This window comes from Glaciecola sp. MF2-115 (genome assembly GCF_047250385.1).
In the GTDB taxonomy this organism is placed as follows: Bacteria; Pseudomonadota; Gammaproteobacteria; order Enterobacterales; family Alteromonadaceae; genus Glaciecola.
The window spans coordinates 57,672-138,727 of record NZ_JBLBVM010000046.1 but is presented as its reverse complement, the minus strand read 5'-3'; the positions used below and the strand labels follow the sequence as shown (position 1 = coordinate 138,727).

Here is an 81,056-nt window from a genome sequence, read left to right as displayed (position 1 = left end):
GCGCTCTTCTGGAGCGTTGTCGATTTGATCAAATGCTTGAGCGGAACCGCCGTAAGTCTTTGCTAGTACCGACGTGATTGCCGCTGTAAGAGTTGTTTTACCGTGGTCAACGTGGCCGATAGTACCAACGTTTACGTGTGGTTTATTACGTTCAAACTTCTGCTTTGCCATTTTCTTTATTTCCTAAGTTTATTATTCGTTCCAATATTGGAGTGAACTGAACTTCTATAGTTTAAATTAAAATTAAAATTGTTTACATACGGGTGTTGATTATTGCCGTAGCGACATTAGTCGGTGCTTCCGCATATTTATAAAATTCCATTGAGTATGACGCCCGACCTTGCGTTGCAGAACGCAAAGCGGTGGCATATCCAAACATCTCCGAAAGCGGTACTTTAGCACGCACAATCTTAATGCCTGCTACACCCTCTTCCATACCTTCAATCATCCCTCGACGGCGGTTTAGGTCTCCGACTACATCACCCATCCAATCTTCAGGAGTGGTTACTTCAACCTGCATAGTCGGTTCAAGCAACACAGGGTTGGCATCAGCCATCCCATTCTTGAAACCCATCGAAGCAGCAATTTTAAACGCCATTTCCGAAGAGTCAACATCGTGGTAAGAACCATCGAATAAGGTTACTTTGATGTCTAGTACAGGATAGCCTGCTAGTACACCATTTTGCATCTGTTCCTCGATGCCTTTATCAACTGCTGGAATGAACTCTTTTGGCACTGTGCCACCAACAATTGCGTTAACAAATTCGTATCCAGCGCCTTCTTCGTTTGGTTCAACTTTCAACCAAACATGACCATATTGGCCTTTACCACCAGATTGACGAACAAACTTACCTTCGACTTCAACAGCCTTGCGAATAGTTTCACGATAAGCAACTTGTGGATTACCCACGTTGCATTCCACGTTAAACTCTCGCTTCATACGATCAACAATGATATCTAAATGAAGTTCACCCATTCCAGATATGATTGTTTGACCAGACTCTTCGTCGGTTTTCACTTTAAATGATGGATCTTCAGCCGTTAATTTACTTAAGGCTATGGCCATTCTTTCCTGATCCGCTGTAGATTTTGGTTCTACCGCAATTGAAATAACAGGATCTGGGAAGTCCATCTTTTCAAGTGTAATAATGTTATTCGGATCACACAAGGTTTCACCTGTGGTCACGTCTTTCAGACCGATCGCAGCAGCAATATCACCAGCGCGAACTTCTTTCAATTCAGCCCTATCGTTCGCGTGCATTTGCACCATACGCCCGATACGCTCTTTTTTGCCTTTAATTGGGTTGTAAACTGCATCACCCGTTTTGATCACACCCGAATAGCAACGGAAGAATGTAAGCGTGCCCACGAATGGGTCAGTTGCTATTTTAAATGCTAAGGCAGCAAATGGTGCGTTATCATCAGCTTCTCTAGATGACTCAGTCTCATCTTTGTCATTCAGAATGCCTTTGATTGCTGGTACTTCTGTTGGCGCTGGCAAATATTCCACAACAGCATCAAGCACGGCTTGAACACCTTTGTTTTTAAATGCAGAGCCACAACAAGCTAAAACGATCTCATTGCTGAGTGTTCTGATACGCAAACCTTCTTTGATTTCAGCTTCGGTAAGCTCTTCGCCACCCAAGTATTTTTCCATCAAATCATCATTTGCTTCAGCTGCTGCTTCTATCATCTCGGTACGGTACTTTTCAGCCTTCTCGAGATATTCGGCTGGAATCTCTTCATAGTTGAAGGTAAGCCCTTTATCGGCTTCATTCCAATTAATCGACTTCATCTTAATAAGGTCAATTACGCCTTTGAATTCTTCTTCTGCGCCAATATTTAATTGGATTGGTACACAGTTAGCGCCCAAACGTTTACGAATCTGATTCACAACACGTTCGAAGTCTGCGCCTGCACGGTCCATCTTATTGACGAAAACCATACGGGGTACATGATATTTATCGGCTTGACGCCATACCGTTTCTGATTGCGGCTCAACCCCTGAGGAACCACAAAAAACAACTACCGCACCATCTAAAACACGCAAAGAACGTTCAACTTCAATCGTGAAGTCAACGTGTCCTGGCGTATCTATAATGTTGATACGGTGTTGATCAAACTGCTGCTGCATACCTGCCCAAAAGCAAGTAGTTGCAGCAGAAGTTATAGTAATGCCACGTTCCTGTTCTTGTTCCATCCAATCCATAGTGGCAGCGCCATCATGAACTTCGCCGATTTTATGTGAAATACCGGTATAGAATAAAACACGCTCAGTCGTTGTGGTTTTACCCGCATCAACATGCGCAACAATACCAATGTTACGGTAGCGTTCAATAGGTGTAGTACGTGGCATACTTCTCTCTTTTTCCGTAAAGTTCGAGTGATTAACTCAAGACTACCAACGGTAGTGAGCAAAGGCTTTGTTAGCTTCTGCCATGCGGTGAACGTCTTCACGTTTCTTAACCGCACTACCTTTGTTATCTTGTGCATCAATCATTTCAGCTGCTAAACGCTGTGCCATGGATTTCTCACCACGTTTACGTGCCGCATCAACCATCCAACGCATACCTAGCGCGTTACGACGAACTGGACGAACTTCTACTGGTACTTGGTACGTAGAACCACCAACACGACGAGATTTAACCTCGACCGTAGGGCGGATGTTCTCTAGTGCATCTTCAAACACTTCTAGATGTGGTTTGCCGGTTTTTTCAGCAACAATTTCAAGGGCACCGTAAACGATTTTTTCAGCGGTGGACTTCTTGCCGTCGAGCATTACGACATTCATGAACTTAGCAAGCAACTGTGATCCGAACTTAGGATCTGGTAGGATTTTTCGTTGACCTACAACTCTTCTTCTTGGCATCTTAATTCTCCGTGGAATTCAGGTATAACCCAAAACTCTAATTTAATAGTTTGGCCTTACTAACGGAGAACCGTTAAGACTTAGGCCTTTTTGCGCCGTATTTAGAACGGGCTTGTCTACGATCGTTTACACCAGCGCAATCCAAAGTACCGCGGACTGTGTGATAACGAACACCTGGTAAATCTTTTACACGACCACCGCGGATAAGTACCACGCTGTGCTCTTGTAAGTTGTGACCTTCACCACCAATGTATGAAGACACTTCAAAACCGTTTGTTAGGCGAACACGACATACTTTACGTAGTGCAGAGTTCGGCTTTTTAGGCGTAGTAGTATATACGCGAGTACATACACCACGACGTTGTGGGCATGCTTGTAAAGCAGCTACGTTCGATTTCTCGACCGGCTTTTTACGTGGCTTGCGCACTAACTGGTTAACTGTTGCCATTAACTAGCTCCTGATTAAAAATTAATTCCCAACAAATAAATTCGCTCTTGCGATTTACCGTTGAGTTCTATTGTAGGCATATTCCATAATTGAATACCAATTAATGAAATAGAGCCTACTGCTCGTTAGCCCAATGAGATCAACGTTTTTTGTCATATTTTAAAAACAAAAAACCGCAACTTCATTTTACCAAAACATGTGATTGGCAAAATTGGGTCGCGGAATGTTATAGATCAAAGGCCCTAATGTCAAGCGGGGAGCATGTTTTCACATACTCCCCGCTTCAATTTATAGACATTTTACTTTTGTCGTTTTACTCAGCGCTATCATCACCTGCATTGAGCAAGTCTGAAATTGCTTGTGCAGCTTCATCAGCAGCCATTGAAGGCTCGACTGGTTCAAGTTGCGCGGCAAACTGAGCAGCTTTTCTAGCAGCACGTTTTTGGTGATACGAGAAACCAGTACCAGCTGGGATCAAGCGACCAACAATAACGTTCTCTTTCAAGCCACGTAAATCATCTTCTTTACCTTGTACTGCAGCTTCCGTTAACACACGAGTTGTTTCTTGGAATGATGCAGCTGAAATGAATGATTCAGTCGACAATGAAGCTTTAGTAATACCTAGTAGCTGTGTTTCATAGCCAGCTGGGATCTTACCTTGTTTTTCCATTTCACGGTTAGCGATCTTAACTTGAGAAACCTCAACTTGCTCGCCTTCTAAGAACTGGGTATCACCAGGAGACGTAATCATACACTTACGTAACATTTGGCGAATAACAACTTCGATGTGCTTATCGTTAATTTTTACACCTTGTAAACGGTATACTTCTTGTACTTCGTTTACGATGTAATTAGAAACAGCACTGATGCCTCGTAAGCGCAAGATATCATGTGGAGACTCAGGTCCGTCAGCAATAACTTCACCTTTCTCTACAGATTCACCTTCATATACATTCAGGTTACGCCACTTAGGAATCATCTCTTCGTAATGATCTTGACCTTTTGGTGTGATTGTAAGACGCTTCTTACCTTTTGTTTCTTTACCGAAACCGATAACACCAGAAACTTCAGCAAGAATCGCAGGCTCTTTAGGCTTACGCGCTTCAAACAAGTCAGCAACACGTGGAAGACCACCGGTGATGTCTCGAGTTTTCGAACTTTCTTGAGGTATACGTGCTAACACGTCACCTTCTTTCGCCAATTTACCATCTGTTGCTTCAATAGTAGTGAAGCTTGGTAAACGTATTTCTTGAAGACCAAATTCTGGATTATCAAGAATAAGCTTAGGCTCTTTAGCGTTTGCTTTAGAAAGATCTTTAACAACGATACGAGTCAAACCAGTTAATTCGTCTTGTTGCATTTCTGTGTTTGAATCGTCAATGTCAGCGAAGCTGATCTTAGAATCACGCTCAGTCACGATTGGGTGACTATGCGGGTCCCAGTTAGCGACGATATCGCCAGAAGTAATCGAAGCACCATCATCAACACTCAACACAGCACCGTAAGGTACTCTATAACGCTCTTTCTCACGACCTTGGTCGTCGATAACCGTTAATTCAGTTGAACGTGAAATGATAACCACTTTCTTATCAGAGTTACGTACGAATTTCGCGTTAGAGAATTTCAATGTACCCGTTGTCTTAACTTGTACGTTGTTTTCTGCTGTTGCACGAGATGCCGCACCACCGATGTGGAATGTACGCATCGTTAACTGTGTACCTGGCTCACCGATTGACTGAGCGGCGATAACACCGACAGATTCACCAGAACCAACCATGTGGCCACGAGCTAGGTCACGACCATAACAGTTGGCACATACACCAAAGTCATTTTCGCAAGTGATAACCGAGCGAACCATAATTTGGTCTACTGAGTTACTTTCTAGCATGTCAACAAGTGCTTCATCGAGAAGAACGTTACGTTCAACCAATACTTCATCAGTACCTGGCTTCACAACGTCTTCAGCAACAACACGACCTAGAACACGTTCGCGTAGTGCTTCAACAACATCACCACCTTCGATTAACGGCGTCATTTTAACACCATCGAATGTGCCACAATCATCGTTATTGATAACCAAATCTTGTGCAACGTCAACTAGACGACGAGTTAGGTAACCCGAGTTAGCTGTTTTCAATGCCGTATCGGCCAAACCTTTACGAGCACCGTGAGTAGAGATAAAGTACTGAAGTACGTTTAGACCTTCACGGAAGTTAGCGGTAATTGGTGTTTCGATGATTGAACCATCTGGTTTAGCCATCAAGCCACGCATACCAGCCAACTGACGAATCTGAGCGGCACTACCACGAGCACCTGAGTCAGCCATCATGTAAACTGAGTTAAATGATGTTTGCTCTTCTTCTTCGCCGTTCTTATTAATAACGGTTTCAGTCTTCAAGTTATCCATCATCGCTTTCGCAACAGTTTCATTGGCAGTAGACCAAATATCGATAACTTTGTTGTAACGCTCACCGGCAGTTACTAGACCTGATTGGAACTGCTCTTGAATTTCGATCACTTCCGCTTCTGCAGCATCGATGATGTCTTTCTTCGCATCTGGAATAACCATGTCATCAATACCAACTGAAGCACCCGCGATCATCGCGTAGTGGAAACCGGTATACATGATTTGGTCAGCTGCGATTACAGTGTCCTTCAAACCAAGAGTACGGTAGCAAGTGTTCAACAATTGTGAAATTTGCTTCTTACCCATTGCTTGGTTGATGATTTCAAAAGGTAAACCTTTTGGAAGAGTCAAAGAGAAAATAGCACGACCAACAGTAGTGTCTGTCAGTGTTACTTTTTCAACTTTAGTACCGTCTTCTTGAACATCAAACTCAGTGATACGAACTTTAACGCGAGCGTGTAGCTCAGCGTTGCCTGTACGATACGCTTTTTCAGCTTCGTGCGGGCTAGTAAATACCATGTCTTCGCCTAAACCATTAACACGGTCACGCGTTAAGTAGTAAAGACCCAATACAACGTCCTGTGAAGGAACGATAATTGGCTCACCGTTTGCTGGTGAAAGAATGTTGTTAGTCGACATCATCAATGCACGAGACTCTAACTGAGCTTCGATAGTCAATGGTACGTGAACCGCCATTTGGTCACCATCGAAGTCGGCGTTATAGGCCGCACATACTAATGGGTGCAATTGAATAGCTTTACCTTCAATCAAGGTAGGTTCAAACGCTTGGATACCTAGTCTGTGAAGAGTAGGTGCACGGTTAAGTAATACTGGATGTTCACGAATTACTTCGTCAAGAACGTCCCATACTTCCGGTGCTTCACGTTCAACTAATTTCTTAGCTGCTTTAATTGTTGTTGCTAAACCACGGCCTTCAAGTTTGCCATAGATAAACGGCTTGAATAACTCAAGTGCCATTTTCTTAGGTAAACCACACTGGTGTAAACGCAATGTAGGACCAACAGTAATTACAGAACGACCAGAGTAGTCAACACGCTTACCAAGTAAGTTTTGACGGAAACGACCTTGCTTACCTTTAATCATGTCAGCAAGTGATTTCAATGGACGCTTGTTAGAACCAGTAATAGCGCGACCACGACGACCATTATCAAGAAGAGCATCTACCGCTTCTTGAAGCATACGTTTTTCGTTACGTACTATGATGTCTGGTGCAGCAAGGTCTAGAAGACGCTTCAAACGGTTGTTACGGTTAATTACACGACGATATAAATCGTTCAAATCTGAAGTCGCGAAACGACCGCCATCTAGTGGTACTAGAGGACGTAATTCAGGTGGTAATACCGGCAATACTGTTAGGATCATCCACTCTGGCTTGTTACCAGACTGCTGGAAAGATTCTAACAATTTCAAACGCTTAGTAATTTTCTTACGCTTAGTCTCAGAGTTTATTGAAGGTAGTTCTTCACGCATGGCAGCAACATCTGCTTCAACGTCAAGTTGCTTAAGAAGTTCGAAAACTGCTTCTGCACCCATCTTCGCTTCAAACTCATCACCATGCTCTTCCAAAGAATCTAAATATTCTTCTTCAGTTAATAGTTGTCTTGCTTCAAGCTCTGTATAACCAGCTTCGGTTACTACGTATGATTCGAAATAAAGTACTCTTTCGATATCACGTAGTGTCATGTCCAACATCAATCCGATTCTTGACGGTAATGATTTTAGGAACCAAATGTGGGCAACTGGGCTTGCCAATTCGATGTGACCCATGCGCTCACGACGCACTTTAGTTAGGGTAACTTCAACACCACATTTTTCACAGATAACACCACGGTGCTTCAAACGCTTATATTTACCACATAAGCATTCGTAGTCTTTTACTGGACCGAATATACGTGCACAGAAAAGACCATCACGCTCAGGCTTGAACGTACGATAGTTTATCGTTTCAGGCTTTTTAACTTCACCAAAAGACCATGATCGAATCATGTCCGGTGAAGCAAGACCGATTTTGATATTATCGAATTCTTCGGTCTTGTTTTGTTGTTTAATAAACTTTAGTAAGTCTTTCACATTCCTCTCCCAACGGAGTCATTGTCACGACCCTGAATTCACCACAGTGAAAACAGGGCCAACCTGTTTTAGCTCTATCGATTTGCTGTCTGTTCTTCAAGCTCGATGTTGATACCCAATGAACGGATTTCTTTCAACAATACGTTGAACGATTCTGGCATGCCAGGCTCCATTCTATGGTCACCGTCTACGATGTTCTTATACATCTTAGTACGGCCGTTAACATCATCTGACTTAACAGTTAGCATCTCTTGCAAGGTATACGCAGCACCGTATGCTTCTAGTGCCCACACTTCCATCTCACCGAAGCGTTGACCACCGAATTGTGCTTTACCACCAAGTGGTTGTTGCGTAACCAAACTGTAAGAACCAGTAGAACGTGCATGCATCTTGTCATCAACCAAGTGGTTAAGTTTCAGCATGTACATGTAACCTACGGTAACAGGACGCTCGAAAGCTCTACCTGTGCGACCATCAAACAAAGTAATTTGGCCACTTTCAGGAATGTCTGCTAGTTTCAGCATTTCTTTGATTTCTGACTCACGTGCACCGTCGAATACCGGAGTAGCGACTGGAACACCTTTACGTAAGTTATTTGCCAAACGTGTTATTTCGTCATCAGAGAATGTATCGAGATCAACTTCTTGATGAGATTCACCAAGGTCATATATCTCTTTCAAGAAGCTACGCAATTTAGCCATTTCTTCTTGCTCTTTGATCATGCGGTCAATTTTCACACCTAAGCCATGGGCAGCCATACCTAAGTGAGTTTCAAGAATCTGACCGATGTTCATACGTGACGGTACACCCAATGGGTTTAACACGATGTCTACCGGCGTACCGTTTCCATCGTATGGCATATCTTCAACAGGTTGAATTGCTGAGATAACACCTTTGTTACCGTGACGACCAGCCATTTTATCACCTGGCTGAATATGACGTTTAACTGCAAGATAAACCTTAACGATTTTTAACACACCTGGTGCTAAGTCATCGCCTTGAGTGATCTTACGGCGTTTGTTTTCAAATTTCTTATCGAAGTCATTCTTCACTTCATCATGTTGCTGTGCACTTTGATCAAGCTCAGCTTGCGCATCTTCACTCTTCAGTGTGATGTCGAACCATTTTTCACGTGGCATGCTGTCTAATTTAGCTTGGTCAATACCAGACTTAAGTAATAAGTTCTGAGTACGAGCAAAGATACCGTCGGCTAGAATACCAAATTCATCACCTAGGTCTTTCTTCACTTGACGCAACTGCATATCTTCGATTTCTAACGCGCGCTTGTCTTTTTCAACACCATCGCGTGTAAACACCTGAACATCAATAACCGTACCACGAACGCTGTTAGGCACACGTAATGAAGTATCTTTAACGTCAGACGCTTTCTCACCAAAGATTGCTCGTAAAAGTTTCTCTTCTGGCGTAAGTTGAGTTTCACCTTTAGGTGTTACTTTACCTACTAGAATGTCGCCACCTTTCACTTCAGCACCGATATATACAACACCTGATTCATCAAGCTTGCCTAACGCAGATTCACCTACGTTTGGAATATCAGAACTGATTTCTTCTGGACCTAACTTAGTATCACGAGCGATACAGCTAAGTTCCTGAATGTGAATAGTTGTGAAACGATCTTCTTCTGCTACACGCTCAGAAATAAGAATTGAATCTTCGAAGTTATAACCATTCCAAGGCATGAATGCGATGCGCATGTTTTGGCCTAGAGCCAAATCACCTAAGTCAGTTGACGGACCGTCGGCCAGTACGTCACCAGTAACTATAGGGTCACCTACATTACAAGTTGGTTTTTGGTTAATACATGTATTTTGGTTTGAACGTGTGTACTTAGTTAAGTTGTAGATATCAATACCAGCTTCACCGGCTGTCATTTCTTCTTCATTAACTTTAACTACGATACGGCTCGCATCAACATAGTCGATAGTTCCGCCACGTTTAGCCACAACTGTTACACCAGAATCAACAGCAACCGTCTTCTCCATACCTGTTCCAACTAATGGCTTATCTGCCTTCAGTGTCGGTACAGCTTGACGTTGCATGTTCGATCCCATCAATGCACGGTTTGCATCATCGTGTTCTAGGAACGGGATAATACTTGCTGCGATTGATACGATTTGTTGTGGTGACACATCCATGTAGGTTATGTCATCTTTTTGCATTAGTGTGGTTTCACCACGGTGACGACAAGGGATCAAGTCTTCAACCAATGCATTTTTATCATCTAGAAGTACGTTTGCTTGTGCAATCGCAAATTGACCTTCTTCAATCGCTGATAAGTAATCGATGTCATCAGTAACAACACCATCTACAATGCGACGATATGGGGTTTCTAAGAAACCGAAGTCATTTGTTCTTGCGAAGCTAGCTAGAGAGTTAATCAAACCAATGTTTGGTCCCTCTGGCGTTTCGATTGGACATACACGACCATAGTGAGTCGGGTGTACATCTCGTACTTCAAAGCCTGCTCTTTCACGCGTAAGACCACCCGGACCTAATGCAGAAATACGACGTTTGTGCGTTACTTCTGATAGCGGGTTGTTCTGATCCATAAACTGAGACAATTGGCTTGAACCAAAGAACTCTTTTACAGCAGCAGAAATAGGCTTAGCATTAATCAAATCTTGCGGCATGATGGCATCTAAATCGCCAAGGCTTAAACGTTCTTTAACAGCACGTTCAACTCGTACCAAACCAACACGGAATTGGTTTTCTGCCATTTCACCAACAGAACGGATACGACGGTTACCTAAGTGATCGATATCATCAACTTCATCTTTACCGTCACGAATAGTGATAAGTTGCTTCATTACCGCAACAATATCTTCTTTCGCAAGTGTGCCAGAACCAGTGAGTTCTTCACGGCCTAAGCGACGGTTAAACTTCATTCTACCTACAGCAGATAAATCGTATCTGTCTTCAGAGAAGAATAAGTTATCAAACAAGGTTTCTGCGGCGTCTTTAGTTGGTGGCTCACCAGGACGCATCATGCGGTAGATTTCTACAAGCGCTTCTAATTTATTAGTGCTTCCATCAATCTTAATTGTATCTGAAATATAAGAACCGTGATCAAGCTCGTTGATATACAAAGTTTCAAATTCAGTTACACCAAGTTCGCGCAATTCGAGTAAGTTTTCTAATGTCACTTCATCGTTTGCGTTAACTACCACTTCACCAGTTTCTTCGTTAACGAAAGTCTTAGCATAAATTTTGCCAAGTAAGTATTCAGCTGGAACTTCCAACTCAGTAACTTTTGCTTTCTCTAACGCGCGAGTATGGCGAGCAGATACTCTTCGACCTGTTTCTACGATCACTTCACCTTTGCCATCCATGATGTCAAATTGTGCAGTTTCACCACGTAAACGATCAGGAACAACGTCCATCATCAGTTTATCTTTGTCTATACGAACAATGGTTTTGTCGAAGAATAAATCGAGGATTTCTTCAGTGCTCATTTCTAAGGCACGAAGGATTATTGTCGCTGGTAATTTTCTACGACGGTCGATTCGAACAAATAAATTATCTTTCGGATCGAACTCGAAATCCAACCATGAACCACGGTATGGAATAACGCGCGCATTATAAAGTACTTTACCAGACGAGTGAGTTTTGCCCTTATCATGATCAAAGAAAACACCCGGTGAACGATGCAACTGAGACACGATTACACGCTCAGTACCATTGATCACAAACGTACCGTTTTCAGTCATCAGTGGGATTTCACCCATATATACTTCTTGTTCTTTGATGTCTTTAACTGTACCCGGAGCTGCTTCTTTATCAAACAAGACAAGACGCAGCTTGACTCGTAAAGGAGCTGAATAAGTTACACCACGAATTTGACATTCTTTCACGTCAAAAACGGGCTCGCCTAAGCGATATGCTACATACTGTAACTCACTGTTACCGCTGTAGCTTTTTATTGGAAACACAGAGCGGAATGCCGCTTCTAAGCCATATTGACCATCAGGATCTTGGTCAATGAACTTCTTAAATGAGTCCAGTTGGATTGAAAGGAGGTATGGAATTTCCAATACCTGGGGGCGCTTGCCAAAATCCTTACGGATACGTTTCTTTTCACTATTAGAGTAAACCATGGGTTCCTCAGCCGACTGATTTTAGACCCAACCTGCTACACGCACAGCTTTTTTGTGTAACAAACATCCAGTACCCTTTTAGTAGGGCATTAACCTAAGCATACATTATTAAAAGCTAGAAAGCTTTTTAATGAAAACAAAAACTTAAGGTTGAACACCAACGCATATTTGGATAGCAAACAAAGGGTGAAATATTGCATATCCTACAGCGCAAAAAGGCAGGTGATTAAAAATCACCTGCCTGAGCCTGTTAAGGCCAGTAATTAGAAATACTAATTACTTAACTTCTACTTCAGCACCAGCTTCTTGTAGTGCTTTTTGCAATTCTTCAGCTTCGCCTTTCGACACGCCTTCTTTAATTGCTTTAGGTGCAGATTCAACTACGTCTTTAGCTTCTTTCAAGCCAAGACCAGTTGCGCCGCGTACTGCTTTGATAACAGCAACTTTGTTAGCACCGAATGAAGTAAGAACTACGTCAAATTCAGTTTTCTCTTCAACAGCTTCTGCTGCTGCAGCTGGACCAGCTACTGCTACTGCTGCTGCTGCAGATACGTTGAATTTTTCTTCTGCCGCTTCGATCAGTTCTACCAATTCCATAACTGGCATTTCTGCGATTGCGTTTAAAATATCATCTTTGGTTAGAGCCATTTCTCTAAACTCCTGGGTTTAATGTTAAAAATTTATAATGCCAAAAAAGAAAATTATTTTTCTTCTTTGATCGCCGCCAATACACGCACAAACTTGCCAGGCACTTCGTTGATAGTACGAACGAATTTCTCGGCAGGTGCTTTGAAGGTTGCAAGTAATCTTGCAAGTGCTTCGTCGCGGGTCGGTAGTGAAGCTACTGCGTCCAACTTATCTGGACCTAGTAGACCGCTACCAATTGACAATGCTGTTACTACTAACTTGTCGTTCTTTTTAGAGAAGTCTTTGAACAAGCGCGCTGCGCCGCCCGGTGCTTCAATAGAAAAACCATAAATTAGAGGACCAACTAAGGCACTGTCGATGTCAGCAAATTTACTTTCTGCCAATCCACGTTTAGCTAGAGTATTACGCACAACCTTAAGGTATACGCCTTGCTCACGAGCTTGTATGCGGAGGTCAGTAAGTTCATGAACTTCCATCCCACGGTATTCAGCGACGGCAACGGATAGAGCGCGAGAAGCAACTTCTTCAATTTCAGCTACGATCTCTTTTTTTGCTGCTAAGCCTAATGCCACTGAGTTCACCTTCTTAAAATCTGAATTGAGCTAGAGCCTTTCGGCCTTCACTTTCTTCAGTGTTTACAGATTGATACTCGATATACTGGATGAAAACATCTGAAGCATATCTCGTACCGCTCTACGGTGTTCATTCCCAGAGAGTCTGAGTTGAAACCACCGTCTGCGCAGGTAGTATTAAGCTATGGCATTCGCTTCTTTCGAAGTGTGTGAAAGTTCTCTTACCTCTTTCACTGCCCAGCGCCTGCGGTCTTGGACGGGAGTTGACTTACGCTTTTGGCGTAAACAACTCCAACCCACAACCTTTCAGAGAGAAGTTAATTAAGCTCTTTGACTCAATGAACTCTGGTCAAGTACTACACCAGCGCCCATAGTTGTGCTTAAACTAACTTTTGCTATATATGTACCCTTAGCTGAAGAAGGCTTCGCTTTCTTCAATGCTTCTAGCAATGCTTCAAGGTTCTCTTGAATTTGGTTTGCTTCAAAAGCAATTTTACCAATGCTAGCGTGGATAATACCGTTCTTATCGTTACGGTATCTAACCTGACCCGCTTTAGCGTTCTTAACCGCTGTAGCAACGTCTGGAGTAACCGTACCCGTTTTAGGGTTAGGCATAAGACCACGTGGACCAAGGATTTGACCTAGTGTACCAACAACACGCATTGCGTCTGGGCTAGCAACTACTACGTCGAAATTCATTTCGCCTTTCTTCACTAATTCAGCAAGGTCTTCCATACCAACGATGTCAGCACCAGCTTCTTTAGCAGCTTCAGCGTTTGCACCTTGAGTAAATACAGCTACGCGAACTTCTTTACCAGTACCGTTAGGTAGTACAGTTGCACCACGAACGTTTTGGTCAGATTTACGTGCATCGATACCCAAGTTAATTGCTACGTCAACGCTCTCAGCGAACTTAACTGTTGCAAGTTCCTTAAGTAACGCTACCGCTTCATTAATTTCGTATTCTTTACTTGCGTCAACTTTCTCAGCGATGTTGCGCATTCTTTTAGATAATTTAGCCATTCGATTAACCCTCTACTACCAAGCCCATGCTACGAGCAGAACCCGCGATGGTGTTTACCGCAGCGTCTAAACTAGCCGCTGTAAGATCTGGTTCTTTTGTTTTTGCAATCTCTTCAAGCTGAGCGCGGGTAACTTTACCTACTTTCTCAGTGTTAGGACGGCCAGAACCTTTCTTAAGGCCCGCTGCTTTCAACAATAGGAAAGCTGCTGGAGGAGTTTTTGTTACGAATGTAAAAGAGCGATCTTCATATACAGTAATTTCTACTGGTACTGGAGCGCCTTTTTCAAGAGATTCTGTTTTTGCATTAAATGCTTTACAGAATTCCATGATATTTACACCATGTTGACCTAGTGCAGGACCAACTGGAGGACTAGGGTTTGCAGCACCTGCCGCAACTTGTAGCTTAATTAAGCCAGTGACTTTCTTCGCCATTATATTTACTCTCTATTAGTGGGTATAACGCCTTGAAGATACAGAGAATATCTTCTCAAACGGCTTCCCGATGCATAAAAAAGGGCGCAAAGTATAGGCTTTTACTGCATTAAAAACAAGCCTTAATTCAAGTTTATTTCAATTTAGCCGAAATACCCAAAACCGCCCAATCATGTATAAAAAAATCCAGCTTGCAGGCCGGATTTTTGAATCTTACGTTTTTTGAAAAGTGATGTAGGCTTAGCCTTTTTCCACTTGTCCAAATTCTAACTCTACCGGCGTTGAACGACCGAAGATTAGTACTGAAACTTTTAAGCGGCTCTTTTCGTAATCGACTTCTTCGACAACACCGTTGAAGTCTGCGAAAGGACCGTCGGTAACACGAACAACTTCGCCCGGTTCGAACAATGTCTTCGGCTTAGGTTTATCGACACCTTCTTCTAGGCGATTAAGAATTGCATCAGCTTCTCTTTGCGTGATTGGCATTGGTCGATCAGAAGTACCACCAATGAAACCTAAAACGCGAGGAATGCTTTTCACTAAATGCCATGAGTCTTCGTTCATTTCCATTTCAACTAGTACATAGCCTGGGAAGAACTTACGCTCAGATTTGCGTTTTTGACCAGCGCGCATCTCAACCACTTCTTCAGTCGGTACTAGGATTTCACCGAAGTAGTCTTCCATGCCATGCATCTTAATGTATTCTAGTAATGTCTTTTTAACACGACCTTCATACTGTGAGAATGCTTGAACTACATACCATTTCTTGTCAGACATGATTACACTCCGATGTTAGTGATTAAGCCAATTACCCAGACTAATATCATATCAATAAAATACAACATTATACCAACAACCGCTGTAGCTAAAAGAATGATAAGAGTCATGCGATTTGCTTCGCTGCGACTTGGCCAAATGACCTTGCGAACTTCAGTACGCGCATCTTTTGCGAAAATAAAGAAATCGCTTCCTTTTTGCGTTGTAGCAGCAATGCCTAACGACACAACAACGATCCCAACAGCAGCAAGCGCTCTGTATAGAACCGAAATTTCTTCGTATGCACTATATGCGTAAACTAAACCACCTAAAAGGGCGATTACTATAATCCATTTCACTAAGTCTAACGGGTTAGACGCGTTTTCTGCCTTATCACTCATCAGTGTTACCCTAAGCTAGCTTCACCAAAATATGGCGAGCTATTAATTAATTCTTTACGCCGGACCAAGCCACTAAAAAGTGGCAGGGGTGGAGGGACTCGAACCCCCAGCCATCGGTTTTGGAGACCGCTGTTCTACCAATTGGAACTACACCCCTAAATCCGTACGATACATTTTACAGTTACATTTCCCTTGTGATGTTGTGTTCTTGGAAGGAAGTCATCAGCGTCATAAGGGAGGGAGGCGTATTATACTCATGCAAGCAAGTTATACAAGTACCTTACACAGCTTAGTTACACAATGTATGAAATTACTGCGCTTGATTTGCGAATTGTTTATAGAAAGATTCAGCTTTTGCTCGAAATATAAACCACAACGACAAGCTAATTGATATCGAATCAGGCTACTTTGTGAAGTGATTTTAAGCTGAATCAAACAGGCATCGAAGTTAAGTGCTCTACCGTCGATAACAGTTTCATTTTATCAATTGGCTTTGAAATAAAGTCGTTCATACCGGCTTCCAAGCACGCTGCTCTATCTTCTGCAAAAGCATTTGCAGTTAATGCTACAATCGGCGTTTTAAGTTTATATTGATTACGAAGCTGTCGTGTAGCTGATAAGCCATCAAGGACAGGCATTTGCAGATCCATTAAAATAAGATCGAAGTCTTGTACTAAACAAGCACTAATCGCTTTTTCTCCATTGAAAACCAACGATACCTCATAACCCTCGTTTTCAAGCATTGACTTAACAACCTCAGCATTAATCTCGTTGTCTTCAACTACTAAGATGTGTTTTGATTGATTGGAATTTTTGTTGTTATTTAACGAGTTTTGCTCAACGAGGTTTTGAAGCTCAACTAAATCCCTTTCGACAGCGTGGCGGTCTATCGGTTTAGCATGTGTGCGCCAAATGGCATTTCTAACTTCATCAGAGCATTCAAGGTGCTCTAAGACTGCTGACACTAATAGTATATATGGCATGTGTTTAAGATTTGCATCTAACATTGCTTCGATCGTTTCAACACCATCCATATTTGGGATTGAGAGATCCATGATCACTAAATCGAACTGCTCAGGCTTGTCCGATAAAAAGTCATGTGCGGATTCATAAGCCTTCGCCTTTAATCCTTGAAGTTTGACTAAATGCTCAAAGTATTCGCGACTCGTTTGCAGATCATCGACGATGGCGCAGTTGAGCATGACATTTGACTGCACAACTAAGCTTCGCTTGTCTATCCGAATGGGGACACTAAAAGTAAAGGTACTGCCGACTCCAACGTCTGACTCGACAAACAATGCTCCATTCATCAAATCAGCTAACTTTTTAGAAATACTTAGGCCTAAACCTGTTCCACCATAAAGGCGAGTCGTCGTTTGATCTGCTTGTTCAAATTTATTAAAAATAGTTTGTTGATCTTCTTTACGAATACCGACTCCAGTATCTTTAATATCAAACGAAAGGTGAGCTTGCTGATTCTTTACTCTCATGCTCACATGCAGCGAAATTTGGCCTTTTTCCGTAAACTTAATAGCATTACTAATTAAATTATGAAGAACTTGGCTAATACGCAATCGATCGCCAATGACTGTGTATGCAAGATCTGTATCCTTCCTATAAACAAATTCTAGCCCTTTCTGCCTGCAATAAATCGAATGCAAGGAACATACGTCATCGATGAGTTGGTACAAATCAAAGGATATGTTTTCAATCTTTAATTTACCCGCCTCAATTTTTGATAAATCCAAAACATCATTGATTAAAACTAATAATTGACTGCCTGCATTTTTCGCTTTTTTTAAGTAAGCGTTGCTTTTGCTTGGGTTATCAATGGCCAGCTCAATCATACCAAATAAACCATTCATGGGAGTCCTGAGCTCATGACTCATACTAGCTAAAAATTCAGATTTTGCCTTACTCGCCTCTAAGGCCTTATTCTCCTCTTCTTTAGCTCTTAATAATGCATCATCGAGACTGACGATCGTTGAGGTGATTTTCTGCTCCATCGGCCTAAAAATCAAAAAAGCTTCCAACATCAGGAGTATAAGCGTGAGCATCCATAGGCCTAATTCCAGATTTTTGACAAACGACACTTTATTTTTCGCGTCAATTTCAAACTCTTGAACTATCTCATCTAAGAGTTTCAGTATTGCCTCTGTTTGTATTGTAGAGAATTCAACTGGAACATTGTTGCACGACGGTGCATTTGCAAACAAACGAGCAACATTAATAAAAGATCTGCTCTCTGCATCAACGTTTTTCGGCCCAAAATACATCGAATTTAGGGTGCCTGAAAGAGTAGGTAATGCCGTCAAAAACTGGTGATTACTTTCGAATTTGTCTATGTTCTCAATTAAATGCTCAGTGAACTCTGATTGCGATGCATTGCACTTCGATATCCTTTGAACAAATAGTGCAATTCGCTGAGACAACATACGCTGCTGGCCGGCGATGTTAATTACTTGTGCATCGTTGTCCTGAACCTTAAGTGTATAGCGCATCGATAAAGATGATGCAGAGACGACGATTGCTATGAGAAGCAATGCAGTTATATATCGAAGTTTAATAGACACGAAAATTCACTTTCCTCTTATATGAGTATACAAAAGTCGAAACATCGGTTTGTTAGCACTCATTCAGGGTATGCTTTTAGGTAAGGCTACACCAAAAAATCGAGAGCAACAAACACTGACGTATTAAGTGAGTGACTAGTTTGGAAACGCTTGTTTGCACCTTGTTTGTAATTGAGATAAACAATTGCATAAAGTACAGGACTACAAAAGTTTCCCCAAAAAAAGTTTATATGAGGATGCGGTAAAGAATATCGAGAGCTGTAGCAAGGCAATAGAATCGCTACATCCAGACTAAGCTCTCATAACAAGCTTAACTAATAAGAATATTTCTTTATTAAGTCTTCATAAACCGGGCTCGCTTTTACCCGTTTTAGCTCTGCGTTAAAGGCTGCCAATTGCTCGGGTGTAATACTTTTTTGGCTAAACATAACATAGGCATTACCGGTTTCTATCGAGATACCTTGGGCGATAATGTAATCTGATAAAGCTTTGCGTCGTAACAATGAAGCGCCGACAAAACTATCTTCTAAAAAGCCATCAATATCACCATCCATTAAACGCGCAACGTTGAGTTCTCCCATAATGGCATTGACAAACATTTTTGAAGTATCTGGGTCGTCAACAAGGCTTGCGACCTCGTCACCATAAAGATATTCAGCAACTACACCGACTTTTCCACCATTTTTTACAAATTCAGTGAGCGTATCGTAATCAAATTCTTCTTGCTCGCCATTTCGTATATACAAAGCAAACTCTTCCATTCGATAGGGGTCACTGAAAAACGCGAATTCCTCTCTTGCTGGGGTTTTTGACGCTCCCAACAGAACATCAATATCTCCATCTTTGAGTGATCCGAGTAAATCAATCCAAGTACCTTGTTCATAGTTGATTTCGCAACCCATTCGGTTAGCAACCAAAGTGACTAGTTCAATATCCAATCCAGCGACACGCCCGCCTACATCAGCATATTGGTAAGGTTCCCAAGCATCAAACCCCAAACGCAGAGTACAGTTATTAATTATGGGTTCGGAAACTGCAACTTCTTTCGCAGCAGGTAGGTTATTTTTCGTATTGTTTTGCTCGTCCTCAGCTTGTTCAGGTTGAGGACTGCAAGCAGCCAGTAAAAAGATGATAAGCAAGTAGCTAATTTTCATATGTCATTCCTTAAACTTTTCTTAAAGTATAAGATAGAATATGGATTTAGCTAATTTGTCAGTTTGTAGGCTTCAGGTAGGGGCTAGCTGGACATAGCCAAGCCAGACAACTTCACGCCTCGTTCACCTACATGGGCATCGTATCCAGTGCGCCCTTTTGCATAGCTTAATGACAAAATAAACTCATGGGCTTCAGCTTGTTTCGCCGCGTTAATCATATCCTCGTCAGTCGCGTCAGTTCGACCATAAATGATATTGTCGCGCACGCTACGATGCATCAATGATGTGTCTTGTGTCACCATGCTAATATGACTGCGCAAACTCTCTTGAGCAACATCTGTGATGTCCTGTCCATCGATCACAATCAGCGCTGAATTACTTACCATGAGCTCAGCCATTTTGTTGAACCTTAGCGCCGTCATATAGCAGCTTTAGTGTCTGATAAGGTCCAGATACAAAAACGTCTCCCTCTTTGAGGCCTTCGCTAATAACCTGTAGTTCGTAATTTGCTTCCCCTAAAGAAACTTCTTGTTGCGTGACGACGCCATTATCAACAATAAAAATAATTCCTTTCTCTTCATTAAGTCCACTATTGTAAACAATTGACTGAATCGGAATGGTTAACTGCTTGTCATATCTCTGATAAGTAATTTCCGCTCGTAAAGTCATGTCTGACTTAGTATCTTCCACACTATCAAGTAAGGTCGCTGTTACCTTGTATTTCAAGGGCTCATTTGCGATTGTAAGGAATATGTGAGGGCTAACTTTTTACTGCTCTACATAATCAAAAGCAATAATATACGCACTAAGCGTACTGGCTTCTCCAAGAAACCTCGACTTCAATCCCAAAAAAGGACGTATTAGATAGGTGAAGGGAACAGAAATCTGTCAGTGAAGAGTTTATAACTGACTGGTCAATAAAAAAGGTTTGTTGTCATTTGACAACAAGCCTTCTTATTACTATTGGTAGTATGGTTTACTTTGTTTTTCTAGCCAATCGAACACCCGCAAAGCCCAAGCCCATTAACAACAAAACGCCAGGAGCAGGAATATCGTTAGGAAAAACTTCCGCTGCAGTGCCTACAACACCTACAGTGAAACCATTCCAGTTTTCATTGCTTAGGCTTCTCCAAGTAACGGTATCAAACGCTCCTTTGAATTGAAGCGTTCCATGAGGTTCGCCGGTTCCGAGTAATCGATATTCCAACACACCGTTGCCAACATCGACTGTTTCTTTAAATGAAGTACCTGACCCCCAATAGCCAGAACTATTTCCATCCACACCGCCTACGCTCAAAATATCAAAATCTTGATCAAAGGCATAACCGTTACCGTTCAGGCTTACGTAAGAAAAAACGGGATTAGCGATTGCTTCAGAAAACACTAGAGTTTGATTACCGGCGTATCTAAGAGCGATAATATCAGTACCTGTAGGTATATTATCCACCTCTGCACTAGTGTATGGAGAATTAGCAGCGTTTCTGCCCGAGCGTGCATTTTGCCAGTAATCCGTTCCTCCTGAAGATTGATAGAAAGAGATCCCGTTGGCATTTGTATAGGTCACGTTAATAACACTAGTATTCGTTGTAATCGTACCGCTACTTTCAAACCCTGTTGAAGGATCTGTGTCTGAACCAAGCCAATCGGTCCAAAAAATTTCAGCTGCACCAACGTTTGCACAGCCAGTAATCAACACAAAAGTCGATAAAACCCTCGATAACTTGTACTTCATATATATTTCCTTATAAAACTCAATTAATTATGTTTTTAGTTGTTGAATTTGACAATCATTGGAGTTTTATGCAGGTATTACGCCAAACCGTAAAGCATTGAATATTATAACTTTTTAAGCAAGTTGTCGGATTAAATAAGTATTACTGTAAAAAAAACTGACAAATTAGCTGTTTTTTTTGAGAAATTTTTTACATAAAAGAGTTGGTATTCAGGGGGAGCAAATCAACTCCCAGATCTCTTTAGCAGTACTTGTTTATTTTAATTTTAGTTCTAGGCAACTAACTGTTTATATTGGTTTATGTTGAGTGGAGGGAAATTATTTTACTATAGATTGATTGGGAGGTCCCGTCCTTCGACGGGATGACGGGATGACGGGATGAAGTTGTAGTACATGCGACTTCTGCTTACTTAGTCTACGCCAATAAAACCGCCAGTTTGATGCGCCCACAATTTAGCGTAAATACCGTTTTGTGCGAGCAACTCCTGATGACTTCCTGATTCAACCACCATTCCTTTATCCAACACTAATAAACGATCCATTTGTGCAATCGTAGATAATCTATGTGCAATTGCTAGTACCGTCTTTTTCTCCATGATTGTGTTCAAGCACTGCTGTATCGCAGCTTCAACTTCTGAGTCTAATGCAGAGGTCGCTTCATCAAGAATCAGGATTGGCGCGTCTTTCAGCATCACTCTTGCAATCGCGATACGCTGCCTTTGTCCGCCCGACAACTTCACGCCTCGTTCACCTACATGGGCATCGTATCCAGTGCGCCCTTTTGCATCGCTTAATGACAAAATAAACTCATGGGCTTCAGCTTGTTTCGCTGCGTTAATCATGTCGTCGTCAGTCGCGTCAGTTCGACCATAAATGATGTTGTCACGCACACTACGATGCATCAATGAAGTGTCTTGTGTCACCATGCTGATATGACTGCGTAAACTCTCTTGAGCAACATCTGTGATGTCCTGTCCATCGATCACGATCTTGCCGCTCTGAATGTCGTAAAAGCGCAGAAGTAAATTAACTAAGGTAGATTTACCTGCGCCAGAGCGCCCTACAAGGCCAACTTTCTCACCGGCTTTGATGTTGATATTTAGTTTATCAAAGACATTAATTTCATTATTATTCTTAGCTAAGTAAGCAAAATTAACATCTTTAAACTCGACAGCACCGCCTTGCATCTTAAGCCGTGGGGCATCTTTTTTATCTTCAATGGTCGCACGCATAGCCAAAGTATTGATACCGTCCTGCACCGTGCCAATATTTTCAAATAAGGCTGACACTTCCCACATTATCCACTGTGACATGCCATTTAGACGCAAACTTAAACTGACAGCAATAGCAATATCACCAGGCGAAACCACACCGTTAACCCATAAGTAAATAGCTAAAGCAGATATTGAGAAAACAAGTAAGGAATTACTTAGCCAAACGCAAGCTTGTAGCACCGTTACCAAGCGCATCTGTGGGTAAACCGTTTGTAAAAAACCGTCCATTCCCTCACGCGCATAATCTTCTTCGCGTTTGTTATGCGAGAACAACTTAACCGTCATTATATTAGTGTAACTATCGATGATGCGCCCAGTCATGATTGAACGAGCATCGGCTTGTTTTTGCGATATCTGTTTTAGCTTTGGAAGCAATACACGAAGAATAACAACGTATACCACCAACCAAACCAACAGTGGCACACTTAAACGCCAGTCAGTAGAAAATACCAGTACAATAATACTGATGAAATACACGCAAATATACACCGCGAGATTCATTATCTTCATCACGGTTTCACGCACCGACAAAGCAGTTTGCATTACTTTTGTAGCAACTCGACCAGCAAATTCATCTTGATAAAATGACAAGCTTTGCCCTAATAGATATCGATGAGCCTGCCATCGGATGCGCATAGGAAAATTACCCAAGAGCGATTGATGAGTAAGTGCCGACTGCAATATAACGAGCACCGGCAGGAATATCATAACGACCAAGCCCATCCAGATAAGGCTATTCATTTCTTCTTCTATGAATGTGGTTTTATCACGGCTGGCAAACCAGTCCACTAATTGACCCATATACCCGAATAATGAAACCTCTAAAACTGCCACCAAGGCACTAATAATGGACACAGCAAAAAGCACGGGCCACATACCGGTAGAGTAGTAACGACAAAACGCGATAAAGCTTTTAGGTGGTTGCGCAGGTACAGTATCCGGAAATGGTTTAGTAAGATTTTCAAAGAATGAAAACATGCTCTCTCTTTATATTAAAGGTTATATTATGGTTAATATTGCGGGCGCTGAAAAAATTGCTTGGATTGAAAACGAAGTAAGACAATGCCGCCATTCTAAAGGCAGCATTGTAACAAGTCTGAGCGCTTATTAAAGAAATTTAGCGAACAGTTTTACAAGCCAAAAAGCTACGATACCGAACTGAATAAGGAAGAAAGCAAAACGTATTTGAATGGCCAAAGTTGATGTTGATATCAAATGGACAATGGATTGCCCCAACCTTGCTCCCATTAAAATATACGCCAGTCCGTTGGTGATCGCAGTTGAATCGGTTGCAATCGCCACGAGTAACACACCACCAATAAAGCTAAAGCTTTCAACACAGTTGGCTTGTGCTCGGGTTAATCGATTCCCAAATGCAGGTACATCGGAACCATCGGCTTTGAACTTCAGTCCTCGGAATTTCCCAGTTAATGACATATAACTGCGATATGAAGCTAATCCAAGCAACAAAACCAATATCCAAGTGATGTAGGCAACTAATACAATTATTGAAGCGTTCATTCATTTTCTCCTTTTTGTTTAACTATCCATCAGTCAGTTTAATGTTACAAGTTATTTCAATTTACTGTTTCTAGTTGATTCTTTTTGCGATGGCTATAAGGTGTTGTTCATCAAAAAATCCGAATAACAGGACGAATAAATGAAACATCTTAAAAAGGCACTGCTTGCCCTCAGCGTCGCTATAGCAGTTGGCGCATGTACTCCGGCTCAAGAAACGAGTAATGAAACAAGCCAAGTTGCAGCACAACAACAACGTGCCATGAAGTCAGGTATTATCACTGAAAACATGGACTTGAGCGTAAAGCCGGGTGATGATTTCTTCAACTATGTAAACGGTACTTGGTTGAAAAAGATAGAAATTCCAGCAGATAAAGCGACCTACGGTAGCTTTGCTATACTGGCCGACGAAGCTCAAGAAAACGTTAAAGCGATTATTGATACCGCATCACAAGGTGACTTTCCTGTTGGTTCTGACGAACAAAAAGTAGGTGACATGTACAGCTCCTACATGAATGTCGACAAGCGCAACGAGCTGGGTGTAACGCCTCTTAAACCCGAGTTAGAAAAAATAGCCGGCATCAGCACTTATGACGACTTAATCGAATATTTTGCCTATGCAACTAAGTATGGTTACGGAACGCCTGTCAGCTTCTTCCACTATGCGGATTTTAAATCACCAAATGAGTATGCCTTGTATACTTGGCAGGACGGTATCGGCTTGCCCGATCGTGACTACTATTTTAAAGATGATGAGGATAGCAAAAAGATCCTTGCAGCTTACCAAGCACATATCGAGAGAATGTTCGGTATAGCGGGCATTGATAATGGCAAAAAGCACGCTGCCACCTTGCTAGCCTTGGAAACTAAAATTGCCCAGCATCACATGAAAAAAGAGCAAGCAAGAAACTGGGCTGAAAACTACAGCAGATTAAGCATGGACGAGTTAAAGGCCTTGATGCCTAATTTTAACTGGGACAGTTTTGTTAAAGCCACAGGCTTTGACATGCCAGAAAGCATGATCGTAATGCAAAATGACTTTCTTGCAGGTATTGATAAAGTTATCGCCGAAACATCGATAGATGACTGGAAAACGTTTTTACAATGGGGCCTGATTAATTCATCTGCTGGCTCATTGAATATGGAAATGGATAAAGCGAATTTCGATTTTTATAGCACTGTTTTATACGGTGTAGAAGAACAGCGCCCTATGTGGCGTCGAGCAACTGGTCTATTGAACAGTACACTTGGCGAGGTCATTGGCAAAGTATACGTAAAACAACATTTTCCACCTGAAGCTAAACAGCGCATGCAGGTGATGGTAGATAATCTGCTTTCCGCTTATGAAGTGAGTATTAAAGAACTTGATTGGATGACCGATGAAACGCGTTTGCAAGCACTTGATAAGTTGTCGAAATTTACTGTAAAAATTGGTTATCCTGATAAATGGAAAGACTACTCTGCACTGCAAGTGTCCGATAGCGATTTATTCGGCAATTTGAGGAATGCTGCTGATGTTACTTATGCAGAGGAGCTTGCTAAACAAGGTAAACCTGTCGATAAAACTGAATGGGGAATGACACCTCAAACAGTTAATGCTTATTACAATCCAACAGCTAACGAAATTGTGTTTCCTGCTGCAATATTACAGCCCCCTTTCTTCGACTTAAATGCTGAAGACGCGGTTAACTATGGCGGTATTGGCGCGGTAATCGGACATGAAATTGGGCACGGTTTCGATGACTCAGGTAGCACTTTTGACGGTGACGGCATGCTTCGAAACTGGTGGACAGAAGCTGATCGTAAAGAGTTTAAGGATAGAACCAGCAAGCTTGTTGAACAATACAATGCCTTTGAACCCTTGGAAGGTGTCTTTGTAAACGGTGAATTCACCCTTGGTGAAAATATCGGAGACCTTGGCGGTATCAGTATTGCGTTAAAAGCTTATGAAATGTCATTGAATGGCGCTGAGGCTCCAGTTCTGGATGGTTTTACAGGTGAGCAACGCGTATTTATCGGCTTCGGACAAGTCTGGGCTGGCAAATATCGTGACGAGGCAATGAAAAGCCAGATCAATACTAACACTCACTCGCCAGCACAATATCGTGCAAATGGTTCGGTTCGAAATGTACCAGAGTTTTACACTGCGTTTGACGTTAAACCGACGGATGAGTTATATCTTCCTGACGAAGAGCGCGTAAAAATTTGGTAATCAATACTGCTTACATTAATTTGTAAGCATTGGTGCTCCCTAGGCCCCAAAATGGAAAAGCCACGTTTATATACGTGGCTTTTTCATATCTCAATAAACTTATCTACAACACAATTTACTACTTAGAGGCAAACTACCCTGCTTTAGCGATGTCATCAACAATAGACAATGCAACAGCCTCCGCCACTCGAATACCATCAATGCCTGCCGACCATATACCACCAGCATAACCCGCACCTTCTCCTGCGGGATATAAACCTTGCACGTTGATACTTTGGTAATCTTCGTCACGCTTTATACAAATAGGTGAAGATGTGCGCGTTTCGACGCCGGTTAACAAACCATCATTTTTAGCGAAGCCTTTTATTTGGCGATCGAAAGCTGGGATCGCTTCACGAATAGCGTTGCTTACGAAGTCAGGAACGACTTTGCTTAAATCGGTTAAGGTAATGCCCGGCGTATAGGAAGGTTTCACTTCACCTACTTCATCGCTCGACTTGCCTGCTAAAAAGTCACCGATTAGCTGAGCTGGAGCATGATAGTTTTCCCCACCAACATGAAAAGCTAGCTCTTCCAAGCTTCGCTGCAACTCAATGCCAGCCAGAGGATGACCTGGGAAGTCTTCTTCAGGCGTAATCCCAACCACAATCGCACTATTTGCATTACGTTCATGTCGCGAATATTGGCTCATGCCATTGGTAACAACCTTACCCGGCTCTGATGCTGCGGCGACAACTGTTCCTCCTGGGCACATACAAAAACTATAAACCGTGCGGCCATTTTTACAGTGATGAACCAGTTTATAATCCGCAGCACCTAAAATTGGGTTGCCTGCGTTATCACCAAAGCGACGCTTATCAATCATACTTTGCTCGTGCTCAATTCGAAAACCGACTGAAAAAGGCTTGGCTTCAATATAAACGCCTTGTTCGAACAAAGAGGTAAATGTGTCTCTCGCGCTATGGCCTATGGCTAACACAACCTTATCGCACTCTAAATACTCACCGCCAGATAAGTGAAGTCCTTTAATTTTGTAATTTTCTCCAACGCTATCTAAATCTAGCTTTTCAACTCTTGTGCTAAAACGGAATTCGCCGCCTAAAGAAATAATCTTTTCACGCATTTTCTCCACCATATTGACCAGCTTGAAGGTACCAATATGGGGTTTGCTAACATACATGATTTCTTCTGGAGCACCGGCTGCAACAAATTCGTTGAGAACTTTGCGGCCATAATGCTTGCGGTCTTTAACTTGGCTGTATAGCTTTCCGTCGGAAAAAGTCCCTGCTCCGCCCTCTCCAAATTGCACATTAGATTCGGGGTTTAAAGCCTTTTTACGCCAGAATCCAAAGGTGTCCTTGGTTCTCTCTCGCACTTCTTTTCCGCGCTCTAAAATAATTGGCTTGAAGCCCATTTGAGCGAGAATCAGTGCAGCGAACAAACCGCAAGGACCAAGTCCAACTACAACAGGTCTATGTTTCATATTAGCAGGTGCTTCGGCAACAAATTTGTAAGTCATATCTGGCGTTAAACGCACATGTGAGTCTTTGTTAAATTGCTGCAATAGTTGATCTTGCTGTTTAACTTCGACGTCCAATGTATAGATAAGTTGAATATTTTTGTTGTTTCGCGCGTCATAACCGCGTTTGAAAAGATTGAAAGATATTAGCTGATCTTTGCTTATTTTAAGTTTGCCTAAAATAGCCAATTCGAGCGCTTGCTCGTCATGATCAAGGGGGAGTTTAATATCGGTTAAACGCAACATAATTCACTTACTCTATAAAACGCCGGACAGCCTCTCTGTCAGGGCTCGCCATTTTAAAGCAGATGCGTTTTTTTAGATAGCCCTGATTCTGTAGCTTGTTTGGTCATGCTCATTAGTTATGTTCTGAGGGCAAGAGAGCGTCAATCTTTACGTATAGTTCTTAAAAGGAATATACCTAATGTAATAACAAAAAACGCAAGCATTGACGGTGAAGATACTTTTTGAATGTTGATAGTGACGCTGTCAGTTGAAGTTGAATAAGTGTAGGAACCAGTAACTAGGCCAAGACTTAAGAAGCTTTGTCCAGTAATAGTTGTAGAGCCGCTGAGCGCAGTGCCACTGAAATAATTAGTAGGTAAAAATACCAAACCGTTTTGTTGTAGGAGGTCAATACCAAAAACACTTCCTGTAAAAGCAGATCCTGGAGCAAAGCTCGTCCCAGTGCCAAATAATCCATCACTGCTTATGATCCCATTATAGGCATCCCAGGTTCCACTTCCCACCGAGGCTACACTGCCTCCCGTAATAAACCCGCCAGAAAAACTTGACGAGCCAACCACAGACGACCCAGAGGTATTGAAAGAGCCACTGCCGAGTAGAATAATGTCGTTGCCGGATTCAAAAATATCGATAATTAACCCTGCATTTGCCAAATTGCTTGTTGTTAATAACAACGCTATAAAAAAACATTTAATCGAATAAAATTTCATTGCCCTTCCTTTTATATTATGCGCAAAGTCTCATCTAACCTTTCAAGAAACTACTCGAACCGAAGGGAAGTTGACTAAACTAAAGATTTAAATACAAACTAAGTTATGCATTAATTAAGCCACTACATAATATCTATAAAAGTCATAACGATAGAAAAGCGCAGCCGCTTAATACTGCAACACTGTAAAGTTTTCTGACAATAACAAAAGCTATTTTGTCTGATTTATAAAACTGGTTTATTCAATTTACAGCGCCAACTTACCTCTAAGGGATTAAAGAAACGTTAAAGTCCTAATCAGTATCGACTCTATTAATCAAGTGACGCCATATCAATCACAAAACGATAACGCACATCATTGTCCTGCATACGATCGAACGCTTCGTTTATCTCATCTATCTTAATTTTTTCAATGGTTGAAACGACATTATGCTCTCCGCAGAAGTCGAGCATTTCTTGGGTTTCTTTCAAGCCCCCGATTAAAGAGCCCGCGACTGCTTTTCTGCCGCTTATCAACAGCGCACCGTTTACTTTATCCAAGGGCTCAATTGCACCGACTAAACACATTGTACTGTTGTGTTTCAGCAACTTTATGTAGGGGTTAATGTCGTGCCCTACTGGTATCGTGTTTAGCAAAAAGTCGAATTTACCGGCCCATTGTTTCATGTTGTCTTTGTCGCTCGAAATCAGAACATCATCTGCACCGAGCTCTTTAGCATCTTTTGCTTTTTTTTCAGAAGTTGTGATCATCACGGTATGAGCACCCATCGCAGAAGCGAACTTAATACCCATGTGGCCTAAGCCGCCAAGACCAATAATACCAACGGTCATACCTTCTGTTACGCCGTATTGATGCAAAGGAGAATACGTCGTGATCCCAGCACAAAGAAGTGGCGCAGCGCCAGCTTTGTCTATACTTTCGGGGACCTTGAGAACAAACTCTTCACGCACCACAATATTTTTGGAATAACCACCGTAAGTTACGCCGCCTGGATCATCGCTTTTGCTATTGTAGGTCATTGTTGCTTGTTCAAAACAATGTTGCTCTAAATTATCGTTACAAGCTTCACAGCTCAGACATGAATCAACCAAACAACCAACGCCAACTGTATCACCTTCTTTAAATTTTGTGACATCACTGCCCACTTTGGTTACTTTCCCGATTATCTCGTGGCCCGGAACTAAGGGATAAGTAGAGTTGCCCCAATCATTTTTTACCGCGTGCAAGTCGCTATGACATACTCCGCAAAATAAGATTTCCATTTGCACATCGTTTGCTTGAACGTCACGTCTTTCGATAGAAAAGGGCTGCATCTTTCCGTCGTTCGATTGCGCTGCGTATGCTGATACGTTTGACATTGCGTCTCCTTGATTTTTTGGCAATAGATATTTGTACTAAACGATTGAAGCTTTTGATCAATAGTCAGTTCAAGACACAAAGAGTGTCTTGAACTGACTATCCCTTGTCCGCCCACTTTAATTTAGCAGAAAGAGAAGATGAAGTTTGGGTAAATGCCCAAGTTAAGCCTATATTAAGGCCATGCGAGGTCCAATGCTATTTTATTGCGTAGCCTCAGACACCTTCCCCGCAGTTTCTCCCAAAAGGTTAAACATGCTACTAACTCTTTCAAGCGTACTTTTCACGGCCTCATCGTCCACATCCACTAAGACAATAGCCTCTCCTTTTGATAACCGGGTCTGAAATTCTTCAACAAGCGGGTGATCTTCGCTCACTCCTATAAGCGATGCTGCCCAGGCACCAAAGGTTGACCCCGCAACAGAAAGACCAAGTAAAGCAGCGCCACCAAGAACGACACCTGAAGGAGGAAACGCTATTGCCGTCAGTCCCGCCAAAGCGCCAGCGACTCCACCGATAGAAGCCCCTCGTTTGAGCGCATTTGCTAAATCCGAGCGTTCATCGATAGAGGCCTGGGGGAGATTTTCCAATTGGAGGTTGGCATCTTCACAGATAACACCAATATGTTCAGTTCCACCAAGTTCTTCTTCCAGCAATGCAACCGCGCTTGATGCTTCGTCTGTATCTTTGAAGATAAAATAAAGTTTCTGTTTTCCGATGTTCATAACAATCCTTTTATTTGTTAGTTGTGGCTTTTAAGTATCAATAGGTATTTCCCATATTGAAAAAAGCGTTACTAAGTCACTTATCTAAGTATTTGCATACTTGCCTAGTTGTATATTGATTTCCTACGTGAAATGACTCAACAAAGATTAACTATACTGATCCAACTAAACGAATAAGATCCGTAAAACTTTATCTTTACGATGTATATGCAGTTTCCAATGCACTCTAGGACATGAGCATTAATAAATTAAAAAAGTAAGAACAGCGAATTCAGTTTCCGCTTCGAGCCAAATGGGTAATCTATAACACCGAGATGAACGTAATAATTCTTATCTATCAGGGCCAAGTTAACGTTACCAATGAAAGAACGGATCGTTAGTCATTTTTCGTCCAGACCAGCACAGCAAACCTTTAAGCAAAGAGAGCACTCAATGAGAATAGAACAGGAACGAATCAAGGCACTTAATGAGTATTCCAGATTGGGCGATTGAAACACTTGACGATCATAAAGACGATACACGCAAGCATCGCTATACACGTCAGCAACTCGAAGATGCTGAAAGCCATGATGAATATTGGAATGCCGCTCAAAATGAAATGGTGAAAACTGGTTATATGCATAACCATATGCGCATGTACTGGGGAAAAAAGTGCTGGAGTGGTGCAATACTCCAGAATACGCATTTCGCACTCTAATTTATCTCAACAATAAATACTTTCTTGACGGCAGTGATCCTAACTCATACACGAATGTTGCTTGGATATTTGGGCTTCACGATCGAGCTTGGACAGAAAGGGAGATATTTGGAAAAATTCGCTATATGAACAGTGACGGGCTGGAAAAAAAACTCGATGTTGAAAAGTATGTCACCTTTACCAAAAGCCTTTAATTACAGGCGGGCGAAAGCCTAAAATAAGGAAGCATATGCAGATAACAAACAGCCAAAAATTTAAATAAACTTGTGTTTTAAGCAAGCTACTTTAAACTTGTGAGCACCTTGTATTTAGAACTAGTTAGCCAGAAATGACATTTGTAGTTACCGACAATTGTATCAAATGCAAATATACTGATTGTGTTGCGGTTTGCCCAGTCGAAGCGTTTTTTGAGGGCCCCAATTTTTTAGTCATTGACCCTGACATTTGTATTGACTGTGATCTGTGTGCACCCGAGTGCCCTGCTGATGCTATTTTTCAAGATACTGAATTACCACCCGACCAAATCGAATTCATCGAAATTAATGCCGATTTATGCCAGAAATGGCCAAATATCACTGAAGTGATACCTGCACCCGAAGATGCAGATAAATGGAATGGCGTCGAAAATAAACTACCGCTTCTTGAGCGCTAGCCCTTAAAGCCTTTAGCTACAATATACACTTCACGCGAGCGTGGGCGAGAAGCTGCTGGTTTGCGCACTAGCACTTTGCTGAATGATGTACGCACGTCTTTCACATATTCCTCATAACCCACTCCTTGGAAAACTTTCGCGCAAAAGCTACCACCGGGTTTGAGAACATTTCGAGCCATATCTAAGGCTAATTCCACAAGGTATATCGAAGAATATTGATCGGTCGTATTTACGCCGCTTAAGTTAGGCGACATATCGGATACAACAACATCAGCTTTATTGCCATCAAGCGTTTCAAGTATTTCATGATAAACAGATTCTTCAGTGAAGTCGCCTTGGATGAAGGTAACGCCAACGATTCCGTCCATAGGCAGAATATCTGAGGCAATGACACGACCAGAGTCACCAATAAGTGGAACAACAATTTGTGACCAACCACCTGGGGCCGAACCTAAATCCATGACCACATTTCCTGGGCGAAACAACTTATCCTTCTCATTTATTTCGATAAGTTTATAACTAGCACGAGAGCGATAACCGTCAACTTGTGCCTTCTTCACATAAGGGTCGTTGACATGTTCGTCCAGCCAATTTTTACTAGTTTTTGATCGAGCCATAGATTGAGTCTGCTATTCATAACGCTAATTCGGCCCATATTGTAAGCTCGCATGATAGATTTGCAAATTCCTGAGGGCTTTAATTCATTTTTTTATTATCAATTTGATATTAATGCCGCCTTTTTCCTGACTTGAATTCAGCAAAGCGCTACAATTAACCAAGTCTAAAAACCTGCAAGCTATTAACATCGACAAGGAAAAACATGAGCCATATTAAATTATTCACCTTGTGCAATAGGTGCAGCAAGCAAGGACTAAAAGGCGCTTTAGAATGAAACTAGATGATGTAAAAAAGCTTCATCAAAAGAAATATCGTTCGCAATTTGGTTTTTATCTTGTTGAAGGTGAACATCTAATACTTGAGTTAGTGAAAGCGGCAGATGCACAATCAAGCCTAGAAGGCATCACAATCTATATCAGCGATGAGTATGAAGATTGGTCTCGCCAATTACCTGCAGGTTTGCAAGTCGTCACTATTAACAGAAAACAAATGTCCCAAATAAGTGATACTAAAACACCTCAGGGCATCATAGCACGAGTGCCCTTACCTGATTTAGCTAGTCAGCAAAAACCAACAAACAAAGGCGAGCGCTGCATCTACCTACACGAAGTTCAAGACCCGGGTAATTTAGGTACTATCTTAAGAACCTTAGCTTGGTTTGGAAATTTTAAGTTATTGCTAAGCGCTAACAGCGTTGACCCATTTAACCCTAAGGTTGTTCGAGCAAGTATGGGGGCTATTTTCCATGTACCGATTGAGCTAGATGTAGCATTGGAAGATTTGCAAAAACGTTTTAACACTTTTGCCTATTTGGACATGCAAGGCAATGCCGTTAATTCCGCTAAATTCTCTGAATATGAATGCTACTTATTTGGAAATGAGGCGCGTGGCGTGCCGCGTAAAGCCTTATCTAAGTTTAATGCAGATGCTTTTACAATAGCGGGAAGTGGCGCGATTGACTCACTCAACTTGGCCAGCGCAGTGAATATGTGTGTGTACCAGTTATCTGTTAACTAAGTTCTAAGTCAACTATTCGATGCTCCTACAATAAGCAATTCGGTCATTGGACAAGAACAAAGATTTACGCCATTAAAGTATTAAGCACTTTTCTCATTCAAATAGCGCAGCGCTTGTGTTATCAGCATCTTAGCGCAGTCAATAGAGGCGTCCAAGTCAAATTCGAAGTGCATTCGATAGTATCGCCAACTGCTAGCACTCATCACGTAACGCAAATTGGCAGCCGTCTTGGTAATAAGTTCATCATTAGCTGCAGGATACGCCTTAGAAAGTAGCTTTTTAAGCGACAAGAGTCGCTGCTTCGCGGTCGTTTTTAGCACCCTCGGGAACAAATCGCCACTAAGTAAGACCATGACCTTCTGCGGCTGAGCATCGAGTTTTTTATAAAGCTGTTCAATATAAATGGGAAGTAAATTCACATCCTCTGGTACATCGGGTAAGTCTAATTCACGATATAGCTTTTCGGTTAATGCATCTAGAAAAAGTTCGCGCGTTCTGAAGTACCGAAACATTGTTCGCTGTGAAATCTCAGCTTGTTCTGCAACCTTCTTAAAGCTTACTTCGCCAACCTCCATAGTTTGCACAAGTTCACTGGCCGAATCTAACAGCAAATTCATTGTGAAATCTGCTTTTTTATCAAGTAATGCACTCATTAATTTGTCACACCTCATGTCAACTTGACTTATGCTAAGTCATATCCTATCTTTTATCTAGTCCTACTCACAAATAAAAGGATATTAATTATGACAACCGAAGCAATCATATCCCATTCATCCGATGGCGAATGGTTCAATGTTCTAGGTATGCAAATTAAGTTTCTGTGCACAGCCGAGAATTCGCAAGGTCGCTATTCTAGCATGCTAAATACCGTTCCTAAAAACACAGGCGCTCCTCCCCATAAGCATCCATGGGACGAGGCATTTTACATACTGAAAGGTGAAGTAGAGCTATGCATAAACAAACAACGTCATCACCTTAAAACTGGGGACTATGCTTTAGTACCTGCAAACACTGAGCATTCGTTTACTGGTTTATCGGATGAGGAGGGCTTGATGATTGCTTTTGAATCGCCTAGTCATTCGCATAAATTCTTCCAAGAGATAAATGACACTGTGCAAACAATTCCAGATGATTTACATAAAATGCCTGGTATTGGTGAGCGCCATCAAGTTACTTTTTTGCAAAATTGATAAGTGATAATTATCTCTGATTGCAGAAAATGAAAAGTATTTAATTTAGTGGGATTCGTGACGTTTATTAAAACGACCCAAACTGTAGCTCAGCATTAGGTCGTTTTCTAATAATTGAAAAAGTGACATGAAAATAAGACTTGGCGTTAAAGACGATGACTAATTCTTTTTGGTATAAGCTGCAATAATCACAATACGCTGGCCATTTACTTTGCCTTCAATATGCAAAGGATTTTCACTTAATCCGATATTGCGAACAGGTGTTCCTCGTTTCGCTGTAAAGTTTGCGCCTTTCACATCGAGATCTTTAATAATGGTTACCGAATCCCCCGCTGCCAAGGCGACACCATTTACATCTAGTGTTGGTTCACGATCATCAGCCACACCAGCATCTGCCCATGCTTTAATTTCGTCATCCATATACAGCATGTCTAAAGCGTCTTGAGCCCAAGCCTCTGCGTTACATTTGTGCAGAAGCCTGTAAGCTAATACTTGTACAGCTGGCACGGTAGACCACATTGCATCGTTTAAACAGCGCCAATGTTTAAGTTCAAACTCAGTAGCACCTTGAATTTGGTCGGAACAGGTAGAGCAAAGCAGCACGGCACAGTTTGCAGTTTCATCCGGAGAATGTGGCAGTGGATAGGCAATCAGATTTTCAGTACTTGAGCAAAGCTCGCATTTATTATCACTGCGGCTACGGAGCGTATTTTCGATAGACATAAATTAAAGGTAAGTTGAGAATATTTGCGCGCATAATAACACGCAAACACACAAAAATAATGTGGATTTAATAGATTCTATGCAGAGCGGGTTAGGTGAGTAATCGTCGCCGGCGCGAAACCAAAGAACTCAGGTAGCGCTTTGCCTTGCATATTTCGGATAATTCGCACTAAGGCATAATGATGAATCGCGTGACTGGCAACAAATACTAACTCCCTTTCTAGGGTCGATTCGCATTCAACCGATTTAGTATGACTAATATCAATTTCTGAAGTGACTTTTACGTTTTGATTTAGAAGTTGATTGCTGCAAATATCGTGGAGCCACTTGTTGATATCTTGGCAAGCTTCAAGCGCAGACTCTGGAGATTTCTCAATTTCACTGTGTCTCGTTCTTTTGTTGTAGTTAACTTCGCCGGAGCTAAATGAATCTTTCAGGGCAGTAAAATGGTCAACAATATGACGAATATGAGCACCAACGCTGCTTGAAAAGTGCGGGCTTAACACTTCTTGGTAATCGGCTAGACTAATGTCATCCAGTAAGCTTATGGCTTGTTCTACTACATCGATGTAACTGTTTGACATGTTGTCCCTTTCACTTTTAATTCTTGTACTTATTGCATGTAACTTGTGTATGCAGCTTGCTATGACTGGCTTGTTCAATTAAGCGTAAACAACACTATACCGCTCAACCTAGTCACATTCAGTTTTACTCATTCATGAGTTTTTTATTCTGGGCTGCTTTATTGTAGACCCTAGACTACTATAAATTATTTCAATTACATTACAATTATCATGAATATTGCAAAGATTTGCGTTGTATTCACAATTCAATAAGTAATAATCATGCTTTCGCATACGTATTCATTAAAACGCGTAGACTGTTTACTGTTACATTTATTTCACTAATTGCAGAGATTCAAAAATGACCGAACTTCCTATTCATGACTATTACCCTCAAGCAAGCCAACTCGTTTATGGTTGCATGGGTTTAGGTGGCAGCTGGAGCGATGCTCCGGTGACTGATAAGCACGTAGCACAAGCTCAAGAAGTTATCGAAACCTGCTTAGCAAACAAGATAAATGTATTTGATTTAGCCGACATATATACCTTTGGAAAAGCCGAGGAAGTATTCGGGAAAGTACTAAAAGCAACGCCGTCATTGCGCAAAAATATGCTTGTACAGACCAAAGTTGGCATTAAATTAACACCTGCTCATGAAGTTAAACAATATGACTTGTCGCCAGAGTGGATTACCAAGGCACTGAATCAAAGCCTGAAACGTCTGCAATCTGAGAACGTTGATATCTTGTTTTTGCATCGCCCCGACCCTTTGATGGATTTAGATGATACGGCTGAGGCGCTTGAGAGACTGCATAAACAAGGTAAGTTTTCGCACTTGGCCGTGTCTAACATGCATGCTGGTCAAATTGCTTGGTTACAATCGGCTATCTCTGTTCCTATTATTGCGAATCAATTGCAGATGAGCCTACAACATGCAGACTTTGTTGAAGAAACCATTACAACTAACATGAAAGATGGTTGCCAAAGCGGGTTCCCTCGCGGCACACTCGAATTTTGCGAACAGCAAAACATGCAACTGCAAGCTTGGTCTCCCTTGGCTCAGGGTATTTATACCGGCAACCCTAGCGAAAACCCAAGTTTAGCTGAACTAGCAACTACAAAACTAATTGGCCAGTTAGCCAATCGATATTCCAGTAATCCAAACGCAATTTTGTTGGCTTGGCTGCTAAAGCATCCAATTAATATTCAGCCCGTTATTGGCACAACAAACCTCAATAGAATTGCAGAATGTTCACAAGCTCATAAAGTAAACTTATCACGCGATGATTGGTATTTACTGTTTGAAACAGCGCGTGGAAAACAAGTTCCTTAGCAATAATAACAACACCAATATGGAAGAGACATTGATATGAGAATACGCAGCATGACAAGTAACATCATGGCAAATAATCGAATCGCAAGAACACTTATGTTGAGTGCCGTCATATTCTCCTTAGGCGCATGTTCTCAGCAACAGTCGTCAAGCGAAGAAAAGCTTGATAGCAAAGAGTCTCAAATAAGTAAAAAAGTTGAGAATACCGATTATTTAACACGAGATGTGAAAGACGACATATTTTACTTTGTCATGCCTGACCGTTTTCATAATGGAAATCCTGAGAATGATGAAGGTGATCCGAATCGTCCTATTTCATTTGGCGGTCTTGATAAGACATCTAAATGGGCATTCCATGGCGGTGATATGCAAGGTGTCGAGGCAAAGCTCGATTACATTCAAGAAATGGGCGTTACTGCAATTTGGATGACGCCGCTTTTGCGCAATCGTGCCGTTCAACCTGACGGTTTTGGTCACCATGGCTACTGGGTTATCGATTTCACTGAAATTGATCCACATTTCGGTACTAATGAAGATTTACGAAGTTTAATTGATGCTGCACATGCACGCGGTATTAAAGTGTTTTTCGATATCATTACTAACCACACTGCTGACGTTATCAAATATAAAGAGTGTCACAAACCTGATGGCTCTTTCATAAAAGAACAACCTGGCTGCAAATTCAAAAGTACGGAGCAACTAGCTCAAGGCGATACCTACACTCCATTCTTATTGGATTCAGAAAAAGCAGTCAAGTTTCCTGCATGGTTAAATGACCCCAAGTATTATAACAATCAAGGCGATAGTTTTTGGCAGGGCGAAAGTGTTATAAAAGGTGACTTTGCGGGTTTAGATGATTTAAATACCTCCGATCCTGAAGTGCTAAAAGGGATGACTGAAATATTTAAAAACATCATTAACGAATTCAAACCGGATGGTTTTAGAATTGATACCGTAAAACATGTCGATTTGAGTTTCTGGCAAAGTTTTGGGCCAGACATTGTAGCCCATGCAAAAAGTTCAGGCATTCCAAACTTTCACATTTTCGGCGAAGTTTACGATGGTAACCCTGCAGTATTGAGTACGTTTACGACAGAAGGCAATTTACCTTCTGTGCTCGATTTCAGCTTTCACTTTAATGTGAAGGACAGTTTATTTCACAATAAAGACGTAAATAGACTCGGCCATTTATTCGACAATGATGACTATTATCGAGATGCCGATTCTTCACCCGAACTACTTATGAATTTTTTAGGCAATCATGACGCTGGTCGAGTTGGCTTTTTTATTAACCAAGGTTTTGAAAATATTTCAGAATCTGAAAAGCTTAAACGCAGCATATTGGGCCATGCCTTTATGTATATGTCTCGCGGTATACCTGTTGTTTATTATGGTGATGAACAAGGGTTCACTGGTGACGGCGGTGATGTAGATGCAAGAGAAAACATGGATCCATCATTGGTTGATGTATATAACGATAATGCGCTCATCGGTACTCGAAAAACGACTGCAGACAGTAACTTCGATCAAACACATCCTATTTACCAAGCATTACAAAAATTCGCGACACTACGTAAATCGCACAAAGCCTTAAGAACCGGCGTTCATCAAAACCGATTTATAGATAATGACAAAAGAATTGTCGCGTTTTCTCGTATAGACGCCGTAGAAAAAATTGAGCATTTAGCCGTTTTCAATATGAGTACCAAGGAACAAAAGGTATCCATCAAAGCAGATTCATCGAGCTATTCAAGCATAGTCGGCAATAAGGCAACGGTGCAACAAGGCGAGTTGAACATTAACTTAGCGCCCTTGAGCTTTGCTCTTTTAAAAGCTGATGAAGCTCACGAAGGCAGTGAGATATATGACATCAAAATGCCTGGCATGTATACCGATAATCAGCGATTGTTTATTCCAGTTAATTTAGTATTTGGTGAACAGAAAGCGCTGCAATTTACTGAAGTTGATTTCTATTTGCTTGATAAAGAAGGCACAGAAACATTTGTAGCAACAGACAATACACAACCCTATAGAGCCATTGTCAAACCTGAGAGCATTGCTGGTATGACGGAAGTGAAAATAGTGGTTCGTGACGGTTCAGATAATCAAATGAGCAAACGCTTTGCATTAAAGTAAGTAAAATGAGAGCCTATTCTTTCTAAGATTGTTAGTTAAAGGATATTAATGAATACGCTCTCTTTAGGTTTGTTTGTAAAAAACAGACTGCATAACATCGCCCGTTATGCAGTCTTAGCTCCCGTTCTCGCCTTGTGTTTGGCGCCTTCAGTAGCAAGTAAATCCCTGCATTCAGAATCAAAGTCTTTATTTGCAAGTTCTACATTTGCAAGTTCTGAGATGATTTATCAGCAAATCATGCCTATGCGCGAACGTTCTGAAACCATAGATAAATTACTCAACGACAAACTTAACAACACTCTTCCAGAATTAATGCGCAGAGAAGGCATTGACATGTGGTTGTTAATATCGCGTGAATACAACGAAGATCCAGTACTGAAAACCATGCTGCCCTCAACCTGGCTTTCCGCTCGTCGTCGCACTATTTTATTAATTGTTGACCCAGGAAACGGGCAAGCCTTGGAGCGCTATGCTGTTGCAAGATACCAAGTCGATACCTTATTTAAAAAGGCATGGGATAAAGAAAAAGAGCCGAATCAATGGCAACGCCTAGTAGATTTAATCAAACAAGTGAATCCGAAAAAAATTGCTATTAATAAATCAGAACACTTTGCCCTAGCCGATGGTATTACCGCAACTGAATATATAGCGTTTACTGAAAAGTTGGGAGGCGAGCTAAGTGAGCGCATCGTTTCATCTGAAAAGCTCGCTATTGCGTGGTTAGAAACTCGCACTCAACTTGAAATGGAATTGTACCCAAGTATTGTTCAAATAGGCCATGCCATAATAAAAGAAGCGTATACGAGTGGTTTCATTAAACCTGGCGTTACCACTACAGATGATCTCGTGTGGTGGCTACGAGATAAGAGTCGTTCGTTAGCGCTTACCAACTGGTTTCACCCCAGCGTTAGTATTCAACGCGCTAGTGCAGAGAAGTTTAATCACATTCAAGCATTCAGCAAACGTGCCGCGCCTCAGGTCATTCAGCGTGGTGATTTGTTGCATATGGACTTTGGCATTACCTACTTACGTTTGAATACCGATCAGCAACAACATGCTTATGTGTTAAATGAAAGTGAAACTGATGCGCCCGAATATTTAAAAGTTGCCTTAAAAAATGCTAACCGGCTTCAAGATATATTCACGGACTTGTTTGCACTTGGCAAAACAGGCAATGAAATACTAAAACAGGCCCGTTCTCAAGCTATCAGCGAAGGGATTAAACCTTCTATTTATACCCATCCACTTGGTTATCATGGTCACGCGGCAGGCACAACTTTGGGAATGTGGGACTCACAGGGTGGTGTTCCGATTCAAGGAGACTATCCATTGCACGCCAATACTGCTTACTCGATTGAACTCAATGCAGCGACATTTATTGAGCAATGGGGCAAAGAAATACGCATTATGCTTGAGGAAAATGCCTTCTTCGATGGTAAGGCTGTGACATATATGGATGGCAGGCAAACTTCATTTCATTTAGTTAAATAGGTCATTTAGTGAAGTAGGCATAAAAATAAACGCCAGAAAAAACAAAACCCCAAGCTTATTCAACTTGGGGTTTCTAAATTTTTAATCTTCTGAGTTTAAAGCTCGTAAAATCAAAGCTGGTAAAACTCTCTTCGCAAATCTGGATTGTTGCTAAACGCTCCACCGAGTGAACTCGTTTTTGTGTAAGATTGGCTATCACGAATGCCTCGAGCCTTCACACAATAATGCGTCGCATTAATACTTACTGCAACATCGTCAGTACCTGTTAAGGCCTGAATAGCCACCATTACTTGCTGGGTCAAACGCTCTTGAACCTGCGGGCGTTGTGCAAAGAATCCTACTAAACGATTGATCTTAGACAAGCCAAGAACGGTATTTTTCGGAATATACGAAACCGTCGCTGTGCCATCAATTGTGACAAAATGATGCTCGCAGGTGCTAGTTAAACTGATGTCAGTCACCTGCACAGGCTGGTCGATTTTCATCTTGTTTTCAATTTGAGTGATTTTCGGAAATGCTCGGTAATCTAAACCAGAGAAAATCTCATTCACATACATTTTTGCAATACGTTGAGGCGTGTCTTGCAGACTGTCATCTTGCAAATCAAGCCCAAGAGTCTCCATAACCTCACGCATCGCTGCCTGAATTTTAATTCGTTTTTCTTCGTTGCTTAATGCGTTTTCGACCATAGGCGTTTCAAGGCCTTTGGCTTCCAATGCTCGTCGGACAATAGTCGCTTCAGCTGAGATTTTAGGCTCAGCGGCTTCGCGAATTTTTATAGCTTCATGTGCTAACATTTGGTCTTCCGGTGTAATTATATAAATTCATATACGTGCTGAATTGTCATAAAGGTTTACTTTTATAACGCTAACTCTTAAATTTTTCACAATATTACTTTTTTTGTTCGAATTTAAGAAACGCAACGTATATGCTCTTAACAACGTTTTACTGACCTAGTAACCCAACAAATAACAAGGATTAGGCTCTTTCATGACTTCACCCATACTTATTACAGGTGGCGCCCAACGCCTTGGCTTGGCAATCGCAAAAGACTTATTAGCTCAGCAGCATAAAGTGATTATAACATACCGAACGAAAAAGCCAGCAGTTGATGAATTAAAAGCCTTAGGTGCAGTTACAATTCAGGCCGATTTTGCGACTCAAGAAGGTATCTCATCACTGATATCTGATGTGAAAAGTTATACCAAACACCTGCGAGCTGTCATCCACAACGCCTCAGATTGGGATCAGGAAGCAGATGCTAATGATTACAATCTGTTGTTTCAAAAAATGATGCAAGTACATGCTAATGCTCCATATCAGCTAAATCTGGCATTTCAAAACATGTTGTCTTCGAATAATGTAGTCAGCGATATCATTCACATGACTGACTTTGTGCAACTCAAAGGCAGTAAAAAGCACATTGCTTATGCGGCTAGTAAAGCAGCACTGCATAACCTTACGCTGTCGTTCAGTGCTTTGTTAGCTCCCAAGGTTAAAGTAAATAGCATTGCCCCAGCATTAGTAATGTTCAACGATCACGATTCCCCGGCATACCGCGCTAAAGCTCTCAAGAAATCATTGTTAGAAATTTGTCCGGGTCCACAAGAGGCTGTGAAAGCAGTCAATTACTTATTGAGTAGCGAATATATGACCGGACAAACGCTCCACTTAGATGGCGGGCGGCACTTGAAGTAAGGCCTCCCTCTTCGCTTCCATTTTGACTAGTTACATAATTAATTTACAGGATCATAATGCATTTTTACTGTCGTCAAGACCTAAGCTCTAAATCACCTATTTTTATGAATGAAAGCAATAAACATTTTAAGAAGACAATGTTTGTATCGCGCTTCATTTTATTCACATTTGCAGGCATCCTACTCAGTCAGAACGCGACTGCTTCTCAAGCGCAAGATAAAGAAAACGTCAGCCCAAAATCAGGCTCGAATAGCCAAATAGAGCGCATTGTTGTTACCGCCAACAGAGCACAATCAACTATTCTTTACACGGCAGCAGCGGTCGATGCAGTTGATCGTAGTACTCTCGACCTCATTGACCACCAGCATATCAATCAGGCTTTAGCTCGGATTTCCGGTACTTGGATTAGCCGCGGTAACGGACAAGAACACTTAAGTGCAATTCGTTCCCCAGTTTTAACCGGTGCTGGCGCGTGTGGCGCATTCTTCATGGCGCTAGATGGGATTTCTTTGCGCGCACCTGGCTTTTGCAACACCAACCAATTGTTTGATGCCAATTCAGAACAAGCTGAAAGTATCGAAGTATTGCGAGGCCCTGCAAGCACACTGTACGGAAGCAATGCAGTTCACGGCGTTATTAATATTAGAACACTCGATGCATTTTCTAACGCAAGCGCTAACACAAATTCTAACGCAAGCGCTAACAAAAATAATTATGCTGGCCTGCGTATTGGGCGTGATGATCATGTGAAGACAAGTCTTGGATTACGCTCACAACAAGGTGATTCGGCCTTTGCTTTGTTCACAAATGTCACTCAGAACAATGGCTACCAATCGCAAAGCGGCTATGACCAACAAAAATTAACGGCAATCTACCAACATAATGGCAATGCGTGGAATAATAAAACCGTATTAGATTTAGCAAACTTGAATCAAGAAACTGCGGGGTTTGTGCAAGGCTTTGAAGTATATAAAGACCCAGAAATTCGTCGCTCAAATCCAAACCCTGAGGCTTTTAGAGATGCAAAATCATTACGTGCCTATTCTTCATTTAGTCGCGACACTGAGTCTGGTGCAATTACCATCACTCCTTACTTGCGTTGGAATGAAATGGCTTTCTTACAACACTATTTGCCTTGGAAAGCATTAGAAGAAAACAGTGCGACGAGCTTAGGTTTGCAAGCTCAGCATCGCATTGTTAATGGCGATTTCACCTTCACTAGTGGTTTAGATACCGATTTCACTCGAGCAAATTTAAGAGAAACCCAAGCACAGGATTTCTCACCGAGTATCCCTGCAGGAACTCACTACGATTATGATGTTAATGCCACTCAAATTGGTGCGTATTCACAGATGCAATGGCAATCAGGAGCGCTTCAACTTAGCGCTGGCGGCCGCCTTGAATACATTGCTTACGATTACGACAACTTACTCAGCGATGGCAATGCCTGCGCCTCAACAGTTGAAAACTGCAGGTTCACGCGCCCTGCGGATCAGAATGTTAACTTCACCGTATTCTCCCCTACTCTTTCTGCACTGTATGCAACCACTAATGAGCAGTCCGTTTACGCAAAAATTAGTCAGGGTTTTAGAGCACCTCAAGCAACTGAGTTATTTCGCCTACAAAACGAGCAGGTGATTAGTGAACTTGATGAAGAAAGAATGGATGCTATCGAATTAGGGTGGCATTTATACACAGATGCGATAAACCTGAATGCCGCCGTATTCATGCAAGAAAAATCAAACTTCATCTTTCAAGATAGTGATAGGCAAAATGTATCGAACGGTGAAACCCGCCATAAAGGTATTGAGTTAAGCGGTTTGTACAAGCTAAACAATCAGATTTCGCTTAGTACTAATCTGAGTTATGCAAAGCATGAATACACCAATGACTTAACACTTTCTCGCACTAGCATTAAAGGCAATGAAATCGACACCGCGCCTGAATTTATGGGAACGATGCAATTAGCATGGAAAATAAACTCATCCGTGTTAGCCGAATTGTCATTTCAACGTTTAGGAAATTACTTTGTAAACCCTGAAAATACCGCAGAATATTCAGGCCATAGCCTATGGGACCTGAGTTTCAGATATGATTATTCAAAGCGTTTAAAACTTAATATGAATATCTTCAACATATTAAATGAGGATTATGCTGAACGCGCGGATTTCGGCTTTGGTAACTATCGGTATTTTGTTGGGCAACCACGTCGAATTTTCTTAACAGCAACGTGGCAATGGGCGCAATAATCGCTATAATCCACACTTTATTAATAGATGCTAGTTTTGCTTAGGAAACCAGCCAAATATGTCTTCAACAAACTCGACTCCGGCCCTTACGCTGCTGCCTGAATGGGCAGAGCAAGAGGCAGTTATACTCGCTTGGCCAAACCCAGATACTGACTGGAAGCCTTGGTTAGATGAAGTACAACTCACTTATGTGAGCCTAATCAATGCAATTAATGACGCGGGCGCTGTGGTTATTCTTCTTTGTCGGGAACAAGAATTAGGCTTAATCAAAAGCCTCGTGCCTTATCGTGCCAAAATGTTGTGTGTCACTTGCGATTACAATGATACCTGGGCAAGAGATTATGCGTTTCTTACCTGCGAATCTGCGAAGGGAAATGTGCCTGTGAGTTTTCGCTTCAATGGCTGGGGACAAAAGTTTGATGCATCGAAAGATAATAAAATAAACGAACAAGTATTAGCAAAGTTGTGCCAACAAGAAATGCAATATAGCGATACCATTTTGGAAGGCGGCGCTATTGAGATTGACCAAAACCAACATCTAATTTCAACTCACTCGTGCTTATTTAACCCGCTACGAAACGGTGATATCAAAGAAGATGAGTATGTAAGCCTTTTCCAGAAAAAGCTAGGAGCCACAGATGTTAGTGTGTTTGCAAACGGCCACCTTGAAGGTGATGACACCGATGGGCATATAGACACATTAGTGCGCTTTACTCCTTTGCATGGTCTGGTTGTGCAAGGTGCTTACAACCGCCCTGCCGACAGTCATTTTGAAGGTTTATTCAAGTTGAGAATGGAGTGCCAAAAAGCGTTTCCGACCCATGCTATTTATGAGTTACCATTACCTAACATGGTCAACACCGACAGTGAGCGCTTGCCGGCTTCTTATGCAAATTTTTTAATATGTAATAAGTCGATATTGTTCCCTGTTTATCAACAAGACGAAGATGCTGAAGCTCTTGAAGTCATCCAAAGGGCGTTTCCTAACCACAAAATAGTGGCTATTAACTGTGCCCCTTTAGTTCAGCAATTTGGTAGTTTGCATTGCATTACAATGCAAGTGCCATTCAATACCTTAAAGTCTGAAATTATCGAACAAGCCCAAAGTGGAGTGTATGTATTATGAGCAAAAATCCTAAAGTCTCGACGCTAAAAGTTGGTGTCGTGCAACAATCAGTCGCATCGAACAATAAACTTGAAAACTGGGCTAAAAGTGCAGAAAGAGTAAAGGAACTCGCAGCTGAAGGTTGTGAATGCATATTATTACAAGAACTACATAGCACGCTTTATTTTTGCCAAGAGGAAGATGTTGACGCTTTCGATTTAGCTGAACCAATCCCAGGCGAAGCCACTGCTTACTTTGGTGAATTGGCAGCATCACTTAACATCGTATTAGTCACCTCATTATTTGAAAAGCGTGGGTCTGGTTTGTATCACAACACAGCCGTTGTATTCGATCGCAGCGCTGAGATTGCAGGTAAATACCGTAAGATGCATATTCCTGACGACCCAGGTTTTTATGAAAAATTCTACTTCACCCCAGGGGATATGGGCTTTGAGCCAATTCAAACAAGTGTTGGCAAGCTTGGAGTTTTAGTTTGCTGGGATCAATGGTATCCAGAAGCCGCACGTTTAATGGCTATGGCTGGTGCTGATATTCTGTTCTATCCAACAGCAATTGGCTGGGACAAAAGCGATACAGCCGATGAACAACAGCGCCAACAAGATGCATGGCAAACCATTCAACGTTCTCATGCTGTCGCAAACTCAGTGCCTGTTATTGTGGCGAATAGAGTTGGCTTTGAACCATCACCTATTGCTGGCGACCCAGGTATACAATTTTGGGGGCATAGCTTTATTGCCGGTCCTCAAGGCGAGATACTTGCTCAGGCAAATAGCACTGAAGAACAGGTCCTTAGCGTTGAACTTGATATGCAGCGTACAGAAAACGTTAAGCGAATTTGGCCTTATTTTAGAGACCGAAGAATAGATGCCTATGCTGATTTAACCAAGCGTTGGCGTGACTAGCACGTTGCAGCGCTGAGCTTGATAGCCCTCAAACATTGCATTTTTGAAGGCTCGTGTAACAACTGCTAACAATCTAGTTGTTCGATTAACTTGTTTAGTGCCGCTATTTCTAATATGTTATTTCTAGCAACTTCATTAAATTGTTAACAGCATCAGCACAAAGCAAATAGGAGATTATTTATGTCAGGACAAGGTTCAGGTGGAAACGTAATTGCAGCAATTTGCTCGTTTTTTATTCCCGGTTTAGGTCAGTTAGTACAAGGTAGAATTTTAGCTGCTTTAGCTTTCTTTGTTGTCGCGGCTGGTTGCTATGCTTTGTCAGCTACCGTCATACTAATCTTTATGTGGCCCGTTGGTGCAATCGCTCACTTGTGGTCAATCATTAGTGCTGCAAGATTTAGATCTTATTATCCTTAAGTTTGTTTGCTGAGGTAAATTATCTCTGCTACCAAAAAACTCTTTGTATTATGGTGCCGCTTTCATGAAAGCGGCACCATATTCTTCCGAAATCTATAAGCCAAATATCATCAAATAACTTTTTCGATTACATCAATCGTTTTAATTAACACCCATTTTCCTAATTCTGAGCCTATACTTTTTAAACCAACACGAAGAACTTATTAAATTCGTATTGATGGCGAACCTGTATAGTCTTGCAAATAAAATTCTTGCCTAGCTGCCTATGCCGTTCGCAATTTATTCATTGAGTTATTTAAGGATATAGGAAATGAAAAGAACCACATTTTTTACGGCAACTCGCATTGCTAGCATAGTAAGTATGCTATTAATGTCAGGTATTGTTACTGCAGAGACACCTGAAATTAGCAAACCTAAAGGGGCTGTTGGAACAGGTATGGCCGTGCCAAATCAAGCTAAAACAAACCAGTTTTGGTGGCCGGAACAGCTAAACTTGTCTCCACTGCGCGATCATGATGCTCGTTCAAACCCTTATGGGGCAGACTTCAATTACGCAGAAGCCTTCAAGAAGTTAGATTTAGCAGCAGCTAAAAAAGATATCGATAAACTCCTAACAACATCACAAGATTGGTGGCCCGCTGATTTTGGTAACTATGGCCCTTTCTTTATTCGTATGACATGGCACAGTGCTGGAACTTACCGAACTCTCGACGGGCGCGGTGGTGCAGGCGGCGGTCAACAACGATTTGAACCATTAAATAGCTGGCCAGACAACGGCAACTTAGATAAAGCCCGCAGGCTGCTTTGGCCAATTAAGATGAAATATGGTGAAGCACTTTCTTGGTCTGATCTCATGGTACTCGCAGGCAATGTGGCACTTGAAAACATGGGTTTCGACACCTATGGTTTTGCAGGCGGTCGCGCTGATGATTGGGAGCCAGATTTAATCTATTGGGGTCCCGAAATTGAGATGCTCGCAAGTGATCGAGAAGATCGTGAAGGCAAGTTACAACGTCCACTTGGTGCAACTCATATGGGCTTAATTTATGTGAATCCCGAAGGTCCAAAAGGTGTTCCTGATCCTCTAGGCTCGGCGAAAAACATACGGGTTGCATTTGAACGCATGGCAATGAACGATGAAGAGACGCTTGCTTTGATAGCTGGCGGCCATACCTTTGGAAAGATGCACGGTGCCCACAAGCCAAAAGATTGTCTAGGTGCTGAACCTGCTGCAGCAGGTACTGAAGAGCAAGGCCTAGGCTGGAAAAACAAGTGTGGCAAAGGCCATTCAGAGGATACAGTAACGAGCGGCCTAGAAGGTGCGTGGACCCAAGCTCCAACACGCTGGACTTCCTTGTATCTTAGCAACTTACTTAATTTCGAGTGGAAGCAAACACGCAGCCCTGCGGGGGCAATTCAGTGGATACCAACTGATGAGTCTCTTCATAAAGCTGTGCCGGATGCGCATGTGAAAGGCAAGTTTAACCCACCAGTGATGACGACTGCTGATTTGGCTTTGAAATTCGACCCTAAGTACAGAAAAATCGCTGAACGCTTTTTGGCAGACCCTAAAGAGTATCAGCTAGCCTTTGCTAAGGCTTGGTACAAACTAACTCACAGAGACATGGGCCCAAGAAGAAACTTCTTAGGGAATGAAGTGCCTGAAGATATTAAAATTTGGCAGGACCCTATTTCGAAAGATACTGAGTCGACAATTAATGCGAATGACCTTGTAAAACTCAAAGGCGAAATACTCAATTCTGGACTTAGTGTGTCTGAATTGGTCAGAACTGCTTGGGCGTCTGCAGCAAGCTATCGTGAGTCGGATATGCGCGGTGGTGCAAATGGTGCACGCCTTGCTCTAGCTCCGCAAAAGGATTGGGCTGTAAACAACCCTGCAGAAGTGGCGAAGGTGATGAAAGTCTTGAAGGACATTCAGAACGACGCAAATGACTCTTGGTTAGGCAGCGGTAAAGTCTCATTGGCCGATTTAATCGTACTTGGTGGCGCCGTAGCAATTGAAAAAGCAGCGCAAGATGCTGGCTACAAAGTTGATGTTCCTTTCACGGCAGGTAGAGGTGATGCAACGCAAGAGCAAACGGATGTAAATTCGTTTTCACTCCTAGAGCTTAACGCAGATGGTTTTAGAAACTATTTTGATGTTTCGAGTAGCTATAAATCACCAACGGAAATGCTAGTCGATAAAGCAGACCAACTAAACCTCTCTGTACCAGAAATGACAGTATTAGTAGGTGGTTTGCGCGCTTTAGATGCCAATTACAAAGGTGCAAAACATGGCGTACTAACGACTAAGCCTGGCACTTTGAGCAATGACTTCTTTGTTAACCTGTTGGACATGTCAACAGTTTGGAAAAAGTCTGCTGAAGAAGGCGTGTACGAAGGCAATGACCGCAAGACAGGTAAAACAAAGTGGACGGCAACGTCAGTTGACCTTATCTTTGGTTCAAACTCTGAACTGCGCGCTGTAGCGGAAGTATATGCTTTCGATACATCGAAGGAGAAGTTTGTGAATGACTTCGTAAGTGCTTGGGTTAAAGTCATGAACGCTGATCGGTAAGTAATACTTTAACTTGTAACAGAGCAACATGTGACAATGTAAACTGTGTCAGAGAGTCTGTGCCAAACTAATCTGTGACATAATGTCTGTTGAAATAATGTCTGTTGAGATAATGTCTGTTGAAATAATGTGTTGCGATACAGCAAACTGAGATGAAATCGCCTGTGAGATACCCCTCACAGGCGATTTTTTTATGGATACTAACTAACCTGCGTCATCAACCGACTCCATCAAGCCCATTGGCATCCAAGGAGCACCTGCTTCTAGCAATGACTGCTTAAATGCCGGGAATTCTGTTAGAAGCAAATTATCCAACTGTGGCTGCAAAATACCAAGTGCATCTTGTACTATTACCATCTGTTCTTTCTGAGTAGATGTTAAGCCCCAAGTATTTGCCCTAGCGAACTCAATCATAAACAAACGACTAGCTATAGTGCTTGGCGAGGTTCCCATTCCGCTTCTGGAGCTTTGACCGTAAAGCAACTCTTGAGCAGAAAGGACAGCGTCGCGTAGTTTATGATAACGAGTTTCCATTTCGCTAGTCACTGCCGATGAGCGATCTAAAGCCACTCTAAAAGATTTCAACTGCGCATTTAAGTCCTCAATTTGACTGCCTGCCATTGATACTTTGCGTCTAAGATCTTCCACTTTGAGCAACATGCTTGAACGCTCTAAGGGAGATACACCACCAGCAACGGTTTCTTTATGCAGAGGTTTAACCACAAAAGTAACAGCTTCGGTCAGGTCCCTAGTTTGACTATTAACAGTAGAGTGCAAACTTGCTGAATAAGTGCCCGGTGCAACTAACGGCCCCACATCACCAAAAAAGCTAGGGTAAGTTCCAAGCGCATTTGCTGAAGGGAAACGTAAATCCCAAGTCACTCGATGAAGGCCTTTTTCCGCTTTGGCTGCGACTTTACGTACTATGTCGCCTTGCGCATTTTTGATAATCAAATAGACGCTTGGCTCTGCTTCTCGCAGCTCCGTCTCAACATCATCCCATGCTGGGTATAGCGGAAATTTACCATCTTCTAGCAGTTTCTTTTCTTTCTCTTCCCTTTGCTCTTTTAAAGACTTGAAGCCATCGCGTAGGTAGTAAGTGAAGGTAGCGCCAAATTCAGGATTTTTTGCTTGATATTCAAAGTCGCCATGTGAATCGGTATGCATAGTTTCAGGAATGTACCAAAGCGCGTCACGAGAAGTGAATAGTAGTGCTTCTTCCTTCAAGCTTTCTTTGTTTATTTTACGCAGTGGAGAGTAATCATCGAGTATGTAGATACCACGCCCGAAGCTACCCGCGACCAAATCATTTTCTCTGCGCTGAATCTTCACGTCACGGAACGCTATCGTAGGCACGCCGCCGTTTAGTTCTGTCCACGATTTACCACCATCCACAGTGAAAAATAAACCAAACTCAGTACCGATGAACAACAAGTCTTTATTCACATGATCCTGAACAATGCGCCATACCAAATGTTTGTCTGGTAAATTTGAGGCTATCGACTTCCATGTTTTTCCGCGATTAGTGCTCTTAATTAAATACGGCTTATAGTCACCGTATTTATGATTATCTAAGGCCGCATATACCGTGTCTTTATCAAATAAATCGGCGCGAATATCATTTATATAGGCTGTTTCTGGGATGCCTCTTATATCGTCAATTTCATAAGCCTTCCAATCTTTACCACCATTGGATGTCACTTGAATAAGACCGTCATCCGTGCCCGCATAAAGAATATTTTCATCCAGTGGCGACTCTGCAATGTTAGCGATGGTATTGAAATTCGACATTGCCAATAAATCAAAGCCAGAATCAACTGACCATGTGCGATCCATAACCGGCATATGCATTCGGTTTTCATTCTTGGTTAAATCACCAGAAATGACCTGCCAGCTATTGCCTCTATCATCCGAGCGCCAAACGCGATGAGAAGCGTGGTACAAACGTTTAGGATCGTGACTAGACACCAAGATAGGTGCATCCCAGTTATATCGCTCGCCCGGCTCACCTGCTTTCGATTGCGGTTGAATAGAAACATACTCACCTGTTTTACGGTGATAACGCGCTAAATTACCTTGTTGGCGTTGACCATAAACGATATCAGGGTTACCTGGTTCAGTCGCAGGTTGATGACCATCCCAATCGAGGATCAAGAACCAATCGTTGTTTTTGATGCCGTGGACTTTGGTAGTGCGTGAAGGACCGCCTTGCGAAGAATTATCCTGTGTACCACCATATACGTAGTAGAAAGGTTCGCTGTCATCTACCGCAATTTTGTAGAATTGAGTAATAGGCATGTTCGAAAGAAAACGCCACTTCTGCATACCATCTTGGGTTTCATAAATGCCACCATCACTGCCCACCAGCAGAAAGTCTTTATCGCTAGGGTGAAATGCAATGGCATGATCATCAACATGTTTGTACTTCACATTAATTGGCGTCCATGTTTTGCCGCCATCATCACTGTACTTGGTATAGTTGCTAGCCATATAAATGCGGTCGAAACGATGTGGGTCGGCGAATATTTCTTGATAGTAATGCGGACCTGTTCCTCCGCCAACTTCGTCCGACATTTTAGTCCAGCTAGCACCTTGGTTGTCAGAGCGAAATAATCCTCCTTTACGCTGATTAAGCTCAATGGCTGCATAAACTACATCAGGGTTTATCTGAGAAATTGCCAAACCAATTTTACCCATGTCCGTTTTAGGTAAGCCTTCGCTTAATTTCCGCCAAGTTTTGCCACCGTCGTCAGAGGCGTGAATAGCTGAACCAGGGCCCGTTCCAACGTAGGCTGCTAGTGTTCTTTGTCTTTGCCAAGTAGCGGCATAAAGCTTGTCTGGGTTTCTGGGGTCAATGACTAACGAAGTAACACCAGTCCATTCATCTGTCTTTAAAACATTTTCCCAAGTTTCACCGCCATCTATCGTTTTGAACAAACCGCGTTGGCCACCTTTGGACCAAAGAGGGCCCTGCGAAGAAACCCAGACTGTATTTGAATCTGTTGGATGAACGATAATATCGGATATATGCTCAGATTCTTTCAGTCCCATATTTTTCCAAGTTTGCCCGCCATCGAGTGAGCGATAAACACCATCACCAAAGCTCAAATGACGTCCACCATTATTTTCACCCGTGCCTACCCAAATAATGTTCGAGTTGCTTGGATCTATCGTTACGTCACCTGTTGAATACACTGCTTGTGAATCGAATATTGGCTTCCAAGTGATACCACCATTTTCGGTTTTCCAAACCCCGCCTGAACCAACCGCAACGTACCAAGTAGAGGGATCATTTGGATCCAGTTCAATATCTGCAATGCGCCCCGACATATACGCAGGCCCTATATTCCGTAGCTTCATTCCGGAAAATAGCTCATCGCTCATTAGTTCGTTTTTGTCTTTTTTTGCTGCCTGTAGAGGCGAGGATACAAGCGCTGCCAGTAATAGGACGGCGGTAATCAGTTTCATATTTATCTCCAGTCACTTTTCGATAAATCAAATTAAAGGTCGATACTTCATTATTATTTTGTAGTAAGAACAGTAATTTATAGCATGTTTTTTGACATTTTGCGTAACTTCGAATTAGATTTGTTAGCCAGAATTAAAGCAAACACAAATATTGTGACTTAAGCTAGGTTGCGTATTTGTAAGATTCAGCTCTGCAGGTCTATAATGAAGAAAACCCATCTTAATTCTAAGATGAATAATACTAGAAAAATCCATGATGATTATTAGGTGATATATGAACATGCATCGTTTTATGATTTCCAAACAAAGTTTTTACGTTGTATTTTTTACAACACTTTGTCTTTTATTACTGCCCTTAGTTGCGATGCAATTCACAGCTGAAGTCAATTGGGGTTTGGGTGATTTTATTGTCGCGGGAGTACTGTTTTCCTTTTTTGGGTATTTGTACACAGTGCTTACCAAATCATCTGCAAATATTGGTAGAAGAATGGCTGTTGGTGTGTTGGTGATGGGTTTGTTTACCTTAGTTTGGTTGAGTCTTATTTAGCTTAAAAGTCATACTCGTCCCTGAGCTTACGCAGGTAGTTACGGACAGATCGTTACCGATGGATAGTTACGGACAGATAAATACCGACAGATAGCGACTGACTATGCTGAACAACACAGTCAGTAATATCTTCCTAACTTTAAATAGCTATTTTTTGCTAGCTTGAAATACTTATACTCAAAACTTTCTTGCACATTTAGCTGCTCTTAAAGTCCCCAGCATTCCCAACATGAATAACCAACTGATGCCAGAAACAGGGGCTTGATTGACTGTCGCTGGCGTAGAGGTTGAGTCAATAACCACTGGATCGATCTGAGTGGGATCGTACACTTCCGCGGTTTGTGCTCCTGGCGGCTCCCCAGTGCCCGCAAAGTCAAAACTAACAATTAAATTTGATATAGTCTCCCCGAAACCCAAGGCAAAACTCGGGTCCCATGCAAGTAAATCGATGTAGCCATCTTCCCCAGAGAAAAAAGCCCCAGGCTGCTCTACGATAATATCCCATTCAATAGAAGATGGCCCACTCACTAACGCGAGATTGTCATAATTCAAATCATCAAAGTAAATAGCAAACCACTCAATGTCAGTAGCGCTATCGTTGGTTACTGTGTAATTATATTGCCAAGTATTCCCTGAGATATTGCTCAAACTAGCGTTGATGAGCAAAGCCTGGGCAGTTTGGAAGCTACCTAGTATATTCAGCGTAAGAGCCAAAACTATAAGACGAAAAGTCATTTTCTACTCCATTCCATTAAATTAAAACGTTAATTCTCTCGATGAGAATATAGGTGTTTGTACAATGCACCTTTCGTCGACAGGCGTATAAATAGTTTCCATTAGACGAGAATTGATTGACACTTCTTCGTAAAGCTTGTCTTGATTTGACTGCCCTGCTAGTGAAACAGAAGAAAACAGACTTTCAATCAGCGTTATCGCATATTGGGTGTAGAGTTTACCGCCGCACTGAGAAACTATATCTAGTTTAATTTCCTCAATAAAACGTCCCTGAGCTAAGTGCAATCTAATTTTAGGACTCAAAGAGTCGAGATATTTCGTGAATTGTAAATCGTCTTGGCTAACGAACGTGCCGCGAGGTGAGTTAGGGTCATTTAGGACTCTCGCTGAATCGCTCCATGCGATAATCTTTGTCCAATCTCTATGGCTTGCACTTTGAGCCTCGCCGGGTAGGTCCTCGCCCAAAAATAAAAACATGCCTATTTCAGCAGGTGCTGTTGGCGGAGGTGGCGGAGGTTCAACATACAAATCGCCAGTGACTTCCCAAACTAAGTCAGCCAAACTAGGTCGTAATGAGGTATTGATGCGAATAACCAAGTTTTCGCTTCCGCGTGCATTTCCAGTACTACCTATAAATCCAAAGTCTATCTTTTCGCTACTTACAAGCGTAATGCCATCTGGTAGTGCAATTAACTCAGCTTGCACATTCTCAAACTCTCGTGACCCTTCATTGAAGGCTAGGACACTGATTGTGTATTCTGTGGCTCTTCGTGCGACTCGGCGACTACTGACTAATTGAAACGAATCATTATCAACAAATACTTCAGGACTAATGACAGACGCTAGAACAGGAGTAGGTGGTATAGCTAGAACCCCGACTAACAATACAAAAGCAAGAGTAAAACTTCGCTTAAGTGATTTCATAATAATTTCACCTTTTAGTGAGATGGTGAATGTTATAGCTTTTTATTCTCTTCAATATTCCAACCTTCAGAGAATTCGCCACCCGCGGAGCCATCGTTGTTTCGTTTTGTGTAGGTCCATTTTATCTCGGTGTAGCCTAACGTGACTTGTTCGCTTAAACGGTCCTCACCAACACTCGCACTAGAACTAAAGCTTGTGATGTAAACGTTTGTCAGCTCAACCTCATAGAATACAAAAGGTTCAGGTCCGCTGCCGGCGGTTGTCACAAAAAGGGTCGCAGTGGGGCTTGTAGACCCCTGTGCCATTTTTAATCTTAGTGCTGGGCTTGATGAATCTAGCCATTTGACTATCGAGATATTCTGAAAACTGGGTACTGAATTGATACGGCCAGAGCCATTGTCAACGTTACTTGCACCCTCGCTAAAAGAAAGTACTTCGATTGAGTCTCTAAACGTACTGTCTTGACTTTCACCGTCAACGCCATCGAATTTTAAAAACATCTGGACGCTAGCATTAGCAAGTAAAGTGACACTGAATAATGCAAGTGTTAGTGCGCATTTTATGGGAGTTAAATTTGAGCGAGAGGATTTCATGATATTCCTTAAAACATTTAAGCAAATAACACGAACGATTGGATTTTTGTGCAAGCGATTCGAGTCATTGCTTTGGTAAACAAACCTAGCTACAGGATAATTTCTATAAGCTAGAATGTGCCCCAACACAACGTTCTAATACGGCTTGACTTAGAGTCAGAGGATAGCGAATTAACGAGATATATAAAATATAGCACAAGATTAGAATTGCACAAAAAATACACAAATTAAGTTTTATAAAAGCCCATCTTTAGTGAACACATTAGCGGTATATTAAAAGGAATGTCTAATAATAGTAGCTAACAAGCTTGTTTTGGAGAACCATGCTACTATGCTTATCTGCCTCACTTCCTGCGCAGATTTTCACTTTACTTTGGAGAGGCATATGAAATTTAAGTTAGTCCATGAGACGACTTATTCGTTTAGTGAAGATGTGTTTTTAGAACCTCATTATCTTAGGTTTAGACCAAAGCAAACGCCATTTAGTGACCTTATTGACTTTTCTATCGTTCTTGAGTCTGAGCCAGACGGCTGCAGCGTGATTGAAGATGAAGAACATAATGTGGTCGACTTTTGTTGGTTTGGCAATTTAACAAATAAACTAAGGATTACCGCTAAGAGCACGGTGCAAACTAAGGAATACAATCCATTTAATTTCCTTATTTACCCTGACTCATTCAATACTATTCCTTTTAGCTATTCCGAACACCAACATCATATTCTCTTTGCAGCCTTACAAAAAATGAAACTCAGTAGTGAACTGTCTGACTATGCTGATTGCGTGCTAAAAGAGTCCGGCTCGAACACCATTAATTTCGTCTCGAATATCACAAAGAAAATACACAAAGACTTTACCGTAGAGTATCGAGAACTTGGCTCACCAATGTCTCCAAGCTCCTGCTTTTCGATAAAAAAAGGTTCATGCAGAGATTTGTCTTGGATGTTAATAATGCTGCTACGAAATTACGGCATTGCCGCGCGCTTTGTAAGTGGTTATTTCTATTTTGATATGGACCACCCTACCTATGAACTGCACGCTTGGGCTGAAGTTTTTATTCCGGGTATCGGCTGGTTGGGTATTGATCCTAGCCACGGTATTTTAACAGGAAATACTCATTTCCCAGTGGCTTCCAGTGCTATTCCTGAAAATACAATGCCTGTCACAGGTGGAATAAGAGGCAGTGCGACTTCACAACTTGTGACCAAACTAAAGATCGAGAAATACTAGTTAATTCATAAAATTAGCTTATATCATTGTCTTTTTCAATAAGGACAATAGCCACATTGTCTATAACGATCGAAATCAAAATCCTAGTCTGGATACGTATAACATCCGCTCTCACCTTTGGATCAGCAGAAAGATGTTGGCGCTGTTATTTCTGTATGTAATTTGTCATGTCCAAATTGTGCCTGAGAGGTTACAATAATTTCATAATAAAAATAATAGTAAGTCATTATGAAAAAATTAGTCCTACTCCTACTTAGCCTCTCAGTAACAGCGTGTGTCGTCTCAGTTAGTGACAATAGTCGTCCATCTTCACAACAGCAGAAGCCTGAAGTCGCTATCGATAACAAGCAAGGCTTTTCTGAGCAACGGCTGCTGCGCATTAACACAAAAATGCAGGAATACATCGACCAAGGAAAACTTGCTGGCATTATGACCTTGGTTGCTCGCAACGACGAAACGGTGCATTTTGCCGCACAAGGAATGCAGGACCTTGCAGCAGGCAAACCTATGCAGCGCGATACTATTTTCCGTATTTATTCTATGAGCAAACCGATTACTACGGTGGCTGCATTGACTCTGTGGGAACAGGGCAAGTTTCATATGAACGACCCAGTAGCTTGGTACCTGCCTGAATTTGCCAATATGAAAGTGTATGTTAGCGGTAGTGGCGAAGATATGATCTTAGAAGATGCAAAGTCCCCTATTCGCATCATTGACTTATTTACTCATACTGCAGGCTTCAGTTATGGATTTTCAGGCAGTGAAGTTGACAAGTTATACCGAGCTTCTCCTATGATGCAAGGTAAGACTCAACCTGAAAACGTACTGTCTGAACTTGCCAAATTACCCCTTAATCACCAACCTGGGACTCAGTGGAATTATGGTGTGAGCACCGATGTCATCGGCTTTTTGGTAGAAAAACTCAGCGGTATGAAGTTGGGCGATTATGTTGAGCAAGAAATACTAGAACCACTAGGCATGCTTGATACTGGATTCTATGTTCCAGCAGACAAAGCACATCGATTAGCCGAGATATATACAATGAATAAATCTCGCAGCACTGTCGTTATGGAAAACGAACCTCTTGGCGACTACCTTCAAAACCCTGCCGTTCATAACGGTGGTGGTGGAATGGTGTCGACTATGGATGATTACCTCATTTTTGCTCGCATGTTACTGAATGATGGCGAAGTCGATGGCGTTCGCATTTTAGGTCGCAAAACCGTCGAGTACATGCGTTCGAATCACTTACCTGAATCCATGCTCCCTTATAGCTCAGGAGCTCCTGGTCAAGGATTTGGTTTAGCAATGTCGGTTAGTATGGATCCAAGTCAAATGCTGCATATGGCTTCTGCAGGAAACTTTGGCTGGGCAGGTTTAGCCTCTACCTATTTTCGAATCGACCCTGTTGAGAATATGATCATCATCGGCATGGCACAATTTATCCCAAGTGGTACCTATCGCTACACCGATGATTTGAGAAACTTAAGCTACCAAGCATTAATTGATAGCTCAAATAAAGAATAGAAAACGACAGTGTCTTTTGAAGCAAGTTCGCGGATGCTTTAGCGTTATTATCTAAGCATTCGCGCTAGGTCTTGCCGATACCCTTTTATACCACTCAGCCAAAGCGGTATGCTCTTCCTTCATGCGCACATCGACAACACGACCGAAGTCAATTGAACACATCGTAGTAATGTCTGCTATCGAGAATTCATCTCCCGCTACGTAAGGGCTAGTTTCCAGTCGCTTGTTTAGCACACTTAAAAACTTTGTCGCATTGATCCCAGCCTCAACTCCGAATTCTTTAATAGGGTTCATGCGATCTTTGAAATAGCCTGTAGTATGTTGAAAGCACATTCCAATTTGCATAAACAAACAAAATTCAACCTGCCTTGACCACATCGCTATTTGTGCTTTTTGCAATGGCGTTACACCGAATAAAGGCGGCTCTGGCTGAAGTGCCTCAAAATACTGGCATATTGCGTCACTTTCACTAATGCAAGTTCCATCATCGAGTTCTAAGATTGGAATTTTGCCGATTGGATTTTTAGCGCGCATTTCTGCTGATAGATTTTCGCCCTTCTGCAAATCGACTTGAACATACTCCATTGGGATATTTTTCTCTGCTAAGAATATCCTAACTCGTCTTGGTGTGGGCGCAGTTTTCGTATCGTATATTTTCATAGAGTCGTTTCCTTTTAGAATATCTCAAACCCAAGTGGGCAATATTTTAAGCCCCGATGAAATTACTATACTCCAGTAAGCCGATACCTTACAGGTTTGATAGACCTTTTTTCTATTCTTATTTTTTATACGTTTGAATATAGTTTACTGACATATCGGTGCTTAGACGCCAGCGTTTACTGAGAGGATTATAAGCCATTCCAGACTCACCAACTTGAGTTAATCCAGAGAAGCTAGCCATGTCATGAAGCTCAACAGGACGAACAAACTTGCCCCAACTGTGAGTGCCGATCGGCAAATAACGCAACACATACTCTGCGCCAATAATAGCAATGGTATAGGATTTAATAGTGCGATTAAGGGTTGCTAGGATCACAAAACCGCCATCTTTAGTAAGCGCTGAGCACTCTTCAACAAGTGAATTTTGGTCTGGTACATGCTCAAGCACTTCGGCATTGATCACTACATCAAATTGACTACCTTGTTGAACAAGGTCTGTTGATAGCATATGTCGGTAATCTATATCGAGATCAGACTTCAAGGCATGACGTTTAGCAACTTCAACACTCATCGCACTTGCATCAATGCCGGTTACATTGGCACCTTGTTTCGCTAAAGCTTCACATACAAGCCCACCGCCGCTGCCTAGATCGAGAATATTTAGACCTTGCAAACAGTTTTTTGCGTTAGCATCTCTTTCAAAGTGCTCGCATATTTGCGGGATAAAATAACTGATGCGAGCCTGATTAAAGATAAGTGCGGTTTTATACTTACCCTGCGGATCCCACCAAGATTCAGCAAGTTGATCAAATCGCTCGATTTCTTCTGATGAAATGTTCTTAGCACCTTCATCTTTTTTTGATAAATGACTAAGCTTACTTTTATCTAACATCGTATTAATCTACCTTAAGTGATAATAAATAAGTAATACTGCTTATTACGCAATATAGAATTTTAGGACTACAAATGGCAAATCAAAAAAATGTGTTGGGTACAACCTTAAAATTATGTTGTGGAAATTCGGGCTATACACGAGAGGGTTTTTGTTATGTTCCTGAAAGCGACATTGGTAATCATAGTGTTTGTGCAATTGTGACAGAAGAGTTTCTCAGCTACTCAATGGCACAAGGCAATGACTTAACAACACCAAACCCAATGTATGAATTCGAAGGGCTTAAACCCGGAGATCGCTGGTGCTTATGTGCAATGAGGTGGCGTGACGCTTTGTACATGGGAGTTGCCCCAAAAGTGGATCTTGAAGCAAGCAATGAAGCTGCACTTAGTATTATTCCGCTTGAAACCTTGAAAGAATACAGTCACAAGTAGCGCTCGCTTTAGTTTTCTAGGCTCACAAGAAAGCCACAAACTAAGCGACAAAAAGCAAAAAAAAACCCGCAATTCTCATTGCGGGTTTTTATTATTTTAGTTCAAATTAGAACTTATAGCGTCTTCTTGCTAAACCACCAAGAGTAAGTAGAGCTACTAATAGGAAGCCTAAGCTACCACCATCAGATTTCTTCTTATCACCTTCGATGACTACAGCTGTGCTAGCACGGATAATTTCAGCGCCGCCAGTTGTTTGAGTTAACACTACAGAGAAACCAAGGTCTTCACTAAGGTCTGTATTCACAGTGTTGATTGTAATCGCTTTAGGAGATGTATCACCATCTTCCCAAGTCAATGTACCTTCAACCGCGATGAAGTGAGTACCTTGTTTAGCTGTACCGTTACCTAGCTCGAAATCAACGCTTACTGCGAAGTCAGAACCACCAACGCGGTTAACCATAACAATTGCAGGTTGACCATTTGGCACTTTAGTTTCTACGTTAGCTAGTGAAACATCACCAGGAACCGGTGCGAAAACACCTAGAGAAACAGCAGTACTTGAATCAGCGTATGGCGTGTTACCAGAGGTAATCATTTGCGCAGAGTAAGAACCCGTTGCAATACCATTAGTATCAAACTCTAATTCAATATCAGTTGACTCACCAGCTGCTACTGAACCAGAAACCATAGAAGTCTGAGATACCCATGGAAGGTTCTTCCAATCACAGAAGTTAGTTTCACCGCTTTCGAAAGCAATCAAACCACCTAGTGAACGCGAAGGAGTCCAAAGCGTACCATCACACTGTGCAGCAAGGCCTGACTGTTCGCCTCCAGCTAGTGGATCAACTGGCAATGCATCGCTAGGAAGCAAGTTAAAGCCATTCAATGCCGACATTTCAGCTGAGTTCGCATCAAGAACTACCACATCAAATGCAGTTGTTGTGTTCTGCATAACATATAGTTTTCCAGAAACTGGGTTAAGAGCTAGACCAGAAATAGACAGGCCAACATTAACCGAGCGTAACAACGTACCATCAACAGTGAACTGGTGAATGATGCTGTCGTTCCAAGAACCTGAGTAGAAAGTGTTAGTAATTGGGTCATAAGTTAAACCACGCTGCGACGTACCAAATGCAGGGCAGATTTGCTGACCAGTTACTTCAAGCGCTACCGGGTCTATTTCATGGATACAGTTGTCATCACCGACTTCAACCTGCCACAACATACCTGTACGGTTGTTATAAGCCATGTCAGCGCTGAATATTGCAGAAACTGCAGCATTGTCGATTGTGTTACCAGTAAACGCACCCGTTGAATCATATTCAAAGATTGCATCCGCTGGAGCACCACCGGCAGCTAAGTCACCTAGGTAGAAGTTACCAGTGTCTTGGTCTACAGCAACACCCCAAGGGAATGCCATTTGTGGTGTACCGAATCCACCTAATACGTCAGAAGAAGCCTGAGGTAGGTTAAGTGATTTCTGGTCAACAACATAACGTGCTTTCGTAGCATCAAGGTCAGTTAGGTTCTTAGGACCGAAGTGACGTGAAGATGAATGGAAAGGACCCGTTACTTCAGGTGTAGAACCTTGAGCAGGTGCCGTTGTAAATAGGATTAGGTAGTCGCCAGAAGCAGTACCTGTATTCTCCAGAGTAATTGAAGAAGTACCTACACGACCTTGCGTTACATTAACTGTTGCTAATGAATCAGCAATTGCAAACTGTGGTGCATTCAAAGCTACTGGTGTAGTTGGTTCTACATCAGCTGCAGCAACTACAGATGTTTCATAGTTAGTGAACGAAACAGAGATTGTCTCTTCGTCAGCTGGTACAAATATTGAGAAGTAACCGTTAGCGAACTCAGCACTGCCTGTAGACATTGTAGTTACAGTATCGCCTTGCGTTGAAACTGTAGCTCCATTAAGGGCCGTCATTGTGTTTGCATCAGTTACAATGCCGCGAACAATAGAACCGTCTAGCGCAACACATTCGTTACCGCCAATGGCAATATTGTCAACAATTGCATACCATTCCCAGTCAGCTGTATAGTTCCAACGAAGTTGGAAGCTAGTCGCACCAGAAATTGAAGCATCTAAATCAACACTCAATCTTTCTGCTCTATTGGTTGCAGGAATTTCTAAAATAGAAGCCCATGCACCGCCATCAACACTGATTTCAAGGTTATAAACTTCACCACCTACATAAGTTCTGAACCAGCTATCAAAAACAAGAACAGAAGATGATAGGTCAGCAACCGTGATAGCGCTTGAAGTTAGAGTACTTGAAGTAAGACCAGGACCAGCTGCATCACTGTCGATCATGGCTGCTTCACCAGAACCTAAAAGATCGCCACGTGTGCTTCCAGAGCCAGCTTCCCATACGCCACCAGTTGTGCCATTGTCAGCAATAGTCCAACCAGTAGGTGGTACGCCACCAGTGAAGTCTTCAGCGAATGAAGGTTCAGTGAATCCGTAACCCTTAGCAGTACAGCTTGCTAAAACAGTAAGGTCAAAGTTTTGAGTCGAATCAGCAGCAGGAGTAAAGTCAACGCTTTGAGCGATATAACCTTCATCAGCAGACATTGCTGTCATTTTGATAAGTGTTCCTTCGAACAAATTCATGCTGAATGCGCCTGTTACAGGATTAGTGTAAGTAGTTAGGCGTGTACCTGGAGCATCAACAACAATTTCTGCAAATAGTGGAGATCCAAGACCAGAACCATCAGCAACAATACCTGTTACAGTTACTGGTGTAGCAGCTTCTAGGCTAAAGTCTACAGCTGTCTCTTCGTCTTCTACTACTTCAACATCAGCAGTTTCAGCGCCGTTCCAACCATATTTAAATGCAGAAACAGTGAAGTCATCGCCTACAGGCAATGTAGCAGTGTAAACACCTTCGCTATTTGATCTTGCAGTTAAAGCACCAATAGTAACTTGAGCATCAGCAATTGGGTTACCAGCAGTATCAGTGATTGTACCTGTGATAGTACCTGAAGGGCCTGCAACACAGTCGTCGAACTTCACGCTACCGATATAAGTGCTCCAACCACGAGTATCGTCGTTTTCAGCTTTATAGTACTCAGTGGTATACCACATAGTACAATCATCAGTAGGATCAATACTTAAGCTTGAGTAATCACCCCAGCGGTTTACGCCGCCTTGTGATGCTTCACCCGCTTTAATTTCTAATTCTGGCACAGTCAAAACGTTATCAGGATCAGATTGTGAACGACCACTGAAACGGATTGATGGGAACAAGTCCTCACCAGAAACGCTATAACCAACACCGATGTTACCAACAGCATCCATTGCAGCACTACCCATCCAACGAGAGTTACCATCGTCTAGGTTGAAAGTACCGTTTTGAGCTAATGTAGGCATACCTGCATCGTCTAAATCAATTTCATACCAACGAACACCAGCAATGTCATTGTCAGTAGCAGAACCGATAACCGTATGGTTAGCTACTAGCTTATGCTGAGTACCACCAAGGTTACGGTACGCTAGACGGAACATCATACGTTGGCCGATCGCGTCTAAGTTTTGCGAATTCGGTTGCTCTATACAATCACGGCTAAAGCTACAAACTGCACCGCTGTATGCGCCAACAGTAAGTGTATCAGCTAGTGTAAATGAGCTATTAGTTGTGTCATTCCAGTCAACATCGAAATGCCAAACATTCAATTCACCCGGGTTATCTGCAGTAACGAAAATACCAGGCATATCGTTTGGCGGTAAGAAAATACCGTCAATGTCAGCTGGCATCGGCGTAAACGCATCTGGCTGAGATGTTTCTAAGTCGATAATAACCTGTTGAGCAGGTTGCCCAGCAAGCATCTTGTCACGTTCATATGCAACAACACCTGAACCAGTAAAGCTGTTACCAGTAAATTGGTTTACACCAGCATAGTAAGCGTCTGTCCAAACACCGTAATGCGGGTAATCGTTAAATTTAACGTCACTATAAAGGAAGTCATACAGGTAGTATTCGCCAGTTGGGTCACCTGTTTGAGAAATTGCAATACATGCACGGTTGTTGTTGAAGCCACTCGGGAATGCAAATTGAGTGATCATCCAACGATCGGCTTGCGAATCATAAAGAACGATTGGGTCACCGTTGTTGTTAGATTCACAAAGACCACCAAAGCCATCCCACAATACATTGATTGCAGTTGGAGCTAGTAGTTCATTACCTTCTTTATCCCAAACACCAAGTGCCACGTTAACCGTTTGCACAATGTGGTTAGGGCCAACATCAGCGTTTGTATCTGGTGGTGCCACACCTGTAACGTTACCCAAGCCGTCGAAGCCTGTGCCTATCGTTACATTTGAAGCAGAGTTACGCTGGAATTTGCCGCCACTAGTTACTTCGTATTGAATAACACTGTCAGCTGGCATATCGGCCGCTTTATCGAGATATTCGGAAACCATTGGATAGCTAAAGTTAGGTACAACATAGCCTAAATCTTCTCCAGGGACTTTATCACCTGAAGCACGCATCTTGTTAACACGTGAAGGCGTCAGTCGAGGTAAAGGCTTAGCAACATCACGAAGCGCCTTACTTAGTTTTGGCTTTGAAAGCATTGATTGAATTTGTGAGTTTTTGTCATTTGCTTGTGCAACACCTGCAACACTAGCTAGACCAAAAACACCCAACCCACAATAGGTGGTTATTTTTTTAATATATGTAGACACGTTCCCTGCCTTTTTTTGTTTGAATGTGACGATATGCATGCTCTTACTAGGTTCATAAGTATTATTATTTGCTAGTCACGATTGTTGAAGAAGTTACATAGAAGGAGAAAGTCCATCCATGCAAGTTCCCTGATGGTTATGTAAAAACCATGTAAACTCTAGTATGCCAACTTGAAAATAGAAGTAAACTAAAAAAGAAAATGAATTGTGTAGAAATGTAACTTCAATAAGGGGAATAGGAACTAAAAAAAACTATCTCATTGTTTAATCTATCTTTTCATCTTCTTTATCAGTGTCTTTTTTAATCAACTTTTTTGGGTGTGGATGATTTGGAATTTCACACTCCCCGAATTCGTTACGAAATTTGTCATCGCAAGTCACAATTAATTTATTGGCATCGGACTCACTGAGTTCTTTTAAGCTTTTTGAAGAACGCTTTAATTGTTCGCACTTAATTTTATCTTCGGCTTGGCTACAATCGATTTCCGGGTTTAGCAATGGCACTACTTTTTTTTCTTCACTCATCGGATTTTCCTTGCATGCTTGTAAAAAAAATACTGCGAATATTACACTAAAAGTTAAGCGCAAATGCTTCATGGTAAATTCCCCTTATGCTATAGTCTCGGTGATTTCGGATTTGGCCGCTTATTTCCAAATTTAAAGCAAATATAAGCTCCAAAAGTAAACCCTGGTTTTATCAAGCGAGTATACTTTCTAGCAGATTTTGCAAACCGACATTGCGTCGTGAAATACAACTAACAACGCACTTAATAGTTAAATATATAATTAGAATAATATCCAATTTAACACTTTTTCATTTTACAAGTAATAAGAGTATCTGACCCTATGCAGCCGAATAGGTTTTTTCGTGTAAGTAAAATAGTTTCATACATGGCAATATGCCTCACTTTTAGCCTTCCATCTTATGCAAATGAGAGCGCGTCAAATGAGCGTGCTGTTAGAGAGAGTGCTGTTAGAAAGAGTGCTGTTAGAAAGAGTTCTGAAAGTGTAAGCAAAGAATTTAATGATGAAGCGCCTCATATCGAAACCATTTCAATTCGCAGCCAGCGCAACTTATTAGGTAACGAAGGCTTAGTTAACCAAAGTGTGGTTGGCATTAGCTTCGATCAACAAAATGACACTGAAGTGAGAGTTGCTGACTGGCTCGCCACACTTCCTGGTGTCGATATTTCCGGCCAAGGTGGCTTATTTCAAAGTTATAGCGTTCGTGGCTTTAGCCGATGGCGTTTGCGCACCGAAGTGGATGGGATTCCTATTTTCACTGATCGTCGTGCTGGCAATTCTGTCTCATTCGTACCTCAAGCGCTTATGTCTGGTCTAACGGTTGCGAAGGGACCAAGTTCAACCTTGTACGGTTCTGATGCTTTGGGTGGTGTAGTCAGTTTATTTACGACCGATTTTGGTTCTAACTCACTTGGGCTTGTAAGGGAAACTGACGGTGGTAACTCAGAAGTTTCAGCCAATTTCTCTTTGGATGCGGATCAACACCAACTACAGTCAGGTATCGTACACAGAGAGTCCAATCAGCGTGAAGATGCCAATGGAAATAAGCTGAATGATGGTTTTGAACAAACTACAGGCATGCTTAAATACAAAATCAATTTACAAGACTTTAATATCGAAGCGATGTTGCTGAGCAGCAAAGGCAGCGACATTGGAAAGAGTTCAGGTTTATACCCAGATGACCAAATCACTTACTACCCAAACGAGTTTCATAATTTAGCAAAGGTACAAATTAGCAAAACAAATGATTGGTTGTTAAGCGTCTATCATCATTACCAAAATTGGGATTCGGATACTTTACGAGTAGATTCCAGATCTAATTTCACTGAATATCAATCGAACACTATTGGTGCAACAGGCCTGTTATCGTTCTCATTTTTGGAAGGAAACGGGCGTGCAGGTTTTGATGCAGTGAGTCGTCGCGGTGTTGACATAAACGATAAAGAATATGACTTAAGTGGCAACTTAAACAGTGATGTAAAAATTTTAGAGGGACAACAAGATAATATTGGTATTTTTGTTGATCAACATTGGCGCTTTACTGACTTCAGTATTTCAGGAGGCATACGCTTTGATCAAATCGATCAATCAGAGAGTATCACGAACACTTCACACAGTGCCAAACGAGTCAATTATAGCTTTAATTCTGAGTGGCTGTTGAGCGATAACTTGGTGCTGCACGCAGAGTTTGGTACAGGCTTTCGTTTTCCTACCTTATCTGAACTCTACTACAATGGCCTAACACCGCGTGGAAATACTGTAGGCAACGCAGATCTGCAATCCGAGAAAAGCAGTGGTGGACAATTTACACTTGATTATAGTTTGAGTAAGAACTTGCAGTTCAACTTACAAACCTATTACTACGCTTTGGACGATTACATCGAACGTTTCCGGTTAGATAATGGTGACCGTACTTTTAGGAATTTAGATGAGGCAACAATTAAGGGTTTTGAAACTTCAATTAAGTGGCAAATGAATGATGAGGTTTCACACGAAATTGCATATCAACAACAAAGTGGCCGCGATAAACAAGAACAATACTTAGCCGACATTCTTGGTTCGCGACTAGATATAAAGACTCAGTGGCAATTTGCTCAATGGAGCGTTAGCAACCTAATTCAACACGGTCTAAGCCAAGACCGCGTCGCAGACGGTGAAGCCCCACTAGACAGCTACATCGAATGGTCTTTAAGCGTTGCTTGGAATTTGAGCGAGAATGTGAAAATGAGTGTGTATGGCAAGAATCTTTTAAACGAAGATGTCAGAGCCGCGGCTGATGAAGATGCTCCACAAAGACAAGGAAGACACTTCGGTCTGAAGTTAAATTATTTGTTTTAGGCTCTAGCAGTTTTTGGGCTCTAGCAGTTTTAGGCTCTAGCAGTTTTAGGCTCTAGCATAAGGCTAATCTTGCTGCTGCTCCCATTCATGTAACTTTTGTTTGGCCAAGGCGTCTACTTTCGCTTTATTTTGCTCAATCCACCAGCGTTCCATAATACGCACATTTTTTTGGTTCGCTTTGTAAAACAAATCAACGACATCACCGACTACCGGAATAAAGCCCAAGCCAAAGTCGATAATGGCGTTGCGTAACATCGCTGTCTGCAATGCCTTTGGGATGCCTAACTTGCGTCCTAAATGCACTATACGAAATGACGCGAGTAGCATTGTTGCATCACCAACAACTGGCACTAAACCGACTAAGAAATCCAAACCAACTTTTATTCCGACAAATGGAACTTTAACCGCTGTATCTAATAAGTTAGCAATGGATTGCGCCTGCAATAATGCATCCGGGGCTCTAAAATGTTCTGGAGCCAACTCGCTCGCTATCGCTTCTTTGATCTGTAAGTCTCTGTTCTTTTTGTCTTGTGGCATTATTTATGAGCACCTAAGTTTTTCGCCCTAGCATCGCGCAATTCGTAGTTATTGCTAGCGCTTGGATCCATGTTCCAACCGGCCATATTTTCTTTTACCAAATTAAACAGCATGTTGATATGCGCATCATCGCTATTCAGCGCCTCGATGTATTCATAACGCTCACCACCCGCTTCTTCAAAATACTCTCGGTTTTCTTCACCAATCTCTTCAATCGTTTCTAAACAGTCAGATGAAAAACCTGGACAGACAACTTGAACCGATTTGACGCCCTGCTCTGGAAACGCTTTTAAAGTATGGTCGGTATAAGGTTTCAACCATTCCTCTCGACCAAAGCGAGACTGAAAGCTTGTCATGTACTCTGATTCTTCTAAGCCGAGTTCCTCAGCAATTAACCTTGATGTTTTGTAGCACTCGCAGTGGTATGGGTCGCCATTTAACAGATAGCGTTTTGGAATGCCGTGATATGAAAATAACAATTTATCGGCTCTTGGGTGTGTTTCCCAATGTTTTCTAATTTTGTCAGCTACGCATTTTATGTATTCAGCATTATCATGATAATGGCTTACAAAGCGAAAATCAGGCAGCCATCTTCGTTTGACAAAATCTTCCGCCACAGCATCAAAAGTAGAACCTGTTGTAGAGGCGCAATACTGCGGATACAAAGGAAGTACCACTATTTTCCTAGCACCTTGGGCTAGTAAATCATCAATAGCATGGCTTACCGAAGGCTGGCCATAGCGCATGGCATAACTAAGGACTACGTTTTCTCCGTATTCTGTTTTTAATTTTTCTGTGAGGCCGAGAGCTTGATTTTTGGTATGTACTAGCAAAGGGGAACCCTCTTCCGTCCACACGGTTTTATATGCCTCAGCTGAACGCTTAGGTCGTATATTTAAAATCACTAAGTTCAGTACACACCACCAAATCAACTTTGGCACTTCCACAACTCTCGGATCGGATAAGAATTGTTTTAAGTAAGGCTTCAAAGCCTGTTTTGTGGGTGCTTCAGGAGTGCCTAAGTTTGATATTAAAACGCCGACTTTGTCAGCTTGACCATGTGAAAATGAAGATTGTGATTTGTATTTCATAGTTTTAAGTAACTTTTATGATGGCTTTAACACTGCTTGTTAATATGCCTAGCGAATTTTCATGAGAATAGTACGATGATAAGACAATTTTGGACTAGATGTTTGAAATAGTGATATTCAAACCGAATATTATTAAATATAGACACCGATGCAAGCGCAGAACACTTGCATCGGCGCATTATCACTATGGAGTGTAGTATGTTGGTGCGCCAGGACCAACAGGTAAACCGAATACAAATACCCACAAATAGAACAGTATTGTCCAACCAAACATGAAGACCATCGTGTAAGGCAACATAGTTGCTATCAGTGTTCCTATTCCCAGATCTTTCTTATAGCGCACACCAATGGCCAATATAAGACCGAAGTAACTCATCATCGGTGTGATGACATTCGTTACTGAATCCCCAATTCGATACGCGGCTTGGATCACCTCAGGAGAATAGCCAATTAGCATTAGCATTGGCACAAATATAGGCGCAGTAATTGCCCATTGAGCTGATGCACTTCCCAAAGATAAATTAACTAAGCCACACATGAGGATAAAGAGGACAAAGACTTCTGGTCCGTCTAAGCCTGTTGCTTGGAGTATTGCCGCACCCTTAACTGCGAGCACAGTACCTAAATTTGTCCATTTAAAGAACGCAACAAACTGCGCTGCAAAAAACACCAATACAATGTATAAGCCCATCGAACTCATACTTTTCGCCATCGCATCGATAACATCACGGTCATTCTTCATTGTGCCAACGATCTTACCGTACACAAAACCCGGTATCGCAAAAGTAATGAAGATATAAACAACTATGCCTTTAAGAAACGGTGAACCTTTTACCAACCCTGTTTCTTGGTTTCGCAAAATACCATCCGCAGGAACAACGGTTAATGCAAGGAGGCCTAATAGCAAAAGAAAACTAAACCCAGCCCATTTCATTCCTTTAATTTCAAGTGCAGTTGGACTATCAAGTTGCTGCTTTCCTAAATCTATTGAAGCATCGTCAGGATTGTAAGTACCGAGTCTGGGCTCCACTATCTTTTCAGTTACGAACGCGCCCATTGCGGCAACCGCGAATGTACTGATAATCATGAAGTACCAATTTACTTCGGCACTCACCGTGTAATCAGGATCAATAATGCGCGCTGAGCTTTCGGTGAAACCAGCCAACAAGGGGTCAACTGTCCCAATCAATATGTTCGCACTGTAGCCCGCGGAAACACCAGCAAATGCTGCAGCCAAACCAGCTAATGGATGACGCCCAAGAGAGTGGAATATCATCGCAGCTAAAGGAATCATTACTACATAACCGAGTTCAGATGCGGTGTTTGATACAACACCAGCAAAAACGATAACGACGGTTACCATGCGTTTAGAGGCATTCATTACCATTGAACGCATGATAGTACTAAGAAGCCCTGAGTGTTCTGCTAGCGACACCCCTAGCAAAGCAACAAGTACGGTACCTAAAGGTGCAAAACCAGTGAAGTTGGTAACTAGGTTTGTCACTATTCGGCGCAAGCCTTCCGCATCTAAGAGTGAAATAACTTCGATAAAGCCATCCAGTTCACGCCCCTTGCTACCTTCTGGACGGGGGTCTGCAACACTAACGTCAAAGTAGCCTAAGACGCCACTCAACAAAACAATGATGACCGCTAATAAAGCAAATAAGGTAATGGGGTGTGGTAAAAGGTTTCCTAGCCACTCAACCGTTGATAAGAACTTAGAAAACCAACCTGATTTAGATAAATCTTGAGGTTGATTTGAGGGCGAATTGGGAGATGTTTTGCTACTACTCAACTGTTGCTCACTTTTATTATTGTTATTCTATTGTTAAATGATACCTAAATTGTCACTTTATGACACAAAAAATTGTCGCGTATCCGCGACAGCTTAAAAATATAGTTTAATTATGCAGTAAAAACAGAGTAGTATCATTTTAAGAGCAAAGAACACGACTTGGCGTGCATTAGGAAAGAAGGCGGATAGAATGTCAGCGAAACCCAGTAAAACAGATTCCAATACTCAAAGTGATGAGCCCATATTATCTGAATTGGAACAACTTCGTTCTATTGTTTTTGGCGAAGCTAAAAAGTCAATTGAGAGTCGCATTGACTCTATTCATAACGAACTCAGTAGCGCACTCAGCGCAATGAAAGAACAACAAATTCAGCACTTTAGTGAGATGCAAGAACAGTTCGAACGCTCACTTGATGCTCTTGATAAAAAACTACAAAACATTGACTCGCATCACGAAGAAAATCACAGCAGCATGGTGAAAGCGAGCGAAGCACTTAATTCGCAGCTCGAAATGGCCGAATCATCTGGTAAAGATGACGCCGATGCCTTGCATGATCGTATTGACAAAGAAATGGCTGCGCTTACCGTATCATTCGAATCAAAATATATTGAAGCAATGGACAAACTTGCAAAAGTCTCCCACGAACTTACCGATACGAAAACAGATAGGAAAACACTTGCTCGTCTGCTTGCAACCATGGCATCAAATCTGGAAACAGATTAATAACTCATGCAGGATAACGAGGTGCAAGACAACAAGGGTTCTCAAAAGGACGAGAGCAAATTGAATGAAGAAAATATTCAATTAGCAGCGCTTCGCCAAATTCTTGTTGGACATAAAGTTGAGGAAAGTGTTTCGGAGCTGCGTGCCGAATCAAGAAAAATGGTTTCAGAAGTTCTTTCTGAAGCCTTGCACGACCGAGAGCAACAAGATGGCTCTGTGCAACGTATTATCCAGCCTATCGTTGCAAAATCAGTTGAAAAGTCGATATCGAATCAACGCGACGAGTTTATCGACTATCTGTATCCCCTAATGGGCAGCCTCGTCAGAAAGTCAGTTGCAGTCTTCTTTACCGATTTTATCGAAAAAACCAATGACATCATTGAGAATAGCTTTACGGCTAAAGGCATCAAGTGGCGCATTAGCGCTTGGCGAGCAGGTGTTTCTTTTTCCGAGTATGTCGCTTCGCAAACCTTTGTATTTAAAGTAGAGCAGGTTTTTTTAATTCATAAACAAACCGGAAGTCTACTAAAATCAGTCGTCTCTGATAATTTTAAAGAAGAAGACGCCGACTTAGTATCAGCGATGCTCACTGCTATTAATGATTTTGTAGCGGATTCGTTTAATCCGTCTAATGAAGGTAATGAACAGCAATTAGATACAATCAAAACTGATGATTTCACTTTGCTAATCCGTCAAAGTCCGCATGCGATACTAGTTGCGGCGGTAACAGGCAATATCTCGAGAGAAGCAAACATCCAATTACAAGTGACGCTTGAGGAAATTCAACGCATATTTCTTGACGACCTAAAATCTTACAATGGCGATAGCAAGGCCTTTCTAACAGCCGACTCCTTATTACAAGACTGTCTTTTATCAGAAGCCAAAGACGAAAACGAAAAGTCAGTGAAAAAACCTATTTTTGGCTTAATCGTATTTTTCATCCTTTTAGGCGCCATTGGTTGGTATATCTTTGGCTGGATATACACTAACTATACAATCAGCGAAATAGAAAGTTTGCCCAATACACCAGGCCTTGTAGTGCAAAAATTAAATGCAAGCGAACGCTATCATATTCAGTTAAAAGTCATGCGCGATCCCGACGCAATGACTACAGAAGATTGGCTAGCACAATCTGATATTGATCCTGCATACGTCAAAGTAATTGAAACTCCCTTCATTTCGATAGACTCTGCACTTTTAAAACATAAAATTGAAAAGATCGTATCTCAATACGAGTCAGTCGATTTTGATACTCAATCAATGGCATTTACGGGTAGTATAGAGTTGAATGAATACCAAAACTTAGTGGGTCAATTAAATCAAATACCCGGTATTGAATTATTAAACATTGATAGTCAAGCATTAGAGATAATCGATAATGCGTTTGATTTATCTGAGAACACGGCGGTTAACGAACAGTTATTTATTCGTCTAGTGGGTGAAATAAGTAGTATTCAGATTGGTTTTGACCCAGGAGAAACATCTCTCTCTCCTGACCAAAACACAGGATTAGACAAGGTCACTGAAAACTATATTAATATAGAAAGGCTTGCGAAAAAACTAAATCGCAGCACAAACCTAGTCATTGTTGGCGCAAGTGATAGTAGTGGTGAGCGCAGTTTTAATCAGAGGCTGAGCCGCCAAAGAGCACTAGTGGTTAGGGAAGCGTTGATAGAGCGCGGATTAAAACCCGAACATATCTTTTCAGTAGGAATAGGCGAAATTGAATTGCCGGGCAACATAAAGACAACCCGCAAGGTATTGTTTAATGTTATGTTTGCAGAACTAAATGGTCGAGTTGTTGAATGATGCTACAGAAAAAGATTTGTATACTTGGACCAACGGGTGTTGGTAAAACAAGTCTCATTAAACAATATGTAGACGGTATTTTTTCCGAAAAATACCTCACTAGTATTGGCGTGAAAATTGATAAAAAGATTATCGATTCTACCTTTACTCCCGTGCAGTTAATGCTTTGGGATTTAGAGGGGATTGATAAGTATTGTGGGTTCAACCCAAGATATTTGCGCGGTGCAGCTGCATACGTGATTGTAATGGATCAAACAAGAAGTGCGTCTTTTGTTGAAGCTATTGAAGTATACAAAGAAGCACAAAAGCACACTGATGTTCCTGCAATTTTAGTTATCAATAAAAGCGACCTATCCCCTGCAATTAATTGGGCGCAAAATGATATTGAAAATGTTGGCTCCCTCTTTAATGGGGTGTTTAACACTAGCGCAAAGACAGGTAGTCAAGTTGAAGACATGTTTACGTTTTTGGCAAAGACAATAATGGATTAATATAATGCAATCGTCACTCATTCAAGCCCTAGGTATTATAGACTGTGCAATTCTAAAGTTGCGTAACGACAACATTTTCGAAGTCATACAAGCCACACCTAGTTGGGTTGGTGATCTTATCCCCTCTATAAATAACAATAGTGTTGTTGATATTAGCGATACTAGTTTATTCCTCTCGGATTTCTTATATGAAGCACATGATTTTTGGAAAATATATTCTGAAGGTCAAGTGCATAGTGGTATTTGGACTGAAGACGTAAAGGGTGGCAATTTGCACCTTGAAGCAGTGGCTGCAAGTGCTGGCCCTGATAACTACCTAGTCATTAAGAATGTTCAAGATGAGTATTTACGGCAGCAAGAAACCCTGCAAGTCGCCCGTGAATTATTGATTTCAAACGATCGAGTAATTGAAAAGCATGATTACATGCACGAAAGACTGCGTTCAGTATTGATGAAGCAGGATTTAGGTGACAATAGTAATTTACCTATTCGAGAAGCAATTCAATATGCATCAATCGGAGTGGTAATTACCGATGTTGAATTTCAGATTTCCGAGTCTAACCCAAGCTCTTACAGAATATTCGAAATGGAGATGGGGCTTTCAGAGCAATCGCCCGTCAATGTCATCCTAGACTTATTGAGTAAACAGTTTCCTGAGCGTGATCGTATCTTTGAAACACAATCGAGCTGGACAGGTGAATTATACTGGCACTTACCGCCTAATCACCATAAGTGGATACAGCTGGGAATACACCCTGTTAAAGATGAAAAGGGAAACTTGTGCAACTGGATATTTACCACAAGTGATGTCACCCGAGTAAAATATCTATTGCAAACAAACGAAGACTTATCCTTGCACGATGCCTTAACGAAGTTGCCAAATCGCCAGTATTTTTGGCAAACACTCGACCAAACCATCGCAAGTGGCACGCCCTTTTACGTTATTTATTTAGACATCAATAACTTTAAAAATATTAACGAATTATATGGCCACTTAACGGGTGATCAGCTCCTTACCCAAGTCGCAAATCGCTTAAAAACTATTGTCCCTAAAAATGATTTCTTAGCCCGAATCGGCGCTGACGAATTTGCTGTAGTTCACTTCGCTAAAGACATTGATGGCAAACCTGACTCTAAAGAATACTTGAATGAGACCATCGAGCTTACAAAAGTATTAAGGGATGCCTCAAACGAACCTTATTTCACCAATAAGGAACGTCGTTGTGAACTTCCTTTAAAAATTGGCGTTTCAAGCTACCCATCAGACGGCGGCACGGTTGAAGAATTAATGAAGTATGCAGACTTAGCCCTGCATCATGCGAAACAAAGCGGCTCTGATTCTATTCAATTTTATTCGCTGGATTTGAAAATAGCTTCAGAAAGACGACTCATGCTTGAAGAGGCACTGCGTCACGCAATTGAGAGGGATCAGTTTGAGCTATATGTGCAGCCTATCTATAATCTAAAGAGCAACAGAATTGTGAAAGCTGAAGCGCTTCTTAGATGGCATATTAGCGAGGATGAAACAATCAGCCCTGATATTTTCATCCCAATCGCAGAAGAAAGTGGTCAAATCGTTGCAATAGGAAGATGGGTGATTAGTAATGTATGTAAGCTGTTGTCACAACTTACAACGCAAAACCTATCCGTCACACTGTCTTTGAACTTATCGCCTCGTCAAATCGCCGATAGACACCTCTTTGACTTTATCAGCAATGCGGTTTTGACAAATAAAGTATCGCCGGATTTACTTGAGCTCGAGATCACGGAAGGTGTGCTCGTTGACAACCATGAGAAGATCAGTAAGTTACTACAAGAGTTACGTGAAATGGGTATCACAGTAGCAATTGATGACTTTGGAACGGGATATAGCTCACTAAGCTACTTAAAGTACTTACCAATCGACTCCTTAAAAATAGACCAGTCTTTTGTGTTTGACCTCGGCTTTAATACAGATGATCAAGCTATCGTCCTAGCTGTCATTGCTATGGCAAAAAGCTTGAAACTAGATGTGGTCGCTGAAGGCATTGAAACCGAAGAACAGAAGATGTTTTTGCAGGATCACGAATGCTTAGTCGGACAAGGGTTCTTGCTAAGTAGGCCCCTTCCAATATATGACTTCATTAAGTTGGTTGAATTGAATCACAACTAAAAAAACTGCATTAAGAGCAATGCATAAAAAGAACGACATATAAAGTACGGCATAGAAAGTACGGCATAAAAAGTACGACATAAAAAAAGGGCCTCTGTTAATTAAACTTTGAAGAATAATTAACAGAGGCCCTTTTACTTGAAACTATAATTTAGTTACTTTTTACCAGATTGAGAATTCAAGTAGTTAAAGAATTCGCTATCAGGCTCCAACACAATCACGTCTTGCTTACTGTTGAACGCGCTTCTATAAGCATCCATACTTCTCAAGAATGAGTAAAACTCAGGATCTTTAGAGAATGTTTCAGCATAAATCTTTGCAGATTGTGCATCACCTTCACCACGTAACTGACGAGCATTACGTTCAGCATCAGCCAACATAATCGTTACCTTAGCATCGATGTTGGCGCGGATAATCTCACCTTGCTCTTTACCTTCAGAACGATACTCTCTTGCAGCTGCAGCACGTTCAGAGCGCATACGGTTAAAGATTGAATCACTGATTTCTGTTGGTAAGTTTATTTGTTTTACTCTTACGTCAATAATCTGGATACCAAGCTCATCAGAACTGCCTGAAGCTTGTTTCATTGCTTCATCCATCAATTCACTACGCTCACCAGATACAATCTGTTTGATAGTTCGTGAACCAAATTCTGAGCGAAGTCCGTTATTTACTTTCTGCTTCAATAGGCTTTCTGCTTGAAATCTATCTCCGCCTGTAGACAGATAGTAACGTTCAAAATCTTGAACTTTCCATTTAACATAAGAATCGACGATTAAGTCTTCCTTTTCGATAGTAACGAATCGATCAGGTTGCTCATCCAAAGTTTGAATGCGCGCATCTAGCGTCTTAACCTTATCAAATACTGCCAACTTCAGATGCAGGCCCGGTGTATACACCATGGTTTTGCCATCATCATCTTGAACCACTTTACCGAATCTAACAACGATAGAACGCGTACCCTCTTTAACCACAAAGATCGAACCATAACCAATAGCCAACAAGACTATTAACACGATAGCTAATAAATTTTTCATGTTTTAGTTTCTCCCTTGTCTAATGCTACTGCGAGAATTGGTATCTTGCGTTCTATTTAATAACTCTTCGGCCGCTGGTGAATTACGCAAGCCTTCTAAAGTATTTTTAGCTTGGTCACGTTGAGCTTGAGTTTGTGTATTTTGACGTTCCATTATCTTGTCCAAAGGCAGATACATCATGTTTCCGCTTCCCTTGGTGTCAACGATAATTTTGCTGGTGCTGGCATAAACCTGCTCCATCGTTTCTAGATATAAACGCTGTCTAGTTACAATTGGCGCTGCTTGATATTGTGGAAGTAACTCTTCAAATCGAGCCACTTCACCCTGAGCTTCCAAGATTGAACGTTCTTTATAAGCCTGAGCTTCTTCGTTCATTCGATTCACTTGACCACGCGCTCTTGGCTCAATTTCTCTAGCATAAGCTTCAGCTTCACGAATAAAGCGTACTTCATCTTCTTGTGCCGCAATCGCATCATCAAAGGCCGCTTTTACTTCTTGCGGAGGACGTGCGTCTTTAAAGTTCATATCGATAACATTCACACCAATATCATAGGCATTGATAATGCTAACCAATTCTTCACGAACACGTTGTCTTGCTGTCTCACGACCATCAGTCAAAATGTCATCCATACGAGTATGACCAACCACATAGCGAATGGCGCTATCGAGAGCTTGGCTTAAACTTCTTTCTGGATCTGTTACGGAGAATTTCCATTTATATGGGTCGGCAATACGGTATTGCATTTCCATTTCAACGCGTACCATATTCTCGTCTTCTGTCAGCATTGCTCCTGCCGAACCCAAAGAACTAATATTTTGTACGTTAACCGGAATGATTTCGTCGATAAAAGTCATCTTCCAGCTTAAACCTGGCTGTGCTAAGACGCCGGTATTCTCACCGAATCTAAGGATTACGCCACGTTCTGCTTCTTTGATGGTGTAAAAACCACTCAGTGCCCATACAACCACAACAATTGTTAGTGCCAAGCCAATGCCCAGGCCTGTATAGCTTTTACCGCTACCACCGCCATTACCACCTGACTTACCAAACTTGCCAAATAAATTTTTCAGTACTTCATCAAGATCTGGTGGACCTTGTTCTTTACCGCCGCGATTTTTCCAAGGGTCGTTTTTATCACCACCCGGCTCATTCCAAGCCATACAAGTACTCCGTATTTAAAGTCATTAATAGTTACAGTTTTTGTTTAATTGCTATTTATACTTACCATTGAATCGAATAGATTTGTCTTTATGTGAATAAGACCTTATAAAATGTAATTAGTTAAACGATTATCTAATTGTTTATTAATCTTATTCCAATCACTTTCCAACATTTTGATATCAACCAACCAATCGCCGTCTTCTGAATAGCTTTGATTCTTTATACAATTAAGATTATAGAGCATTCCACGCAAGCTGCCTTCATTTGGTGGCACTTTTAATTGATGCTCAACCATTGCTTGCTGTAAACATTCAGTGAGGGCATTTTTTAATAAATCAATACCCAAACCGTCTTGCGCTGAAACCCAAACTCGAATTGGCCGACCAGTATCGTCCCTATCTATCTTTGGTTCAACACCATCTAGCCTATCTATTTTATTGCAAATGATTAATTGCGGTACATCACCGGCATCAATTTCATCAAGTACTTCGTTTACTTGGTCAATATATTCAAGGTACTGCTCGTCGGCATAATCAATAACGTGCAGTAATAAATCAGCTTCTTGCGTTTCTTGGAGCGTGGCTTTAAATGCCGCAACCAAGTCATGTGGCAAATGCCTGATAAAGCCTACTGTGTCAGCTAAAATAGCTTGGCCAACTTCTTCCAATTCAATTTTACGCAAAGTAGGGTCAAGTGTCGCGAACAATTGGTCCGCAGCATAAACACCTGCGTCTGTAATTGTATTGAACAATGTCGATTTGCCCGCATTGGTATAACCGACTAGCGATACCGTTGGTATTTCGGCGCGCTTACGAGAGCGTCGACCTTGTTCCCTCTGTTTTTTAACTTTTTCGAGACGTTTTAGAATGCCTTTTACTCGAGCTCGTAATAAACGTCTGTCAGTTTCTAATTGAGTTTCACCAGGGCCACGCAAACCGATACCGCCTTTTTGGCGCTCTAAGTGAGTCCAGCCTCGGATAAGTCGAGTCGATAAATGGCGTAATTGTGCTAATTCGACCTGCAATTTACCCTCGTGAGTCCGTGCTCGCTGAGCAAAGATATCAAGTATCAAACTTGTACGGTCAAGCACACGACAGCATATTAACGCTTCAAGATTTCTTTCTTGTGAAGGTGAAAGTTGGTGATTAAAAATCACAACATCTGCGCCAATGGCTTTAACGGTATCTGCTATTTCTTGAGCTTTACCGCTACCAACGAAGAATTTAGCATGTGGGGCACGTCGAGATGTAGTAAGCACAGATGCAGTTTTCACACCTGCTGAACTCACTAACATTTGCAATTCGTTCACGTCTTCCTTGTTGCTTTCATCAGAGAAATCAACGTGAACTAAAACAGCCTGTTCACCGGCTTCGTAACGATCAAACAAATAAGGCTCCGTTTACATTACTTTCAATTATAACGACTTGAGTGTAGATAGTGATGTTGAAGCCTTGGGGCATTACTCGCCTTCGCCGTCGCCTTGAGTAGGCATTACGATAGCTCTAGCAGGCACAACCGTAGAG

General features: G+C 41.7%; 65 protein-coding genes, 1 tRNA gene and 1 pseudogene (1 of these 67 only partly in view). 23 read left to right on the top strand and 44 right to left on the bottom strand.

Annotated features, from left to right (window positions below):
- The 20 genes and pseudogenes from ACKLNX_RS07105 to ACKLNX_RS07010 form a co-directional block, all read right to left on the bottom strand.
- Positions 1-171: GTP-binding protein (locus tag ACKLNX_RS07105; protein ID WP_412970809.1), on the bottom strand; the 171-nt coding region annotated here is incomplete at its 3' end.
- Between the two features lie 82 nt (positions 172-253).
- On the bottom strand, positions 254-2,356 hold the full coding sequence (gene fusA / locus ACKLNX_RS07100) for an elongation factor G (protein WP_411694567.1): 2,103 nt from the start codon (positions 2,354-2,356) through the stop codon (positions 254-256).
- 42 nt (positions 2,357-2,398) lie between these two features.
- Positions 2,399-2,869 carry a 30S ribosomal protein S7 gene (rpsG, locus tag ACKLNX_RS07095; protein ID WP_411694566.1) on the bottom strand — a complete coding sequence of 157 codons (471 nt, stop codon included), beginning with the start codon at positions 2,867-2,869 and terminating at the stop codon, positions 2,399-2,401.
- Between the two features lie 73 nt (positions 2,870-2,942).
- Positions 2,943-3,317, bottom strand: a complete 375-nt coding sequence (gene rpsL / locus ACKLNX_RS07090; RefSeq protein WP_195733806.1) for a 30S ribosomal protein S12 — start codon at positions 3,315-3,317, stop codon at positions 2,943-2,945.
- 313 nt (positions 3,318-3,630) lie between these two features.
- Complete coding sequence (gene rpoC / locus ACKLNX_RS07085; protein WP_412971794.1) at positions 3,631-7,815, bottom strand: DNA-directed RNA polymerase subunit beta'; 4,185 nt, start codon at positions 7,813-7,815, stop codon at positions 3,631-3,633.
- Positions 7,816-7,889: 74 nt separating this feature from the next.
- Positions 7,890-11,930, bottom strand: a complete 4,041-nt coding sequence (rpoB, locus tag ACKLNX_RS07080) for a DNA-directed RNA polymerase subunit beta (protein WP_412971793.1) — start codon at positions 11,928-11,930, stop codon at positions 7,890-7,892.
- Between the two features lie 276 nt (positions 11,931-12,206).
- The gene (gene rplL / locus ACKLNX_RS07075; protein ID WP_412971792.1) at positions 12,207-12,578 is read right to left on the bottom strand and encodes a 50S ribosomal protein L7/L12; all 372 of its coding nucleotides are present in this window, start codon (positions 12,576-12,578) and stop codon (positions 12,207-12,209) included.
- 53 nt (positions 12,579-12,631) lie between these two features.
- Positions 12,632-13,150, bottom strand: coding sequence for a 50S ribosomal protein L10 (rplJ, locus tag ACKLNX_RS07070; RefSeq protein WP_411694562.1), 519 nt, complete (start codon positions 13,148-13,150; stop codon positions 12,632-12,634).
- Between the two features lie 321 nt (positions 13,151-13,471).
- Positions 13,472-14,173, bottom strand: coding sequence for a 50S ribosomal protein L1 (rplA, locus tag ACKLNX_RS07065; RefSeq protein ID WP_412971791.1), 702 nt, complete (start codon positions 14,171-14,173; stop codon positions 13,472-13,474).
- Positions 14,174-14,177: 4 nt separating this feature from the next.
- Positions 14,178-14,606 carry a 50S ribosomal protein L11 gene (rplK, locus tag ACKLNX_RS07060; protein ID WP_411694560.1) on the bottom strand — a complete coding sequence of 143 codons (429 nt, stop codon included), beginning with the start codon at positions 14,604-14,606 and terminating at the stop codon, positions 14,178-14,180.
- A 240-nt stretch (positions 14,607-14,846) separates the two neighbouring features.
- Positions 14,847-15,383, bottom strand: a complete 537-nt coding sequence (gene nusG, locus ACKLNX_RS07055) for a transcription termination/antitermination protein NusG (RefSeq protein ID WP_412971790.1) — start codon at positions 15,381-15,383, stop codon at positions 14,847-14,849.
- Between the two features lie 2 nt (positions 15,384-15,385).
- A complete protein-coding gene (gene secE / locus ACKLNX_RS07050) occupies positions 15,386-15,763 on the bottom strand; it encodes a preprotein translocase subunit SecE (protein ID WP_411694558.1) in 378 nt (125 codons plus the stop codon).
- Between the two features lie 80 nt (positions 15,764-15,843).
- Positions 15,844-15,920 (bottom strand) — tRNA-Trp (locus ACKLNX_RS07045).
- 274 nt (positions 15,921-16,194) lie between these two features.
- Entirely contained in the window at positions 16,195-18,336 is a 2,142-nt protein-coding gene (locus ACKLNX_RS07040) for a response regulator (RefSeq protein ID WP_412971789.1), read from the bottom strand.
- A gap of 314 nt (positions 18,337-18,650) precedes the next feature.
- Positions 18,651-19,490, bottom strand: a complete 840-nt coding sequence (locus ACKLNX_RS07035; RefSeq protein WP_411694556.1) for a substrate-binding periplasmic protein — start codon at positions 19,488-19,490, stop codon at positions 18,651-18,653.
- 101 nt (positions 19,491-19,591) lie between these two features.
- A pseudogene (locus ACKLNX_RS07030) lies at positions 19,592-19,858 on the bottom strand (ABC transporter ATP-binding protein); the annotation flags it as partial.
- Between the two features lie 22 nt (positions 19,859-19,880).
- Entirely contained in the window at positions 19,881-20,216 is a 336-nt protein-coding gene (locus ACKLNX_RS07025) for a hypothetical protein (RefSeq protein WP_412971788.1), read from the bottom strand.
- Between the two features lie 250 nt (positions 20,217-20,466).
- Complete coding sequence (locus ACKLNX_RS07020) at positions 20,467-21,222, bottom strand: PEP-CTERM sorting domain-containing protein (RefSeq protein ID WP_412971787.1); 756 nt, start codon at positions 21,220-21,222, stop codon at positions 20,467-20,469.
- Positions 21,223-21,632: 410 nt separating this feature from the next.
- A complete protein-coding gene (locus ACKLNX_RS07015; protein WP_412971786.1) occupies positions 21,633-23,474 on the bottom strand; it encodes an ABC transporter ATP-binding protein in 1,842 nt (613 codons plus the stop codon).
- Positions 23,475-23,603: 129 nt separating this feature from the next.
- Complete coding sequence (locus tag ACKLNX_RS07010; protein ID WP_411694554.1) at positions 23,604-24,017, bottom strand: MAPEG family protein; 414 nt, start codon at positions 24,015-24,017, stop codon at positions 23,604-23,606.
- A gap of 139 nt (positions 24,018-24,156) precedes the next feature.
- On the opposite strand from ACKLNX_RS07010, the gene ACKLNX_RS07005 reads away from it, so the two are divergent.
- Positions 24,157-26,226: a M13 family metallopeptidase gene (locus ACKLNX_RS07005; protein ID WP_412971785.1), complete on the top strand. Its 2,070-nt coding sequence runs from the start codon at positions 24,157-24,159 to the stop codon at positions 26,224-26,226.
- 133 nt (positions 26,227-26,359) lie between these two features.
- Here the strand turns inward: ACKLNX_RS07005 and ACKLNX_RS07000 are convergent, their stop codons facing one another.
- The 4 genes from ACKLNX_RS07000 to ACKLNX_RS06985 form a co-directional block, all read right to left on the bottom strand.
- Positions 26,360-27,991, bottom strand: coding sequence for an NAD(P)/FAD-dependent oxidoreductase (locus tag ACKLNX_RS07000; RefSeq protein WP_412971784.1), 1,632 nt, complete (start codon positions 27,989-27,991; stop codon positions 26,360-26,362).
- A gap of 140 nt (positions 27,992-28,131) precedes the next feature.
- Positions 28,132-28,701 (bottom strand): hypothetical protein, encoded by a 570-nt coding sequence (locus tag ACKLNX_RS06995; RefSeq protein ID WP_412971783.1) that lies wholly within the window; start codon positions 28,699-28,701, stop codon positions 28,132-28,134.
- A 311-nt stretch (positions 28,702-29,012) separates the two neighbouring features.
- Positions 29,013-30,059 (bottom strand): NAD(P)-dependent alcohol dehydrogenase, encoded by a 1,047-nt coding sequence (locus tag ACKLNX_RS06990; protein ID WP_412971782.1) that lies wholly within the window; start codon positions 30,057-30,059, stop codon positions 29,013-29,015.
- A 201-nt stretch (positions 30,060-30,260) separates the two neighbouring features.
- Positions 30,261-30,782, bottom strand: a complete 522-nt coding sequence (locus ACKLNX_RS06985) for a hypothetical protein (protein WP_412971781.1) — start codon at positions 30,780-30,782, stop codon at positions 30,261-30,263.
- Between the two features lie 466 nt (positions 30,783-31,248).
- Between ACKLNX_RS06985 and ACKLNX_RS06980 the strand changes: the two genes are divergently transcribed.
- Positions 31,249-31,479: a hypothetical protein gene (locus ACKLNX_RS06980; protein WP_412971780.1), complete on the top strand. Its 231-nt coding sequence runs from the start codon at positions 31,249-31,251 to the stop codon at positions 31,477-31,479.
- A gap of 328 nt (positions 31,480-31,807) precedes the next feature.
- The gene (gene fdxA / locus ACKLNX_RS06975; protein WP_411694548.1) at positions 31,808-32,131 is read left to right on the top strand and encodes a ferredoxin FdxA; all 324 of its coding nucleotides are present in this window, start codon (positions 31,808-31,810) and stop codon (positions 32,129-32,131) included.
- On the opposite strand, the gene rlmE is transcribed toward fdxA, so the two are convergent.
- Positions 32,128-32,748 carry a 23S rRNA (uridine(2552)-2'-O)-methyltransferase RlmE gene (gene rlmE, locus ACKLNX_RS06970; RefSeq protein ID WP_411694547.1) on the bottom strand — a complete coding sequence of 207 codons (621 nt, stop codon included), beginning with the start codon at positions 32,746-32,748 and terminating at the stop codon, positions 32,128-32,130. The genes fdxA and rlmE overlap by 4 nt on opposite strands.
- A 271-nt stretch (positions 32,749-33,019) precedes the next feature.
- On the opposite strand from rlmE, the gene ACKLNX_RS06965 reads away from it, so the two are divergent.
- The gene (locus ACKLNX_RS06965; protein WP_412971779.1) at positions 33,020-33,766 is read left to right on the top strand and encodes a TrmH family RNA methyltransferase; all 747 of its coding nucleotides are present in this window, start codon (positions 33,020-33,022) and stop codon (positions 33,764-33,766) included.
- A gap of 80 nt (positions 33,767-33,846) precedes the next feature.
- Here ACKLNX_RS06965 and ACKLNX_RS06960 read toward each other — a convergent pair whose 3' ends face one another.
- Positions 33,847-34,419, bottom strand: coding sequence for a TetR/AcrR family transcriptional regulator (locus ACKLNX_RS06960; protein ID WP_412971778.1), 573 nt, complete (start codon positions 34,417-34,419; stop codon positions 33,847-33,849).
- Between the two features lie 90 nt (positions 34,420-34,509).
- Here ACKLNX_RS06960 and ACKLNX_RS06955 point away from each other — a divergent pair, with 90 nt between their 5' ends.
- Positions 34,510-34,956, top strand: coding sequence for a cupin domain-containing protein (locus ACKLNX_RS06955; protein ID WP_412971777.1), 447 nt, complete (start codon positions 34,510-34,512; stop codon positions 34,954-34,956).
- Positions 34,957-35,115: 159 nt separating this feature from the next.
- On the opposite strand, the gene ACKLNX_RS06950 is transcribed toward ACKLNX_RS06955, so the two are convergent.
- Positions 35,116-35,679 (bottom strand): PhnA domain-containing protein, encoded by a 564-nt coding sequence (locus tag ACKLNX_RS06950; protein ID WP_412971776.1) that lies wholly within the window; start codon positions 35,677-35,679, stop codon positions 35,116-35,118.
- Positions 35,680-35,756: 77 nt separating this feature from the next.
- Positions 35,757-36,263: a DinB family protein gene (locus ACKLNX_RS06945; RefSeq protein WP_411694540.1), complete on the bottom strand. Its 507-nt coding sequence runs from the start codon at positions 36,261-36,263 to the stop codon at positions 35,757-35,759.
- A gap of 340 nt (positions 36,264-36,603) precedes the next feature.
- Between ACKLNX_RS06945 and ACKLNX_RS06940 the strand changes: the two genes are divergently transcribed.
- The 3 genes from ACKLNX_RS06940 to ACKLNX_RS06930 all read left to right on the top strand — a co-directional run bounded on the left by ACKLNX_RS06940 (position 36,604) and on the right by ACKLNX_RS06930 (position 41,202).
- Entirely contained in the window at positions 36,604-37,575 is a 972-nt protein-coding gene (locus tag ACKLNX_RS06940) for an aldo/keto reductase (RefSeq protein ID WP_412971775.1), read from the top strand.
- 51 nt (positions 37,576-37,626) lie between these two features.
- On the top strand, positions 37,627-39,711 hold the full coding sequence (locus tag ACKLNX_RS06935) for an alpha-amylase family glycosyl hydrolase (RefSeq protein WP_412971774.1): 2,085 nt from the start codon (positions 37,627-37,629) through the stop codon (positions 39,709-39,711).
- 219 nt (positions 39,712-39,930) lie between these two features.
- Positions 39,931-41,202, top strand: coding sequence for a M24 family metallopeptidase (locus ACKLNX_RS06930; RefSeq protein ID WP_412971795.1), 1,272 nt, complete (start codon positions 39,931-39,933; stop codon positions 41,200-41,202).
- A 110-nt stretch (positions 41,203-41,312) separates the two neighbouring features.
- On the opposite strand, the gene folE is transcribed toward ACKLNX_RS06930, so the two are convergent.
- Positions 41,313-41,999 carry a GTP cyclohydrolase I FolE gene (folE, locus tag ACKLNX_RS06925; RefSeq protein WP_411694537.1) on the bottom strand — a complete coding sequence of 229 codons (687 nt, stop codon included), beginning with the start codon at positions 41,997-41,999 and terminating at the stop codon, positions 41,313-41,315.
- A 193-nt stretch (positions 42,000-42,192) separates the two neighbouring features.
- Between folE and folM the strand changes: the two genes are divergently transcribed.
- The 6 genes from folM (at position 42,193) to katG (ending at position 50,172) form a co-directional block, all read left to right on the top strand.
- A complete protein-coding gene (gene folM, locus ACKLNX_RS06920; RefSeq protein WP_412971773.1) occupies positions 42,193-42,900 on the top strand; it encodes a dihydromonapterin reductase in 708 nt (235 codons plus the stop codon).
- Positions 42,901-43,037: 137 nt separating this feature from the next.
- Positions 43,038-45,149: a TonB-dependent receptor gene (locus ACKLNX_RS06915; RefSeq protein WP_412971772.1), complete on the top strand. Its 2,112-nt coding sequence runs from the start codon at positions 43,038-43,040 to the stop codon at positions 45,147-45,149.
- A 58-nt stretch (positions 45,150-45,207) separates the two neighbouring features.
- Entirely contained in the window at positions 45,208-46,275 is a 1,068-nt protein-coding gene (locus tag ACKLNX_RS06910; protein WP_412971771.1) for an agmatine deiminase family protein, read from the top strand.
- The gene (locus ACKLNX_RS06905) at positions 46,272-47,177 is read left to right on the top strand and encodes a carbon-nitrogen hydrolase (RefSeq protein WP_412971770.1); all 906 of its coding nucleotides are present in this window, start codon (positions 46,272-46,274) and stop codon (positions 47,175-47,177) included. Before ACKLNX_RS06910 ends, ACKLNX_RS06905 begins: the two co-directional genes overlap by 4 nt.
- A gap of 180 nt (positions 47,178-47,357) precedes the next feature.
- Positions 47,358-47,594, top strand: a complete 237-nt coding sequence (locus ACKLNX_RS06900; RefSeq protein WP_411694532.1) for a hypothetical protein — start codon at positions 47,358-47,360, stop codon at positions 47,592-47,594.
- A 310-nt stretch (positions 47,595-47,904) separates the two neighbouring features.
- The gene (gene katG, locus ACKLNX_RS06895) at positions 47,905-50,172 is read left to right on the top strand and encodes a catalase/peroxidase HPI (protein ID WP_412971769.1); all 2,268 of its coding nucleotides are present in this window, start codon (positions 47,905-47,907) and stop codon (positions 50,170-50,172) included.
- Positions 50,173-50,376: 204 nt separating this feature from the next.
- On the opposite strand, the gene ACKLNX_RS06890 is transcribed toward katG, so the two are convergent.
- The gene (locus ACKLNX_RS06890; protein WP_412971768.1) at positions 50,377-53,640 is read right to left on the bottom strand and encodes a VPS10 domain-containing protein; all 3,264 of its coding nucleotides are present in this window, start codon (positions 53,638-53,640) and stop codon (positions 50,377-50,379) included.
- 274 nt (positions 53,641-53,914) lie between these two features.
- Here ACKLNX_RS06890 and ACKLNX_RS06885 point away from each other — a divergent pair, with 274 nt between their 5' ends.
- Positions 53,915-54,187: a hypothetical protein gene (locus tag ACKLNX_RS06885; protein WP_412971767.1), complete on the top strand. Its 273-nt coding sequence runs from the start codon at positions 53,915-53,917 to the stop codon at positions 54,185-54,187.
- 177 nt (positions 54,188-54,364) lie between these two features.
- Here ACKLNX_RS06885 and ACKLNX_RS06880 read toward each other — a convergent pair whose 3' ends face one another.
- The 3 genes from ACKLNX_RS06880 to ACKLNX_RS06870 are packed head-to-tail and all read right to left on the bottom strand — an operon-like array spanning position 54,365 to position 56,439.
- A complete protein-coding gene (locus tag ACKLNX_RS06880; protein ID WP_412971766.1) occupies positions 54,365-54,922 on the bottom strand; it encodes a hypothetical protein in 558 nt (185 codons plus the stop codon).
- A gap of 21 nt (positions 54,923-54,943) precedes the next feature.
- Positions 54,944-55,846: a type VI secretion system tube protein Hcp gene (locus ACKLNX_RS06875; RefSeq protein ID WP_412971765.1), complete on the bottom strand. Its 903-nt coding sequence runs from the start codon at positions 55,844-55,846 to the stop codon at positions 54,944-54,946.
- A gap of 32 nt (positions 55,847-55,878) precedes the next feature.
- Positions 55,879-56,439: an Hcp family type VI secretion system effector gene (locus ACKLNX_RS06870; protein WP_412971764.1), complete on the bottom strand. Its 561-nt coding sequence runs from the start codon at positions 56,437-56,439 to the stop codon at positions 55,879-55,881.
- Between the two features lie 385 nt (positions 56,440-56,824).
- Here ACKLNX_RS06870 and ACKLNX_RS06865 point away from each other — a divergent pair, with 385 nt between their 5' ends.
- Positions 56,825-57,667: a transglutaminase-like domain-containing protein gene (locus ACKLNX_RS06865; protein WP_412971763.1), complete on the top strand. Its 843-nt coding sequence runs from the start codon at positions 56,825-56,827 to the stop codon at positions 57,665-57,667.
- A 228-nt stretch (positions 57,668-57,895) separates the two neighbouring features.
- Positions 57,896-59,194 carry a serine hydrolase domain-containing protein gene (locus ACKLNX_RS06860; RefSeq protein WP_412971762.1) on the top strand — a complete coding sequence of 433 codons (1,299 nt, stop codon included), beginning with the start codon at positions 57,896-57,898 and terminating at the stop codon, positions 59,192-59,194.
- Positions 59,195-59,245: 51 nt separating this feature from the next.
- Here ACKLNX_RS06860 and ACKLNX_RS06855 read toward each other — a convergent pair whose 3' ends face one another.
- Both ACKLNX_RS06855 and ubiG read right to left on the bottom strand, forming a co-directional pair.
- On the bottom strand, positions 59,246-59,854 hold the full coding sequence (locus tag ACKLNX_RS06855; RefSeq protein WP_412971761.1) for a glutathione S-transferase family protein: 609 nt from the start codon (positions 59,852-59,854) through the stop codon (positions 59,246-59,248).
- Positions 59,855-59,972: 118 nt separating this feature from the next.
- Entirely contained in the window at positions 59,973-60,746 is a 774-nt protein-coding gene (gene ubiG, locus ACKLNX_RS06850; RefSeq protein WP_412971760.1) for a bifunctional 2-polyprenyl-6-hydroxyphenol methylase/3-demethylubiquinol 3-O-methyltransferase UbiG, read from the bottom strand.
- A 74-nt stretch (positions 60,747-60,820) separates the two neighbouring features.
- On the opposite strand from ubiG, the gene ACKLNX_RS06845 reads away from it, so the two are divergent.
- A complete protein-coding gene (locus ACKLNX_RS06845; RefSeq protein ID WP_411694521.1) occupies positions 60,821-61,180 on the top strand; it encodes a DUF2237 family protein in 360 nt (119 codons plus the stop codon).
- A 106-nt stretch (positions 61,181-61,286) separates the two neighbouring features.
- On the opposite strand, the gene ACKLNX_RS06840 is transcribed toward ACKLNX_RS06845, so the two are convergent.
- Together ACKLNX_RS06840 and ACKLNX_RS06835 are read right to left on the bottom strand one after the other, a co-directional pair.
- Complete coding sequence (locus tag ACKLNX_RS06840; protein WP_412971759.1) at positions 61,287-65,873, bottom strand: carboxypeptidase regulatory-like domain-containing protein; 4,587 nt, start codon at positions 65,871-65,873, stop codon at positions 61,287-61,289.
- Positions 65,874-66,137: 264 nt separating this feature from the next.
- Positions 66,138-66,398: a hypothetical protein gene (locus ACKLNX_RS06835; protein WP_412971758.1), complete on the bottom strand. Its 261-nt coding sequence runs from the start codon at positions 66,396-66,398 to the stop codon at positions 66,138-66,140.
- A 366-nt stretch (positions 66,399-66,764) separates the two neighbouring features.
- On the opposite strand from ACKLNX_RS06835, the gene ACKLNX_RS06830 reads away from it, so the two are divergent.
- Positions 66,765-68,735, top strand: coding sequence for a TonB-dependent receptor plug domain-containing protein (locus ACKLNX_RS06830; RefSeq protein ID WP_412971757.1), 1,971 nt, complete (start codon positions 66,765-66,767; stop codon positions 68,733-68,735).
- Positions 68,736-68,798: 63 nt separating this feature from the next.
- Here ACKLNX_RS06830 and ACKLNX_RS06825 read toward each other — a convergent pair whose 3' ends face one another.
- The 3 genes from ACKLNX_RS06825 to ACKLNX_RS06815 form a co-directional block, all read right to left on the bottom strand.
- Entirely contained in the window at positions 68,799-69,272 is a 474-nt protein-coding gene (locus ACKLNX_RS06825) for a DUF4112 domain-containing protein (RefSeq protein WP_411694517.1), read from the bottom strand.
- Positions 69,272-70,363, bottom strand: coding sequence for a ferrochelatase (gene hemH, locus ACKLNX_RS06820; protein WP_412971756.1), 1,092 nt, complete (start codon positions 70,361-70,363; stop codon positions 69,272-69,274). Before hemH ends, ACKLNX_RS06825 begins: the two co-directional genes overlap by 1 nt.
- 184 nt (positions 70,364-70,547) lie before the next feature.
- Positions 70,548-72,158 carry an AbgT family transporter gene (locus ACKLNX_RS06815; protein ID WP_412971755.1) on the bottom strand — a complete coding sequence of 537 codons (1,611 nt, stop codon included), beginning with the start codon at positions 72,156-72,158 and terminating at the stop codon, positions 70,548-70,550.
- Between the two features lie 190 nt (positions 72,159-72,348).
- Between ACKLNX_RS06815 and ACKLNX_RS06810 the strand changes: the two genes are divergently transcribed.
- From ACKLNX_RS06810 to ACKLNX_RS06795, 4 genes are read left to right on the top strand one after another with little or no spacing between them, the layout of a single operon-like run.
- The gene (locus ACKLNX_RS06810) at positions 72,349-72,882 is read left to right on the top strand and encodes a hypothetical protein (RefSeq protein ID WP_412971754.1); all 534 of its coding nucleotides are present in this window, start codon (positions 72,349-72,351) and stop codon (positions 72,880-72,882) included.
- A gap of 6 nt (positions 72,883-72,888) precedes the next feature.
- Complete coding sequence (locus ACKLNX_RS06805; RefSeq protein ID WP_412971753.1) at positions 72,889-74,691, top strand: OmpA family protein; 1,803 nt, start codon at positions 72,889-72,891, stop codon at positions 74,689-74,691.
- Positions 74,691-75,182 (top strand): Rab family GTPase, encoded by a 492-nt coding sequence (locus ACKLNX_RS06800; protein ID WP_411694574.1) that lies wholly within the window; start codon positions 74,691-74,693, stop codon positions 75,180-75,182. The genes ACKLNX_RS06805 and ACKLNX_RS06800 overlap by 1 nt, the downstream gene beginning before the upstream one ends.
- 4 nt (positions 75,183-75,186) lie before the next feature.
- A complete protein-coding gene (locus tag ACKLNX_RS06795; RefSeq protein ID WP_412971752.1) occupies positions 75,187-77,334 on the top strand; it encodes a putative bifunctional diguanylate cyclase/phosphodiesterase in 2,148 nt (715 codons plus the stop codon).
- Between the two features lie 155 nt (positions 77,335-77,489).
- Here ACKLNX_RS06795 and hflC read toward each other — a convergent pair whose 3' ends face one another.
- The 4 genes from hflC to hfq form a co-directional block, all read right to left on the bottom strand.
- Positions 77,490-78,371: a protease modulator HflC gene (gene hflC / locus ACKLNX_RS06790; protein WP_412971751.1), complete on the bottom strand. Its 882-nt coding sequence runs from the start codon at positions 78,369-78,371 to the stop codon at positions 77,490-77,492.
- Positions 78,372-78,374: 3 nt separating this feature from the next.
- Positions 78,375-79,532 carry an FtsH protease activity modulator HflK gene (gene hflK, locus ACKLNX_RS06785; protein ID WP_411694510.1) on the bottom strand — a complete coding sequence of 386 codons (1,158 nt, stop codon included), beginning with the start codon at positions 79,530-79,532 and terminating at the stop codon, positions 78,375-78,377.
- Between the two features lie 104 nt (positions 79,533-79,636).
- Positions 79,637-80,920, bottom strand: coding sequence for a ribosome rescue GTPase HflX (gene hflX / locus ACKLNX_RS06780; protein ID WP_411694509.1), 1,284 nt, complete (start codon positions 80,918-80,920; stop codon positions 79,637-79,639).
- 72 nt (positions 80,921-80,992) lie between these two features.
- On the bottom strand, positions 80,993-81,056 hold the 3' portion of the coding sequence (gene hfq / locus ACKLNX_RS06775) for an RNA chaperone Hfq (protein ID WP_411694508.1). It continues 176 nt past the right edge of the window; the window shows 64 of its 240 coding nt (coding positions 177-240); its start codon lies beyond the right edge, outside the window — the gene reads right to left on this strand; it ends in the stop codon at positions 80,993-80,995.

What these genes read in the sequence shown, in the direction of transcription:
- fusA (WP_411694567.1), bottom strand. Translation starts at nt 2,356, where the DNA reads ATGCCACGTACTACACCTATTGAACGCTACCGTAACATTGGTATTGTT.
- rpsG (WP_411694566.1), bottom strand. Translation starts at nt 2,869, where the DNA reads ATGCCAAGAAGAAGAGTTGTAGGTCAACGAAAAATCCTACCAGATCCT.
- rpsL (WP_195733806.1), bottom strand. Translation starts at nt 3,317, where the DNA reads ATGGCAACAGTTAACCAGTTAGTGCGCAAGCCACGTAAAAAGCCGGTC.
- rpoB (WP_412971793.1), bottom strand. Translation starts at nt 11,930, where the DNA reads ATGGTTTACTCTAATAGTGAAAAGAAACGTATCCGTAAGGATTTTGGC.
- rplL (WP_412971792.1), bottom strand. Translation starts at nt 12,578, where the DNA reads ATGGCTCTAACCAAAGATGATATTTTAAACGCAATCGCAGAAATGCCA.
- rplA (WP_412971791.1), bottom strand. Translation starts at nt 14,173, where the DNA reads ATGGCTAAATTATCTAAAAGAATGCGCAACATCGCTGAGAAAGTTGAC.
- rplK (WP_411694560.1), bottom strand. Translation starts at nt 14,606, where the DNA reads ATGGCGAAGAAAGTCACTGGCTTAATTAAGCTACAAGTTGCGGCAGGT.
- nusG (WP_412971790.1), bottom strand. Translation starts at nt 15,383, where the DNA reads ATGTCTGACAAGAAATGGTATGTAGTTCAAGCATTCTCACAGTATGAA.
- secE (WP_411694558.1), bottom strand. Translation starts at nt 15,763, where the DNA reads ATGAGTGATAAGGCAGAAAACGCGTCTAACCCGTTAGACTTAGTGAAA.
- ACKLNX_RS07035 (WP_411694556.1), bottom strand. Translation starts at nt 19,490, where the DNA reads ATGAAAATTAGCTACTTGCTTATCATCTTTTTACTGGCTGCTTGCAGT.
- ACKLNX_RS07020 (WP_412971787.1), bottom strand. Translation starts at nt 21,222, where the DNA reads ATGAAGTACAAGTTATCGAGGGTTTTATCGACTTTTGTGTTGATTACT.
- ACKLNX_RS07015 (WP_412971786.1), bottom strand. Translation starts at nt 23,474, where the DNA reads ATGTTTTCATTCTTTGAAAATCTTACTAAACCATTTCCGGATACTGTA.
- ACKLNX_RS07010 (WP_411694554.1), bottom strand. Translation starts at nt 24,017, where the DNA reads ATGAACGCTTCAATAATTGTATTAGTTGCCTACATCACTTGGATATTG.
- ACKLNX_RS07005 (WP_412971785.1), top strand. Translation starts at nt 24,157, where the DNA reads ATGAAACATCTTAAAAAGGCACTGCTTGCCCTCAGCGTCGCTATAGCA.
- ACKLNX_RS07000 (WP_412971784.1), bottom strand. Translation starts at nt 27,991, where the DNA reads ATGTTGCGTTTAACCGATATTAAACTCCCCCTTGATCATGACGAGCAA.
- ACKLNX_RS06995 (WP_412971783.1), bottom strand. Translation starts at nt 28,701, where the DNA reads ATGAAATTTTATTCGATTAAATGTTTTTTTATAGCGTTGTTATTAACA.
- ACKLNX_RS06990 (WP_412971782.1), bottom strand. Translation starts at nt 30,059, where the DNA reads ATGTCAAACGTATCAGCATACGCAGCGCAATCGAACGACGGAAAGATG.
- ACKLNX_RS06985 (WP_412971781.1), bottom strand. Translation starts at nt 30,782, where the DNA reads ATGAACATCGGAAAACAGAAACTTTATTTTATCTTCAAAGATACAGAC.
- ACKLNX_RS06980 (WP_412971780.1), top strand. Translation starts at nt 31,249, where the DNA reads ATGAGTATTCCAGATTGGGCGATTGAAACACTTGACGATCATAAAGAC.
- fdxA (WP_411694548.1), top strand. Translation starts at nt 31,808, where the DNA reads ATGACATTTGTAGTTACCGACAATTGTATCAAATGCAAATATACTGAT.
- rlmE (WP_411694547.1), bottom strand. Translation starts at nt 32,748, where the DNA reads ATGGCTCGATCAAAAACTAGTAAAAATTGGCTGGACGAACATGTCAAC.
- ACKLNX_RS06965 (WP_412971779.1), top strand. Translation starts at nt 33,020, where the DNA reads ATGAAACTAGATGATGTAAAAAAGCTTCATCAAAAGAAATATCGTTCG.
- ACKLNX_RS06960 (WP_412971778.1), bottom strand. Translation starts at nt 34,419, where the DNA reads ATGAGTGCATTACTTGATAAAAAAGCAGATTTCACAATGAATTTGCTG.
- ACKLNX_RS06955 (WP_412971777.1), top strand. Translation starts at nt 34,510, where the DNA reads ATGACAACCGAAGCAATCATATCCCATTCATCCGATGGCGAATGGTTC.
- ACKLNX_RS06950 (WP_412971776.1), bottom strand. Translation starts at nt 35,679, where the DNA reads ATGTCTATCGAAAATACGCTCCGTAGCCGCAGTGATAATAAATGCGAG.
- ACKLNX_RS06945 (WP_411694540.1), bottom strand. Translation starts at nt 36,263, where the DNA reads ATGTCAAACAGTTACATCGATGTAGTAGAACAAGCCATAAGCTTACTG.
- ACKLNX_RS06940 (WP_412971775.1), top strand. Translation starts at nt 36,604, where the DNA reads ATGACCGAACTTCCTATTCATGACTATTACCCTCAAGCAAGCCAACTC.
- ACKLNX_RS06935 (WP_412971774.1), top strand. Translation starts at nt 37,627, where the DNA reads ATGACAAGTAACATCATGGCAAATAATCGAATCGCAAGAACACTTATG.
- ACKLNX_RS06930 (WP_412971795.1), top strand. Translation starts at nt 39,931, where the DNA reads ATGATTTATCAGCAAATCATGCCTATGCGCGAACGTTCTGAAACCATA.
- folE (WP_411694537.1), bottom strand. Translation starts at nt 41,999, where the DNA reads ATGTTAGCACATGAAGCTATAAAAATTCGCGAAGCCGCTGAGCCTAAA.
- folM (WP_412971773.1), top strand. Translation starts at nt 42,193, where the DNA reads ATGACTTCACCCATACTTATTACAGGTGGCGCCCAACGCCTTGGCTTG.
- ACKLNX_RS06915 (WP_412971772.1), top strand. Translation starts at nt 43,038, where the DNA reads ATGTTTGTATCGCGCTTCATTTTATTCACATTTGCAGGCATCCTACTC.
- ACKLNX_RS06910 (WP_412971771.1), top strand. Translation starts at nt 45,208, where the DNA reads ATGTCTTCAACAAACTCGACTCCGGCCCTTACGCTGCTGCCTGAATGG.
- ACKLNX_RS06905 (WP_412971770.1), top strand. Translation starts at nt 46,272, where the DNA reads ATGAGCAAAAATCCTAAAGTCTCGACGCTAAAAGTTGGTGTCGTGCAA.
- ACKLNX_RS06900 (WP_411694532.1), top strand. Translation starts at nt 47,358, where the DNA reads ATGTCAGGACAAGGTTCAGGTGGAAACGTAATTGCAGCAATTTGCTCG.
- katG (WP_412971769.1), top strand. Translation starts at nt 47,905, where the DNA reads ATGAAAAGAACCACATTTTTTACGGCAACTCGCATTGCTAGCATAGTA.
- ACKLNX_RS06890 (WP_412971768.1), bottom strand. Translation starts at nt 53,640, where the DNA reads ATGAAACTGATTACCGCCGTCCTATTACTGGCAGCGCTTGTATCCTCG.
- ACKLNX_RS06885 (WP_412971767.1), top strand. Translation starts at nt 53,915, where the DNA reads ATGAACATGCATCGTTTTATGATTTCCAAACAAAGTTTTTACGTTGTA.
- ACKLNX_RS06880 (WP_412971766.1), bottom strand. Translation starts at nt 54,922, where the DNA reads ATGACTTTTCGTCTTATAGTTTTGGCTCTTACGCTGAATATACTAGGT.
- ACKLNX_RS06875 (WP_412971765.1), bottom strand. Translation starts at nt 55,846, where the DNA reads ATGAAATCACTTAAGCGAAGTTTTACTCTTGCTTTTGTATTGTTAGTC.
- ACKLNX_RS06870 (WP_412971764.1), bottom strand. Translation starts at nt 56,439, where the DNA reads ATGAAATCCTCTCGCTCAAATTTAACTCCCATAAAATGCGCACTAACA.
- ACKLNX_RS06865 (WP_412971763.1), top strand. Translation starts at nt 56,825, where the DNA reads ATGAAATTTAAGTTAGTCCATGAGACGACTTATTCGTTTAGTGAAGAT.
- ACKLNX_RS06860 (WP_412971762.1), top strand. Translation starts at nt 57,896, where the DNA reads ATGAAAAAATTAGTCCTACTCCTACTTAGCCTCTCAGTAACAGCGTGT.
- ACKLNX_RS06855 (WP_412971761.1), bottom strand. Translation starts at nt 59,854, where the DNA reads ATGAAAATATACGATACGAAAACTGCGCCCACACCAAGACGAGTTAGG.
- ubiG (WP_412971760.1), bottom strand. Translation starts at nt 60,746, where the DNA reads ATGTTAGATAAAAGTAAGCTTAGTCATTTATCAAAAAAAGATGAAGGT.
- ACKLNX_RS06845 (WP_411694521.1), top strand. Translation starts at nt 60,821, where the DNA reads ATGGCAAATCAAAAAAATGTGTTGGGTACAACCTTAAAATTATGTTGT.
- ACKLNX_RS06835 (WP_412971758.1), bottom strand. Translation starts at nt 66,398, where the DNA reads ATGAGTGAAGAAAAAAAAGTAGTGCCATTGCTAAACCCGGAAATCGAT.
- ACKLNX_RS06830 (WP_412971757.1), top strand. Translation starts at nt 66,765, where the DNA reads ATGGCAATATGCCTCACTTTTAGCCTTCCATCTTATGCAAATGAGAGC.
- ACKLNX_RS06825 (WP_411694517.1), bottom strand. Translation starts at nt 69,272, where the DNA reads ATGCCACAAGACAAAAAGAACAGAGACTTACAGATCAAAGAAGCGATA.
- hemH (WP_412971756.1), bottom strand. Translation starts at nt 70,363, where the DNA reads ATGAAATACAAATCACAATCTTCATTTTCACATGGTCAAGCTGACAAA.
- ACKLNX_RS06810 (WP_412971754.1), top strand. Translation starts at nt 72,349, where the DNA reads ATGTCAGCGAAACCCAGTAAAACAGATTCCAATACTCAAAGTGATGAG.
- ACKLNX_RS06805 (WP_412971753.1), top strand. Translation starts at nt 72,889, where the DNA reads ATGCAGGATAACGAGGTGCAAGACAACAAGGGTTCTCAAAAGGACGAG.
- ACKLNX_RS06800 (WP_411694574.1), top strand. Translation starts at nt 74,691, where the DNA reads ATGCTACAGAAAAAGATTTGTATACTTGGACCAACGGGTGTTGGTAAA.
- ACKLNX_RS06795 (WP_412971752.1), top strand. Translation starts at nt 75,187, where the DNA reads ATGCAATCGTCACTCATTCAAGCCCTAGGTATTATAGACTGTGCAATT.
- hflC (WP_412971751.1), bottom strand. Translation starts at nt 78,371, where the DNA reads ATGAAAAATTTATTAGCTATCGTGTTAATAGTCTTGTTGGCTATTGGT.
- hflK (WP_411694510.1), bottom strand. Translation starts at nt 79,532, where the DNA reads ATGGCTTGGAATGAGCCGGGTGGTGATAAAAACGACCCTTGGAAAAAT.